The organism is Variovorax paradoxus, assembly GCF_029919115.1.
Classification (GTDB): domain Bacteria; phylum Pseudomonadota; class Gammaproteobacteria; order Burkholderiales; family Burkholderiaceae_C; genus Variovorax; species Variovorax paradoxus_O.
The window spans coordinates 726,221-836,896 of the sequence record NZ_CP123990.1 but is presented as its reverse complement, the minus strand read 5'-3'; the positions used below and the strand labels follow the sequence as shown (position 1 = coordinate 836,896).

The 110,676-nt window shown below is 65.6% G+C and carries 112 protein-coding genes and 1 tRNA gene (2 of these 113 only partly in view); 65 read left to right on the top strand and 48 right to left on the bottom strand.

Translation table 11 applies throughout. From position 1 onward, the window contains the following. Window positions 1-375, bottom strand: the 5' portion of a protein-coding gene (locus tag QHG62_RS03980; protein ID WP_281149546.1) for a hypothetical protein. Its footprint begins 162 nt before the window's first position; only the first 375 of its 537 coding nucleotides appear in the window; its start codon is at window positions 373-375; its stop codon lies beyond the left edge, outside the window. Window positions 376-471: 96 nt separating this feature from the next. Then, entirely contained in the window at window positions 472-1,029 is a 558-nt protein-coding gene (locus QHG62_RS03975; RefSeq protein WP_281149545.1) for a DUF3455 domain-containing protein, read from the bottom strand. A 264-nt stretch (window positions 1,030-1,293) separates the two neighbouring features. On the opposite strand from QHG62_RS03975, the gene QHG62_RS03970 reads away from it, so the two are divergent. The 6 genes from QHG62_RS03970 to QHG62_RS03945 all read left to right on the top strand — a co-directional run bounded on the left by QHG62_RS03970 (window position 1,294) and on the right by QHG62_RS03945 (window position 7,332). Further along, window positions 1,294-2,028, top strand: coding sequence for an SGNH/GDSL hydrolase family protein (locus QHG62_RS03970; protein WP_281151496.1), 735 nt, complete (start codon window positions 1,294-1,296; stop codon window positions 2,026-2,028). Between the two features lie 268 nt (window positions 2,029-2,296). Beyond that, window positions 2,297-4,540 (top strand): type VI secretion system Vgr family protein, encoded by a 2,244-nt coding sequence (locus QHG62_RS03965; RefSeq protein ID WP_281149544.1) that lies wholly within the window; start codon window positions 2,297-2,299, stop codon window positions 4,538-4,540. Further along, window positions 4,540-5,658, top strand: a complete 1,119-nt coding sequence (locus tag QHG62_RS03960) for a DUF2169 family type VI secretion system accessory protein (RefSeq protein ID WP_281149543.1) — start codon at window positions 4,540-4,542, stop codon at window positions 5,656-5,658. The genes QHG62_RS03965 and QHG62_RS03960 overlap by 1 nt, the downstream gene beginning before the upstream one ends. Next, window positions 5,655-6,002 (top strand): PAAR-like domain-containing protein, encoded by a 348-nt coding sequence (locus QHG62_RS03955; protein WP_281149542.1) that lies wholly within the window; start codon window positions 5,655-5,657, stop codon window positions 6,000-6,002. The genes QHG62_RS03960 and QHG62_RS03955 overlap by 4 nt, the downstream gene beginning before the upstream one ends. Further along, entirely contained in the window at window positions 6,002-7,078 is a 1,077-nt protein-coding gene (locus QHG62_RS03950; protein WP_281149541.1) for a hypothetical protein, read from the top strand. Before QHG62_RS03955 ends, QHG62_RS03950 begins: the two co-directional genes overlap by 1 nt. Next, the gene (locus QHG62_RS03945) at window positions 7,075-7,332 is read left to right on the top strand and encodes a hypothetical protein (RefSeq protein WP_281149540.1); all 258 of its coding nucleotides are present in this window, start codon (window positions 7,075-7,077) and stop codon (window positions 7,330-7,332) included. Before QHG62_RS03950 ends, QHG62_RS03945 begins: the two co-directional genes overlap by 4 nt. 13 nt (window positions 7,333-7,345) lie before the next feature. On the opposite strand, the gene opgC is transcribed toward QHG62_RS03945, so the two are convergent. Beyond that, complete coding sequence (gene opgC, locus QHG62_RS03940; protein WP_281149539.1) at window positions 7,346-8,488, bottom strand: OpgC domain-containing protein; 1,143 nt, start codon at window positions 8,486-8,488, stop codon at window positions 7,346-7,348. Between the two features lie 156 nt (window positions 8,489-8,644). Here opgC and QHG62_RS03935 point away from each other — a divergent pair, with 156 nt between their 5' ends. Further along, complete coding sequence (locus QHG62_RS03935; RefSeq protein ID WP_281149538.1) at window positions 8,645-14,644, top strand: alpha-2-macroglobulin family protein; 6,000 nt, start codon at window positions 8,645-8,647, stop codon at window positions 14,642-14,644. A gap of 55 nt (window positions 14,645-14,699) precedes the next feature. Next, window positions 14,700-15,032, top strand: coding sequence for a c-type cytochrome (locus QHG62_RS03930; RefSeq protein WP_348638680.1), 333 nt, complete (start codon window positions 14,700-14,702; stop codon window positions 15,030-15,032). A 48-nt stretch (window positions 15,033-15,080) separates the two neighbouring features. Here the strand turns inward: QHG62_RS03930 and QHG62_RS03925 are convergent, their stop codons facing one another. The 4 genes from QHG62_RS03925 to selD form a co-directional block, all read right to left on the bottom strand. Beyond that, a complete protein-coding gene (locus tag QHG62_RS03925) occupies window positions 15,081-15,329 on the bottom strand; it encodes a DUF3297 family protein (protein ID WP_021006088.1) in 249 nt (82 codons plus the stop codon). A 41-nt stretch (window positions 15,330-15,370) separates the two neighbouring features. Then, window positions 15,371-15,814, bottom strand: a complete 444-nt coding sequence (locus tag QHG62_RS03920; protein ID WP_281149537.1) for a ribonuclease HI family protein — start codon at window positions 15,812-15,814, stop codon at window positions 15,371-15,373. 13 nt (window positions 15,815-15,827) lie between these two features. Further along, the gene (locus QHG62_RS03915; RefSeq protein ID WP_281149536.1) at window positions 15,828-16,307 is read right to left on the bottom strand and encodes a hypothetical protein; all 480 of its coding nucleotides are present in this window, start codon (window positions 16,305-16,307) and stop codon (window positions 15,828-15,830) included. Window positions 16,308-16,405: 98 nt separating this feature from the next. Beyond that, window positions 16,406-17,485 (bottom strand): selenide, water dikinase SelD, encoded by a 1,080-nt coding sequence (gene selD / locus QHG62_RS03910; protein ID WP_281149535.1) that lies wholly within the window; start codon window positions 17,483-17,485, stop codon window positions 16,406-16,408. Window positions 17,486-17,603: 118 nt separating this feature from the next. Between selD and QHG62_RS03905 the strand changes: the two genes are divergently transcribed. From QHG62_RS03905 to QHG62_RS03870, 8 genes are read left to right on the top strand one after another with little or no spacing between them, the layout of a single operon-like run. Next, window positions 17,604-18,461, top strand: coding sequence for a putative selenate ABC transporter substrate-binding protein (locus QHG62_RS03905; RefSeq protein WP_281149534.1), 858 nt, complete (start codon window positions 17,604-17,606; stop codon window positions 18,459-18,461). 31 nt (window positions 18,462-18,492) lie between these two features. Beyond that, the gene (locus tag QHG62_RS03900; RefSeq protein ID WP_281149533.1) at window positions 18,493-19,332 is read left to right on the top strand and encodes a phosphonate ABC transporter ATP-binding protein; all 840 of its coding nucleotides are present in this window, start codon (window positions 18,493-18,495) and stop codon (window positions 19,330-19,332) included. A gap of 38 nt (window positions 19,333-19,370) precedes the next feature. After that, window positions 19,371-20,180, top strand: a complete 810-nt coding sequence (locus tag QHG62_RS03895; protein WP_281149532.1) for a PhnE/PtxC family ABC transporter permease — start codon at window positions 19,371-19,373, stop codon at window positions 20,178-20,180. Next, window positions 20,177-20,980 carry a phosphonate ABC transporter, permease protein PhnE gene (gene phnE, locus QHG62_RS03890; protein WP_281149531.1) on the top strand — a complete coding sequence of 268 codons (804 nt, stop codon included), beginning with the start codon at window positions 20,177-20,179 and terminating at the stop codon, window positions 20,978-20,980. The genes QHG62_RS03895 and phnE overlap by 4 nt, the downstream gene beginning before the upstream one ends. Further along, a complete protein-coding gene (gene mnmH / locus QHG62_RS03885; RefSeq protein WP_281149530.1) occupies window positions 20,973-22,046 on the top strand; it encodes a tRNA 2-selenouridine(34) synthase MnmH in 1,074 nt (357 codons plus the stop codon). Before phnE ends, mnmH begins: the two co-directional genes overlap by 8 nt. A 28-nt stretch (window positions 22,047-22,074) precedes the next feature. After that, window positions 22,075-22,500 carry a GNAT family N-acetyltransferase gene (locus tag QHG62_RS03880; protein WP_281149529.1) on the top strand — a complete coding sequence of 142 codons (426 nt, stop codon included), beginning with the start codon at window positions 22,075-22,077 and terminating at the stop codon, window positions 22,498-22,500. 14 nt (window positions 22,501-22,514) lie between these two features. Beyond that, window positions 22,515-22,784 carry a DUF2277 domain-containing protein gene (locus QHG62_RS03875; RefSeq protein ID WP_281149528.1) on the top strand — a complete coding sequence of 90 codons (270 nt, stop codon included), beginning with the start codon at window positions 22,515-22,517 and terminating at the stop codon, window positions 22,782-22,784. Between the two features lie 30 nt (window positions 22,785-22,814). Further along, window positions 22,815-23,441, top strand: a complete 627-nt coding sequence (locus tag QHG62_RS03870; RefSeq protein WP_281149527.1) for a LysE family translocator — start codon at window positions 22,815-22,817, stop codon at window positions 23,439-23,441. A gap of 18 nt (window positions 23,442-23,459) precedes the next feature. On the opposite strand, the gene QHG62_RS03865 is transcribed toward QHG62_RS03870, so the two are convergent. Beyond that, window positions 23,460-23,672: a thrombospondin type 3 repeat-containing protein gene (locus QHG62_RS03865; RefSeq protein WP_281149526.1), complete on the bottom strand. Its 213-nt coding sequence runs from the start codon at window positions 23,670-23,672 to the stop codon at window positions 23,460-23,462. Between the two features lie 270 nt (window positions 23,673-23,942). Between QHG62_RS03865 and pbpC the strand changes: the two genes are divergently transcribed. From pbpC to QHG62_RS03850, 3 genes are all read left to right on the top strand, one after another. Continuing rightward, the gene (gene pbpC, locus QHG62_RS03860) at window positions 23,943-26,222 is read left to right on the top strand and encodes a penicillin-binding protein 1C (RefSeq protein WP_281149525.1); all 2,280 of its coding nucleotides are present in this window, start codon (window positions 23,943-23,945) and stop codon (window positions 26,220-26,222) included. A 129-nt stretch (window positions 26,223-26,351) separates the two neighbouring features. After that, entirely contained in the window at window positions 26,352-27,032 is a 681-nt protein-coding gene (locus QHG62_RS03855; RefSeq protein ID WP_281149524.1) for a FadR/GntR family transcriptional regulator, read from the top strand. Between the two features lie 10 nt (window positions 27,033-27,042). Continuing rightward, complete coding sequence (locus QHG62_RS03850; protein WP_281149523.1) at window positions 27,043-28,323, top strand: CynX/NimT family MFS transporter; 1,281 nt, start codon at window positions 27,043-27,045, stop codon at window positions 28,321-28,323. A gap of 19 nt (window positions 28,324-28,342) precedes the next feature. On the opposite strand, the gene QHG62_RS03845 is transcribed toward QHG62_RS03850, so the two are convergent. Further along, entirely contained in the window at window positions 28,343-29,149 is an 807-nt protein-coding gene (locus QHG62_RS03845) for a hypothetical protein (RefSeq protein ID WP_281149522.1), read from the bottom strand. 93 nt (window positions 29,150-29,242) lie between these two features. Between QHG62_RS03845 and QHG62_RS03840 the strand changes: the two genes are divergently transcribed. After that, a complete protein-coding gene (locus QHG62_RS03840; RefSeq protein ID WP_281149521.1) occupies window positions 29,243-29,833 on the top strand; it encodes an NADPH-dependent FMN reductase in 591 nt (196 codons plus the stop codon). A gap of 31 nt (window positions 29,834-29,864) precedes the next feature. Here the strand turns inward: QHG62_RS03840 and QHG62_RS03835 are convergent, their stop codons facing one another. After that, window positions 29,865-30,659: an IclR family transcriptional regulator gene (locus QHG62_RS03835; protein WP_281149520.1), complete on the bottom strand. Its 795-nt coding sequence runs from the start codon at window positions 30,657-30,659 to the stop codon at window positions 29,865-29,867. Between the two features lie 67 nt (window positions 30,660-30,726). Here QHG62_RS03835 and QHG62_RS03830 point away from each other — a divergent pair, with 67 nt between their 5' ends. The 6 genes from QHG62_RS03830 (at window position 30,727) to QHG62_RS03805 (ending at window position 35,947) form a co-directional block, all read left to right on the top strand. Then, window positions 30,727-31,185, top strand: coding sequence for a type II 3-dehydroquinate dehydratase (locus tag QHG62_RS03830; RefSeq protein ID WP_281149519.1), 459 nt, complete (start codon window positions 30,727-30,729; stop codon window positions 31,183-31,185). Between the two features lie 38 nt (window positions 31,186-31,223). Then, window positions 31,224-32,213: a TRAP transporter substrate-binding protein DctP gene (gene dctP / locus QHG62_RS03825; protein WP_281149518.1), complete on the top strand. Its 990-nt coding sequence runs from the start codon at window positions 31,224-31,226 to the stop codon at window positions 32,211-32,213. A 10-nt stretch (window positions 32,214-32,223) separates the two neighbouring features. Continuing rightward, window positions 32,224-32,727, top strand: coding sequence for a TRAP transporter small permease (locus QHG62_RS03820; protein WP_281149517.1), 504 nt, complete (start codon window positions 32,224-32,226; stop codon window positions 32,725-32,727). Beyond that, on the top strand, window positions 32,724-34,025 hold the full coding sequence (locus QHG62_RS03815) for a TRAP transporter large permease (protein ID WP_281149516.1): 1,302 nt from the start codon (window positions 32,724-32,726) through the stop codon (window positions 34,023-34,025). The genes QHG62_RS03820 and QHG62_RS03815 overlap by 4 nt, the downstream gene beginning before the upstream one ends. A 192-nt stretch (window positions 34,026-34,217) precedes the next feature. Beyond that, window positions 34,218-34,466, top strand: coding sequence for a hypothetical protein (locus QHG62_RS03810; RefSeq protein WP_281149515.1), 249 nt, complete (start codon window positions 34,218-34,220; stop codon window positions 34,464-34,466). A gap of 731 nt (window positions 34,467-35,197) precedes the next feature. Next, window positions 35,198-35,947, top strand: a complete 750-nt coding sequence (locus tag QHG62_RS03805; RefSeq protein WP_281149514.1) for an SDR family oxidoreductase — start codon at window positions 35,198-35,200, stop codon at window positions 35,945-35,947. 31 nt (window positions 35,948-35,978) lie between these two features. Here QHG62_RS03805 and cynS read toward each other — a convergent pair whose 3' ends face one another. Both cynS and QHG62_RS03795 read right to left on the bottom strand, forming a co-directional pair. After that, a complete protein-coding gene (cynS, locus tag QHG62_RS03800; protein WP_281149513.1) occupies window positions 35,979-36,422 on the bottom strand; it encodes a cyanase in 444 nt (147 codons plus the stop codon). A gap of 59 nt (window positions 36,423-36,481) precedes the next feature. Next, window positions 36,482-36,904, bottom strand: coding sequence for a nuclear transport factor 2 family protein (locus tag QHG62_RS03795; RefSeq protein WP_281149512.1), 423 nt, complete (start codon window positions 36,902-36,904; stop codon window positions 36,482-36,484). A gap of 86 nt (window positions 36,905-36,990) precedes the next feature. On the opposite strand from QHG62_RS03795, the gene QHG62_RS03790 reads away from it, so the two are divergent. The 4 genes from QHG62_RS03790 to QHG62_RS03775 all read left to right on the top strand — a co-directional run bounded on the left by QHG62_RS03790 (window position 36,991) and on the right by QHG62_RS03775 (window position 41,241). Next, window positions 36,991-37,593: a TetR/AcrR family transcriptional regulator gene (locus tag QHG62_RS03790; protein ID WP_281149511.1), complete on the top strand. Its 603-nt coding sequence runs from the start codon at window positions 36,991-36,993 to the stop codon at window positions 37,591-37,593. Window positions 37,594-37,619: 26 nt separating this feature from the next. Then, the gene (locus tag QHG62_RS03785) at window positions 37,620-38,534 is read left to right on the top strand and encodes a LysR substrate-binding domain-containing protein (protein WP_281149510.1); all 915 of its coding nucleotides are present in this window, start codon (window positions 37,620-37,622) and stop codon (window positions 38,532-38,534) included. A 106-nt stretch (window positions 38,535-38,640) separates the two neighbouring features. Next, on the top strand, window positions 38,641-39,798 hold the full coding sequence (locus QHG62_RS03780) for an alpha-hydroxy acid oxidase (RefSeq protein ID WP_281149509.1): 1,158 nt from the start codon (window positions 38,641-38,643) through the stop codon (window positions 39,796-39,798). A gap of 108 nt (window positions 39,799-39,906) precedes the next feature. Continuing rightward, a complete protein-coding gene (locus QHG62_RS03775) occupies window positions 39,907-41,241 on the top strand; it encodes an MFS family transporter (protein ID WP_281149508.1) in 1,335 nt (444 codons plus the stop codon). A 21-nt stretch (window positions 41,242-41,262) separates the two neighbouring features. Here QHG62_RS03775 and QHG62_RS03770 read toward each other — a convergent pair whose 3' ends face one another. Then, the gene (locus QHG62_RS03770) at window positions 41,263-41,823 is read right to left on the bottom strand and encodes a putative glycolipid-binding domain-containing protein (RefSeq protein WP_281149507.1); all 561 of its coding nucleotides are present in this window, start codon (window positions 41,821-41,823) and stop codon (window positions 41,263-41,265) included. A gap of 58 nt (window positions 41,824-41,881) precedes the next feature. Between QHG62_RS03770 and QHG62_RS03765 the strand changes: the two genes are divergently transcribed. Next, window positions 41,882-42,505: a YiiX family permuted papain-like enzyme gene (locus QHG62_RS03765; protein ID WP_281149506.1), complete on the top strand. Its 624-nt coding sequence runs from the start codon at window positions 41,882-41,884 to the stop codon at window positions 42,503-42,505. Window positions 42,506-42,592: 87 nt separating this feature from the next. Then, window positions 42,593-43,216 (top strand): hypothetical protein, encoded by a 624-nt coding sequence (locus QHG62_RS03760; protein WP_281149505.1) that lies wholly within the window; start codon window positions 42,593-42,595, stop codon window positions 43,214-43,216. A 12-nt stretch (window positions 43,217-43,228) separates the two neighbouring features. Here QHG62_RS03760 and QHG62_RS03755 read toward each other — a convergent pair whose 3' ends face one another. Then, complete coding sequence (locus tag QHG62_RS03755) at window positions 43,229-44,068, bottom strand: RNase A-like domain-containing protein (RefSeq protein WP_281149504.1); 840 nt, start codon at window positions 44,066-44,068, stop codon at window positions 43,229-43,231. 121 nt (window positions 44,069-44,189) lie between these two features. Here QHG62_RS03755 and dinB point away from each other — a divergent pair, with 121 nt between their 5' ends. Both dinB and QHG62_RS03745 read left to right on the top strand, forming a co-directional pair. Continuing rightward, complete coding sequence (dinB, locus tag QHG62_RS03750) at window positions 44,190-45,437, top strand: DNA polymerase IV (RefSeq protein WP_281149503.1); 1,248 nt, start codon at window positions 44,190-44,192, stop codon at window positions 45,435-45,437. Between the two features lie 5 nt (window positions 45,438-45,442). Beyond that, window positions 45,443-46,135: a TIGR02117 family protein gene (locus tag QHG62_RS03745; RefSeq protein WP_281149502.1), complete on the top strand. Its 693-nt coding sequence runs from the start codon at window positions 45,443-45,445 to the stop codon at window positions 46,133-46,135. A 6-nt stretch (window positions 46,136-46,141) separates the two neighbouring features. Here QHG62_RS03745 and QHG62_RS03740 read toward each other — a convergent pair whose 3' ends face one another. Then, window positions 46,142-47,206: a purine-nucleoside phosphorylase gene (locus QHG62_RS03740; RefSeq protein WP_281149501.1), complete on the bottom strand. Its 1,065-nt coding sequence runs from the start codon at window positions 47,204-47,206 to the stop codon at window positions 46,142-46,144. Window positions 47,207-47,328: 122 nt separating this feature from the next. Between QHG62_RS03740 and QHG62_RS03735 the strand changes: the two genes are divergently transcribed. Next, window positions 47,329-48,612, top strand: coding sequence for a DNA topoisomerase IB (locus QHG62_RS03735; protein ID WP_281149499.1), 1,284 nt, complete (start codon window positions 47,329-47,331; stop codon window positions 48,610-48,612). Here QHG62_RS03735 and QHG62_RS03730 read toward each other — a convergent pair. Together QHG62_RS03730 and QHG62_RS03725 are read right to left on the bottom strand one after the other, a co-directional pair. After that, on the bottom strand, window positions 48,558-49,235 hold the full coding sequence (locus QHG62_RS03730; protein ID WP_281149498.1) for a hypothetical protein: 678 nt from the start codon (window positions 49,233-49,235) through the stop codon (window positions 48,558-48,560). The two genes, QHG62_RS03735 and QHG62_RS03730, sit on opposite strands and share 55 nt — an antisense overlap. A 239-nt stretch (window positions 49,236-49,474) precedes the next feature. Then, on the bottom strand, window positions 49,475-49,654 hold the full coding sequence (locus tag QHG62_RS03725) for a DUF3606 domain-containing protein (protein WP_281149497.1): 180 nt from the start codon (window positions 49,652-49,654) through the stop codon (window positions 49,475-49,477). Window positions 49,655-49,670: 16 nt separating this feature from the next. On the opposite strand from QHG62_RS03725, the gene QHG62_RS03720 reads away from it, so the two are divergent. Further along, the gene (locus tag QHG62_RS03720; protein WP_281149496.1) at window positions 49,671-50,279 is read left to right on the top strand and encodes a nuclear transport factor 2 family protein; all 609 of its coding nucleotides are present in this window, start codon (window positions 49,671-49,673) and stop codon (window positions 50,277-50,279) included. Between the two features lie 21 nt (window positions 50,280-50,300). On the opposite strand, the gene QHG62_RS03715 is transcribed toward QHG62_RS03720, so the two are convergent. Genes QHG62_RS03715 through QHG62_RS03705 form a run of 3 tightly spaced genes read right to left on the bottom strand, consistent with a single transcriptional unit; the run spans window position 50,301 to window position 55,160 of the window. Continuing rightward, window positions 50,301-51,797: a class I adenylate-forming enzyme family protein gene (locus QHG62_RS03715; protein WP_281149494.1), complete on the bottom strand. Its 1,497-nt coding sequence runs from the start codon at window positions 51,795-51,797 to the stop codon at window positions 50,301-50,303. Window positions 51,798-51,800: 3 nt separating this feature from the next. Beyond that, window positions 51,801-52,787, bottom strand: a complete 987-nt coding sequence (locus tag QHG62_RS03710; RefSeq protein ID WP_281149493.1) for a Bug family tripartite tricarboxylate transporter substrate binding protein — start codon at window positions 52,785-52,787, stop codon at window positions 51,801-51,803. Between the two features lie 45 nt (window positions 52,788-52,832). Then, on the bottom strand, window positions 52,833-55,160 hold the full coding sequence (locus QHG62_RS03705) for an acyl-CoA dehydrogenase (protein ID WP_281149492.1): 2,328 nt from the start codon (window positions 55,158-55,160) through the stop codon (window positions 52,833-52,835). Window positions 55,161-55,266: 106 nt separating this feature from the next. Here QHG62_RS03705 and QHG62_RS03700 point away from each other — a divergent pair, with 106 nt between their 5' ends. Both QHG62_RS03700 and QHG62_RS03695 read left to right on the top strand, forming a co-directional pair. Next, the gene (locus QHG62_RS03700) at window positions 55,267-56,430 is read left to right on the top strand and encodes an acyl-CoA dehydrogenase family protein (RefSeq protein WP_281149491.1); all 1,164 of its coding nucleotides are present in this window, start codon (window positions 55,267-55,269) and stop codon (window positions 56,428-56,430) included. Between the two features lie 11 nt (window positions 56,431-56,441). Beyond that, on the top strand, window positions 56,442-57,803 hold the full coding sequence (locus tag QHG62_RS03695; RefSeq protein WP_281149490.1) for an MmgE/PrpD family protein: 1,362 nt from the start codon (window positions 56,442-56,444) through the stop codon (window positions 57,801-57,803). A 26-nt stretch (window positions 57,804-57,829) separates the two neighbouring features. On the opposite strand, the gene QHG62_RS03690 is transcribed toward QHG62_RS03695, so the two are convergent. From QHG62_RS03690 to yaaA, 6 genes are all read right to left on the bottom strand, one after another. Beyond that, entirely contained in the window at window positions 57,830-58,720 is an 891-nt protein-coding gene (locus QHG62_RS03690; RefSeq protein WP_281149489.1) for a LysR substrate-binding domain-containing protein, read from the bottom strand. A 79-nt stretch (window positions 58,721-58,799) separates the two neighbouring features. Next, the gene (locus QHG62_RS03685; RefSeq protein WP_281149488.1) at window positions 58,800-59,705 is read right to left on the bottom strand and encodes an SDR family NAD(P)-dependent oxidoreductase; all 906 of its coding nucleotides are present in this window, start codon (window positions 59,703-59,705) and stop codon (window positions 58,800-58,802) included. A 112-nt stretch (window positions 59,706-59,817) separates the two neighbouring features. Further along, window positions 59,818-60,705, bottom strand: coding sequence for an NADPH-dependent 7-cyano-7-deazaguanine reductase QueF (gene queF, locus QHG62_RS03680; protein WP_281149487.1), 888 nt, complete (start codon window positions 60,703-60,705; stop codon window positions 59,818-59,820). Beyond that, window positions 60,702-61,601: an alpha/beta fold hydrolase gene (locus QHG62_RS03675; RefSeq protein ID WP_281149486.1), complete on the bottom strand. Its 900-nt coding sequence runs from the start codon at window positions 61,599-61,601 to the stop codon at window positions 60,702-60,704. Before QHG62_RS03675 ends, queF begins: the two co-directional genes overlap by 4 nt. Window positions 61,602-61,610: 9 nt before the next feature. Next, window positions 61,611-62,450, bottom strand: coding sequence for a 2OG-Fe(II) oxygenase (locus QHG62_RS03670; RefSeq protein ID WP_281149485.1), 840 nt, complete (start codon window positions 62,448-62,450; stop codon window positions 61,611-61,613). Between the two features lies 1 nt (window position 62,451). Further along, window positions 62,452-63,234, bottom strand: a complete 783-nt coding sequence (gene yaaA / locus QHG62_RS03665) for a peroxide stress protein YaaA (protein WP_281149484.1) — start codon at window positions 63,232-63,234, stop codon at window positions 62,452-62,454. Between the two features lie 108 nt (window positions 63,235-63,342). Here yaaA and QHG62_RS03660 point away from each other — a divergent pair, with 108 nt between their 5' ends. Continuing rightward, on the top strand, window positions 63,343-66,240 hold the full coding sequence (locus tag QHG62_RS03660; protein WP_281149483.1) for a valine--tRNA ligase: 2,898 nt from the start codon (window positions 63,343-63,345) through the stop codon (window positions 66,238-66,240). A gap of 107 nt (window positions 66,241-66,347) precedes the next feature. Next, the gene (galU, locus tag QHG62_RS03655; RefSeq protein ID WP_281149481.1) at window positions 66,348-67,238 is read left to right on the top strand and encodes a UTP--glucose-1-phosphate uridylyltransferase GalU; all 891 of its coding nucleotides are present in this window, start codon (window positions 66,348-66,350) and stop codon (window positions 67,236-67,238) included. Window positions 67,239-67,296: 58 nt separating this feature from the next. On the opposite strand, the gene QHG62_RS03650 is transcribed toward galU, so the two are convergent. The 3 genes from QHG62_RS03650 to cysM are packed head-to-tail and all read right to left on the bottom strand — an operon-like array spanning window position 67,297 to window position 69,004. After that, entirely contained in the window at window positions 67,297-67,524 is a 228-nt protein-coding gene (locus QHG62_RS03650; RefSeq protein ID WP_126745659.1) for a sulfurtransferase TusA family protein, read from the bottom strand. Then, entirely contained in the window at window positions 67,514-68,092 is a 579-nt protein-coding gene (locus tag QHG62_RS03645) for an NUDIX domain-containing protein (protein WP_126745658.1), read from the bottom strand. The genes QHG62_RS03650 and QHG62_RS03645 overlap by 11 nt, the downstream gene beginning before the upstream one ends. A gap of 9 nt (window positions 68,093-68,101) precedes the next feature. Beyond that, window positions 68,102-69,004 carry a cysteine synthase CysM gene (cysM, locus tag QHG62_RS03640; RefSeq protein ID WP_281149480.1) on the bottom strand — a complete coding sequence of 301 codons (903 nt, stop codon included), beginning with the start codon at window positions 69,002-69,004 and terminating at the stop codon, window positions 68,102-68,104. A gap of 42 nt (window positions 69,005-69,046) precedes the next feature. Here cysM and QHG62_RS03635 point away from each other — a divergent pair. Continuing rightward, a tRNA-Leu gene (locus QHG62_RS03635) sits at window positions 69,047-69,131 on the top strand. A 66-nt stretch (window positions 69,132-69,197) separates the two neighbouring features. Here the strand turns inward: QHG62_RS03635 and QHG62_RS03630 are convergent. Beyond that, window positions 69,198-70,019, bottom strand: a complete 822-nt coding sequence (locus QHG62_RS03630; protein ID WP_281149479.1) for a hypothetical protein — start codon at window positions 70,017-70,019, stop codon at window positions 69,198-69,200. Between the two features lie 326 nt (window positions 70,020-70,345). Here QHG62_RS03630 and QHG62_RS27770 point away from each other — a divergent pair, with 326 nt between their 5' ends. The 3 genes from QHG62_RS27770 to QHG62_RS03620 are packed head-to-tail and all read left to right on the top strand — an operon-like array spanning window position 70,346 to window position 71,334. After that, on the top strand, window positions 70,346-70,600 hold the full coding sequence (locus QHG62_RS27770) for a type II toxin-antitoxin system HicA family toxin (protein ID WP_432445579.1): 255 nt from the start codon (window positions 70,346-70,348) through the stop codon (window positions 70,598-70,600). 7 nt (window positions 70,601-70,607) lie between these two features. After that, complete coding sequence (locus QHG62_RS03625) at window positions 70,608-71,066, top strand: type II toxin-antitoxin system HicB family antitoxin (RefSeq protein WP_281149478.1); 459 nt, start codon at window positions 70,608-70,610, stop codon at window positions 71,064-71,066. Continuing rightward, entirely contained in the window at window positions 71,050-71,334 is a 285-nt protein-coding gene (locus QHG62_RS03620; protein ID WP_281149477.1) for a hypothetical protein, read from the top strand. The genes QHG62_RS03625 and QHG62_RS03620 overlap by 17 nt, the downstream gene beginning before the upstream one ends. Window positions 71,335-71,437: 103 nt before the next feature. On the opposite strand, the gene QHG62_RS27765 is transcribed toward QHG62_RS03620, so the two are convergent. Beyond that, window positions 71,438-71,749 carry a phage adaptor protein gene (locus QHG62_RS27765; protein ID WP_432445578.1) on the bottom strand — a complete coding sequence of 104 codons (312 nt, stop codon included), beginning with the start codon at window positions 71,747-71,749 and terminating at the stop codon, window positions 71,438-71,440. Here QHG62_RS27765 and QHG62_RS03615 point away from each other — a divergent pair. Beyond that, window positions 71,637-72,437 (top strand): hypothetical protein, encoded by an 801-nt coding sequence (locus QHG62_RS03615; RefSeq protein WP_432445604.1) that lies wholly within the window; start codon window positions 71,637-71,639, stop codon window positions 72,435-72,437. The two genes, QHG62_RS27765 and QHG62_RS03615, sit on opposite strands and share 113 nt — an antisense overlap. A gap of 23 nt (window positions 72,438-72,460) precedes the next feature. Here the strand turns inward: QHG62_RS03615 and QHG62_RS03610 are convergent, their stop codons facing one another. The 3 genes from QHG62_RS03610 to QHG62_RS03600 form a co-directional block, all read right to left on the bottom strand. Further along, complete coding sequence (locus tag QHG62_RS03610) at window positions 72,461-72,994, bottom strand: hypothetical protein (RefSeq protein WP_281149475.1); 534 nt, start codon at window positions 72,992-72,994, stop codon at window positions 72,461-72,463. Window positions 72,995-72,998: 4 nt separating this feature from the next. Then, the gene (locus tag QHG62_RS03605) at window positions 72,999-73,778 is read right to left on the bottom strand and encodes a hypothetical protein (RefSeq protein WP_281149474.1); all 780 of its coding nucleotides are present in this window, start codon (window positions 73,776-73,778) and stop codon (window positions 72,999-73,001) included. A 231-nt stretch (window positions 73,779-74,009) separates the two neighbouring features. Further along, complete coding sequence (locus QHG62_RS03600; RefSeq protein WP_281149473.1) at window positions 74,010-74,942, bottom strand: NAD-dependent epimerase/dehydratase family protein; 933 nt, start codon at window positions 74,940-74,942, stop codon at window positions 74,010-74,012. Between the two features lie 63 nt (window positions 74,943-75,005). On the opposite strand from QHG62_RS03600, the gene QHG62_RS03595 reads away from it, so the two are divergent. Together QHG62_RS03595 and QHG62_RS03590 are read left to right on the top strand one after the other, a co-directional pair. Then, window positions 75,006-76,070, top strand: coding sequence for a CDP-6-deoxy-delta-3,4-glucoseen reductase (locus QHG62_RS03595; RefSeq protein WP_281149472.1), 1,065 nt, complete (start codon window positions 75,006-75,008; stop codon window positions 76,068-76,070). Between the two features lie 28 nt (window positions 76,071-76,098). Continuing rightward, the gene (locus tag QHG62_RS03590) at window positions 76,099-77,070 is read left to right on the top strand and encodes a Bug family tripartite tricarboxylate transporter substrate binding protein (protein ID WP_281149471.1); all 972 of its coding nucleotides are present in this window, start codon (window positions 76,099-76,101) and stop codon (window positions 77,068-77,070) included. A gap of 19 nt (window positions 77,071-77,089) precedes the next feature. Here the strand turns inward: QHG62_RS03590 and QHG62_RS03585 are convergent, their stop codons facing one another. From QHG62_RS03585 to QHG62_RS03550, 8 genes are all read right to left on the bottom strand, one after another. Beyond that, a complete protein-coding gene (locus QHG62_RS03585) occupies window positions 77,090-77,863 on the bottom strand; it encodes an ABC transporter ATP-binding protein (protein ID WP_281151492.1) in 774 nt (257 codons plus the stop codon). A 10-nt stretch (window positions 77,864-77,873) separates the two neighbouring features. Continuing rightward, on the bottom strand, window positions 77,874-78,647 hold the full coding sequence (locus QHG62_RS03580; protein ID WP_124957304.1) for an ABC transporter ATP-binding protein: 774 nt from the start codon (window positions 78,645-78,647) through the stop codon (window positions 77,874-77,876). 19 nt (window positions 78,648-78,666) lie between these two features. Continuing rightward, complete coding sequence (locus QHG62_RS03575) at window positions 78,667-79,863, bottom strand: ABC transporter permease subunit (RefSeq protein ID WP_281149470.1); 1,197 nt, start codon at window positions 79,861-79,863, stop codon at window positions 78,667-78,669. Window positions 79,864-79,876: 13 nt separating this feature from the next. Beyond that, window positions 79,877-80,806: a branched-chain amino acid ABC transporter permease gene (locus QHG62_RS03570; protein WP_281149468.1), complete on the bottom strand. Its 930-nt coding sequence runs from the start codon at window positions 80,804-80,806 to the stop codon at window positions 79,877-79,879. A gap of 239 nt (window positions 80,807-81,045) precedes the next feature. Further along, window positions 81,046-82,338 carry a replication-associated recombination protein A gene (locus tag QHG62_RS03565; RefSeq protein WP_281149467.1) on the bottom strand — a complete coding sequence of 431 codons (1,293 nt, stop codon included), beginning with the start codon at window positions 82,336-82,338 and terminating at the stop codon, window positions 81,046-81,048. Between the two features lie 18 nt (window positions 82,339-82,356). Further along, complete coding sequence (gene lolA, locus QHG62_RS03560; protein ID WP_281149466.1) at window positions 82,357-82,989, bottom strand: outer membrane lipoprotein chaperone LolA; 633 nt, start codon at window positions 82,987-82,989, stop codon at window positions 82,357-82,359. 152 nt (window positions 82,990-83,141) lie between these two features. Beyond that, window positions 83,142-85,544, bottom strand: coding sequence for a DNA translocase FtsK (locus tag QHG62_RS03555; protein ID WP_281149465.1), 2,403 nt, complete (start codon window positions 85,542-85,544; stop codon window positions 83,142-83,144). 90 nt (window positions 85,545-85,634) lie between these two features. Then, entirely contained in the window at window positions 85,635-86,309 is a 675-nt protein-coding gene (locus QHG62_RS03550) for a Crp/Fnr family transcriptional regulator (protein WP_281149464.1), read from the bottom strand. A gap of 180 nt (window positions 86,310-86,489) precedes the next feature. On the opposite strand from QHG62_RS03550, the gene trxB reads away from it, so the two are divergent. The 3 genes from trxB to rpmG all read left to right on the top strand — a co-directional run bounded on the left by trxB (window position 86,490) and on the right by rpmG (window position 88,049). Further along, a complete protein-coding gene (gene trxB, locus QHG62_RS03545; RefSeq protein ID WP_281149463.1) occupies window positions 86,490-87,449 on the top strand; it encodes a thioredoxin-disulfide reductase in 960 nt (319 codons plus the stop codon). A 181-nt stretch (window positions 87,450-87,630) separates the two neighbouring features. Further along, window positions 87,631-87,864, top strand: a complete 234-nt coding sequence (gene rpmB, locus QHG62_RS03540; protein ID WP_007830293.1) for a 50S ribosomal protein L28 — start codon at window positions 87,631-87,633, stop codon at window positions 87,862-87,864. An 11-nt stretch (window positions 87,865-87,875) separates the two neighbouring features. Further along, window positions 87,876-88,049 carry a 50S ribosomal protein L33 gene (rpmG, locus tag QHG62_RS03535; RefSeq protein WP_007830291.1) on the top strand — a complete coding sequence of 58 codons (174 nt, stop codon included), beginning with the start codon at window positions 87,876-87,878 and terminating at the stop codon, window positions 88,047-88,049. 183 nt (window positions 88,050-88,232) lie between these two features. Here rpmG and QHG62_RS03530 read toward each other — a convergent pair whose 3' ends face one another. The 3 genes from QHG62_RS03530 to QHG62_RS03520 form a co-directional block, all read right to left on the bottom strand. Continuing rightward, window positions 88,233-89,447 (bottom strand): DesA family fatty acid desaturase, encoded by a 1,215-nt coding sequence (locus tag QHG62_RS03530; protein WP_281149457.1) that lies wholly within the window; start codon window positions 89,445-89,447, stop codon window positions 88,233-88,235. Window positions 89,448-89,579: 132 nt separating this feature from the next. Further along, window positions 89,580-90,851 (bottom strand): RsmB/NOP family class I SAM-dependent RNA methyltransferase, encoded by a 1,272-nt coding sequence (locus QHG62_RS03525; protein ID WP_281149456.1) that lies wholly within the window; start codon window positions 90,849-90,851, stop codon window positions 89,580-89,582. Window positions 90,852-90,878: 27 nt separating this feature from the next. Continuing rightward, complete coding sequence (locus QHG62_RS03520) at window positions 90,879-92,732, bottom strand: M48 family metallopeptidase (RefSeq protein WP_281149455.1); 1,854 nt, start codon at window positions 92,730-92,732, stop codon at window positions 90,879-90,881. A gap of 46 nt (window positions 92,733-92,778) precedes the next feature. On the opposite strand from QHG62_RS03520, the gene QHG62_RS03515 reads away from it, so the two are divergent. Continuing rightward, window positions 92,779-93,012 (top strand): DUF1653 domain-containing protein, encoded by a 234-nt coding sequence (locus QHG62_RS03515; protein WP_281149454.1) that lies wholly within the window; start codon window positions 92,779-92,781, stop codon window positions 93,010-93,012. Between the two features lie 40 nt (window positions 93,013-93,052). Here QHG62_RS03515 and QHG62_RS03510 read toward each other — a convergent pair whose 3' ends face one another. Continuing rightward, a complete protein-coding gene (locus tag QHG62_RS03510) occupies window positions 93,053-93,376 on the bottom strand; it encodes an I78 family peptidase inhibitor (protein WP_281149453.1) in 324 nt (107 codons plus the stop codon). Between the two features lie 35 nt (window positions 93,377-93,411). After that, complete coding sequence (gene purN / locus QHG62_RS03505; protein WP_281149452.1) at window positions 93,412-94,008, bottom strand: phosphoribosylglycinamide formyltransferase; 597 nt, start codon at window positions 94,006-94,008, stop codon at window positions 93,412-93,414. Window positions 94,009-94,162: 154 nt separating this feature from the next. Here purN and QHG62_RS03500 point away from each other — a divergent pair, with 154 nt between their 5' ends. From QHG62_RS03500 to QHG62_RS03485, 4 genes are all read left to right on the top strand, one after another. After that, window positions 94,163-95,344, top strand: a complete 1,182-nt coding sequence (locus QHG62_RS03500) for an acyl-CoA dehydrogenase family protein (protein WP_281149451.1) — start codon at window positions 94,163-94,165, stop codon at window positions 95,342-95,344. A gap of 12 nt (window positions 95,345-95,356) precedes the next feature. Continuing rightward, entirely contained in the window at window positions 95,357-96,472 is a 1,116-nt protein-coding gene (locus tag QHG62_RS03495; protein WP_281149449.1) for an acyl-CoA dehydrogenase family protein, read from the top strand. A gap of 81 nt (window positions 96,473-96,553) precedes the next feature. Continuing rightward, window positions 96,554-97,906 (top strand): alpha/beta fold hydrolase, encoded by a 1,353-nt coding sequence (locus QHG62_RS03490; protein WP_281149448.1) that lies wholly within the window; start codon window positions 96,554-96,556, stop codon window positions 97,904-97,906. An 11-nt stretch (window positions 97,907-97,917) separates the two neighbouring features. Continuing rightward, the gene (locus QHG62_RS03485) at window positions 97,918-98,709 is read left to right on the top strand and encodes an enoyl-CoA hydratase (protein WP_281149447.1); all 792 of its coding nucleotides are present in this window, start codon (window positions 97,918-97,920) and stop codon (window positions 98,707-98,709) included. Here QHG62_RS03485 and QHG62_RS03480 read toward each other — a convergent pair. Then, window positions 98,706-99,266, bottom strand: a complete 561-nt coding sequence (locus tag QHG62_RS03480) for an HNH endonuclease (RefSeq protein ID WP_281149446.1) — start codon at window positions 99,264-99,266, stop codon at window positions 98,706-98,708. The genes QHG62_RS03485 and QHG62_RS03480 overlap by 4 nt on opposite strands. Before the next feature lie 166 nt (window positions 99,267-99,432). Here QHG62_RS03480 and QHG62_RS03475 point away from each other — a divergent pair, with 166 nt between their 5' ends. The 10 genes from QHG62_RS03475 to QHG62_RS03430 all read left to right on the top strand — a co-directional run. Continuing rightward, complete coding sequence (locus QHG62_RS03475; protein ID WP_281149445.1) at window positions 99,433-100,470, top strand: bifunctional riboflavin kinase/FAD synthetase; 1,038 nt, start codon at window positions 99,433-99,435, stop codon at window positions 100,468-100,470. A 121-nt stretch (window positions 100,471-100,591) separates the two neighbouring features. After that, window positions 100,592-103,441, top strand: coding sequence for an isoleucine--tRNA ligase (gene ileS / locus QHG62_RS03470; RefSeq protein WP_281149444.1), 2,850 nt, complete (start codon window positions 100,592-100,594; stop codon window positions 103,439-103,441). Beyond that, a complete protein-coding gene (lspA, locus tag QHG62_RS03465) occupies window positions 103,441-103,959 on the top strand; it encodes a signal peptidase II (RefSeq protein ID WP_281149443.1) in 519 nt (172 codons plus the stop codon). The genes ileS and lspA overlap by 1 nt, the downstream gene beginning before the upstream one ends. Before the next feature lie 134 nt (window positions 103,960-104,093). Then, window positions 104,094-105,104 carry a LacI family DNA-binding transcriptional regulator gene (locus QHG62_RS03460; RefSeq protein WP_281149442.1) on the top strand — a complete coding sequence of 337 codons (1,011 nt, stop codon included), beginning with the start codon at window positions 104,094-104,096 and terminating at the stop codon, window positions 105,102-105,104. Between the two features lie 51 nt (window positions 105,105-105,155). Then, entirely contained in the window at window positions 105,156-106,169 is a 1,014-nt protein-coding gene (locus QHG62_RS03455; protein ID WP_281149441.1) for an ABC transporter substrate-binding protein, read from the top strand. Between the two features lie 275 nt (window positions 106,170-106,444). Further along, a complete protein-coding gene (locus tag QHG62_RS03450) occupies window positions 106,445-107,266 on the top strand; it encodes an ABC transporter permease (RefSeq protein ID WP_281149440.1) in 822 nt (273 codons plus the stop codon). Between the two features lie 12 nt (window positions 107,267-107,278). After that, window positions 107,279-108,082 (top strand): ABC transporter permease, encoded by an 804-nt coding sequence (locus QHG62_RS03445; RefSeq protein WP_281149438.1) that lies wholly within the window; start codon window positions 107,279-107,281, stop codon window positions 108,080-108,082. After that, on the top strand, window positions 108,072-109,133 hold the full coding sequence (locus QHG62_RS03440; protein WP_281149437.1) for an ABC transporter ATP-binding protein: 1,062 nt from the start codon (window positions 108,072-108,074) through the stop codon (window positions 109,131-109,133). The genes QHG62_RS03445 and QHG62_RS03440 overlap by 11 nt, the downstream gene beginning before the upstream one ends. Further along, window positions 109,130-109,990, top strand: coding sequence for a phosphodiesterase (locus tag QHG62_RS03435; protein WP_281149436.1), 861 nt, complete (start codon window positions 109,130-109,132; stop codon window positions 109,988-109,990). Before QHG62_RS03440 ends, QHG62_RS03435 begins: the two co-directional genes overlap by 4 nt. A 63-nt stretch (window positions 109,991-110,053) precedes the next feature. Beyond that, on the top strand, window positions 110,054-110,676 hold the 5' portion of the coding sequence (locus QHG62_RS03430; RefSeq protein ID WP_281149435.1) for a Na/Pi cotransporter family protein. Its footprint extends 1,039 nt past the window's final position; only the first 623 of its 1,662 coding nucleotides appear in the window; the start codon lies at window positions 110,054-110,056; the stop codon falls past the right edge of the window.

Here is a 110,676-nt window from a genome sequence, read left to right as displayed (position 1 = left end):
GGTGCCTTCGACGGTGGCGCTCTTGCGGTCGCTGGCCACCTCGATGTTGTCGATGTGGTACTCGTACTCGATGGTGAGGATGCCGCCCATGCCCTCGCCCACCACCTCGAACATCTTGAAAGTCTTGCGCACGCCTTCGCAGGCCTGATCGCGGTCGCTGGTGGTTTCCTGGGTTCGGCCCATCATGACGGTCTTGCTCTGGACCACGGCCTTCTTGCTGAGCTGCTTGCACAGCTTGTCTGCGTCACGCGAGTAGATGGCGTGAGCCTCCTTCTCGTAGTACGAGCGCACCATCGATTCGTCGAGCTTGCGCCCGCCGATGAAGAAGTACCACGCGCCCACGCAGAGCGCGACAACGATCGCAATTTGCTTCATTCCCCGCCCGCACGCTGGTGCGCTCCGCTCCGATTTTGCGGGGCAGTATACGTTGCCGAATGTTTCCTGGAGCGGCTGGCGGGGCCGGAAAGACGTTCAGACGGTGCGGTAGAAGATGTAGTCGGCCCGGTATTTGACGACCTGTTTCTCGCCCATGTTCGCCGCGCCGCAAGCCGCGGCCGGCGCCACGCCTCCCTGGGTCGACACGCGCTGGATGTAGCTCACGCCCTGCATCGCGCCCATACCCGTCGCCGGGTTGGCCTTGACCAGCTGGTGGGGAATGTTGCCGGTGCCGTTGGGCGCCACCGCCACCTGCGTGGCCGTGACCTTGGAGCCGTCCATGCCCTCCCAGGTGGCCGGCGGGCCGTAGTACTTGCCCACCTGTTTGCCGGCGCGGTCCATCAGCCTGGCGTCCGGGCCGACGAAGACCCATTCGTGCTGGCCGGGCGTGTTGGCCTTGGCGCGGCATTCGTAGGTAATGTCGCCCGCGCCCACCGTTTCCATGGCCACCGCGTGGCCGGCGGGCACCTTCACCGCGTCGGGCAGGCCGGCCTGCGAATACATCGGGGGCCTGGTGCCCATGCCGGAACAGGCGGCAAGGCCCGCGGCGGCCGCTGCTGCGGCCGCGAGAACTGTCAGGGTGCGGATGGTCATGGTCGGTTCCTTTGTCGCAGGGCGAGAGGTGATTGAAAAGGCGAGCCCGTGAAGGGAGAGTCCGTTCCTCGGCACATGCGCCTGGACGGCCCCGCATGCTTCTACGCACGCCGGCTGCAAATGGATTGCACCGCCCGGCGCGACGGCGCCGTGCAGCGGCCGACTGCGTCAGAATCGGACATTCGCGTGCCCCCTGGCGCCCGGCCTCGGGCCCCGATTGAAAAACCACCTGACCTGCGTTTCGCCCTGCTTCCGATGCCTTCGATGAAAACCGCGCTGGCCGCGGCCCTGCTGCTGACAGCGGCACTCGCCTCGCACGCCCAGAACCACAATGCCGTGCTGCCGTACGAGTCGCTGGACGGCACGGCGGGAGACGCGTCGTCCGAATACCTGGCGGCCAAGGCACGCTGGCACAACGAGCTTGCGGCGTTCTCGCGGGCCGACCAGCAGCAGTTTCCGTCCCCGGGCGGCGTGGTGTTCGTGGGCAGTTCCTCCGTGCGCATGTGGAAAACCCTTTCGCAAGACTTTCGCCAAGTGCCCGGCATCGTCAACCGCGGCTTCGGCGGCTCGACCATGGCCGACTGCAGCCTCTTTGCGCGAGACTTGGTGGTGCGCTACAAGCCGCGGCAGGTGCTGGTGTACGCCGGCGACAACGACCTGGCCGAAGGCCGCACGCCGCTGCAGGTGCTCGAAGCTTTTGCGCGTTTTGCCAACACGGTGCGCGCCGAACTGCCGAACACGCGCATCAGCTTCATCTCCATCAAGCCGAGCCCCTCGCGCGAGCACCTGATGCCGCTGATCCGCGAAACCAACAACGTGATCTCGGCCTACCTCAACCGGCTGCCCGACAGCGAATACATCGACGTCTTCACGCCCATGCTCGGCGTCGACGGCCGGCCGAGGCCCGAGCTTTTTCGAAGCGACAGGCTGCACATGACGGACGAGGGCTACCGGCTCTGGCAGTCGGTCATCTCGGCGTACCTTCCCGCCACTCCGTAGCCGCCAAAAAGCCGCGCACCGCGGCTCCAAAGAAGCTGCGCGCCGCCGGTGCGCGCCGGATGCATGCTTTGGATTTAAGCACTCGCGGCAATGAAGAATTTTTCAGACCCGTCCTACGCGGCGGCTTTGTATCGACCCGTTTTAATTGCGTCGGAATGATGTAAAAAAACGGGCCAGCTGCTTTCTGGTTGGCCAACGATTCGGGGAGTCCTCTTCCATGCCAGGTTCTGTGCGGCCTGTCCGCATCCTCCGCGTTTCCTCGCCCGCCATGCCGATGATGGGTGACAAACCCGCCCTTGAACCGGTGAGCGTCCAGGGCGACGAAGGCCTCAGCCGCCTCTTCGCATACACGGTCACTCTCGCTACCGCAGAGCAGCCCGGCTACAACGACCGACAAGCCGCCAACCTGCCCATCAAGCAACTCGTCGGCGAACCGCTCAGCCTGCACATCGTGCTCGACGGGCGGCCGGGTGCGAACGGAGCCATGCGCCACATCTCGGGCCTGGTAACGCGCGTGCGCTTCCTGCGGCTGGAAAACCGCCGCGCGCTGTACGAAGCGGTCATCGAGCCGTGGCTCGCGCTGGCAACACGCAGCAGCGACTACCGCATCTTCCAGAACAAGACCGTGCTCGACATCGTGCGCGAGGTGCTCGGCGACTACAAATTTCCGCTCGAGGTGCGCGCGAACAACACCTATCCGCCGCGCGATTTCCAGGTGCAGTACGGCGAAACCGACCACGACTTCGTGTTGCGCCTGATGCACGAGTGGGGCCTGTACTTCTTCTTCGCGCACACCGAGGACAACCACACGCTGGTGGTGGTCGACGACATGGCGTCCCACGCACCCTTCGTGAACGCCGGCTACCGGACCGTGCCCTTCCACGCCGCCGAGGACGCGGTGCGCGAAGAGCACTGCGATCGCTTCAATGCCTGCGAATCGCTGCAGAGCGGCCGCTGGGTGACCGACGATTTCGATTTCGAGCGCCCGCGCGCACGCCTCCAGCAGGTGAGCGCCATGCCCCGCAAGACCGCCCAGAACGAACTCGAGCGCTACCGCTGGCCGGGCGACTACACGGCCGAGCCTGAGGGCGAACTGCTGGTGCGCCGGCGCATGGAAGAAGACGGCAGCCACGGCGAACGGGCGAGCGGCTCCGGCAACCTTCGTGCGGTGGTGCCGGGTTGCCTGCTGGCGCTGGAGCGCCACCCCCAAAGCGCGGCGAACCGCGAATACCTCGTCACCGATGCCCGCCTGCACCTGCAGGAGCCCGGCGAAACCTCGGGCCAGGAGACTTTCGAGTGCCGTGTCGACTTCGAGGTAATTCCGTCGAACAAGGTGTTCAGGGCACCGGCACCGCTGGCGCCAAGGCCTCGCACCACCGGGCCGCAGACAGCCATCGTCACCGGCCCTGCGGGACGCGAGATCTGGACCGACAAGTACGGCCGCGTGAAACTGAGCTTTCACTGGAACCGCTACTGCACCAAGGACGAAAACAGCTCGTGCTGGGTCCGGGTGTCGTCGCCGTGGGCCGGCACCAATTTCGGCGGCATGCATGTGCCGCGCATCGGCCAGGAGGTGATCGTCGATTTCGAAAACGGCGATCCCGACCGCCCCATCGTGACGGGCCGCGTCTACAACGCGGACAACATGCCGCCGTGGACGCTGCCCGACAACGCCACCCAGAGTGGCTTTCTCACCCGCAGCTCGGAAGACGGCAGCGCAGCCAACGCCAATGCCTTCCGCTTCGAGGATCGCAAGGGCGCCGAACAGGTGTGGCTGCACGCCGAGCGCAACCAGGACATCGAGGTCGAGCACGACGAAACCCACTCCGTGGGCCGGGACCGCAGCAAGAAGGTCGGGCGCAACCAGCTGGGCACCATCGGCATGGCCTACATGCACAACGTGGGTTTGGCAAAGATGGTGAACATTGGCCTGGCCTACTCCTTCAACGTCGGCATGCTGCGCAACGCGGTGGTCGGCATGGCCGACAACACGATGGTCGGCAAGACCAAGACCACCAAGGTGGGCGAAAAGTACCTGCTTTCGGTCGGCGGCGACAAGGGCAGCCACATCGAGATGGACGGCCAGTCGATATCGCTGCGCGTGGGCGCCTCGGTCATGCAGCTCAAGGGCGACGGCTCGATTGCGGTAACCGGCAAGAAGATCAACATCACGGCGCAAGGCGACGATGTGACGGTCAACGGAGTGAACATCTGGCTCAACCCCGTTGGGGGACAGGCGGCGCTGCAGCCCTCCGCCGTGCCCGTGGGACCACCGCCGGACCCGCCGGGCAGCCCGCTGGCCAGCCTCGGCGCGTTGATGAACGGCAATCCGGCCGAACTGCTCGGCAAGGCGTCGCAGTTGGCGTCGATTGCGCAGCAAGTCGCCTCTGGCGGTGACGGCGGCGCTGCGGCGGGCCAGGCGGCGCAGCTGCTCGGCGTGGCCTCGGCGGCGGTGTCGGCCGATGTTCTGAGCAAGGTCGCCAGCGGCGGCGGCGAGCGGAACCCGCTCTGATGGGCGCGCCGTCGATTCCCCCGCCACGACTGCAGCAGGTGCGCAACCGGACACCGTTTGCGCACTTCCAGTTCGACAAGATGGGCAAGGGGCAGCGCTTTCACGACGTGGTCATTGCCTGCGGCAGTTTCGTGCTCGCACCGGGCGTGCTCCAGCCCGCCGCCGTGCATCGCGGACCCGTGTTCGCCGATGTGCCCTGGGCACCGGAACGCGCGGTGCTGTCGAGCCTGCGCGAAGCCACCGACGTATTGCTCACGAAGCCCGGCGCCGATGTCTACGTGACCGGCGCGGCGCATGCCATCGACTGGGCTCCGCGACCCGCGTGGGAAGCGAAGCTGAGCATCGAGCGAAACGGCGCACTGCTGGTCGACAAGACACTGCGCCTTACCGGGCCGCGCCATTGGCTGTGGCACGACGACCCCGCCGAGCGCCGCCTGAGCGAGCCCGAGCCTGCCGCCGAAGTAGCGCTGCGCTACGAGCTGGCACACGGCGGCTGGTGGTTCGACGAAGGCGACGCGCCCGACGCCGCACCCCGCATGCACGCGCCCAACCCTTCGGGCACCGGACGTTTCGGCTCGGCATGCCGCGATGTCCATGCACACGCGCGGTACGACAGGGGCAAGCCCGTGCCCGGCCCGCAAATCGAATATTTGGCCGCTCCCGTCTTGCATGGCAACCAGGACGTCGAGGTTGCCGGCTTCGGGCCGATCGCCCGTCACTGGCAGCCCCGCGCCACCCTGGCCGGCACCTATGACGAAGCCTGGCGCCGGCGCTTCGAGGGGGCGCCCTTCATGGACTACGCCGAAGATTTCGACGAACGCTTCTTCCAGTACGCGCCTGCCGACCAGGTTGCCGCGCAAGGCCTTGCGGGCGACGAGAAGCTGCGCATGGCCGGCTTCTTTGCTTCGGCGCACTCCATGGAAATGCAGTTGCCCGGCGTGCGCATCGACGCTATCTGCCGTACTGCCGGGGGCAGCGAAACCACCGAGCCGATGCGGCTTGACACCGTTCACGTCGACCTCGACCGGATGCTCGTGCACCTCACCTGGCGGCTGGCGCTCGACCAGGCGCGCGAGATCACCGGGGTTGACCTGTTCGCCCAAGGAGCGCTTTCATGAGCCAGGAAAAGCACATCGCCGACGCGGAGGCGAAGTTCATGGTCGTCAACGTCACGCCCGACTTCTGCGTCGTCGGCAACCAGGTCATTCCGTTCGACATCGTGGCCGTCCTGCCTCCCGAGAAGGCAGCCTACGCCGACAGCGTGTTCGCGCGCGGCGAAAAGGTGCTGATGGTCGACAGCATCGTGAAAGGCGTTGCGGGCAACGCAGGCAGCGGAGTGCGCTCGGGCGTATCGCTGGGCGCGGGCAACGTGCAGGTGGTAAGCGGTGCGCAGACCGTCTTCGTGGAGAGCCGCGCGGTGGCGCGCCATGGCGACCTGTGCGAGATGAACGGATCCGCCTGATGGACGACCCTCCGTTCAACAGCAACGGCACGCTCGGAAGGCTCGTGACCTTCCAGGTGCCCAAGGGCCCGATGGTGCGGCGCCCGCCCGACGCCTGCACCGCACCCTACGAGCGCGCCAAGGCCGACTTCGAAAACCAGCCCTGGTACGTACGCTGGACCTCGGGCACCGACCGGCCGGTGGGCGCGGAGCCGACGGATGCGATGGGCCGTGCCAAGCAGTTCCGGGAGGAATGCCAGAAGTGGCCTGACGAGATCCCCCAGTCGATGATCGACGACAAGCGCCAGCAGCTGACCGATCACGTGACGGGCAAGTCGCCGCTGCCGCCCGAGGAGTCGCTTCGCGTGCGGCGCGACCTCGACTTCCTGGAGGACGTGTACAACCCGGGCCCGCGGTGGCAATCGACACTTTCGCCGCAGGAACAGGCCTGGCTCGACGAACGCAACCTGCGCTGGGGCAACACGATGGGCATCGCCTTCCTGGGGCCGATCTACGGCGGCCCCGGCGCGCTCACCCGCCTCTTGGGCGGCTCCGAGCAGGCGGTGGCGGGCGTCAACCAGTTGTCCGGCAGCCTGGTGGGCATCGGACGCACGCGCACTTTCGAAAGGCTGGCGGCCGAGCGCCGGGCGGCTGCAATCGAGGCACTCGGCAAGTCGCGCGAAATGAACCGGGGCGCCCCTCTGCAGCCGCTCGATCCCGCCGGAGCGGCGCGTGCCGGCACGGTGATCCGGCGCAAGTACGCGCCGCTCGACTGGGATGCGGTGGTGCCAAAGAAGGGCCCCTACAAGGGCGAGAAGCGCGAAGACCACGTGCGCCGGCACAATCAGGACGTGCCCGGCAAGGACGAGCACGGCGTGTTCTACAAGGACGGCGTGGCCACCACCAACCAGGCTTGGGAGCGGGCGCAAGACCTGGGCATCAAGCCCGACGCCAGCGGTACGCTCAGGGTCCCGATGGGCGAGATCGTGGGCCGCGCTGGCGGCGCCGCATCTGCCACCGGCGAGCTGTTCCGCTCGGTCGAGATCAAGCTAGTACCCGGCACCAACCAGATCATTACCTCCTACCCCGTCAAATGAGAAAACTCTATTGGTCCAGCACCTGCGCAAACTGCCGCCAGGGCCGCCTCCTGTTTCAGAACGACATCACGAACGAGCGCGTGTACGTGCATTGCGAGGAATGCGAATGGGGCTGGCTGCACCCGGAGGACCTCGGCGACGTGGCCAAGGGCTTTCTCACGCTGCTGAGCGACTTCGAGACCACCGACCCGACGCTGGAGGAAATACAGCGCAGCGAGTGGCGCGACCATATCGCCGGCTCTTTCGAAGAATAGGCCGGCGTGGGGCTCAGGCGCGCGCGGGCTCCGTGGGCACGTCGTCCGCCGGCGGCGGCACGTCGGCCCCGCGCGTGAACCGCGCCACCGCATACATGCCGGCAAAAACCGCCAGCAGCAGCAAGCCGTCGCCCCACCAGGGCCGCGCGGTCTGGCTGTCGCCATAGAAGGCCAGCACCAGCAACACCGCGACCAGGTGCGCGCAAAACACCGGCAGCGAGGCCGAGCCCATGGCCTCGAGCCAGTGCAGCCGCGGAATCTTGCGCATGAGCCACGGCCCGAAGCGCACCGCCAGGATGCCCAGCGCCACCAGGTTGACCAGGCGCAGAGGCCCCAGCTGCCACTTGTCGAACAGCAGGTTCAGTTCCACGTCTCCGCCGAACGGCGCCTGGCCGTTGATGCCGTGATGGCGCCACCAGAAGCCATAGAGCGCAATGGCCAATGCGGGCACCCATAGCCACGCCGGAAAACGCATTGGCCGCGCACCGGGCAGGTTGCGGCTGGCGCCGATGCACAGCCCCGCAAACCAGAGAAACTGCCACGCATAGCTGTTGAAGGCGCCCATCTCATGGAACGGCACCGAAATGCCCAGGTAGTGCACCGCCAGCCCATAGATCCATTCGCTGAGGCCGAACTGGGCCATGGCCCACACGGTGGCGCTCGCCGCCATGACCAACGCCCAGCCGTGGCGCATGGCAAATGCCAGCACCCATGGGCTCATCAGCATGAAGAAGATGTACATCGGCAGGATGTCGAGCAGCGCCGGCTCGTAGATGAGCAGCAGCCCGAACAGGAACCCGTCGCGCGGCTCCGCAAGGTAGTACGACACCAGGTTTTTCACGGCCGGCTGGTCGATGTGCAGGCCGAGCGCGGCAATGACCGTGAACAGGAACAGCAGGATCGCCGCCTGGCACAGGTACACCTTGAGCACGCGCCGCCAGAAGGCCTGGCGCATGGAATCGACGCCGCGCACATGGCCGATGCGGCTGTAGACCAGGCCCGCCACAAAGGCCGACAGCAGCACGAAGCCTTCGGCGGCCGAAACAAAGCCGAAAGGCTGGCCCAGTGGATCGGTGAGGCGCGTCGGCAGGTGGGTGACGGTCATCAGCACGAGCATCAGCCCGCGCAAGGCGTCTATTTCCCAGTAGCGTTTCATCGGTCGGCGGCGAGGTCTTGGTGGCAGTCCGCGCGGCGCACGCACGACAGTCCCCGATTGTATGAAGAGAGCCAAGGCATATGACTCCTGGCACTGCCGAACCGCCTTGCAAATCGGCTACGCTGCGCGGTGCTTCAAGGCGGAGAAAACGAATAAATGAAAAAAATCATCCAAACATTGCTTTTGGCCGGCAGCGCCTTTCTTGCCGGACCGGGCCATGCCCTCCAGATCACCAGCCTGACGCCCCAAGGGGAAGTCTCGCGGGTGCGTCAGATCGTCGCCAAGTTCGACCAGGCGGCCGTGAATTTCGGCGACCCCAAGGCGCCCGCACCGCTGGCAGTGAGTTGCACCGACGCGCAGGCCGGCAAGGGAACCGGCCGCTGGACCGACGCCAAGCAGTGGGTCTACGACTTCGAGAACGACCTGCCGCCCGGCGTGCGCTGCACGGTCACGCGCATCTCCACCTTCAAGCCGAGCGCCGGCGGCGAGCTCACCGGCCCCGATCGCTATCAATTCAATAGCGGTGGCCCGTTCGTGCGCAATTTCATGCCCGGCAGCTATGGCCGGATCGACGAGCAGCAGATGTTCGTGCTGGAGCTCAATGGCCCGGCCACCGTGGAAAGCGTGCGCCAGAACGTGTGGTGCGCGGCGGAGGGCATTGGCGAGCGCATTCCCGTCAGGCTGCTCGAAGGCGAGCAGCGCACGGGCCTGCTGAAGGCTTTCAGTCGCGACAAAGAAGCCGCCAAAGAGCCCCTGCGCTTCATCGCGCTGCAATGCAACCGCACGCTCACACCCGGCAGCAAGGTGCAGATCGTCTATGGCAAGGGCGTGGCCACACCCTCGGGTGTGGCAAACAATGTGGAGCGCCGGCTGAGCTTTCAGGTGCGCGAGCCGTTTGCCGTTTCGTTCACCTGCGAGCGCGAGAACGCACAGGCCGGCTGCCTGCCGCTGCGGCCCATGCAACTGCAGTTCAATGCGCCGGTCACGCGCAAGATGGCTTCGCAGATCCAGCTCAAGGGCGGCAAGGAATCCATTGCCCCCTCGCTCGAGAGCGGCGGCGCCTCGCCCAGCGACGACGACGTGGTCAGCTCTGCGAGCTTCGAGCCGCCGCTTGCCGAGAACACCAAGTTCACCATCGAACTGCCCGCCAAGTTCGAAGACGCGTCAGGCCGGCCGCTGGCTTCGCCCGGCAGCTTTCCGCTGAAGGTTGCGACCGGCGCCATGCCGCCGCTGGCCAAGTTTGCCGCCTCGCCTTTCGGCGTAGTCGAACGGCTTGCTGAACCCGGCACGCCGGCCATGATGCCGGTGACCGTGCGGCGCGTGGAACCCGCGCTCATGGTGCAGGCGCTCACGCCCGGCAAGGTGAGCGACATGAACCCCAAGACCGACGCCGAAATCATCGCGTGGTTCCGCAAGGTGCGCCGCTACGACAACTACACCGTCTCGCGCGAACAGGCCCGCAAGGACATCAAGGGCGCGCTGCCGCCGGTCATCGACAAGGACGACCGCACCAGCCTGCAGACGCGCATGCTGTCGCTTCTTGCCGGCCAGCCCGGCGTGAAGGCGCTCGACATGCCCAAGGCGGAAAGCGGCGATCCGCGTCCCTTCGAAGTCATCGGCATTCCGCTGACGCCGGGCTTCCACGTGCTCGAAATCGCATCGCAAAAGCTCGGCGACGCGCTGCTGGACGAGCGCTACGGCGCCAGCCGCACGATGTACGTGCGCACCACCGCGCTGGCCACCAACCTGGCCGTGCACTTCAAGCTCGGCCGTGAAAACTCCGTCGCCTGGGTCACCACGCTCGACAAGGGCAAGGTGGTGCCGAACGCCGAAGTGCGCGTGTCCGACTGCCGCGGCGTGGCCGTGGCATCGGGCAAGACCGACGCCAACGGCATCGTCAACCTGGCTGGCGTTGCGCCCGAAGCGCCTAATTGCAGCGGCCCGGACGACTACAACGCGGGCGCTTGGTTCGTGAGCGCGCGCGCCAAGGACGACAAGGGCGTTGAAGACCTGGCCTTCACCTGGAGCGACTGGCAGCGCGGCATCGAGCCCTGGCGCTTCAACGTGCCCACCAGCCTGCAGGCCGAACCCGACCGCGTGGCCCACACCATCTTCGACCGCACGCTCTTGCGCGCCGGCGAAACGGTGTCGATGAAGCACCTGATCCGCACGCAGACCAGCAAGGGCTTCGGCCTGCCGGAGAACCGGCCGGACACGTTGGTTATCACCCACAGCGGCAGCGGCCAGCGCTTTACGCAGCCGCTTGCATGGCGCAAGACGGCGACCGGCGGCCTTAGCGCCGAAAACACGTTTGCCATTCCGCCGGCCGCCAAGCTCGGCGTGTACGAGGTCGTGCTGCGCAACGGCGAAGACGGCGAAGGAGAAGACGGCGACTACAACCGCAGCTTCTCCACCGGCCTGTTCCGCGTCGAGGAATTTCGGCTACCCGTGCTCGAAGGCCGCATCACGCCCGCCGAGAAGAAGCCGCTGGTCAGCGTGGCCGCGGTGCCGACGGACGTGCAGATCAACTACGTTTCGGGCGGCGGCGCCGCCAACCTGCCGGTACGCGTGTCGGCCATGGTGCGCGGCAAGAGCCTGAGCTTTGCCGACCATGAAGCCTTCAGCTTCAGCCCGCCGCGCGTGCAGGCCGACGGTGCGCAGGCAGCCACCGCCGCGGCCGATACCGCCGGCGGCGAAGAAGACATCAACAGCGCCAGCGACACCCGCGTGATCGCCGACAAGCTGCCGCTCACGCTCAACAAGGACGGCGCCGGCAAGGTCACCATCGACAAGGTGCCCAAGGCGCGGGCCGCGCGCGAGCTGCTGCTCGAAGCCACCTACGCCGACCCGAACGGCGAAGTGCAGACCATCCGCAGCACGCAGACGCTGTGGCCCTCCTCCGTCATTGCCGGCATCAAGACCGAAGGCTGGGTTTCCACCAGCCAGAAGCTCAAGTACCAGGCGCTTGCACTCGACCTTTCGGGCAAGCCCCAGGGCGGTGTGACGCTGAATGTGCGGGCCGTGGCGCGCATCACCACCACCAGCCGCAAGCGCATGGTGGGCGGCTTCTACACCTACGACAACAAGACCGAGACCAAGGACATCGGCACGGTCTGCAGCGGCAAGAGCGACGCGCGCGGACTGCTGCTGTGCGAATCCGAGCTGAAGGAAGCCGGCGAGGTCGAGCTGGTGGCCAGCGCCACCGACAGCGAAGGCCGCGACAGCCGCGCCGCCAGCTCGGTCTACGTGACCAAGCAGGGCGAACTCTGGTTCGGCGGCGAAGACAACGACCGCATCGACGTGCTGCCGGAAAAGAAGAGCTACCAGCCCGGCGAAATCGCCAAGTTCCAGGTGCGCAGCCCGTTCCGCTTTGCCACCGCGCTGGTATCCGTTGAACGCGAAGGCGTCATCGAAACCCACGTGGTGCAGCTCAACGGCAAGGACCCGACGGTGAGCCTGGAGGTCAAGCCCGAATGGGGCCCGAACGCCTATGTGAGCGTGCTCGCCCTGCGCGGCCGGCTGCGCGAAGTGCCTTGGTACAGCTTCTTCACGTGGGGCTTCAAGGCGCCGCGCGAATGGTGGACGGCCTTCTGGTACGAAGGCAAGGAATACGTCGCCCCTACCGCCATGGTCGACCTGAGCAAGCCCGCCTACCGGCTGGGCATGGCAGAGATCCGCGTCGGCACGCGCGCGCACCAGATCGACGTGACCGTGACCAGCGACAAGCCCAGCTACCCCGTGCGCGGCAAGGCGCAGATCACCATCTCGGCCAAGCTGCCCGACGGCAAGCCCGCAGCCGGTGCCGAAGTGGCCCTGGCCGCGGTGGACCAGGCGTTGCTGGAGCTTATGCCCAACGACAGCTGGAACCTGCTCAACGCCATGCTGCAACGGCGCAGCTGGGGTGTCTCCACCTCGACCGCGCAGATGGAAATCGTCGGCCGGCGCCACTACGGGCGAAAGGCCGTACCCGCGGGCGGTGGCGGCGGCAAGGGCCAGAGCCGCGAGCTGCTCGACACTTTGCTGCTGTGGAACCCGAAGGTGGTGCTCGATGCCAACGGCCAGGCCGTGGTGACGGTGCCGCTCAACGACGCGCTCACCACCTTCAAGATCGTGGCGGTGGCCGATTCGGGCACCAGCCTCTTCGGCACCGGCCAGGCCAGCATCCAGGCCACGCAAGACCTGCAGATCATCAGCGGCCTGCCACCCCTGGTGCGCGAGGACGACCAGTTCCGCGCCCAGATCACGCTGCGCAACACAACGCAAAAGCCGATGAAGGTGGAGGCCGCGCCGCGCGCCACGCTGCTCACGCTCGAGAAGCAGACGGTCGACATTCCCGCCGGCGAGGCACGTGAAGTTGCATGGACCGTGACTGCGCCCGCACAGCTTGCGCAGACGCGTGCCGAGGCCATCCTCTGGGAGATCGAGGCAAAGGACACCATCGGAGGTGCGCGCGATGCGCTCAAGGTGCGCCAGCGCATCGTGCCTTCGGTGCCGCTCACGGTGCAGCAGGCCACGCTTGTGCAGCTCGACGGCCCCTTCACCATCGACGTGGCGCCGCCCGCCGATGCCCTGCCCGGCCGCGGCGGCCTCAAGCTCGCCTTGCAGCCCAAGCTCGCAGAGGGCCTGCCGGGCGTGCGCGACTGGTTTGCCAACTACCCGTTCATCTGCCTCGAGCAGAAGACCAGCAAGTCGGTGGGCCTGCGCGACGCGAAGATGTGGCAGGGTGTGCTGGCCCAGCTGCCGACCTACCTGGACAGCGACGGCCTGGCCAACTACTTTCCGCCACGCGACGGCGAAGCCAACCGCGGCAGCGACATCCTGACCTCGTACCTGCTTGCGGCAACGCATGAGGCCGCCGCGCTGAACCCGGACTTCGCGCTGGCGGACGATGTGCGCGCACCCATGGAGTCGGGCCTCATCGCTTTTGTGGAAGGCCGCATCCAGCGCGAGTTCTGGAGCCCGCGCAAGGACCTGGACGTGCGCAAGCTCGCCGCGCTCGAGGCGCTGTCGCGCTACGGCAGCGCCAAGGCCAGCATGATCGGCAGCATCACCATTGCGCCAAACCAGTGGCCCACCAGCGCCGTGATCGACTGGCTCAACATCCTCAAGCGCATGCCCGACGTGCCGCAGCGCCAGCAGCGGCTGGACGAGGCCAACAACGTGCTGAAGGCGCGCCTTTCGTACCAGGGCACCAAGCTCATCTTCAGCACCGAGCGCGACGACTACTGGTGGTGGCTCATGACCAACGGCGACGTCAACACCGCCCGCCTGCTGCTCAGCGTGATGGACGACCCGGCGTGGAAGGACGACATCGGCAAGCTCGCCAATGGCTTCATCGGACGCCAGCAGAACGGCGCCTGGCACACCACCACGGCCAACCTGTGGGGCGGGCTCGCGCTCGAGAAGTTCTCGAAGGTATTCGAAAGCACGCCGGTGGCGGGCATCACCGCCGCCACGCTCGGCGCAGCCAAGGCGCAGGTCGACTGGAGCAAGGTCGAGCGCGTGAAGACCACCGATGCGGCCGGTGCACCCAACCAGGGCACCTTCTTCGGCGCGCCCGCCTCGCCGGGCAACCTGAAGAACAACACGATGTTCCTGCCGTGGGCGGCCTCGCCTTCAGGTGCACCGGTGCGCGACACCCTGCTGGTGACCCAGCAAGGCACCGGCAAGCCGTGGCTCACGATGCAGTCAATTGCCGCCGTGCAATTGAAGGCGCCGTTCGCCGCCGGCTATGCGCTCAAGAAGACCATCACGCCCGTCGAGCAGGCCACCGCTGGCAAGTACACGCGCGGCGACGTGCTGCGCGTGACCATCGAGGTGAACGCCAGCGCCGACATGACCTGGGTCGTGATCAGCGACCCGATTCCCGGCGGCGCCACCATCCTGGGCAGCGGCCTGGGCCGAGACTCGCAGATTGCCACGCAAGGCGAGAAGAAGTCGGGCGCCGGCTGGCCGGCCTTCGAAGAGCGCAGCTTCGAGGCCTTCCGCAGCTACTACGAGTACCTGCCCAAGGGCGTGGTGAAGATGGAATACACCGTGCGCCTTAACAACGTCGGCGACTTCGCGCTGCCGCCGAGCCGCGTCGAAGCCATGTACGCGCCCGAGATGTTCGGTGAAACGCCGAATGCGCGGGTGAAGGTGGAGGCGGCCAAGTAAGCGCAACCGGCCGCCGTTCCGCGGCGGCCGGTTCGCCTTCTACACCGTTCGGACCATGGGTTTTTTCAGGCTGGCGCTGCTCTTCTGGTTGATGGCACCGGTTGCCGATGCCACCGCAGCCGAAGAGCGGGCGCACGCCTTGGCGAGTGAGCACGGCTGCACCGCATGCCATGGCATGGTTCGAAAACAAGTCGGCCCCGGGTTCGCGCAAATTGCGGATCGGTACCGCAACGATCCGGCCGCGCCGTCGCAACTTGCAGCAAACATCCGAAACGGCAGCGTTGGAAGGTGGGGGCGCGTCATCATGCCGCGCCAGCCGCGCGTCACGGAAGAGCAAGCGCGGCTGCTCGCACAGTGGGTTCTTTCCCAGCCGTCGCCGCCGCCCTGAGCTTCGACCCGCCGCGAATCACGGCCGATCGGACCACCGGCAGGTTCTTTACCGGTAGAACGCCTCGACCCTGCCCTTCAGCTTGATCAGCAGCGGCTTGCCCTTGCGGTCCACCGTCTTGCCCGCGGGCACCTTGATCCAGCCTTCGCTGATGCAGTATTCCTCTACGTCCAGCCGCTCCTTGTCGTTGAAGCGGATGCCGATGTCGTGCTCGAAAACGGCCGCGACGTGGTGCGGGCTGCGCGGGTCGGTGGACAGGTGGTCGGGAAGGGGCGGGAGGGAATTGGCTTCGGTCATGGGGTAAACGGTTATCTATCTGAAAAACTGAACCGCGCAGCTTAACGCCGCTTCTTTGTTGCCTTGGCGGGCGCCTTGGGCGCAAACCCCAGCGAGGCGCGCGCGAGCGCATCGGCCTCGTGGTTGCGATGCCGCGGCACCCACCGCAGGCTTGCTTCTTCGAACGAGCCAAGCAGCGCGCGGGCATCTTCGAACAGGCCGGCCATGCGCGCGATAGGCTTGGCCCCGGGCTCGCCGAGCTGCTCGACGAGGATGCTGTTGTCTGTATAGGCCAGCACCGCGGTGGCTCCCCTGGCCTTCAGCTCCTCGAGCGCGAGGGTCAGCGCTCTCAGCTCGGCTTCGTTGTTGCAGCCGATGGCATGGCTGGCCGAAGACAGGGTGTGGCGGGTGCCGTCGGGCTCGGTGATGACGGCACCGGCGCCCATGCGGCCGGGGTTCGGCATGGCGCTGCCATCGCAGTACACCGTCCAGCGGCGGGCTTGCATCGGCCGCGCCTCCTCAGCAGTTGCTGCGCTTGATGCCCGCCAGGTTCTGGCAAGGCCGCTGGCCCGGAGGCGGACCCTGGTCCTGCGGGCGCGGTGGCCGTGGGCGGATGACCGGGCGGCCACCGTCGTAGTACGGATCGGGCCCCCAGCTGTACACCGGCGGTCCCTGTTCAGGCGCCACGCGCGGGTCTTCGACGTTACGCGGAATGATGGCGGGGCCCTGCGGCACGTTGTTTGCCGGGGGCTGCGGCAATGCCGCGCTCGGCGGGGGGGTGTAGGCCGGGCGCCGCGGTTCTTCGGGCGACGTGGGCGGCACCACCGTCAGCGGCTCTGAAATGGGCACCTGGCGCGAGAGCTTGGTCCCGGATGGGCACTGGCCCTGCGTGTAGACGATGCCGCCGCTCGCGTCGGTGCAGCGCACCACGTCCGCAGCATGCGCACCCATGGCCGCGGCTGCAAAGACCGAAATGAAAAGAACCGATGTGCGCATCATGCGACCCTCGCTGTTAGCCGCCGAAGCCTGGCGTTGTTGCCTTCCCCTGGCGGCATTCTGGCCCGAAGCCGGAGCTTGCTGCGCCATCCGTGCGGCCTTCAAGCCGACACGCGCAGGCGCGTGGGGCCTTGCTCCATGCGGCCGACCACTGCGGCATCCGCAAAGCCTTCGCGCCGAAATACCTGCAGCACGGCTTCGGCAGAGTCGGCGGCGCAGCTGACGAGCAGGCCGCCCGACGTTTGCGGGTCGCTCAGCAGTGCCTGCGCCGTGGCGGGCAGGCCGCCTGCAAGCTCGACGTCCGCGCCGTATCCAGCCCAGTTGCGGCCGGAGGCACCGGTCACAAAACCGTCCGCCGCCATGGCGGCCACGCCGTCGAGCAAGGGCACCGCCGGCCAATCGATGGTGGCAGTGAGCCCCGCACCCCGCGCGAGTTCAAGCGCATGGCCAGCCAGCCCGAATCCCGTCACGTCGGTGAGCGCATGCACACCAGGCATCGTGGCCAGTGCAATGCCCGGCGTGTTGAGCCGCGTCGTGTTGTCGATGAGCTGCCGGTAGCCTGCAAGCGACAGCTTTTCTTTCTTGAGCGCGGCCGAGAGCACGCCCACGCCCAGCGGCTTGCCCAGCACCAGCACGTCGCCCGCGCGGGCCTCGGCGTTGCGCTTGACGTGGGCCGGATCGACCAGGCCCATCACCACAAGCCCGTAGATCGGCTCGACCGAATCGATGGTGTGGCCGCCCGCGATGGGAATGCCGGCCGCGCGGCACACGTCCTGCCCGCCGCGCACGATGTCGCCGATGACTTCCAGCGGCAGCTGGTTGACGGGCATTGCCACCAGCGCCAGCGCCATGATCGGCTTGCCACCCATCGCATACACGTCGCTGATGGCATTGGTTGCGGCGATGCGGCCGAACTCGTAGGGATCGTCCACGATGGGCATGAAGAAATCGGTGGTCGCAATCAGCGCCTGCTTGTCGTTCAGGCGGTACACGGCCGCGTCGTCGGCGGTTTCAATGCCCACCATCAGCTCGGGCGGGATCAGGCCGCCACCGCTGTTCTTCAATATTTCCGAAAGCACGCCGGGCGCGATCTTGCAGCCGCATCCGCCGCCGTGCGAAAAGCTGGTGAGCCGCAGCGGGGCCAGCGGGTTGAGGGATGAAATCGTCGGCGTGTCGGTCATGGCGCAATCTGTATCAGGGCAGGCGCCCATTATCGAAGCCGGACGCAAATAGCGCCCGGACACGGGTTTCTACAATCGAAGGTTGTCCGTTCTTCCTTGCGCCACGCCGCGCCATCCCATGAAACCCTTCCTTCGCATTGCCCTTGCACTCTCGCTTTCCGCCTTCGCCCTGGGTGCCATCGCACAAGGCAAGGTGCTGCGCGTGTCCGCCATTCCCGACGAGGCCCCCACCGAATTGCAGCGCAAGTTCTCGCCGCTGGGCGACTACCTGAAGAAGGAAACCGGCATGGACGTGCAGTTCACGCCCGTGACCGACTACGCCGCGGTGGTCGAGGGCCTGGCCACGAACAAGATCGACCTGGCCTGGCTCGGCGGCTTTACCTTTGTGCAGGCCCGCATTCGCACCAACGGCGGCGTGGTGCCGATCGTGCAGCGCGCGGAAGACGAGGTGTTTACCAGCAAGTTCATCGTGCCGCAGGACAGCACCGCCAAGACACTGGCCGACCTGAAGGGCAAGACCTTCGCATTCGGCGCGCCCTCTTCCACCTCGGGCAGCCTGATGCCGCGCTACTTCCTCATGCAGGCGGGCATCGATCCTGAAAAGGATTTCAAGACCGTGGCGTTCTCCGGCGCGCACGATGCCACCGTGGCCTTCGTGGCCGCCTCGCGCGCCGAAGCCGGCGTGCTGAACGCATCGGTGTGGGAGAAGCTGGTCGAAAGCAAGAACCCGAACGCCGCCAAGGTGCGCGTGCTCGCCACCACGCCCACCTACTACGACTACAACTGGACCGTGCGCCTCGGCCTCGATCCGGCGCTGACGAAGAAGCTCACCGAAGCCTTCCTGAAGCTCGACCCGGCCAACCCCGCCATGAAGGACATCATGGCCCTGCAGCGCGCGAGCAAGTTCGTGGCCACCAAGTCGTCCAACTACGACGGCATCGAAGCTGCCGCCAAGTCGGCAGGCCTGGTCAAGTGACGCCGTTGCGGCGCGCCAGCGGAGCCGTCGCGTGAGTTTCTCGCTCGACCGGGTCGGGCTGGTTCACCCGAACGGCCATCGCGCGCTGCAAGGCGTGTCGTTTGCCGCGCGCGCGGGCGAGCGGGTGGCCGTCATCGGGCCTTCGGGCGCGGGCAAGACCACGCTGCTTCGCGTGCTCGGTGCTGCGCTGCGGCCCGGCGAAGGCACGGTCCAGCTGCTCGGCGAATCGCCATGGAGCATGCCGGCACCGGGCCTGCGCAAGCTGCGCTCGCGCGTCGGAACCGTGCACCAGAGCCCGCCGATCGCGCCGCGCCTGCGCGTGGTCACCGCCGTGCTCTCGGGGCGGCTGGGGCAATGGAGCGCCATGCGCGCTCTGGCTTCGCTGCTGCGCCCGTCAGACCTTGCGGGCGCGCACGAAGTGCTGTCGCGCCTCTCGCTCGAAGACCGGTTGTTCGACCGCTGCGACCGCCTCTCCGGCGGCCAGCTGCAGCGCGTGGGCATTGCGCGCGTGCTCTACCAGCGGCCCGCGCTGATGCTGGCCGACGAGCCGGTGTCCGCGCTCGACCCGACGCTGGCCGATGCCACGCTGCAGCAGCTGGTGGCCCAGAGCGAAGAAACCGGCGCCACCCTCGTGGCCTCCTTGCATGCGGTCGACCTGGCGCTGCGCTGGTTTCCACGCATCGTGGGCATGCGCAATGGGCAGGTGGTGTTCGACGAACCCGTCGGCAACGTCACCGAGTCGATGCTCGCGGCGCTCTATGCGAGCGAAGGCGGGCTGCCGGTTCAGTCACGGGAACAGCCTCTCGGCGTCGCACGCGGTGCAGTCGCTTCGGGCGCCGTGAACTCCATCGAACGGCCGGATTGCCTGTGAGCACCGCGCAGTCACTTCCGCGGCACACAGCCCCCGCGTTGCGCGACCCGCTGGCGCGGCGCCGCGTGGTGTGGCTGCTGGCTGCGCTGGTCATTGCATGGCCGATGTTGCAGCTGTCGGGCTTTGCGCCATCGGCCCTGTTCGCGCCCGGCAACCTGCAGGTGATCGGCGGTTTCCTGGCGGGCTTTCTACCGCCCGAAACCGCTCCAGGCTTTCTCTCGCTGCTCGCCAAGGCCACCCTGGAGACGTTGGCCATGGCGACGGCGGGCACCGCGCTGGCATTCGTCATTGGAGCGCCGCTGGCTTTCGTGACCACGCGCGCCCTCTCGGTGTCGCGCATCGGGCCGGGCCCGGGTCCTGCACGGGCCGGCATGGTGCGTCAGGCCGGGCGCTCCGTGCTGATGGTGCTGCGCGCCATTCCTGAAATCGTCTGGGCGCTGGTCTTCGTGCGTGCGCTGGGCCTTGGCCCGGCGGCCGGCGTGCTGGCACTGGCCATCACCTATGGCGGCATGCTCGGCAAGGTGTATGCCGAGGTGCTCGAATCGACCGACACGCGCCCCGCCCGCGCGTTGCTGGAAAGCGGCAGCGGGCGCTTTGCCGCACTGGTGTACGGCCTGTTGCCCAACTCCGCGCAGGAGCTCATCTCTTATACCGTGTACCGCTGGGAATGCGCCGTCAGGGCCTCGGTGGTGATGGGTTTCGTGGGCGCGGGCGGCCTGGGCCAGCTCATGGACCAGTCGATGAAGATGCTCAACGGCGGCGAGGCCAGCAGCATCCTGCTGGTGTTCTTGGTGCTGGTGCTGCTCGCCGATGCGCTGAGCAATGCGTTGCGGCGGCTGCTGGCATGAACGGGCACGTCGACTTGGCCAAGCCGCCTCGCTGCATCCGCTGCTGGATGGCATCGGCACTGGTGCTGGCGGCCGTGGTGGCCAGCTTTGCCTACTTGGCCATCGACTACCGCGCGCTGTTCACGGCGGAATCGATCGGCTTCATGGGCAAGTTCATTGCCGAGTTCTTTCCGCCCGATTTGTCGAGCGCCTTCCTTGCCAAGACCGCATGGGGTGCGCTGCAGACGCTGGCCGTTTCGGCGCTGGGCACCCTGCTTGCCGCCGCGGGTGCCGCCGCGCTGGCTTTGCCTGCCTCCGGCCGCTCAGGGCTCCTGGTGAGGCAAGGCTGCCGTTTCGTGCTCAACTTTCTGCGCAGCGTGCCCGAGCTGGTGTGGGCCGCGCTCATGGTGCTGGCCGCGGGCATCGGCCCGTTTGCCGGTGCACTGGCGCTCGCGCTGCACACCACGGGCGTGCTGGGCCGCCTGTTCGCCGAAAGCCTGGAGAACGCGCCCCGCGAGCCCGAACAGGCGCTGTCGCTCGGCGGCAGCGGCGCCGCGGCGGCGTTTGCCTACGGCAGCCTTCCGCTCGTGCTGCCGCAATGGGTGGCCTATGCACTGTATCGTTGGGAAATGAACATCCGGATGGCCGCGGTGCTGGGCTTTGTCGGCGGCGGCGGCCTGGGCCAGCTTCTCTACTTTCACTTGTCGATTTTTCAACAGCAGCAGGCCATGACCGTATTGATTGCAATGTTCGTCCTGGTGGCCCTTGTCGACCTGGCAAGCGGCCGGCTGCGCCGCAACCTGGGGCACGCCCATGCGTGAACACGACAACCCGCGCCACCAGCCCACACGCGTGGCCGACCTGCACCGGTTCGACACCGTCATCGACGCGCGCTCGCCTTCCGAGTTTGCGCTCGACCACATTCCCGGCGCCATCAACTGCCCGGTGCTCGACGACGAAGAGCGCCGCATCGTCGGCACCATCTACAAGCAGACCGGCGCGTTCGAAGCGCGGCGCGTGGGCGGCGCCATGGTGGCCGCCAACCTCGCGCGGCACCTGCGCGAACGCTTCGGCGAGCAGCCCGCCAACTGGCGGCCGCTCGTGTATTGCTGGCGCGGAGGTCTGCGCAGCGGCTCGATGGTGACCTGGCTGCGCCTGGTCGGGTGGGACGCGCAGCAGCTTGCCGGTGGCTACAAGAGCTTTCGCCACCATGTGCTGGCGCAAATCGAGGCCGCGGTGCCGAAGCTTCGGCTCAAGGTGATCTGCGGCGCCACCGGCAGCGCCAAGACGCGCGTGCTGCAAGCGCTGGCCGCGCGCGGCGAACAGGTGCTCGACCTGGAACACTACGCCAGCCACAAGGGCTCGCTGCTGGGCGCCCTGCCCGGCGTGCCGCAGCCGTCGCAAAAGCAGTTCGAAACGCGCATTGCCACCTGCTTCGGTGCGCTCGACCTCTCGCGCACGCTGTATGTGGAAGGCGAAAGCGCCCGCATCGGCAGGCTTTCGGTTCCCATTCCGCTGGTCGCGCACATGCGCACCGCCGCGTGCATAGAGGTTCAGGCGGATTCCGCCGCGCGGCTCGACTACCTGCTGCGCGACTACGCCTACCTGGGCGACGACCGCGCGGCGCTCGCGGAACAGCTCGGCAGGTTGAAGGAAATGCAGGGCAAGGCCGTGGTGCAACGATGGCAGGAATGGGCCATGGCGGGCGACCTGCCGCAGCTTTTTGCGGAACTGATGGCGCTTCATTACGATCCGCACTACGAACGCTCGCAAGCGCGCCATTTCGAGAAGTGGCCGCTGCGCCAGCAGGTGGCTGCGCCGGACCTCACGGACCAAGGCATCGAAGCCGTGGCGGACGCCATCCTGCGATTGAACGCGGCCGGGTGACTGGCCAAAAACACAGGAGACACGCTCCATGGCACTCGAATGGCGCCATTCGCTCGAAGACATCGACTGGGAAGAACTCTCCCGGCTCTACCAGGCCGCACCGCTCGGCAACAAGCAGCCCGACGGCCTGAAGCTTGTGTTCTCCAACAGCATGTTCAAGTGCTTCGTGTTTGACGACGGCCGCATGGTCGGCGCCGGGCGTGCAGTGGCCGACGGGCTCGACTGCTCCTACATCTGCGATGTGGCGGTGCACCCGACGCATCAGGGCACCGGCCTCGGCAAGCAGATCGTCTCTCGGCTCATGGATGTTTCGAAGGGGCACCGCAAGATCATCTTGTATGCGGTGGCCGGCAAGGAACCCTTCTACGAAAAGTTCGGCTTCAGGCGCATGAAGACCGCCATGGCCGTCTTCGAGAACCAGGCGCAGGCCGCGGAGCGCGGGCTGATCGAGTGAAATGGAGTTCGCCCATGTGCAGAAGCATCAAGACCCTCTACAACTTCGAGCCTCCCGCCACCGAGCAGGAGATCCGCGCCGCGGCGCTGCAGTTCGTGCGCAAGCTCAGCGGCTTCAGCGTGCCTTCCAAGGCCAACCAGGAGGCCTTCGAGCGCGCGGTCGACGAAGTGGCTGCAACGGCTGCGCGCCTGATCGATTCGCTGGTGACCACTGCCGAGCCGCGCGACCGCGCCATCGAGGCGGAGCGCGCCAAGGCCAGGTCGGCCGCGCGCTTCGGCACCTGAACGCAACAACAACACCCCTGGAGAACCTTCATGCCCCTTGAACTCTGGCTCGCCTTCGTTGCGGCATCTGCCGTGCTGCTGATCATTCCCGGCCCGACCATCCTCACGGTGATCAGCTATTCGATGTCGCATGGCCGGCGCGCGAATGTGCCGCTGGTTGCGGCGGTCGCGCTGGGCGATTCGACGGCGCTGGTGGTTTCGCTGCTCGGCCTGGGCGCGCTGCTGGCCGCCTCGGCCTTCTGGTTCACGGTGGTGAAGTGGGTGGGCGGCCTGTACCTGTTGTACCTCGGCATCAAGCTGCTGCGCGCGGGCATCATGTCGTCCGAAGTCGCGGCGCCTGCCGCGCCCGATTCGCGCTGGCGGCTGTTCGCCAATACCTACCTGGTAACGGCTCTGAACCCCAAGGGCATTGTGTTCTTCGTGGCGTTCCTGCCGCAGTTCCTGAGCCCCGGGGCCGACATGACGCGCCAGCTGTGGGTGCTGGCGGTCACCTTCGTGGCCATGGCGGCGCTCAATGCCACGCTTTACGCAGTGTTTGCGGGGTCGGCCCGCAAGCTGCTTTCGTCGCCGCGTGCGCAGCGGCGGTTCAACCTTGCGGGCGGTTCGCTGCTGAGCGCGGCGGGCGTGTGGGCGCTGCTTGCGCGGCGGCCCGCCTGACGCGCCCCGCAGCCTGGATCAACGATACGGGTTGTTAGGCCGGCGGTCGTAGCGGTTGGGCACGCCGTCGCCATCGCGGTCTCGGTCATACCGGTTGGGCACGCCGTCGCGGTCCCTGTCGCCGCCGCCATAGTATTGGCCGCGCGCCGGTGGCGGACGGTCGTAAGGTGCGACCACGCAGCCGGCCAGGACAGCCGATGCGGCAAGCAGAATGGCCAATGTCTTTTTCATGATTTCTCCTTGGAGTTTTCAAACGCGGCCTGCCTCCGCAAGCCGACGTCTGCATTGAAGGCCACCTCCGTCACGGCTGAGTATCCCGAATGAAGAGCGGGCGTGAAGTTCGTTACCGGATGTGGAACCTTGCTGCGAACTTTGGCGGTAATTGCTGAGCAAGGGAGGCGGCGGCACACCCGAGTCGAAGTAGGTGCAGTTCCCGTGGGCGCATCGCCGAGAATGGCGCCGCTTCGCCATCGATTTGCCCGCCTCCAGTTCACGCCCTCCATGCATCGCCCGCCGTTTACCGCCAGCCATCTTGCCGCTGCATTGATCGTGGCTGCCTGCATGCAGCCGGCTCTTGCGTCTGCCGCCGGTGCGGTGAGCTTCGATGAAGTGAAGCGCGGCTTCCGCTCTTCGGACACCGCGGTGCTCGACCGCAGCGGCGAACTGCTGCAGCGCGTGCGCACCGACGCCTCGGTGCGGCGCGGCCAATGGATTGCGCTGGCCGATGTTTCCCCGGCGCTGCGCATGGCCATGGTGCTGAGCGAAGACAGGCGGTTCTACGAGCACAGCGGCGTCGACTGGCGCGCGGTGTCCTCCGCCGCATGGGCCAACCTGTGGAACACGCGCACACGCGGCGCCTCGACCATCACGATGCAGCTGTCGGGCCTGCTTGACGAGGACCTGCGCCGCGCCAACAGCGGCCGCTCGTTCACGCAGAAGATCGGGCAGACCGTGGCTGCCGCGCAGCTCGAGCGCAACTGGCGCAAGGACCAGATCCTGGAGGCCTACCTCAACACGGTGCCCTTCCGCGGGGAGATCGTGGGCATCGACGCGCTTTCGCGCACGCTGTTCGGCAAGGCGCCAAGCGGCCTCGACGCGCGCGAGGCCGCGGTGGCCGCGGCGCTGGTACGTGCGCCCAACGCCAAGCCGGCCATCGTGGCGCAGCGTGCCTGCGAGGTCATGCGCGCCATGGAGCCGGGCCACAAGATCGACTGCGATGCAATCGACATGTTCACCAGCGCGGCGGTGCAGCGGCGGGCATTCGATGCGAACGAAGGCATTGCGCCGCATGCGGCACGGCGCGTACTGAAAGAGCTGGGTGAGGCCGGCGAGGCACCAACCGCACAGCCCACCGCCGCGCGGCAACCGGCCCCGAGGGAAGCCGCCGTGCGCACCACCCTGCGCGCGCCGCTGCAGCGATTTGCACTCGACGCACTCCAGCGCCACCTGAAGGAACTGCGTGGGCGCCATGTGGAAGACGGCGCGCTCGTGGTGCTCGACAACGCGACCGGAGAGGTGCTTGCGTGGGTCGGCTCGTCAGGCCCGCTGAGCCAGGCGGCCGAGGTCGACGCGGTCACCGCGCTGCGCCAGCCCGGCTCCACGCTCAAGCCGCTGCTCTATGCGCAGGCCATTGCCGAGCGGCGGCTCACCGCGGCGTCGCTGATCGACGATTCGTCGGCTCAGATCAACACCGCGAGCGGCCTCTACATTCCGCAGAACTACGACCGCCAGTTCAAGGGGCCGGTGTCGGCGCGCACGGCGCTCGCCGCATCGCTCAACGTGCCGGCCGTACGAACGCTGGTGATGGTGTCGCCCGAATCTTTTGCACGGCGGCTGCGCGAGGCCGGGCTGCCGCTGCGCGAAAGCGGCGACTACTACGGCTACAGCCTCGCGTTGGGGAGCGCCGAGGTGTCGCTGCTTTCGCTCACCAATGCCTATCGCATGCTGGCCAACGGAGGGCGTTACGGCACCCCCAGGCTGACAGCACGCATGCCCACGCCGGTGCCAGCCGCACCGGCAAAAGCAAAGCCCGCTGAAAGCACCGCCGCGCCCATGCTCGACCCTGCCGCGGCCTTCATCGTCGGCGACATCCTGTCGGACGCGAATGCACGCACACGCACCTTCGGGCTCGACAGCATTCTTTCCACTCGCTTCTGGACCGCGGTGAAAACCGGCACCAGCAAGGACATGCGCGACAACTGGGCCGTGGGTTGGTCGCAGCGCTACACGGTGGGCGTGTGGGTCGGCAACGCGAGCGGCGCGTCGATGTGGGACGTGAGCGGCACCAGCGGCGCAGCGCCGGTGTGGGCCGAGGTCATGCGCTTCCTGCACGCACGCGAGCCGAGCCGAGCGCCCAAGCCGCCCGCAGGCCTGGTCGAGGCGCGTGTCACCTTCGGGCCCGGGGCAGACGGCAATCCGCTGGAGGCCGCGCGCAGCGAATGGTTCCTGCAGGGCACGGAGCAGCCGCTCTTTGCGCTCGACCCCGGCGCCGGCACGCCGGCCAACACCGCGGCCGCGCGCATCACGGCGCCGGTGGACGGCACCATCATCGCGCTCGATCCGGACATTCCGCCCCTGCACCAGCGCGTGCGCTTCGAGTCCGAAGGCCGGGGCGTGCAATGGCGCATCGACGGCAAGCACTTTGCGCGCGGCAACAGCGCGCAATGGCTGCCCTGGCCGGGGCGGCATGTGATCGAACTGGTCGATGCAACGGGCAAGGTGGTCGACCAGCGCAGGCTTGAAGTGCGCGGTGCGGGCGTGGTCGCGAAAAGCACCCGCTGAACAGCAGCGCTCCAGAACCGGGCGAGCAGCCCATCTGGGGTCGCAGTGCAATCCCCTGCTTTCGACTGCGGCATTGAAGTCGATCGACAATTCATCTAATGATTCAATGAATAGGTCTTTCTGATTCATATGCTCGCCCAAGCACCTCGCACCTCTCTTGCCGACAGCGCCGCCAACAGCATCCGCGCCGAAATATCCGCCGGCCGCTGGACCGTCGGCTCCCGCATTCCCATCGAACCGCAGCTGGCGCTGCTTTTGGGCGTGAGCCGCGGCACGGTGCGCGAGGCCGTGAAAACGCTGGTCTCGCGCGGCCTGCTCGAAGTGCGGCAGGGCTCCGGCACCTATGTGCGCTCGGGGTTCGACCCGGCGGCCAACTTGCAGAAGATGCAGCGCGCGAGCCTGCGCGACCAGTTCGAAGTGCGCCGCGCACTCGAGGTAGAGGCCGCCCGGCTCGCCGCCGTGCGCCACACCGCCAAGGACCTGCGCAACCTTCGGACCCTGCTCGGCAAGCGCGGCCTGCCGGACGCAAGCGACGGCGGCGCAAGCTTCATCCAGCGCGACCTTGATTTTCATCTTGCCATCGTCGACATTTCGGGCAACCTGGCACTGGCCGAAACCTGCCGCTTCATTACCGGCTACATCAAGGACACCATTGCCAGCTCGATGGGCACCAGCCTGCCGGAGCCCGACAACGCGGCGCACGAATCCATCGTCGAAGCCATTGCAAGCCGCAACCCCGATCGGGCCGCGGAAGCGGTTCGCGCCTTCATGGCGCCCATGATCGATGCGCTCTCGCAAGCCGAGGCATGAGGGCCATTCGATGAGCGCCGTGCCTTTTTCCACCAACCGCGCCGCCGGTGAACTGCTGATCGACGCCGAGGCAGACAGCCTGCCCGCGCCGCGCCCCACACCGGCCCCAAGCCTCGCCCGCCGCATTTTGCTGGGCGCCAGCGTGGTGCTGATTGCCTTCAACCTGCGGCCGGTGTTTGCCAGCCTCTCGGTGATGCTGCCCGAAATCATGGCAGCCACCGGCCTCTCGGCCACCGCCGCGAGCCTGCTGACCACCCTGCCCATCGTCTGCCTGGGCGTGTTCGCGCCGCTGGCGCCGGGCCTGGGCCGGCGCTTTGGCACCGAGCGCACGCTGCTCGGCTGCATGGTGCTCATCCTGGTGGGCACCGCGCTGCGCGGCACGGGCAACATCCCGCTGCTGTTCCTGGCGTCGGCCATCGCGGGCAGCGGCATCGCGGTGTCGAACGTGCTGCTCTCGGGCCTGGTGAAGCGCGACTTCGCCGGACAGGCGGCGCTGATGATGGGCCTCTACACCATGGCGGTGTGCGGCGGCGCGGCCAGCGCGGCAGGGCTCACGGTGCCGCTGGAACATGCGCTAGGCGGCGGCTGGACTTATGCGCTGGCCATGTGGGCGCTGCCCGCCCTGCTGGTCACGCTGATCTGGGCGCCGCAGGCCCTGCCGGTGAAGCCGGTGGCAAGCGAATCGGGCTTTACCGTGCGCGGGCTCTGGCGCGACCGGCTGGCCTGGCAAGTCACTTTCTTCATGGGCTTGCAATCGGCCCTCGCGTACATCGTGATGGGCTGGCTCGCGCCGATCTTGCGTGAGCGCGGGCTCGGCGGCGAAACCGCGGGCTACGTGGTGTCGCTCGCAGTCATGACGCAGGTGGTGACCTGCCTCGTCGTTCCCGCAGTGGCGGTCAGGCTGCGCAACCAGCGCGGCCTTGCGGTGGGGCTGGCCCTGCTCACGCTGGCCGCCATGCTGGCAATGCTGTTCGCACCGCTCTCGGGCGTGTGGTTCTGGGCCGTGCTGCTGGGCATTGCGCAAGGCGGCACGTTTGCTCTTGCGCTCACGTTCATGGTGCTGCGCTCGCCCGATTCGCATGTGGCGGCACACCTCTCGGGCATGGCGCAGGGCGTGGGCTACATGGTGGCCGCATGCGGCCCGCTGGTCGCCGGCCTGCTGCACGGCTGGACCGGGAGCTTCCGCGCGTCGTCATGGCTCTTCATCGGGCTGGGCATTGCGCTGGTCATTGCAGGCCTGGGCGCCGGGCGCACGATGCTTGTGGGCGCGGTGACAGTTCCCCGCCGCTGAGCCAAACGCTCCGCGGCGGCTACTGCGGTCCGCCGCAGAAGCCCACCCTTTCGGTCGTCCTGGCCGTGAAGTGAAGGCGCGTGGTGGTGGCCCCGCTTGCAGGCGTGTTGGAGGGCCATTCGCTCTGCAGCCATGTGTATTGCCAGCTATAGGGGCCGCCGGGCTTGCCGGGTTCTTCATACGCAATGCGAAGGCTCCCGCTGCTCTCGTCGTGGCAATGCTTCGAGTTCTTGTATTCCTTCTCGCTGAAGCAGGCGCGGACCATCTTCGAGCAAGAAAAAGGAATGCCTTCGTGCACGGCGCTCGTGCCGTCGAGCGGCACGAAGTCGGCCTTGCTGAACGAGGCGCCGCCGCCCGAGTACATCTCCGACACCGTCTGCAGCACGGCCATGGCCCACTGCCCTTCGGCCACGGGATAAAGCGCCGGTGCAAGCGAAAGGCGCGTCTCGGACATGCCCGCGCCGGCGTCTTTCTTCATGCCGGCCACATAGGCGCTGAAGTCATGCAGCCGCTCGAGCTGCCAGGCCTTGGTGTCCTTGTCGCGCCTGACGCGCCCCATGGCCAGCGGCTCGGCAGAGAGCACCGCAAACTCGCTCGCAGCGGCGCCGCGCAACCGGTACAGGCCCAATGCTTGCGGGTCGCAGGGTTGGGGCAGCAACGCGCACAGGCGCGTGCGCCATTCCGGGTCGACCAGCTGCGGCTTCTTGACCGCATCGAGCAACCGGGCCGATGGTGCGGCAAACGCATGGCCCGCCAGCGACGCGGCGAGCGCCAGGGTGGCGGTGCAAATAGCAGGCAGCTTGTTCATGGCGGCGATGGTAGCCACAGGTTTTGAAAGATGCTGCTACGAAATGCGCCTGCACACCAATGTTGTAGCCTTCGCTCCCATGGCCGCCCGGCCTTCAAAACGGAGCGACGAATGGCTGACAAGATCCTGGTTTTCTACGGTTCCTACAGGTCGGACCGCATGGGCATTCGCCTGGCGGACTATCTGGTGGCGGGCCTCGAATCGCGCGGCGCCGATGCCCAACTGATCGACGCCCAGGCCGTGGGTCTGCCCATGCTCGACCGCATGTACAAGGAGTACCCCAAGGGCACCGCGCCTGCGGCCATGGAGGCACTCGCGCAAAAGATACGCGGCGCGGACGCCTTCGTCTTTGTGACGGGCGAATACAACTGGGGTCCGCAACCCGGCCTGAAGAACCTCACCGACCACTTTCTCGAAGAATGGTTCTGGCGGCCCGCGGCGGTTGCCAGCTATTCGGCAGGCCGGTTTTCGGGCGTGCGCTCGGGCACCGTGTGGCATTCGATCCTGTCGGAGATGGGCATGGTCGTCGTCTCGAGCACGCTGGCTGTCGGGCCGATTTCGCAGACGCTGGATGCCGACGGCAAGCCCACGGGCAGTGCGGGCGAATCACTGCAGCGCTCGTTCGGCCGCTTTGCCGACGACCTGGCCTGGTGGACCGAAGCCGCGCGCGAGCAGCGGGCGCGCAAGGCGCCGCCTTACTGACAAACCAAAGCGCAGAGCAGGGCCGCGCGGCTCAGCCCTTGCCCAGCGAAGGACGGCCGAACAGGCTCGATGCGTGGCTGATCGGCCCAAGCTCGGCCGTTGCCGCCAGCAGCGCCGGCGCCAGCTCATGCATGCGGTCGCTGCCGAGGCGCGTGCGGGGTCCGGCAATGCTGATCACGCCGACCACCTCCTTGCGGCGGAACACCGGCGCCGCCATGGCGGCCATGCCGGGCGCGAAGACCTCGTCGATCATGGCGTAGCCGCGCACCCGCGCCGCATGCAGAAAGCCCAGCAGCGCACGGATGGTGGTTGGCGCCTTCGGGCCGTATTCCGCCGGCGTGCCGAAGCCTTGGCGCGAGACCAGCTCCAGTGCGCGTTCGTCGCTCAGCGTCATCAGCCACGCGTGGCCGGAAGACGTGCACGACAGGCGCGCATCCATGCCCATGTCGGGGTCGTAGCGCAGCCCCGCCTGCCGCGTGCCCTGCGACTTGGCGACCCAGGTGAGGCGGTCTTCGTCCACGATGGAAAGGCGCACCAGTTCGCCGGACAACTGGCCGAGCCGCTCCAGCAGCGGCTCGGCAATGTTCACGATGCCGGCCCCGCTCAGGAAGCCCAGCCCGAGCGATACCACCTTGGTCGTCAGCACGTAGTCGCCCTGCTTGCGCGTCTGGCGAACGTAGCCGCAGCGCTGCAGGTCGGCCAGCAGGCGGTGGCAGGCGCCGAGCGGAATGTCGAGCTCGGAGGCGAGCAGCGTCAGCGGCAGCCCCTGCGGATGGCGCGCAAGGTGCTCCACCATCGAGAGGCCGCGATCAAGTGAAATGCTCATATCCTGCATTATGAAAGGTGTTTCCAATCTGGAAAGTCTTTCGCGGCTCCGCCGAAGAATCGGCCGCATGAGCTCCATCGTCTACATCCTCAACGGCCCCAATCTCAACCTGCTCGGCGTGCGTGAGCCGCACCTTTACGGCAGCACCACGCTGGCGCAGGTGGAGCAGCTGTGCCGCAGCGTTGCCGGCGAACTGGGGCTCGACTGCGACTTTCGCCAGACCAACCACGAAGGCGTGATGGTCGACTGGGTGCAAGAGGCGCGCGAGCGAGCCGCGGCGGTTGCCATCAACCCGGCGGGGCTGTCGTTCCGATCGATTCCGCTGCTCGACGCGCTCAAGACGCTGGATCAGCCCATTGCGGAAGTCCACCTGACCAACATCCACCGGCGAGATGCGCTCTACCAGCATTCGCTGGTGTCGCTGGCCGCCACGGGCGTGATCTGCGGCTTTGGCGCGTTTGGCTACGAACTGGCGATCCGCGCGCTCGCGCAGCGGCTCGCGGCCGCATCTGCGCCGGCAGCCTGAATTCAGCGTTCATCATCACAACACGACAGGAGACCACCATGACCTTTTCGATCGATCGCCGCATGCTGCTGGGCGCAGGAGCCGCGCTGGCCGCCGGCACCGTCTTGCCCACAATGGCCCAGACACCGCCCACGCTGCGGTTTGCGGCGGTGTTCTCGGACAAGGACATCCGCGCCGACATGATGAAGATGTTCGCCAAGGACATCGAGGCCGACTACAAGATCGACATGTTCCTGAACTCCACGCTGTTCCGGCAGGGCACCGAACTGGTCGCCCTGCAGCGCGACAACCTGGAGATGGGCAACATCGCGCCGCAGGATATTTCAAAGCAGGTGCCGGCGTGGTCGCTGCTTACCTCGGCCTACCTGTTCCGCGACCCTGAGCACCTGACGAAGTTCTTTGCGAGCGACCTTGGCGCGCAGATGAAGAAGATGGTCGAAGACCAGCTGAAGGTGAAGATCCTCGGGCCGACCTTCTTCGGCACGCGCCATGTGGGCCTGAAGACGAAGAAGCGCATCGGCACGCCCGCCGACCTGGCCGGCGTCAAGCTGCGCATGCCGCCCGGCGACACCTGGCAGATGCTGGGACGCTCGCTCGGGGCCAATCCCACGCCCATGGCCTACGCCGAGACCTACACCGGCCTGCAGACCGGCGCCATCGACGGCCAGGACAACCCGCTGCCCAATGTGCAGAACATGAAGTTCAACGAGGTCATGTCGCAGATCGTGCTCACCTCGCACCTTGTGGCCTTCGACCTGCTGACCGTGAACATGAAGACCTGGCAAGCCATGGCGCCCGCGAAGCAGCGCAGCTTCCAGGCCGCCGCGGACAAGGCCATTGCCTGGAGCACGGCCGAGCACCAGAAGCGCGAAGCCGAGCTGGCCGACAGCTTTCGAAAGCAGGGCCTCGAGGTGTATGTGCCCAACATCAACGCCTTTCGCGACTACGCGCAGAAGGCCTACCTGGCCTCGGACGATGCGAAGAACTGGCCGCCCGGCATGCTCGACAAGATCAACGCCATGAAGTGACCCGAAAGCCATGTTCGATCGCACGCTTTCCTTGCTGCACCGCTTCGCCGAAGCGGTCGCCGCGCTGCTCCTCGGGGTGATCTTCGTCGCGTTCATCGTGCAGATCACGCTGCGCTACCTCTTCAACTGGCCGGTCGGCTGGACCTCCGAGGTCTCGCTGGCGGCATGGCTGTGGCTGGTGCTCTGGGGTGCGGCTTTCATGCTCAAGGATTCCGACGAAATACGCATGGACTTCATCGCCTCGAACGCCGGCCCTCGCATACGCCGCATTGCCGGCGCCATTGCGGCGCTGGGCGTGATCGTGCTGTTCGGCATGTCGCTGCCCGCTTCTTACGCCTACGTGAGCTTCATGAAGGTCGAGAAAAGCTCGTACCTGGGCATTCGCATGGACCTGATGTACGCCATCTACCTGGTCTTTGTCGTGGCCGTGATCGCCCGCAGCCTGCGCCAGCTCATTCGCGGGCCTGCACCGGCAACCAGCGAACTCCCCTCCTCTTCTTCATCCGCGTTGTGAATTTCACCAGTCCTTTTTCGCTGGCGCTCTACGTCATCGTGGCGCTCAGCCTCCTGGGCGTGCCCATCGGCCACGCAATGATCGGCGGCTCCGTCCTGTACCTGTACCTGAAGGGCATGGACATGGGCGCCGCGGCGGAGCAGCTGCTCAACGGCACCTACTCCAGCTTTCTGATGCTGGCGATTCCGCTGTTCATCCTGGCGGCCACCATCATGAGCTCGGGCAGCATCCTCGACCGGCTGCTGCGCTTCTGCAATGCCATCGTCGGCCGCTTTCCGGGCGGCCTGGCGCAGGTGAACGTGCTTCAGAGCATCGTGTTTGCCAGCATGTCGGGGTCGGCGCTGGCGGACGCGGCCGGCTCGGGCAAGCTGATGCAGGAGATGATGACCAAGGACGGCAAGTACACGCCGGGCTTTGCCGCAGCGTTGAGCGCCGTCTCGTCCGTGATCGGGCCCATTCTTCCGCCTTCCATTCCGCTGGTGCTGTATGCCCTGGTGTCCGGCACGTCGATCGGCTACCTGTTCATTGCCGGCGTGCTGCCGGGCCTGCTGCTGGGCGCCGTGCAGATGGGGCTCATCTATGTGCTTGCACGGCGGGGCCGCTTTCCGGTCGAGCCAAGGGTGCCGCTGCGCGAGATGCCGCGCATCACGCGCGAGGCGCTGCCGGCGCTCATGCTGCCCGTCATCTTGCTGGGCTGCCTGTACACCGGCGTGACCACGCCCACCGAGGCAGCGGGCATTGCGGCCGCCTACGCCTTGCTGATTTCGACGGTGCTGTACCGCAGCATGCGCTGGGCCGACCTGTACCAGTCGCTGCTCTCCAGTGCGCGCATGAGCATTTCCATCGGCATGCTCATCGCCGGCGCAATGGTGTTCAACTACGTCATCACGTCGGAGAACATTCCCGCCACGCTGAGCACGGCAATGAAGGGGCTGGATCTTTCACCCATGGCTTTCCTGCTGCTGGTGAACGTCATCCTGCTTGTGATGGGCGCGTTCCTCGAAGGCTCGACCATCATCCTGATCATGCTGCCCGTGCTGCTGCCGACTGCATCCGCGCTGGGTATCGACCCCGTGCACTTCGGCGTGATGGCCGTGCTGAACATCATGATCGGGCTGGTGACGCCGCCCTACGGCCTGCTGCTGTTCATGATGGCGAAGATCGCGGATGTGCCTCTTCTGGTACTGATCCGGGAGACCTTGCCCTTTCTCATCGTCATGCTGGGGGCGCTGGCGCTGGTGACGGTGTGGCCGGACATGGTGCTGTTCCTGCCAAGGCTTGCGGGATATTCGGGGTGAGAGAGGTGAAAGGGTGAACGAGCTGAAGGGCGACTGAGAGGATCGGCCCGCACCACTGATGAGCGCACCAATCGTGGGACGCCGGCAGGGGAATGGCCGACACTTGCGCCGGATGTCCGCCGACATTTTTGGCCGCGCGCGGGCTGTAGCGTCGAGGTTTTGCTACTGAGGCCTCTGCGCGAGGCAAAAAAAATGGACCTCGACGCAGTCACCCGGCGCCTCGAAGCTGCGGAAAGCCGCATATTCGCGCTGACCACGTGCCTGGCTTCGGTATTGAAGTACTCGCCGCAGGCGGCTGCCGAACTCCTGGTCATCGCCAATCACCTGGACGATGCGCCCCCCGTCGCAGTGTCGGACGCACGCCTTTCGGCCGTGGCATCCCACATCCGGGTTGCGCTGGGCGCCGAGTGGGACGACTCCATCGAGGAAGCCAGGGAATAGGTCGCAAGAACGGACCTGAGTTCGTTCTCCTCCATCTCGGTCAACCCGAGCACCAGGCTCCTGAACTCGGCCAGATAGCAAGGCAACATCAGCGCCGCCGTGAGCGCATGGACATCATTGCCCCGCGCAAGGTGCTCATTGCATGCTGCAATGCTTTTACGGATTTCGAGCGCCAATGCAACTCGGCCGCGAGCTTGCTTTTCGCAGCTCATGCGGTCTTCGCTTCTCTTGCGGGTCATCGCCGGTCCTTGAGGCGCACTCGGGTGGCGCCGCGAGAGAACTTTATTGGCCTACGGCGCGCAGCTGTGAGTAACAAGCTCGTCGTGAATCCGCACTTCTGCGGAGTCATCGTTCATGGAGCCTCGGCCGGCCCGCCGGCGCGCACCGCACGCACCACCGACAGCACCGCATCGACCACCGAAGCCGGGTCTTCCAGTGGCGGGCCTGAGGGCACTCCATTCTTCCGCAGAATCTCGCACTCGCCCCCCGAATCGGCCCGAACGACGAACGATCAGAACCGATAGGCCGGCCTGCGGATCACCAAGGACGGCTACATCCTCCATGAGTTGCTGCGCGGCGATCAGTTCGATGACGGCGGCGACATTTTGGAGAATCAGGCAAGAACGCCGTTCGATTCGTATAACGCCCGCGGCACCATCGGCGCGAGACTTGTCTCCATGCCGGCGCAGCGTTGCGCCATGGTTCACACAGACCAGCACGAGGAGTTTCTCATGAGCGCAATCCAGGAAAAAGTCGTCCTCATCACGGGCGCAAGCGGTGGCATTGGCGCAGCGGCCGCACGGCTGCTCGCACGGCGCGGCGCCAAGGTGGTGCTCGGCGCACGCCGCACCCACAAGCTGGAAGCACTGGCCGAAGAAATCACCGCAGCAGGCGGAACGGCGAGCTTCCAACGGCTCGACGTGACCTACCGGCCCGATGTGGAAGCGTTTGCCGAGTTCGCACTCGAGCAGCACGACCGCATCGACGTGCTGGTGAACGCCGCGGGCGTGATGCCGCGCTCGCCGCTGTGGACACGCAAGATCGACGAGTGGGAACTGATGATCGACGTGAATTTGCGCGGCGTGCTGCTGGGCATTGCGGCGGTGCTGCCGACCATGCAGGAGCAGGGCTGGGGCCATATCGTCAACGTGGCGCCGGTGCCCGCGCATGGCGTGTCGCCCAATTCAGCCGTGTATTGCGGCACGCAGTATGCGGTGGACGCCATCTCCGAAGGGCTGCGGCAAGAGCATGCCGGCAGGGTGCGCGTGACGGTGGTGCGCCCCGACGTGGGCGAGGCAGACAACACGCTGGCCGACCGCATTGCCGCCTGCAGCAGCTTCGAGCGCATGGTCACGCAGCGGCGCATCGCGGTGCCGGTGGAAGCCGTGGCGCGCTCGATTGCCGGCGCCGTCGAGGGCAGCAGCATCTCGGCACCCCGGCGCCAGGCGTGGCGGCCGAAGCCGGCCGAGCACGCGTTCTGAACGGCGAGCCCGCCCGTGGCGGTCGCCCGCGTCAGTAGGTCTTGTAGGGCAGAAACTTGCCCGAGAGCACCACGTTGACGCGGTCACCCTTGGGGTCGGGCTGGCGCTGGATGTCCATGCTGAAGTCGATGGCGCTCATGATGCCGTCGCCGAACTCTTCGTGGATCAGTTCCTTGATGGTGCTGCCGTACACGCTCACCACCTCGTACCAGCGGTAGATGAGCGGATCGGTCGGCACGGGGGTGGGCAGCGAGCCCTTGTAGGGCACGACCTTGAGCCACTTCTGCTCTTCGGCGGTCAAGCCGAAGATCTTGCCGATGATCTTGGCCTGCTTGTCGTCGAGCGTCATCTGCCCCAGGCATGCGGCGGTGGTCCACTCCTTGGAGAGGCCCACCTTCCTGGCCACGTCGGCCCATTGGATGCCCTTGGACACCTTCACGGTGATGATCTTCTCGGTAACGTCGTTGCGGTTCATGCGGGTTTGCTCCTTGCCCCGCTAGCAAGCAACACCCGTGCCCGGGAGCCGGGGCACGCTCAGCGCTCCCAGCGGAACTTGCGCTCCGATTCGGAAATAGGCTGGTCGTTGATGCTCGCGTAGCGCCGCTGCATCAGGCCGTTCTCGGCAAACTCCCAGTTCTCGTTGCCGTGGCTGCGGAACCACTGCCCCGCTGCGTCATGCCACTCGTACTCGAAGCGCACGGCAATGCGGTTGTCCATGAAGGCCCAGAGCGTTTTCTTCAGGCGGTAGTCGTGCTCCCGCTCCCACTTGCGGGTGAGAAATTGCACCACCTGTTCGCGGCCGTTGACGAAGTCGGCGCGGTTGCGCCATTCGGTGTCCGGCGTGTAGGCCAGGCTCACACGGACCGGGTCGCGCGTGTTCCAGGCGTCTTCTGCAGCCTGCACTTTCTTCGTTGCAGTTTCAAGGGTGAAGGGAGGCAGCGGCGGGCGGGATTCCATGGCGGTCTTTCTTTGATTGAGTGGATGGCAAAGGCCCGCAATGTGCCACATGTAGACAGACCTGTCTACATGCCTACAATACGGCCATGGACATCTCCGGACTGCCCGCGCGTGAGCGCATCCTGCACACGGCGCACAACCTCTTTTACGCGGACGGCATCCGCGCCACGGGCATCGACCGCGTCATTGCGGCCTCGGGCGTGACCAAGGTCACCTTCTACCGGCACTTTCCGTCCAAGGACGACCTGGTGCGCGAGTTTCTCGACCATCGCCACGCCCTGTGGATGGCATGGTTCGTCGATGCGCTGGGCCGGCGCGGCGCACACGAGCGTGCCGGCAATGCGGGGGCCTTGCTGCTGCTGCCCGAGGTCATGGCCGAATGGTTTGCCGATCCGGTCTTCAGGGGCTGTGCGTTCATCAATTCGGTGGCCGAGGTGGGCGGCAGCGTCGAAGGCGCCGCCGAGCGTGCGCGTGAGCACAAGCGCGAGATGGTCGAGGTCATCGCGGGCCTGCTGCCTGCCGGCTCTGCGTCGCGCATGGCGCTCGCGCAGGCTGCCGCGCTGGGGGTAGACGGCGCCATCGTCAAGGCGCAGATGGGCGGCCCGGCGCTGGCGCGCGAGGCGGTGGACGACCTCCGCCGACTGCTCGAGGCGCTGGTTGTTGCATCTGCACCGGGCGCGACTCGATAACATCCGCTCCGGACGCAGCAACACACATGGCATCAACGCGACTTCCCTCGACGCAGGGCCTGCAGGCCTTCGAGGCCGTCGCACGGCTGCGCAGCGTGAACCTTGCGGCGGAAGAACTCAGCGTCACGCCCAGCGCGGTGAGCCACCGCATACGGCAACTCGAATCGCAGCTGGCGCTCAAGTTCTTCAGCGGCAACGACTTCAGCCTGACTGCCGATGGCATTGCCTACCTGGCCCGCGTGCGAGAAGCCATTGCGGCGTTGCAGCAGGTGCCCGGGCGAGAGCCCGAGTCGCAGGTGCGGCGGCTTCGCGTGGCGGTCACTCCCACCTTCTCGCGCCAGATGCTGCTGCCCCGGCTCGCCCTGTTCCGCGATGCGTATCCGAGCATCGAACTCATGCTGCAGGTAACCACGCCGGTGCGCAACATGACGGCCGAAGAGGCCGACATCGAACTGCGTTTCGGCACCGGGCCGTTTCACGACCGCGAATTCTTCCAGCTGCTGACGGACGAGATATCCCCCGTGTGCAGCCCGGCCTACCTGCAGCGCTATGGTCCCTTCGACGGTTTTTCCACCGATGCGGAGGTTGCCCGTGCGCAGTTGCTGCGCACGCCGCTGGAGGCTTGGCGCACCTGGTTCAAGGCCTGCGGCATCGGGCTGCCCGAGCCGGCCGCGGGCCATCAGTTTCACGACCTGGGCCTTGCGCTCGACGCAGCGGCCGAAGACTTCGGCGTGGTGCTCATGCACCTGAAGCTGGGGAGCGCCTGGCTGGAAAGCGGCCGCCTGGTGCGGCTCTCGAAAATGAGCGTGCCCTCGCCCAATGCCTATTTCATTTGCTGGCGGCCCGGTGCCATGGAGCGCTGGGAGTGCGCAACCTTTGTGGAATGGCTGCGCGAGGCGCTGCGCAGCCAGCTGAATTATTTTCAGGCCGGGGCCGGGTAAATTTCAGGTCGGCGGCGGCCGCGTGAATCACACTCGGCGCCGTTCAGGCGGGCCAGGCCATCGCCGGCCTTGCGCGCCCATAAAAGACCCAACAGGAGACTGCCTCGTGCCCGACCTTTCCAAGATTACCTGCATCGAAGACCTGCGGGTAGTCGCCAAGCGGCGCGTGCCGAAAATGTTCTACGACTACGCCGACTCCGGCGCGTGGACAGAGGGCACCTACCGCGCCAACGAGAGCGATTTCCAGAAGATCAAGCTGCGCCAGCGCGTGGCCGTCAACATGGAAGGCCGCACCACGCGGTCCACGATGATCGGCCAGGACGTGGCCATGCCGGTGGCCATTGCGCCCACGGGCCTTACCGGCATGCAGCACGCCGACGGCGAGATCCTCGGTGCGCGCGCGGCCAAGGCTTTCGGCATTCCGTTCACGCTGTCGACCATGAGCATCTGCTCGCTGGAAGACATTGCGGAAAACACCGGCCGGCATCCGTTCTGGTTTCAGCTCTACGTCATGAAGGACCGCGATTTCATCGAGCGCCTGATCGAGCGTGCCCGCGCGGCCAACGTGTCGGCGCTGCAGCTCACGCTCGACCTGCAGATCCTCGGGCAGCGCCACAAGGACATCAAGAACGGCCTGTCGACCCCGCCCAAGCCGACCATCGCCAACATGATCAACCTGGCGACCAAGCCGCACTGGTGCCTGGGCATGCTCGGCACCAAGCGCCGCACCTTCGGCAACATCGCAGGCCATGCCAAGGGCGTGAAAGACCTGTCGTCGCTGTCGTCGTGGACGGCCGAGCAGTTCGACCCCGCGCTGAGCTGGGCCGACGTGGAGTGGATCAAGAAGCGCTGGGGCGGCAAGCTGATCCTGAAGGGCATCATGGACGCGGAAGACGCGCGCCTGGCCGCCAACAGCGGTGCGGATGCACTCATCGTTTCCAACCACGGCGGGCGCCAGCTCGACGGCGCGCCCTCTTCCATCTCGGCACTGCCCACTATCGTCGATGCGGTGGGCAGCAACATCGAGGTCTGGATGGACGGCGGCATCCGCAGCGGGCAGGACGTGCTCAAGGCCCGCGCGCTCGGCGCCCGCGGCACGCTCATCGGCCGCAGCTTTCTCTACGGCCTGGGTGCCTATGGGCAAGCCGGCGTGACACGCGCACTGCAAATCATCCACAAGGAACTCGACATCACCATGGCGTTTTGCGGCCACACCAATATCGAGAAGGTGGATTCGGGCATCCTGCTGCCGGGCACCTTCTAAGCCCCCTCGGGCGGCAGGCTTGCGGCGCTGGCTGACAGCGAGCAAATGCGTGAATGCGGAAAATTGTTGCTTCCAACAACATCGCCCGCACGGGCGGCATAACCCATTATGAGCGCAGCCACGCCGGTCACGCCAGGCCCTTCGGCCTCCGGATCACCTCCACGCCAATACACGGCAGAAGAAAAACGCCACCGTGTCTTCTCGATCATGGCGGCCTCGTCGGGCAACCTGGTCGAATGGTTCGACTTCTATGTGTACGCCTTTTCGGCGCTGTACTTTGCGTCGGCCTTCTTTCCCAAGTCGGACCCGACCGTACAGCTCCTGAACACCGCCGGCGTGTTCGCGGCCGGCTTCCTCATGCGGCCCATCGGCGGCTGGCTCTTCGGCCGCATTGCCGACAGGATCGGGCGCAAGACCTCGATGCTGATCTCGGTCACCATGATGTGCGGCGGCTCGCTGGTCATCGCGTTCTTGCCCACGTATGCGCAAATCGGCGCGTGGGCGCCCTTCCTGCTGCTGGTGTGCCGGCTGTTCCAGGGCCTTTCGGTGGGGGGTGAATACGGCACCACCGCCACCTACATGAGCGAGGTGGCGCTGCGCGGCCAGCGCGGTTTCTTCTCGTCTTTCCAGTACGTCACGCTGATCGGCGGGCAGCTGCTCGCGGTGCTGGTGATCGTGGTGCTCGAACAGCTTCTCACCGAGGCCGAGCTCAAGGCCTGGGGCTGGCGCATTCCCTTCGTCATTGGCGCGGTGGCCGCCGTGGTGGCGCTCCTGCTGCGCCGCACGCTGCACGAAACCCAGAGCGCCGAGGCCAAGGCCAACAAGGAAGCCGGCAGCATGGCCGGGCTGTTCAAGCACCACATGCCGGCCTTTCTTACCGTGCTGGGCTTCACGGCCGGCGGCTCGCTCATCTTCTACACCTTCACTACCTACATGCAGAAGTACCTGGTGAACACGGTGCACCTGCCGATCAAGACCGCGAGCTACGTGATGACCGGCGCGCTCTTTCTGTACATGTGCATGCAGCCGGTGTTCGGCGCGCTGTCCGACCGTATCGGCCGGCGCAACAACATGCTGTTGTTCGGCGGGCTCGGGGCGCTGGCCACGGTGCCGATTCTCACGGCGCTGCAGCACACCACCAACCCTGTGGTGGCTTTTGTGCTGATCATCGTCGCACTGGCGATCGTGAGTTTCTACACATCCATCAGCGGCATCGTGAAGGCGGAGATGTTTCCGCCCGAGGTACGCGCGCTGGGCGTGGGCCTGGCCTATGCGGTTGCCAATGCCCTCTTCGGCGGCTCGGCCGAGTACGTGGCGCTGGGCCTCAAGACGCTGGGGCACGAATCCGCGTTCTTCTGGTACGTGAGCGCCATGATGGTGATTGCGTTTCTCGTGAGCTTGCGGCTTCCGCGGCAGGCGGCGTACCTGCACCACGACCACTGACGTCTTCGCGGCGCCGGGGCGCTACGCCTCGGCGATCCAGAGGCCCGGATAGTCGCGCACGAAACAGTCGGACGTGACGCCCAGCATTGCCGCATAGTCGAAGCGCCTGGCCTCATAGGCGTACTGGTTGCTTGCGGTGCGTTCGTAGCGCTGCACCAGCTCGCTCAATACGCCGCCCTCCAGATCGACCCAGGCGGCCGGCGCATCGGCGCCTTCACCCTCTGCAAGATTGAGCCGGCGCAACTGCAGCAGGTTGGTGGCTGGCGTAAAGCCAAGGTCGAGGTCGACGCAATGCGAGAGGTCGGGCACCGCTTCGTCGTTGAGTTTCCAATGCCCGCGCGCATCGCGGGCAATCGACAGATCGACAGCGGCACTGCCGAGCCAGCCGCGCACGGTGCCCCATTGCGCATGCCAGTGCAGGTCGCAGCGCACGCGGTAGTGCAGTTGCGCAATGCGCTGGTCTTCGAGCCGGAATACGGCGGCGCCGTCGAGTTGCCAGGCGGTGGCGTTGCGTTCGAGGCGGCAGGCGTCGTGGCCCGGTGCATCGAGCCTGCGCCACAGGATGGAAGCGACGGTTTGCATGCCGCGGATGATGGCGCGTGCAGGCGCAACAGGCAAGCCTTGTCACAATGCGCCGCACATGAAGAACAACATTCCATCCTGCGCGGCAGCCCTGCTGCTGCCCGCCCTGCTCTGCCTCTCTGCCGCCCCGGTGCATGCCGCGCTGAAAGACGGCGACATCGTCTTTCATACCTCGCGCTCGGCCCAGAGCCTGGCGGTGCAGCGCGCCACCGGTTCGCGCTACAGCCACATGGGCGTGGTGCTGATGCGCGGCGGCAAGCCCTATGTGTTCGAGGCGGTGTCGACAGTGCGCTACACGCCGCTCGCGCAATGGACGGCGCGTGGCGACGGCGGGCACTACGTGGCAAAGCGGCTGCGCAATGCCGGCTCGCTGCTCACGCCCGCCGCGGTGGCCCGCCTGCACGCCGGCTCAGCCGACTACGAAGGCCGCCCCTACGACCTGACTTTCGAATGGTCGGACCAGCGCATCTACTGCTCCGAGCTCGTCTGGAAGCTCTACCAGCGCGCATTGGGCGTGCGCATTGGCGAGCTGCAGAAGATTCGCAGCTTCAAGCTCGACGACCCCGCGGTGCGCGCCAAGATGCGCGAGCGCTACGGCGACAAAGTGCCGATGGATGAACCGGTGATCTCGCCGGTGGCGATGTTCGAATCGCCGCTGCTCACCACGGTGGAGACGCGCTGAGCGCCGGGCAGTCTCGATCAAGCCGCCGGTCGCATCGATGCATGCCGAGCTAACATGGTACGCCCGACCATTCAGAGGAGCGCGCAATTGGAATCCTGGTTCGCCCATGCCAAGCCGATCGACTCGCTGGAGCCCGAGATCGCTTTTCATTTGCACGACGAGTTCCGTCCCGTCTCGGGCGGCCCGGCCGAACCGCTCGCCTCGCCCGGATTTCCGCGCGCCGAACGTTTGCTGGCGCGCACCCGCGAGGTGATGGGGCACGAAGCGGAGCTTGCCGCGTACTACGCACAGGTGGTTGCGGCGGCCCGGCGCCACGCGCTCACACTCGACCAGGTGCGGCATTACTTCTGGCTGGATCTGCAGCTGGACAACGAGGAAGCCGGCGTTCAGCTGTCGTTCCCCTGGTACGACACCTTTGCCACGATGGACCATTTTCTTGCCGCAATCGCCGGCGACGACCAGGGCCTGATCTACGACGACCAGGACCAGGGCTGGGCCGTGGAGGTCTGGGCCCGGAACGGCACGCTCTACATCCGCCAAAGCGACCCCGAGGCCGACGATGATCCCGGCCAGGCCGTGGCGCTGCCCAGGGCGGGCCTGCAGGCCCGCATCGCACCGCTGCGCGAGCGCACCGTGAAGATCGTGGCCCGGCTTGCAAAGGAGCTGGGCGCCGACGTGTGGACCACCGGCGAGGCGCCTTCGTTTCCTTAGCTACCCAAAGCCTCAGATCGGATACGCCGTCAGGATGTAGAACGGCTTGCCGTTGTAGCTTTCCATCTTGAGGATGATCCGCACGCCCGAAAGATCGTTGACGGCCGTGCTGCCGAACTGCACGCCCCGCCCCACCACATAGCCCAGCACATGCTCCAGCTCCGGCGACTTGCTGCCTGCGGCCGCACTGCGTGACCAGGCTTGCACCGCGGCTGCGTTGGCGCGGAGGGTCTCGGTGATTGCGCGTTCCGCCGTGGCAAGGTCGGCAAAAGTAGATACGGCCTTGGGACCCGGCCGCGTTGCGGTTCGCACCCTGGCCAGCAGTTGTGCGTCTGTCTGGCCGACGTGCCGCGCCATGGTGTGTCCGCCGAGCCTCGAGCCGGCGGCGGCTTCATGCTCGGCCAGACGGATGCGGCCGCCGCGCGTCACGGCAATGATGCGGGCGGCTCCTAGCCCCGCGGCCACCACCAGCGGAACGGCCACGTCGACCGCAAGCCCGATGCCGTCGGCCGTTTCGCGCGAGGCCCCCAGCGCCTCGGCCGCCGAGCTGGCGGTGACGGCGGTGGCGGTGCGCTGCGCAGTGCCCGTCCAGACCTGGCGGCCCGAGGTGGCCAGGGTGTCGAAACCGTGCACGCCAAGCACCACGCAGCCGGCCTTGGTCACCATCGTGGGCTCGGGCGCCAGGCAGAGCACGCCGGCGCCCACCAGTTCCACGACGCCGCCCACCAGCCCGACGGTACCCCAGAGCCGGTTGCTCAGGCTCGCGGACTCGGGCACGTCCTGTCCGCCCAGAACGCCGGCCATCTGCACCGGCGTCAGCGCAATGGTCATGCCTTCGACTTCGTCACTCATGCCAGATCCCTTTCCTTGCCATGCTTTTCGATGCCACCGGGCGGCCTAAACCGCAGTCCGCCGCATTCTGGCATGCACATGGCCGCGGGCAGACAGGGCCCGGCCGCGAGACAATCGGCGGGTGAGTTCCACGCCCGTGCCAACGCCCCCCATCCGCCGCATCGCCCACCTCGACATGGACGCCTTCTTCGCGTCCGTCGAGCTGCTTCGCTATCCGCAGCTCAAGGGGCTGCCGGTGGTGATTGGCGGTGGGCGGCGCAGCGTGGACGAAGCGATTCGCCATGTGCCCGAAGGCGGCACGCTGGCCGACATTCCGGTCGACGCTTTTCCGCGCCTGAGGGACTATGTGGGCCGCGGCGTGATCACCACCGCCACCTACCCTGCGCGGCAGTTCGGCGTGGGCTCGGCCATGGGGCTCATGAAGGCGGCAAAGCTGTGCCCGCAGGCGATCATCCTGCCGGTGGATTTCGAGGAAATCCGCAAGTATTCGCGCACCTTCAAGCAGATCATCAGGGAGGTTGCGCCGCTGATGGAAGACCGGGGCGTGGACGAGGTGTACATCGACTTCACCGACGTGCCAGGCGGCCAGCGTGACGGCGGGCGGTCGCTCGCGCGGCTGATCCAGAAAGCGATCCTCGACGCAACCGGCCTTACCTGCTCCATTGGCGTGGCGCCCAACAAGCTCATTGCCAAGATGGCGAGCGAGTTCAACAAGCCCAACGGCATCTCGGTGGTCTACGAGGACGACTTGCAGACCCTCATCTGGCCGCTGCCTTGCCGCAAGGTGAACGGCATCGGGCCCAAGGCGGACGAAAAGCTCAAGCGCTTCGGCATCGAGACGGTGGGCCAGCTCGCGGCACGCGAGCGGGATTGGCTCATCCAGAATTTTGGCAAATCCACGGGCGCGTGGATGCACGAGGTGGCCTGGGGGCGCGACAACCGGCCGGTGGTGACCGAAAGCGAGCCTGTGTCGATGAGCCGCGAAACCACGTTCGACCGCGACCTGCATGCGGTGCGCGACCGCGCCGAGCTCGGCGCCATCTTCACCCACCTGTGCGAAAAGCTGGCCGAAGACCTGCAGCGCAAGGGCTACGTGGGCAAGACCATCGGCATCAAGCTGCGCTATGACGATTTCAAGATTGCCACCCGCGACCAGACCATCGACCGCTACACCGCCGACGGCAAGACCATCCGCCAGGTCGGCGGGCTGTGCCTGAAGCGCGTGCCGCTCGAGCGGCCGCTGCGCCTCCTGGGCGTGCGCGTGGGCGCGCTGGCCAAGGCGGGCAGCCCCGAGGCGATGGCGCCTGCCGGCGCGGGTGCGCCGCGTGCGCCAACCGATGCGGCGGCCACCACCGCGTCGCTCTTCTGAACTTGATGCCGAACCGCTGGCTCCGGCGCGTTGCCCTCGCACTGCTGGTCCTGCCGCTGCTGGCCGCGGTATACGTGGGCACGGCGTGTGCGCTGATGTTCTGGCCCGCCAATGCAACGCCTCGGGGTGAAGCGACCACCGATGCGCCCGAGGTGCAGGCCTGGGTCTTGAGCAACGGCGTGCACACCGACCTGGTGTTTCCGGTTCGCTCGGCAGCTGTCGATTGGGGGCAGATCTTTCCGGTCGCGCACTTCAAAGCGGTGCCGCCCGATGCGGAGTTCATCGCCATCGGCTGGGGCGACCGCGAGTTCTACCTGAACACGCCGACGTGGGGCGACCTGACCGCGTCGCGCGCATTCGGCGCGCTGCGCGGCGGCAACCGTGCGCTGCTGCACGTTACCTATCTGCGCCGCTCCCAGTTGCGGCACAACGCCTTCGAGCTGCCGCTCGCGCAGGCGCAGTACGCGCAGCTCGCAGCCTACGTGCGTGCCGCGCTGCCAGCGGGCCGCGCAACACCGATTGCCGGTGCGCACTATGGCAACGACGACGCCTTCTACGAAGCCGAGGGCGGTTACCACCTCTTCGAGACCTGCAACACCTGGACCGGCCGCGGCCTGCGGCAGGCGGGCGTCACCGCAAGCCGCTGGACGCCCTTCGATTTCAATGTGACGTGGCACCTGCAGCCGGTGCGGCCCTGAACCCGTTCAGGGCTTGGGCACGCCGGCCTGCCATTGCGGCCAGTGGGCCACGATGTGGTCCACCACGCGCGTGCCCACCAGCGCGATGTTCTCCACCGTCTCGGCAAATCCGCCGGCTGTTTCGCCCGGCGCCGGGTCCAGGTGCTGCAGCGTGCTTTCCTTCGGGTTGCCCTGGTCGAAGTTGACCGCGCCGCGCAGGCTCATCACGCGGTCGGTGCCGTGGGTGCGCTTGATCACGAGCGCGATGGCGGCGGCTTCCATTTCGGTGATCACGTAGTCGTCAGCGCCGTAGAGCCTGGCGATGTATTGCGCCTGCTTCGACATGCCGGGGCCGTGAAAGAAGGTGTCGCCGGTCATGTGGGTGCCGGTGCCCACGAAAGGCGCGCGCCGCGCTGCCGCATCGGGGTAGCGCAGGCGGTATTTGCGCGCGCTGTCCGAGTCTTTCAGCGGCGTATCGGACGAGAGCTTCATGGCCCAGCCCACGAGATCTGGGTTGAGCTTGAAGCGGCGGTATTCCTCGTAGCCCTTGCGCGGCATGAAGGTGGGCTCGCCGGGTTTGTTCTCCTCGGGCGCCCAGCGGTGGCCGAGGTCGTAGTCCACGAGCCAGGTTGCCCAGCTCACCTCGCCGATGGTGCCGCGCGCGGGCGGCGTGCCGGCCACGCCGGAAATCACGTAGTAGGCCTGCGAGAAATCGAACTGCGGGTTCAGCAGGATGGCCTGCATCGACGACGAGGAGTTGACCTTGCCCATGCCGAGCACCGCGCCGCACACGCCGTCGGCATTGCAATACACGGGCTGCAATGCGCCGGGCACGGCCATCGGCGCGGCGCCCTTCCAGTAGCGCTCGTACCAGTGCTGGAACTCGCCGGCCCGGTCGCCGGTGTTCTGCCCGATCTCGAACATGGCTGCAACGAAGACCTTCACCTTGATGGGCGCGGCAGTGGCGGCAGGCCGTGCCGTCGGCGCGGTGGAGGAACCGGGCGAAGCACAGGCTGCGACAAGCAGCGCCGCGCCGCAGGCCGAGAGCCAGCGCACGCAAGAGGACGAGAACGGCCGATGGAAGAACATCATTTTCTTTGGGACTCCAGGAAAGAACAAAGCGCCTCCATCGCACCAGCGGCGATTGCGGCGTCCTACAGGCAGCGATTGTCGGCGCAGGCACAAGCGCAGGGTACCTTCATCACGCAAACCTCATGCCGGCCCGCTCCAGATCGACCACACCGCCCCCCAAGCCGTCGCCCACCGCCGCGCCCATTGCCAACGGCCTGGTCTACGTGAACCCCGACATGCCCGGCATCCGGCGCCTGAAGCATGGCGACCACTTCCGCTACCGCGATGCAGGGGGCCGATGGGTGCGCGACGCGGACGAGCTCTCGCGCATCCGCATGCTGGCGATTCCGCCGGCCTATACGCAGGTGTGGATCTGCCCCCTTTCCAACGGCCATCTGCAGGCTACGGGCATCGACGCAAGAGGCCGCAAGCAATACCGCTACCACGCCGACTGGCGGCTCTTCAAGGACGAGACCAAGTTCGAGCGGCTCGAGGCCTTCGGGCTTGCGCTGCCGCGCATCCGCGCACGCGTGACGCGCGATTTGCAGGAGGGCAGCAAGGCGGCGGCCCCGGGGCGCCAGCAGGTGCTGGCCGCGCTGGTGCGCCTGCTCGACACCACGCTGCTGCGCGTGGGCAATGAAGAGTACGCAAGCAGCAACGGCTCCTACGGCCTCACCACGCTGCGCAACCGGCATGCCGCGGTGCAGGGCGCGGCGCTCCGGTTGCGCTTCCGCGGCAAGAGCGGCGTCATGCACGAAGCCCTGCTGGACGATCCGCGCGTGGCGAAGGTGGTGCGCCAGTGCCAGCAACTGCCCGGCCAGGCGCTCTTTCAGTATCAGGACGAGGACGGCGAGCTGCGCAGCGTGTCGTCCACCGACGTGAACGACTACCTGGCCGAAGCCTCGCCCGGCGAGCGCTTTACCGCCAAGGACTTTCGAACCTGGCACGGCACCGTGCAGGCGCTGGAGCTTACGCGGCTGGCCTGCGAACCGGGCCGCACCGCCGCCGACGGCAGCCGCTACAGCGCCAAGGAAATCCTGGCTGCCGTCGCAAAGCAGCTGGGCAACACGCCCGCCGTGTGCAAGAAGGCCTATGTGCACCCTGCGGTGCTGGCGCTGGGCAGCGCGCTCGCGGGCGACGGCGAAGACCCGTCGGCCGAGGTGCTGCGAAAAATGTCGGCCCGCACCGCCGCACGGCGCACGCGTGGGCTGCATGCCGCGGAAGAGCGGCTGCTCGTCTTTCTGCGGGCGCACCGGCAGCGTCTGGCGCGCGAACTGCGCGAGGCCTCCAAGGCACGCAAGTCCAACGGCAGGGGCGGCGCAAAGGCCGCGCCCGTGCCCGGCCGGCGTTCAGCGCAACGGCCAAGGCCCGCTCAACCCGCAGCGAGCGAGAAACGCACGCTGTCGCGCTCCAGCGCCACCGTGTAGCCCAGGTCTTCGGCCAGGCTTTGCAGCGCAATGGCGTCGATGGCCAGAGCGCGCGGCGCACGATGCGCACCGAGCACGGGGCTCACGCCGCCGGATTCGCGCGGCAAGGCGGTCAGGCGAAGCGCATCGGCCCCGTCGGCATCGATGCGTATGGCACCGGCTTCAGAGGCGCTGTCGTGCAGATAGCCGAGCCCTCCGAGAAGCAGGTAGCGCAATGCGGCTCCCTGCGGCCGGCGGGGTTCGTCCCCGGACGGCTCGAGCGCCGGATCGACTTCCAGCGCCACGCCATGCATGTCGAAAGCCGCACGCATCAGGCCCACGCATTGCGCCACCAGCGCGCTGCGCGTGATGCCGTCGTCCGCGGTGGCCAGCTCCCAGTCGCGCAGCGAGCGAATGCCTTCCACAAGTTCGGACACCTGGTTGTCGATGAGCGCCACGCGCTCTTCGCAGGCCGCAGGATCGATCGGCATGGCACCCACCTGACGCTTGAGCATGAGCAATGCCATGCGGATGACCGATACCGGGGCCGCCATGTCATGCCGCAATGCCGGCAGGGCGCGGGTAAGCAGTTCATGGCGCACGCCGGCGGCGATCCAACTGCGGGCTCCTGGCGAGGCCTTCATCGAGCGGCGGGAGCCGAAGGCTTCGCCTCGTTCTGTGGACAGGCCGGCAGACGGCTGCGGCCTGCAGGTCGGGGGACGGCAATGGACACGTTCACTTTGCGCTTCCTGAAGCGAAGGAAAGTCAAGAAGTATCGGGCCCACCCCGTGAGCCGGGTGTAGGAGCGTACCTACGCTTCCAACCGCCGATTCCCCAATGAGGAGGCATCGGCGGGGCTGATGAGCTTGCCGGCGTGTGAAAGCTATGGCTTGCCGAGGTAGACGCGCACGTCCTTCACTTCGACGCCCGCGGCGGCAACGGCCGAGCGCAGTTGTGCCTCGGTCACGCCCAGGGTCTGGGTCCAGTAGCGCACCTCGTGCGGCTCGTTCACATTGATGCGGCTGCGGTCCTGCGGGCCGCGCTTGGTGGGATCGTCTGCCATGGTGTTTGGATGCTCCTTGATCGATGCAGACACGATGCATCGTTCTTCTGCACGGCACTGGAGGACGGCGGCGCGGCTCGATGCAGGAAAAGTCCGAGCAGGAGCGCAGCGCCGCACAGGCGTTGGCGTTGGATATGTCCGAAAGCGGCGGGCGCGGCGGTGGCCCCCCGCCTATCTTCAGCGCTCTATCACTCCCCCGAAGAACCGCATGACCCCCGAGCAGAACAAGCGCACCATTTCCGATGCATGGAAGGCCTTCGCTAGCCACGATCCGGCACGTATCGCCGCCTGGTTCACGGAAGACGCCGAATGGCTCGCGCCGCAGCGCAATGCCACCGCGCTGGCGCTGGGCATTCCCCACCACATGATCGGATCGAAGGCCATCGTGCACTTTCTGGCGGAGATGTTCCCGAAGCTTTTCGTCTCCGATGTCACCGTCAATTTCCGCAGCAGATACTGCGAACGCGACACCGTGATCGTCGAACTGCGCATTCAGGCCATGCTTGCGAACGGCAGAAAATACGACAACGACTACTGCTTCATCTTCGAGCTCAGAGACGGGCGCATCGTCCGCATGCGCGAGTACATGGATACGCAGAAGGGCCATGCCTGCATCTTCGGCTGATGCATGCAGCGCATGAGGTTGCTATCTGCAGCGCGCCTGCAGTTCGCGCTTGAGCACCTTGCCGTTGGCCGTGGTCGGCATGGCGCCGATGACCTCGATGCGCGCCGGGCGCTTGTAGGGCGAGAGGTGCTCCACAAGATCGGCCCGCAGCGCGGGCTCGTCCAGCACCGCGCCGGGCTTCATCTCGACGAACGCGACGATCTGCTCGTTGCCGTCGGCCTCGGGCACGCCCACCACCGCGCAAAGGTGCACGCCCTCGAAACGGCCGATCACCGTTTCGATCTCGGCGGGGTACACGTTGAAACCCGAGCGGATGATCATTTCCTTGAGCCGGCCGACCACGAACAGTGCGCCGTCCGCATCGAAGCGCCCGAGGTCGCCGCTCGCGTACCAGCCGCCCGGGCGCATGACCTGCGCCGTGGCCGCCGCGTCGCGGAAGTAGCCCAGCATGAGGCCGGGGCCGCGCAGCCAGATCTCGCCTGTTTCTCCCGGCGCGGCATCGTTGCCGCCCGCATCGACGATGCGGGCCTCGCCACCCTCCACCACGTAACCCGCGGCCGTGTCCGCGCGCGGAGCCTCGGCGCGCGTCAGGAACACCGAGCCCGCATATTCCGAAAGCCCGTAGCCATAGTGCAGCGGCTGGCCGAACAGCGCCTCGACGCGCTGCTTGAGCCCGAGGTCGAGCGGCGCGGAACCCGTATAGACGTAGCGCAGCGCCGGAAAGCGGACTGCCGTGCGCTCCGCCTCGATGTGCGCCAGCAGGCGCGCATACATGGTGGGCGGGCCGAGCAGGTTCGACACCTGTTCATGCGCGAGCGCATGCAGCATGTCGGCGGGAGAAAAGCTCGCGCGCAGCACCAGCGCGGCGCCGCCTGTGAGCGCAGCCATGAGCACCGTGCCGATGCCGAAGATGTGCGTCATGGGCAGGAAGGCGTAGACCCGGTCGCGCTCGTTCAGTGAGCGCACGCGGGCCGACACGCGGCCGAAATGCAGCAGCCCGCGCTGCGACACCATCACGCCCTTCGGCGTGCCCGAGGTGCCCGACGTGAAGATGATGGCGGCCGCATCCGCCAGCGCGGGGTCGGGTTCCGGCCGGGCTTCGGCGCGCACTGCGGAGCGCATCATGCCCGGCAGTGCCGAGGGAACCGCGCCGGCACGTGCTGCATGCTGCCGCGCGGCCTCCGAAGCACCGGTGGTGAAGCAGCACAGCCGCGCATCCGCACGCTCGGCGATGGCCGCGATCTCCCCGGGCGACATGCGCGCATTGACGCCGCACGACCAGGCACCGACACGGCTGCACGCCATGATCAGCGCAATGTGCGCGGCGCAGTTCTCGGCCACCAGCAGCACGCGGTCGGTCGGCCGCACGCCAGCGGCCAGCAGGTCTTGCGCGGCGGCCTCGGCCATGGCCTGCATCGCCGCATAAGTCACGGTGCCTGAGGGCTCGAATAGAAAAACCGCCTCGGGCGAGCGCGATGCGCGGGCTTCGAGCAGCTCGTGGATTCGCTTGGGCACCATCGGCTATTCCGCTTCGATGCCCTTGGAGGCGGTGGCCCAGAGCTTTCGGTCGGCCTGGCCCTTGGTGGCCAGCAGTTCCGCGGCGCCCGTCCACACTTCGTAGCCCTGCTCGCGCAGGCGATTGGCGATGTCTTCCCGCGCCATGGCCTTGTGCGCGGCCGCATTCAGGCGGGCGACCAGCGACGGGTCCATGCGCGCGGGGCCGTACAGGCCGAACCAGCCGCCCACGTCATACCCGGCCACGCCGGATTCGATCATGGTCGGCACCTCGGGCAGCATGCGGTTGCGCTGACGCGATGTGACCGCCAGCGCGCGCAGCTTGCCCGACTGGATGAATGGCCGCGAAGTGGCGATGATGTCGAACATCATCGTCACGGTGCCGCCCATCACATCGGCCAGCGCGGGCGCGCTCCCTTTGTACGGCACATGCGTCAGCTGCACGCCGGTCATCTTCTCGAGCAGCGCCCCGCTCAGGTGGTTCGAGGCGCCGATGCCGGCCGAGCCGTAGAACACCTTGCCCGGCCGCGCCTTCGCGTAGGCCAGCAGTTCGGTCACGCTGTGCACCGGCAGGTCCTTGTTGACCACGAGCACATTGGTGTAGTCCACCAGCGGCGCAATGGGCGTCAGGTCCTTCATCGGGTCGAAGGGCATCTTGCGCTGGATGTTCGGGTTGATGGTGATCGTCGGGCTCGCGCCGAAGAACAGCATCGCGGCATCGGGCGCAGACTTGGCGACCGCATCGCCGCCTACTGAGCCGCTGGCACCCGGCCGGTTGTCCACGATGACCTGGGTGCCGAGCTCCTGGCCGAGCGCAGGCGCAAGCAGGCGCGCCGCGCCGTCCACCGGCCCGCCTGCGGAGTAGCCGACTACCAGCTTGATGAGCGGCGGCAACTGTTGCTGCGCGAAAAGCCGCGAAGGCAATGCGGCCAGCAGTGCGCTGCCTGCCAGCGCGGCGACGGCTTGGCGCCGTGTGAAGTCCGTGGTTTCCATTGGCTTTGTCTCCTGTTGTTTATTTATTGGGCGAACGCAACCGTTTCAAACAGGCAGGTCGAGCACCTGCCGCGCGAGGATGTTTCGCTGGATCTCGTTGGTTCCGCCGTAGATCATTGCGGCCGTGGAGCCGATCAACGGCGACAGCACGTTGAAGGTCTGTCCGTCGAGCACCTGGTCGCCGGCTACCGCGCCCTGTTCTTCGCCGGCCTCGATCAGCAATGCGCCGATGCGGTGATAGGTTTCGCTGGCCCAGATCTTCAGCAGCGACACCGAGGCGGGCAGCGGCTTGCCCGCGCGCACGATGTCGGCAAAGCCCGTGTACGCGGCCGATAGGTCGAGCACGTCGAGCCGCAGTGCCGCAAAGCGCTGCGCAAACACCGGGTCTGCAAAAAGGCGCCGCGCCTGCGCAAGCCGCGCGAGCTGGCCGAGCGCGTACTGCGACTGCTTGGGACTGCCGAGAAAAATGCGCTCGAAGCCCAGCAGCGCCTTGGCAATCGTCCACCCGCCGTGCAGCTTGCCCACCAGGTTTTCGGCCGGCACGCGCACGTTGTCAAAAAACACCTCGCAGAACGCGGGCTCGCCCGAAAGCGTGTGGATCGGCCGCACCGTGATGCCCGGCGTGCGCAGGTCGCACAGCAGAAAGCTGATGCCCTCTTGCTTGCGCGCGGCCTTGTCGGTGCGCACGAGCATGAAGATGTGATTGGCGTCCTGCGCCAGCGTGGTCCAGATCTTCTGGCCGTTGACGATGAAGTGGTCGCCCTCTGCATCGCGCCCCGCCACCGCCTCGGTGCGCAGCCCGGCCAGGTCGGAGCCGGCGTTGGGCTCCGAATAGCCTTGGCACCACACATGCTCGCCGCTCAGTATGCGGGGCAGAAAGCGGCCCTGCTGCTCGGGCGTGCCGTGCTGGATCAACAGCGGCCCGATCATCACGATGCCCTGGTCTGGCGTGCGCGCGACGCCGTACTGCTCCAGCTCCTCGATCCATGCAATGAGCTTGTCGGCAGGCAGGCCCATGCCGCCATGCGCCTGCGGCCACGCCGGTGCGATCCAGCCTTGTTCGGAGAGGGTGAGATACCAGTCGCGTATCTCGCTCCAGCGGGCGCGGTGCGAAAGGTAGCGCAGCTGCTGAGGGTAACGCTGCTGCAGAAAGCCGCGCACCATGCGGCGGAAATCCGCTTCGGTCATCGCGCTCCAGTCGGCCGTGCGCGGAAACTCGCCTTTCCATTCGGCCGCGCCGGTTCGCGCCTCTCCGCCTTCGGCCAGCATGGCATGGCGGCGCTGGTGCGCAGCGGCATTGCCGAGCCATGCCGAAAGGCACAGCGTGCGCTTGTAGTAGAGGCTCAGGTCGCACTCCTGCGTGTAACCGATGGCGCCATGCAATTGCACCGCCGCGCGCGAGACCTGCAGCGCCGCGGCGGTACAGCGGGCATTCACGCGGCTGGCCTCGGCTTCGAGCCGGTCGGCCGCGAGCCCCTGGGTGGCGAGCGACAGCACCTCCGCCAACGTGGCTTGCGCCACTTCGAGGTGAATGAACATGTCCACGCAGCGGTGCTGCAGCGCCTGGAAGCTGCCGATGGGTTTGCCGAACTGCGAGCGGGTGCGCAGGTACGCCAGCGTCTGGGTGAGCATGGCCTGCCCCACGCCCAGCAGTTCGGCGGCCTGCAGGATCTGGCCGGCAGCCAGCGCATGGCGCAGCGCATCTTGCGCGGCGGGGCCTTCCGCCAGCACTGCTTCGGGCGGCAGCTCCACCTGTTCGAAGCGCAGGCTCGCAGCCTGGCTGCCGTCCACCAGCGGCATCAGGGTTTCGCTCACGCCGGTCGTGCCGCGCGGCACCCATAGCAGCACCGCGTCGTCGCTGCCCCTTGCCGACACCAGCCAGCCGCTGGCCGCCGCGCCGGGCAGCACCATGAGCTTCTCGCCCTGCAGCAGCACGCCGCCCGCATGGCCCGCGCGCGGTTCGCAGCCGCAGGCCAGCGGCACGGCGCTCAGGTCGCCCGCGCTCTCCTGCCAAGCCAATGCGGGCAAACTGCGGCCGGCCACGAGGTCCGCAAGCAGCGACTGCGCGCTCTTCGATTCGAGCCGCGCCAGCAGCAGCGCGCTAAGGCCCGCCACCGCCAGCAGCGGTTCGGGCGCAACGTGCTCGCCGGCCGCCCGCAGTACTTGCGCGGCACCCGTGAGCCCCAAGGCCATACCGCCGGCCGATTCAGGTGCCAGCATGCCGGTCCAGCCCAGCTCGGCCAGCGCGCTCCAGCCTTGCGCCTCGTCGGCATCGGGGCGTTCCATGCGCTCGCGACGGCGCTGGATGGAACGGCTGCGAACGAAGTAGTCGAGCGCGGCTTCGCGTATTGCGGAGAGTGATTCGGTGTCCATCGCCGCAGCGTGACAGAACACCCTGCCGCGCGGCATTTGCATTTGGCGAAGGGAGGGTTTCGCAATCACAGAACCGCCTCGCGCGGGAGAGGCATAGATTCGGTGGATGAACAGCAGCAACGACACCCGTTTTTCCGATATCCGCGATGCCGTGCGCGACCTGTGCGCGCAATTTCCCAACGAGTATTTCCGCAAGGTCGACGAAGCGCGCGGCTACCCCGCCGAGTTCGTCGATGCGCTCACCAAGGCCGGCTGGATGGCCGCGCTCATTCCGCAGGAGTACGGCGGCTCCGGCCTCGGGCTCACTGAAGCCTCGGTGATCATGGAAGAAATCAACCGCTCGGGCGGCAACTCCGGCGCCTGCCACGGTCAGATGTACAACATGGGCACGCTGCTGCGCCACGGCAGCGAGGCGCAGAAGCGCAACTACCTGCCGCGCATTGCCACCGGCGAGCTGCGGCTGCAGTCGATGGGCGTGACCGAGCCCAGCACGGGCACCGACACCACCAAGATCAAGACCACGGCCGTGAAGAAAGGCGACCGGTACGTGATCAACGGCCAGAAGGTGTGGATCTCGCGCATCCAGCATTCGGACCTGATGATCCTGCTGGCGCGCACCACGCCGCTCGCGGACGTGAAGAAGAAGTCCGAAGGCATGTCGATCTTCATCGTCGACCTGCGGGAAGCCGTCGGCAACGGCATGACGGTGCAGCCCATCCTGAACATGGTGAATCACGAGACCAACGAACTCTTCTTCGAAAACCTCGAGATCCCGGCCGAGAACCTGATCGGCGAAGAGGGCCAGGGATTCAAGTACATCCTCGACGGGCTCAACGCTGAGCGCACGCTGATTGCGGCGGAATGCATCGGCGACGGCTATTGGTTCATCGACAAGGTCACGGCATACACGAAAGAGCGCGTGGTGTTCGGGCGGCCCATCGGCCAGAACCAGGGCGTGCAGTTCCCGATTGCCGAGGCCTTCATCGAAATCGAAGCCGCCAACCTCATGCGCTATGAAGCCTGCCGCCTGTTCGATGCGCGCGAGCCCTGCGGCGCGCAGGCCAACATGGCCAAGTATCTTGCGGCCAAGGCCAGCTGGGAGGCCGCCAACGCCTGCCTGCAGTTCCATGGCGGCTTCGGCTTTGCCTGCGAATACGACATCGAACGCAAGTTCCGGGAGACGCGGCTCTACCAGGTCGCGCCGATCTCGACCAACCTCATCCTGAGCTACGTGGCGGAGCACATGCTCGGCCTGCCTCGCTCGTTCTGAAGGGACTGACCATGACAGATTCGACCCACCCGAGCAAGGTGCTCGCCACCTTCGCCGCCGAGCTGAAGTTCGCGGACATTCCCGCGCCTGTGCTGCGCCGCACGGAGGACCTGATGCTCGACTGGCTCGGTTCAGTGCTCGCGGCCCGTACTGCGCGGCCGGTGCGCTCCATCGAGCGCTTTGCGCAGATGATGGGCCCTGCAAACGGGCCGAGCGAAATACTCACCTCGCGCCGCACCAGCTCACCGGTGTTCGCCGCGCTGGTCAACGCCGCGGCTTCGCACTACGTGGAGCAGGACGACGTGCACAACGGCTCGGTGTTCCACCCGGCCGCGGTCGTCATTGCACCGGCACTGGCCGTGGCGCAGAGCATCGGCGCGACCGGTGCGCAACTGCTGGCGGCCGTGGTCGCGGGCTACGAGGTGGGCATCCGCGTGGGCGAATTCCTGGGCCGCTCGCACTACAAGACCTTTCACACCACGGCAACGGCGGGCACGCTGGCGGCGGCCGCGGCGGTGGGTAGTCTTTTGAAGCTCACGCCGCAGCAGATGCTGCATGCCTTCGGCTCGGCCGGCACGCAATCGGCGGGCGTGTGGGAGTTTCTGCGCGATGCGGCCGATTCCAAGCAGCTGCACTGCGCGCACGCGGCAGCCAGCGGACTCATGTCGGCCTACCTTGCACAAGACGGCTTCACGGGCGCCGCCAAGGTGCTCGAAGGTGCGCAGGGCCTTGGCGTTGGCATGTCGAGCGACGCCGATCCGGCCCGCCTCACCGATCGCCTCGGCACACGCTGGGCACTGGCCGAAACCTCGTTCAAGTACCACGCCTCGTGCCGCCACACCCATCCCGCGGCCGATGCACTGCTGCACGTGATGACTCAGCACGGCCTCAAGCCCGATGACGTGGCCCGCGTGACCACGCATGTGCACCAGGGCGCCATCGACGTGCTCGGCCGCGTCACAGTGCCGGCCACGGTGCACCAGGGCAAGTTCTCGATGGGCACGGTGCTGGGCCTCATTGCGGTGCACGGCCGCGCCGGGCTCGGCGAATTCGACCGCGACTTTCTCGCGCCCGAGGTGGCGGCGTTCCGCGACAAGGTGGCAATGGAACTCGATGCCGAAGTCGACACCGCCTACCCCGCGCGCTGGATCGGCAAGGTGAGCGTGCAGACCCGCGACGGCCGCATGCTGCAGGGCCGCGTCGACGAACCCAAGGGCGACCCGGGCAACACGCTGAGCCGCGCCGAGATCGAAGACAAGATGCAGCGCCTTGCGCACTACGGCGAGGGTGCCACGGCCGAAGAAGCCAAGGCGCTGTGCCAGCGCATCTGGCAGCTGGCCGACGCGCCGCGCGTGGAACGCTGGCTGCCCTGAAGGCAGCAAGGTGCCGGCGCCTGCTGCTAAGGCGCGACGAGGTGATCGAACAGCTCGCGCGCCGAAGCCGGCAGCTGCTCGCGGTCGCGTGCAATCAACTTGAGTTCTCGCTCCGCCCATGCATCGCTGAGTGCCACCGTCGAGATCCGCATCGCCATCGACAGCCGCTGCGCCGACGAGGCCGGGAGCACGCCGACGCCCACGCCCGCTTCGATCATCAGGCAGATGGCCTCGAAGCTGCTGACCTGGATCCGCGGGTTGAAGCCGCGGCCGGCCAGCTCGGCACGGCGCTGCAGAAAGCGGTGGATGGCGCTGCCGTGGTGCAGGCCCACATGCTGCTCGTCGAGCGTGTCGGCAAAGGCCACAGAGGGCGCGCCGGCCAGGTGATGCGTCTCGGGCACCACCAGAACGAGCTGGTTGCTGCCGAAGGGGCGCGCGTCGAATTCACCGGTGTGCACATCACCCGCCAGGATGCCGATGTCGGCCTCGCCGTCGGCCACGGCGCGCACGATTTCTTCGCTCAGGTACTCGCGCAGATCGACCTGCACGGCCGGATGCTGCGTGAGAAAACCCGCCAGCTTTTGCGGCAGGTATTCGGTGATCGACGTGGTGTTGGCGAACACGCGCACATGGCCCTTGATGCCCTTGCCGAAGTCCTGCATGTCGCAGCGCAGGTGCTCCATCTGCTGCATCACGCGCTTGGCATGGTAGAGCACCGCCTGCCCCGCGGCCGTCAGGCTCACGCCCTGCGCGCTGCGGTGCAGCAGCTTGCCGCCCACGGCCTCTTCCATCTGCTTGATGCGGGTGGAGGCCGCCGCGAGCGAGATGCAGGCTTTCTCGGCGCCGCGGGTGAGGCTGCGCGCGTCCGCCACGTAGACGAACAGTTTCAGGTCGAACAGGTCGAAATGCAGGTTCACCGGACAAGCGCGCCAGGAAGGAAAGAAGCGTGCATTGTCGGCCGAATGGCGCTGTATGCGCCCTTCTCGTGGTTTGGCCTCAGACCGGGTCCCAGCTGAACACGTCCGCCGAGCGGTCCAGCGGAAAGAAGCTTGCGCGCATGGCGGGCATGGCGTGCTCGGCAATGCTCTCGGGCGTCCAACCTTCGGAGCGGTGAATGGAACGCACTGGCCGCGGCTGGCTGATGAGCGAAATCTCGTTGTTGCGCACCGCAAATATCTGGCCGTTGACCGCGCCGGCGGCTTCGCTGGCAAGGTACACCGCGAGCGGCGCCACCTTGGCTGGCGTCATCTGCTTGATCTTGTCGACGCGGGCGCGCTGCTCGTCGGTGTCGGTGGGAATGGCGCCGATCATGCGGCTCCATGCGAAGGGCGCAATGCAGTTGGAACGCACGTTGAACTTGAGCATGTCGAGCGCAATCGACTTCGACAACGCCGCGATCCCGAGCTTGGCCGCCGCGTAGTTGGCCTGGCCGTAGTTGCCGATCAGGCCCGAGGTCGAGGTCATGTGCACCATGGCGCCGGAGTTCTGCTCCTTGAAATGCGTGGCTGCCGCACGGCTCACGTAGTAGGCGCCGTAGAGGTGCACCTTGATCACGGCGTCCCATTCGTCGACAGACATCTTGTGGAAGAAGCGGTCGCGCAGGATGCCGGCGTTGTTGACCACTGCATCGATGCGGCCGAAGCTCTCGACCGCGCATTCGACGATGCGCGCCGCACTGGCGGCTTCGGCCACGCTGTCGGTGTTGGGCACGGCCTGGCCGCCAGCGGCGCGGATCTCGTCGACCACCTGCTGCGCGGGGCCCGCGCTGCCGCCTGCGCCGTCGAGCGCGGCGCCGATGTCGTTGACCACCACCTTGGCGCCGCTCTTGGCCATGGCCAGTGCAATGTCGCGCCCGATGCCGCCGCCCGCGCCGGTGACGACGACCACTTTTCCTTCAACCATGTGTGTCTGCTCCAGAAATCCGCCCGCAGTTCACGGGCAATTCCAGAATGCCACAGGAGCCGGCTGGCGAGTTCCGGATTTCCGAAGAGGGGCTTCAGCGGGCCCCACCCGGTTATTGCCGCGCGGTTCGGATGTTCGGCGGCAGCGCCTGCGGCCAACTGGTGCGAAACGGGTTGATGTCGAGCCCGCCGCGCCGCGTGTAGCGCGCATACACCGCGAGCTTGTTCGGTTTGCAGCGGTTCCAGATGTCCGTGAAGATGCGCTCGGCACACGGCTCGTGAAACTCGTTGTGGTTGCGAAAGCTCACGATGTACGCCAGCAGGCCGGCCTGGTCGATGGCAGGGCCGCTGTAGCGGATCTGCACGCTGCCCCAATCGGGCTGGCCCGTAACGAGGCAATTGCTCTTGAGCAGGCGGCTGGTGAGCGTTTCATTCACCGGGGGCTGGGTTGCATCGCTCGACAGCAGCTCGGGCGCGGGCTGGTAGTGGGTGCACTCGATGTCCAGCCGGTCGAGGTCGAGCCCGTCGAGTTCGTGCACGGGCTCGCGGTCGAACATGTCGGGTGCGAGCAGCTTCACGCCGATGCCGGCCGATTGGTCGCTGCCGCGCCAGAGCGCCTCGGACAGGTCGGCACGCATGCGGTCGCGCACGGCATCGATGCTCGCGAACGCGGTGCTGTTGAAGCTGTTGAGGTACAGCTTGAACGACTTGCTCTCGATGATGTTCGGCGTTTCGCAGGGAATGGTGAAGTGCGCGATGGCCAGCTGCGGCTTGCCGCGCAGATTGAGCCAGCTCACTTCGAACGCGGTCCAGAGATCGGCGCCGAAGAAAGGCAGCGCGCCGGCGGCAATGCCCATGGCTTCGCGCTGGGCGGCGCGTGCAATCGGAAAAAGCAGCGAGGGGTCGTACTTGTCCGCATAGGCGGAGGCGCGGCCCAGCTGCGACTGCTCGGGCGTGTTCGTGTTCGGGTTCGGGTTGGGGGGAATGTTGTCCAGGCTCATGGCTTGTGGTGTTCTTCGGCCGCGTGCAGGAACGGGGCGATGTGATTGACGAGGATGGCGCACACCTCGGGCGGAAGGTCGTGGCCCATGCCGGGGATGCTGATGAATTTCGAGCCCGGAATGCGCTTGGCGGTGTCTTGCCCGCAGACCATGGGCACGAGCGCGTCGGCTTCGCCATGCAGCACCAGCGTCGGGCACTTGATGCGCGGCAGCACTTCGGGCCTGCGCGAATCGGCGCCAATGGCGAGCATCTGGCGGAACATGCCGGCCGGGCGGTAGGCACGGCGCATGCTGAAGGTAAGGCGCTCGGCGAGCTCTTCGGTGCTTTGCGGATAGGCGGGGCTCTGGATGAGCCTGAGCAGCTTGATGCTGTGCGCCACCAGTTCGGCCTCGCCGCGGCCCAGCGGACGGCGCAGCAGCATGGCGGCCACGTCGCTCCGGGGCCCGGGCAGGCCGCGCGCGCCGCTCGAGCTCATGATGCTGACAAGGCTGGTCACGCGGTCGGGTGCATCGGCGGCCAGGTGCTGCGAAATCATGCCGCCCATCGAGGCGCCGATGACGTGCGCATGCTTGATGCCGAGAGCGTCGAGCACGCCGAGCGAATCGCGCGCCATGTCTTGCAACGTGTAGGCCGACCGTACCTGCAGGCCCAGGCGCTGGCGAATGCTTTCCCACACGATGTTGCCGGTGCCGGCATGATCGAAGCCCTGGCTCAGGCCGATGTCGCGGTTGTCATGCCGCACCACGCGAAAGCCCGCATCGACCAGCGCCTGCACAAAAGGCTGCGGCCAACCGACGAGCTGCATGCCCAGGCCCATGATGAGCAAGGCGACCGGGCGCCCTTCGCCGCCGGTGTCTTCGACCTCGATCTGCAGTCCGTTGGCTTGAAGCTTCATGGGTTCGTTTTATTTGAATTCGCGTTCGCGCAGCCATTTGGTGGCCACCCACTTTTCGCCTGCGAGCACCGGTGCGCCGCCGTGCAGCGTGCGGGTGGCGGGGTCGGGTTCGTCGTAGCTGAAGAACACGCCGGTGCCGCGCACGGGCGCCACTTCCAGGCCGACGTCCGGGAAGGTGGTGGCGCCGCCCTGCTCGGGCTCCTGCAGGTACATGACCAGCGTGGCCACACGCTGGCCGCCGCGCTTGAGAATGGTCGGCGTGCCCGGCTCGCCAGGGTCGAAGTAGTCGTAGTGCGGCCGGTACTGGGCACCGGGCGCGTAGCGCAGGATCTGCAGGCCCTCGCCAAACTCCACCGGCCACCGCAGCAGCGTGGCAATGCGCTGCTCGAGGCGCGAGACGATTTCGTTTTCGCCGCGCTCGAAGAACATGCCGTCGCTGGTACGGTCGACGTTCAGCACCTCGCCGCCGGTGCGGGTTTCGACCGTGAGCGAGCGCGCAAGGCGTACGCGCGCGGCGGCAATCAGGCCTTCGCACTCTTCAGGGGACAAGAGGTTGCCGAAGACGACGACACGCGGATGCTGCATGGTGTGCAGCACCTGAACGCGGCGGTCGCCCGCATCGATGTAGAGCGGCGCGCCGTCCAGGTTGGGGCCGGGCATGTCGGTGCGGCGCGGCTTGGCCTCTTCGACATGGGGGAAACCGGCTTCGAGCTGCGCCAGTGCGAGGTCGGTGGCGGCGTCCTGCCAGCCGGCCGCGCGCATCGACGCGCGCAGCGCCGGCACCGAATGCCCTGCCGCGAGCTGCGACACCAGCCATTCCCTCAGCTCAGGGCTGATCGCCTGTGACATATCAAGTCTTCCTCCTGAATACGAGTCTTTCGGCCGTCGAGGCCCCGGCGTCGAAACCATAACCTTCGAGATCGAATTTTTCCAGCGCCTTGGGCGTGGCGGCCTTGTGCTGCACCGCCCAACGCGCGAGCAGCCCGCGGGCGCGCTTGGCGTAGAAGCTCACGATCTTGTACCTGTCGCTCTTCCATTCCTCGAACACGCATTCGACCACGCGCGCCTTGAGCACTTTCAGGTCGACCGACCGGAAGTATTCCTGCGAGGCCACATTGACCACCACGGGCGTGCGGTCTGCGGCCAGTCGCTCGTTCAGGTGCTCTGCAATGCGCGAGCCCCAGAAGGCATACAGGTCCTTGCCATGGCGGTTGGCAAGCGGCGTGCCCATCTCGAGCCGGTAGGGCTGCAGCAGGTCGAGCGGACGCAGCAGGCCGTAGAGGCCGCTCAGGATGCAGACATGTTCCTGCGCCCATTCCAGCTGCGCGGGCGTGAGCGATCGCGCGTCGAGTCCGCCGTACACGTCGCCATCGAACGCAAAGGCGGCCTGGCGGGCGTTCTTTGGCGTGCTCTTGCCGGCCCAGGCGTGGTAGCGGGCCGCGTTGAGGGCGGAGAGCTTGTCCGACAGGTGCATGAGCTCCGAGATCTGCTGCGGCGACTTTTGGCGCAGCAGCTTGATCAGTTCGGCCGAAGGGCCGCGGGGAGCCTCGAAATGGGGTTTGGTGGCGGGGATTTCATCGGGAACGGGCGTGTCGTAGTCGAGCGACTTCGCAGGGGAGAGCAGAAACAGCATTCGCGGAATTATCGGGCGCGCCGATGACGGGGTACCTCCCCGGTAAAATCACCGCCATTCCCACCCTGTGACCGACGGCACCCGCGGGTGCCGTTTTGCATTCTCCCCATGAGCGAATCCACCACTCCCACCGCCCAACCTGGACTGGACAGCCTGTCCAAATCGTTCGAACCCGCCGCCATCGAGGCGCACTGGGGCCCGGAGTGGGAAAAACGCGGCTATGCCAAGGCCGGCTTCCGCGGCACCCAACAGCCCAAGGAAGGCGCCGATTCCTTCGCCATCCAGCTGCCGCCGCCCAACGTGACGGGCACGCTGCACATGGGGCATGCGTTCAACCACACGATTATGGACAGCTTCACGCGCTACCACCGCATGAAGGGCGACAACACGCTGTGGCTGCCGGGCACCGACCATGCGGGCATTGCAACGCAGATCGTGGTGGAGCGGCAGCTGCAGGAACAAAAGATCAGCCGCCACGACATGGGCCCCACGCCCGCCGAGGCACGCAAGAACTTTGTCGCCAAGGTGTGGGAGTGGAAGGAAAAGAGCGGCAACACCATCACGGGCCAGATGCGCCGCCTGGGCGACACGGTCGACTGGAGCCGCGAATACTTCACCATGGACGAAGACCTGTCGAAGGTGGTCACGCAGACCTTCGTCTCTCTGTATGAAGAAGGCCTGATCTACCGCGGCAAGCGCCTGGGCAACTGGGACCCGGTGCTCAAGACGTCGGTGAGCGACCTCGAAGTGGAAAGCGAAGAGGAAGACGGCTCGCTCTGGCACATTGCCTATCCGCTCGAAGACGGAAGCGGCACGCTCACCGTTGCCACCACCCGCCCCGAAACCATGCTCGGCGACACGGCCGTGATGGTGCACCCCGAAGACGAGCGCTACAAGCACCTGATTGGCCAGCGCGTGAAGCTGCCGCTCGTGGACCGTCTGATTCCCATCATTGCCGACGACTACGTGGACAAGGAATTCGGCACCGGCGTGGTCAAGGTGACGCCCGCGCACGACTACAACGACTACGCCGTGGGCCAGCGCCACAAGCTGGAGCTGATCGGCATCCTGACGCTCGACGCGACCATCAACGACAACGCACCCGAGAAGTACCGCGGCATGGACCGTTTCGTCGCGCGCAAGGCCATCGTGGCCGACCTCGATGCGCTCGGCCTGCTGGTCGAGGTGAAGAAGCACAAGCTGATGGTGCCGCGCTGCGCGCGCTCGGGCGCCATCGTCGAGCCGATGCTCACCGACCAGTGGTACGTGGCCATGACCCGCCCGGGCGCTGACGGCCGGTCGATCGCGCAGAAGGCCATCGACGTGGTGAAGACCGGAGAGGTGCGCTTCGTGCCCGAGAGCTGGGTCAACACCTACAACCACTGGATGGAAAACATCCAGGACTGGACCATTTCGCGCCAGCTGTGGTGGGGCCACCAGATTCCGGCCTGGTACGACGACGAAGGCAATGTGTACGTGGCGCACGACGAGGCGGAGGCGCAAGCAAAGGCGCCGGGCAAGAAGCTGCGCCGCGACGAAGACGTGCTCGACACCTGGTATTCGTCGGCGCTGGTGCCCTTCTCGTCGCTCGGCTGGCCCGAAAAGACCAAGGACCTGGAGCTTTACCTGCCTTCGAGCGTGCTGGTCACGGGCTTCGACATCATCTTTTTCTGGGTCGCCCGGATGATCATGATGACCAAGCACTTCACCGGCAAGGTGCCGTTCAGGGACGTGTACATCCACGGTGTGGTGCGCGATGCCCAGGGCAAGAAGATGAGCAAGTCCGAAGGCAACGTGCTCGACCCGGTCGACCTGATCGACGGCATTGCGCTGCCCGAGCTGCTCGACAAGCGCACGCAGGGCCTGCGCAAGCCCGAGACCGCACCCGCGGTGCGCAAGAACACGCAGAAAGAATTTCCGGACGGCATTCCGGCCTTCGGCGCCGATGCGCTGCGCTTCACCTTCGCTTCGCTCGCGTCGCTGGGCCGCAGCATCAACTTCGACAGCAAGCGCTGCGAGGGCTATCGCAACTTCTGCAACAAGCTCTGGAACGCCACGCGCTTCGTACTGATGAATTGCGAAGGCCAGGATTGCGGCTTGCGCGAGCACACGAAGGAAGAGTGCGCAGTGGGCGGCCCGGCCCACGGCTACCTGAAGTTCAGCCGCGCCGACTTCTGGATTGCCTCGCAGCTGCAGCGCGTCGAGGCCGAGGTGGCCAAGGGCTTCGAGGAATACCGGCTCGACAACGTGGCCAACGCCATCTACCAGTTTGCGTGGGACGAGTTCTGCGACTGGTACCTGGAGATTGCCAAGGTGCAGATCCAGACCGGCGACGATTCGCAAAAACGCGCCACGCGCCGCACGCTGATCCGCACGCTCGAAGCGCTGCTGCGGCTTGCACACCCGGTGATTCCCTTCATTACCGAAGAGCTCTGGCAAAAAGTGGCGCCGGTGGCGGGGCGCGAGGGCGAATCGATCATGGTGGCGGCCTATCCCAAGAGCCAGCCCGAAAAGATCGACGAAGCGGCCGAAGCGCATGTGGGGCGGCTGAAGGCGCTGGTCGACGCCTGCCGCACGCTGCGAGGCGAAATGAACGTGTCGCCCGCGGTGCGCCTGCCCCTTTACGCGGTGGCCGACGATGCCGAAGGCGCGGCTTTCCTGCGCGATGCGGCACCGGTGCTCCAGGCACTGGCCAAGCTCAAGGAAGTGAAGGTCTTCGACGACGAGGCTTCGTGGTCGGCGGCAGCCGAAGCCTCCCCCGTGGCGGTGGTTGGCACCACGCGGCTTTGCCTGCACATGGAAATCGACAAGGCCGCCGAGCGGGCGCGAATCGGCAAGGAAATTGCTCGCATCGAGGGCGAGATCCTCAAAGTGAACGGCAAGCTCGGAAATGAGGCCTTTGTGGCCAAGGCACCGCCAGCGGTCATCGAGCAGGAACGTAAACGTCTGGCTGACTTCACGGCCATGCTTGAACGGCTGCGCGAACAGCTTAGGCGCCTCGGCTGACACACTTGGGGCGGGGCAAGGTTTAGCATGGCAACGGCGGCTTTTTGCGCCGCCGTTGACTGTAAAACCTTATTCTTCAACTGAACGAACCGACGCCCAATTTGTCCATGCCCACTCCCTCGACACGCATCCGCAAGGCCGTATTTCCTGTTGCAGGTTTCGGCACCCGCTTTCTGCCCGCCACCAAGGCGCAGCCAAAGGAAATGCTGCCGGTTGTCGACAAGCCACTCATCCAATATGCGGTTGAGGAAGCCTACGCGGCGGGCATTCGCGACATGATTTTCGTAACTGGCCGAAACAAACGTGCCATCGAAGACCACTACGACACCGCCTACGAACTCGAGAGCCAGCTCGAGGCCAGCGGCAAGCACGAGCTGCTCAACATTGCGCGCTCGGTCATGCCCGACGACATGACCTGCTCGTATGTGCGCCAACCGCGCATGCTGGGCCTTGGCCATGCAGTGCTGTGCGCCGAGCACTTGGTCGGCAACGAACCTTTTGCCGTGCTGCTGGCCGACGACTTGATGGTCGGCCCGGTGGGCGGAGCGCCTGTGCTTGCGCAGATGACGGCTGCCTTCGGCAAGCTGGGCGCATCGGTGCTTGCGGTGCAGGAAGTGCCGCTCGAGCACGTGAAGCGCTACGGCATCGTGGCGGGCGAATCCATCGGCGACGACCTCGTAAAGGTCGACCGCATGATCGAAAAACCATCGCCGGACAAGGCACCTTCGCGCCTCGGCGTGGCGGGCCGCTATATCCTCACGCCCGGCGTGTTCGAGGAAATCCGCAACCAGCCCAAGGGTGCGGGCGGCGAGATCCAGCTCACCGACGGCATCGCGTCGTTGATGAAGAAGGAATCGGTCTACGCCTATGCCTACAAGGGCATCCGCTACGACTGCGGCAGCAAGGAAGGCTTTCTGCAGGCCTCGGTGGAGCTTGCGCTGGCGCACCCCGAAGTGGGCGCGCAATTCCGCGAATACCTCAAGAGCCTGGAGCTCTGAAAGAAAGAAAAAGGGCCCTGCGGGGCCCTTTTCTATTGCCGGTCAGCTTTGCTGCTGCTCAGCGCCGCTTCAGCACGTGGATGAAATCGCTGCCGACGGTCTGCTGCTCGACCAGTTCGTTGCCTGTCTGCCGCGAAAAAGCCTGAAAGTCGCGCAGCGAGCCCGGGTCGGTCGACACCACCTTCAGCAACTGGCCGCTGGCCATGTCGTTGAGCGATTTCTTGGCCTTGAGAATGGGCAGCGGGCAGTTCAGGCCCCGCGTGTCGAGTTCACGATCAATTTGCATGCTTCGGCTCCTCGGGCGGCAAGTTCAGGCCGCGTCGCCGCTCTTCGTTTTCGGCAGCGGTAAAGAACACCGGCTCGTGTCCCCGCGTGCGCAGCCAGTCGGCCAGCGCGTAGCCGGTGCCGGCGGGCCAGCACTTGAGATCGGGCAAGTCGTAGAGGCGATAGTCCAGCAGCTCGGGCGAGAGCTTCACTTCGCCATCGGCCACCACGTGGTACGCGATGATGATCTGGTTCATGCGCTGGAAGTCGTACGCGCCCACGAGCTTGGTTGCGCTCACGTCGAGGTTGGTTTCTTCCTTCACCTCGCGCGCAATGCCTTCTTCAGGCGTTTCGCCGGCCTCCATGAAGCCGGTGATCAGCGCGTACATCTTCACCGGCCAGGCGGCGTTTCGCGCCAGCAGCACCTGCCCCCGGTATTCGACGATGGCCGCGAGCACGGGCGTGGGGTTGTTCCAATGGGTATGGCCGCAGTTGGGGCAGCGCAGGCGCTCCTTGGCGCCGCCGTCTTCCATCAACGCGATCCATTCGAGCGGCGTGGCGCAGGCCTGGCAAAACTTGGGATGGGGCATGGATTTCTGTCAGGCGGGGAACACGCCGGTCGAGAGATACCGGTCGCCGCGGTCGCACACCACGAACACGATGGTGGCGTTTTCGACCCTTTTTGCGACCTCGAGCGCCACCCACAGCGCACCGGCCGCAGAAATGCCGCCGAAGATGCCCTCTTCGCGCGCGAGGCGCCGGCACATTTCTTCTGCGTTGTCCTGGCTCACGCTGATTTCTTCATCGACCCGGCTCGCGTCGTAGATCTTGGGCAGGTATTCGGCCGGCCATTTGCGGATGCCCGGAATGCGCGAGCCCTCGGCGGGCTGCGCGCCGATGATGCGCACCGCGGGGTTCTTTTCTTTGAGAAAACGCGAAACGCCGGTGATGGTGCCGGTGGTGCCCATGGCGCTCACGAAGTGTGTGATCTTGCCCTTGGTGTCGGCCCAGATCTCGGGGCCGGTGGTTTCGTAGTGGATGCGCGGGTTGTCCGGGTTGGCGAACTGGTCGAGCACCCTTCCCTTGCCCTGCGCCACCATCTGCTCGGCGAGATCCCGCGCGTATTCCATGCCGCCGCTCTTGGGCGTGAGCACCAGCTCGGCGCCGAAGGCCTTCATGGTCTGGGCGCGTTCCACGGACAGGTCCTCCGGCATGATCAGCACCATGCGGTAGCCCTTGATGGCCGCAGCCATGGCCAGCGCAATGCCTGTGTTGCCGGAGGTGGCTTCGATCAGCGTGTCGCCAGGCTTGACTTCACCGCGCTCCTCGGCGCGCTTGATCATCGAGAGCGCGGGCCGGTCCTTGACCGAACCCGCGGGATTGTTGCCTTCCAGCTTGCCGAGGATCACGTTGCCGCGCTTGGCGTTTTCGGCGGCGTCGATGCGTTGCAGTGCCACCAGGGGGGTCTTGCCGATGGCGTCTTCGATCGTCGGATAATTCATGGCAGCCACTGTGCCATAATTTTGGGCTTCGTTCAGAACCCTGCCCGGGTGGTGAAATTGGTAGACGCAGGGGACTCAAAATCCCCCACCGAAAGGTGTGCCGGTTCGATTCCGGCCCCGGGCACCATATTCTCAGCCGCGTTTGGCGATAGTGCTCGCCAACATCGCGCCAAGCGTTCCGCAAATGACGCGATCAGTCACTGGCAACCAGCTTCAGTGGAGGCGCCAGTTCTTTGACTGCCGACGCGACTTCCGCGGCAAACTTGTTCTCAATATCTTTTTTTCGGCCGTCTAGGATCCGAAAGCTCCCGATAGGAACACGCCTGCTTTCCGATCTACTTAGCCCCTTTTGAATCGGCTTGAGCAGGACAGCAAACGAAATTGAGCCACTCTGCCGCGGGTCGGCATACACGCAGGCGTTTGGGGTTTCCCTGATATACGCACGGACCCTTGTTTCCGCCTCGTACTTAAAGCCGAGGTCGACTAGTCGAGCCTCAGCCCAAGCTAAGCTTTCAGCATCTCGCACTTGGCCGGGGTACATGCCTTCGTCTACCAAGCGTGGAGCCACATGCGGACTGATCAAGTACTGAATCTCTTTGCCGCGGCGCGCTTTAACCTTAGCCTGCGCCGCTTCGTGTTCAGGCGACCAGCGCGGGTGGAATTTGTCGTCCCAGTGGCTCCGCGCCAATGCCAAAGCTGCTTTCATCGCTGAGCATTGACGCGCGTTTCCTTTGCCTTGGAGGTGCATCCGCAGTCCTTCTGGCAGCGCAAACCCCTCGTCGTAAGGCGAATTTGGGCCGCACCCACACAGCGGGCAATTTGCTCGCTGTCCGAAGTAAAAAGGGACGGGGGGCAACACCTCTGCAAGTTCGATCAAGTCGTCCATCACGTCTTCAAACCACGCGTAGGTGTCCTTTGCTGAGACACATCGATAGTGGGAGTCCAGCACGCTACGCACACCTGGCGACATCAATTCGATGACAGCGTGCCGCGCCTCGAAGAGTTCATCCTTCAACCGCCGGATGGTCTCTTCCGACAAATCTCTCGTTGTGAGGGATGCTCGTCTCATAGATGATCCACATTGATCAGAATCGCTGTTTGTACCTCAGGCGGCACATGAAGATCATCCTTGAGTCTGCGCTGGAGGCCTACGGTCCGGGCTCACACTGGATCCAAAAGCGGGAGACAGTCCTCAGCCGGTGGAGCATCGAAATGGATGATTGAAACAGGGTCGTGCTGTAGAGTGCTCGAATTTCAGCTTATGAAACTACTCACTTCGGCAGAAGCCAGTGCGTAGTAACCAAAAAATAGTTACACTGCTCGGCTGTTCTGAATTAAGCTATGTCTAAACACGCAAAGGCGCTGGAGAAGCTGTGCAGAACACCACCTCCTGCAGATTTCAAGTGGGACGAACTGAAGACCGTTCTCGAAGGCTTGGGCTACGACATGCTTAACGGCAAGGGCTCTCGTCGAAAGTTCCACCACCCCGCTACCGGGGCCATCATCTCTTGTCACGAGCCTCACCCGTCCCCAGATGTGGACAAAGGGTGCATCGTTGACATCGTTACTCATCTCAGAGATTACGGGCTTATCTAAGTACACCATGACGAACATCCTTAAGTACAAGGACTATCAAGGCTCAGCCGAGGTAGACGTCGAGCGCGGCGTGTTACGCGGCAAGCTAATGTTTGTGACCGACTTGGTTACCTATCAGGCGAGCACGCCCAAGGAACTACAAGCGGAGTTTGAGGCTGCGGTCGAGGACTACGTTGAGACCTGTCTAGCGATTGGCAAGGAGCCGCAGAAATGCTTCACCGGACAATTCAATGTCCGCATCGAACCGGAATGCCATAAGGCGGCAGTGATGCTCGCGGCCAGCGATGAGAGATCGCTGAACGCTGTTGTTGCGGAGGCAATCCATGAATACGTGAGCGCCCGCAATGGCACCCCTCGTAAGGTGGAGCACGTTCATCGGATCGTGCTCGAAGGGGAAGTAAGCGAGGCCATCGCGACTTCGTCGTCTCCGGTTAGATGGGAGAGCGTTGATGTCCAACTCCACTAAGATTTATCCTCATACGCTGAAGGAAATCACGGAGATTTTGATAAAACACCACGGGCTACACGAAGGCCTGTACGAGCTCGCCGTTGAGATCTCAATCGGCGTTGGAGCGGTTGGTGCCTCGGCAGACACCCAGATGCCAGGAGCCATGATGGGCGTGAAGTCACTTGGACTGCGTTCGGCTCCGGCTTCGAATTTTTTGACAGTTGATGCTGCAGAGGTCAACCCGGCGAAGCCGGCTCGACCAGCTCGGGTCGCCAAGCCGAAATAGGATCATGGAATCCGGGATGAGCCCGCCTTGTGCGGGCTTTTTCATGCCCCCTGCTCTCCTGAAGCTCGACCGTCCAAGCCCAAGTACGCGGCAATTAACGACGTTAATTAGCCGGCCTACAACACCGTTTCGTTGATCGGCCGCAGCCACTCCACGGCCGCGGCATCAGGCGGCATCGCTCGCAGGCGTTCGTCGCGCCACAGGTCACGCGCGACATCCTCCAGTTCGAGCGGATCGACGGTATGCCACTGCTGCTGCAGCCGGTGCGCGCAGGCGGCAAGGCAACGCCAAGCCCGGCTACGATAGAGAGGGTCGCTGCCTTCAGCATTCGGCGCACGCGCACATCCGTGGCAATGCGCGACTCGGCCAAGGCGATGAAATCGGGCACCACGGCCGCGATGTCCCCGCGGTTCATCCAGTTGATGACGGCGGCCTACCTGCGCGCCCGGTCCGCCAAGACACAGGGCAACCGGGAAATGGCCTTGCTGTCGATCATCTGGAACTGGGCTCGGATAGAGGGGATGACAACTCCTCCCTGGCCAGCTGCCGGCATGGAGAAATCGAAGTGGAAGAACCCAGAAAAGCCGCGCCGCATGAAGGTGCTAGACCCAGTTTGGGAGGCGATCCACTACGAAGGCAATCAGACCCTGCGCGACTGCATGGACTTGGGCTCGGCCACCGGTATGCGACTGATGGACTGCATCACCGTGCTGCTGCCCCGCGGCGACCTGCTGCACCTTGAGGCAAGCAAGACGGGCAAGGAGGCCGAATGGGACATGAGCCTGTCGCAGACGCTGCCGGACCTGCTGCAATGCCGTAGGGCGCTCAGCGCGGACCATTTAATGCTGCTGTCCACCCCGGAGAGCCAGCCCGTGAAATACGGAAGCTGCGCTATCAGTGGGACAAGGCGCGCGAGCGGGCCGCCGTCAAAGCCAGTATCCACAACGACGACGACCTGGTGCGGGCTATTCGTGCGTTGTACCTTCGCGATGGCCGGAAACGCGCAGCCCAGAAATCGGAGAGCCTGGAAGCCGCGTCACAGCTGCTGCAGCATGACAGCACGAGGCTCACGGAGCGCCATTACGGGGCGGTCCGGAGACTAAAGCCAGTCTCTTGAACGGAAAGCCTACTTGACGCGCTTCAAAGTTGGCCTTGGCGGCGGGACGCTTTCTTCCGGCGTCTGGTTCTCAAGCGGAGGAAGGGGTGCCAGCGAATCGCTAGTGCCAGTCGCCGGAACGGTCACGGCAGGGCCATCAGAGTTTGCCGTATCGCCAGCAGGACGAGCGGCGGCGCGCAATCGAACTACTTCTGAACAGTGATTCAAAATCTTCTCCGCGCGCCTTAAGCCATCTTCGTATTCTTTGGCAGAAAGAGCTTCGTCCAAATCATAGTCAGCAAAATTTCGCAGTTTGCGCAGGCGAGGCAGCGCCTGAGCTATCTGGCTGGCATCGGTCCTTCCGGGATCGAATGATTTGCCGTAGCGCACAGCGCGATTAATGATCTCTGCGTGCGACGATTCGTGGTCCGGCCGAACGTCTCCCACGTTTCTGGGGAACGTCTCATTCGTCGCGTGCAAGCTTGCATAGTAGGCACGCGAAATCACGCAGCGCTGCCAAGTCTCGTTGCCACCAAGTGCAACGAGATCCTTGGAGAGCTGCATCAACTCAGCCGGCGACGACGGCATCTTCCTCAGCTTCCATATATTGCATATGCACCGACAGTCGGGCCGGGTTCCATCGGTCAGTCGTGACTAAACGAGAAGCTAGCTCGTCGTCCAGTCTGAACTCATCGTCAAGGGTGCCAAGGAAGCCAAACTCAAAGGCCAGGCACGCGCCTCCATCTGGATCGTTCTCACTTTTGTACGAGAACCGCCGAACTCTGGTTCGAGCATCAATCAAAACTTGGCGAGCGATCCGCAGTTCCTCTGCAACCCAATCCTCACTCACTCCAACGGTGCTCATCACGTCGGCAAGATAAGCAGCATCAATTTCGAAATCGGCCATATTGTCGATCGCAGCACAGTTCGTTTGAAGTTCCGCAGCTTCCGTTACTCGACCGAGCGCGATAAGGACAGACGAGGCTTCGTTGATAACAGCAGCTCGCGCCGGCGCCCGCTCTGCTGCGGCCAGGGCGTATGGAACTGACAAGTCAGGACGTCCAAGCGCGGCGAAGGTTACCAACGCGTTCATCAGCGTCTCAATCGAACCATCTTGTCTGACCGCTTCGTCTACGTGCGCTGCAGCTTTGGCAGCATCCCATTCAAGAGCGGCTATGCCGGAGCACAAGATATGTCCCGCTGCCACGTCCGGTGTCTTTAACACTGCTGACGCTTCCCGGCGCATCCGAGCGAGTGCAAGAGGGTCTGGCCCCTCGTTCTCCAACAGATACTGGCCGACCATCTCAAACAGAGGACCAGACTTGGATGCGGGGCGGTTGAAGATCATATTTGTAACGGCGTGCTTCACACACTGCGTTTGCGCATTATGCAGGCAGATCTGAGTACCTCAATCTCGTTCCGCATCTGCCAATCTTCCGAGGGAAGAACGACGGGCCAAATGCGGAACGTTTCGCCAAAAAACCCTCATGGATGTTGGATTCCTACCGGGACTCAAAATCCCCCACCGAAAGGTGTGCCGGTTCGATTCCGGCCCCGGGCACCATATTTTTGACGCGCATCAGGCCGCCTCGCGCAGCCCTGTATGCACCGTCGGATGCGCAAGCCGCACGCGCAGTTCACGCTTGAGCCGCGTGTTGTCGAGCCGGCGCGATTCCCCCATGAAACTCAGCAATTGCAGCGGCAGCTGGCGCTCGGCTTCGTCGCGTGCCACGCGCGGCGGTCGGGGCATTCCATACAAGTCGGCGGCCAGGTCGATGTAGTCGCCCATGCGCAGCTCGGTGTCGTCGGCGGCATGCACGATGCGCTGCGGCCGGCCGCGGAACAGTGCAGCCACGCAGGCGCGCGCCAGATCGTCGGCGTGAATGTGGCTGGTGAACACGTCGTCCTCCCGCCGCAGCACGGGCGTGCCGCGCTGCAGCCGCTGGCGCGGGGTGCCGCCCTCCCTGTCGGACGCGTAGATGCCCGGAATGCGAAGGATGCTCGCGCGCACGCCCGCGCTGCGGCCGAGCCAGCGCACGGCGCGCTCGGCGTCCACGCGGCGGTGGGCGCGGGGCGTATCGGGCCGTACGGTGCGCGTTTCGCTCACTCGCGCACCGCCGCAGTCGCCGTAAACCCCGCTGGTGGAGCCATAGACGAATGCGAGGGGCGTGGACCGCAACCGGAGCGCACGGGCCAATGCGGTGGTGCGCTGGTCGCGCCACCAGGCCGCTCCGCCGTCGCGCGCCGGCGGCGCCAGGTGCAGCACGCGGGTGGCCAGGCCGGCCAGGCGGCGAAGCGTGGCCGGGTCGTCGAGATTGCCCACGAGCGGACGGATGCCGGCCGCGCGCAGCGCCGGCACCCGCTCGGCCGACGAAGTGAGCGCCACCAGCTGCATGCGGCCGCGCAGGTCGCGGGCCACGCGCTGGCCCACATCTCCGCAACCGACGATAAGCAGGCGCTCGCGGCGGAAGCGCGCCGGCAGCGCGCCGGAAGGGCTATTGATTGAAGGCAAAATCCGGGTTCCTTTCCCTTTTTCTCTTTTCTGCTCCAGGCTGAAACAAGCCGAAGAATACCGATGACTGTTGCAGCGCCGCATGACGCGGGCTTTTCCATCACCGTCGAGCCCAGCGGGCGTCATTTCGTGGTGCATGGTGACGAAACCATTCTCGCGGCCGGCATCCGGCAAGGCATTGGCCTCCCGTATGGCTGCAAGGACGGCGCCTGCGGCTCTTGCAAGTGCAAGAAGCTCTCGGGCGAGGTGGAGTTGGGCCCGCACCAGAGCAAGGCCTTGAGTGCCGAGGAACAGCTGGCCGGCTTCGTGCTGACCTGCTGCGCCCATGCCAAGAGCGACGTGGTGCTCGAATCGCGCCAAGTCACGGAGGCGGGGGCCTTTCCGATCCGCAAGATGCCCGTGCGGGTGCTGGCGCTCACGCGCCTGTCGCACGACGTGATGAAGCTGCGCCTGCAGTTGCCGGCGGGCGAGCCGCTGCAATTCCATGCCGGCCAGTACGTGGAGTTCATCCTGCGCGACGGGGCACGCCGCAGCTACTCGATGGCCAATGCGCCGCACACGCTGGGCGAGCCGGGCACGGGCATCGAACTGCACCTGCGGCATTTGCCGGGCGGCAAGTTCACCGACCACGTGTTCGGCGTGATGAAGGAAAAGGAAATCCTTCGCATCGAAGGCCCCTACGGCAGCTTCTTCCTGCGCGAAGACTCCAGCAAGCCGATGATCCTGCTGGCTTCCGGCACGGGCTTCGCGCCCATCAAGGCTCTGCTCGAACACATGAAGTTCAAGGGCATCGACCGGCCGGCCACCGTCTATTGGGGCGGCCGGCGGCCCGAAGACCTGTACATGGATGCCTGGCTGCGCGAGCAACTCGCCGAAATGCCGAACCTGCGCTATGTGCCGGTCGTGTCCAACGCCACGCCGGAAGACAACTGGACCGGCCGCACGGGCTTCGTCCACCGCGCGGTGCTGGAAGACTTTGCCGACCTCTCGGGCCACCAGGTGTACGCCTGCGGCGCGCCGATCGTGGTCGATTCGGCCAAGCGCGACTACGTGGCAATGGCCGGCCTGCCCGAAGAAGAATTCTTTGCCGACGCCTTCACCACTGAGGCCGACAAGGCGCTGCCCTGATACTGCTTCCCTTGCACAACACAGAAAAATGAAAACGAGACACTTCCTCTTCACCCTGCTTGCGAGCGCCGCGGTGCTTGCCACCGGCCATTCCGCGGCGCAGCAGCGCCCCATCCGCCTCGTGGTGCCTTACGCCGCGGGCGGCCCCATCGACGTGACGGCCCGCATCCTGGCCGAGCGCGTGAAAGACAGCCTGGGCACGGTCATCATCGACAACAAGCCCGGTGCAGGCGGCAACATCGGCGCCGATGCGGTGGCCAAGGCCGCGCCTGACGGCCTCACGATCGGCATTGCCGCCACGGCGACGCATGCGGTCAACCCGTGGCTCTACAGCAAGATTCCATTCAATGCGGCGAGCGACTTCGCACCCATCACGCAGATGGTGCGCGTACCCAATGTGCTGGTGATGAACGCTGAAACAGCGCAGCGCCTGAAGATCAACACCGTGGCCGACCTGATCCGCTATGCCAAGGCCAACCCGGCCAAGCTCAACTACGGCAGCGGCGGCAACGGCAGCGCCGGACACCTGGCGGGCGAGCTGTTCAAGAAGCAGGCCGGCATCTTTGCGCTGCACATTCCCTACAACGGCGGCAATCCGGCGCAGCTGGCGCTGCTCTCGGGCCAGGTCGACTTCAACTTCGACAACCTTGCCACGGCGGCACCGAACATCCGCTCGGGCAAGCTCAAAGCCATTGCCGTCACCACCTTGCAGCGCAGCAGCGCCATGCCCGAGGTGCCGCCCGTGGCCGACACGCTCAAGGGCTTTTCGATCGACACCTGGTGGGGTCTGGTGGCGCCCGCCGGCACGCCGCACGACGTGCTCGCAAAGCTCAACCAGGCCTTTGTGGCGGCGTTGAACGCACCGGAAACGAAAACCCGTTTTGCCACGCTGCTGGCCGAGCCGGTGGCCAGCTCGCCGGAGCAGTTCGGCACGTTCATGAAGAGCGAGCTCTCCAAGTACGAAGCCGTGGTGAAGGCCACCGGCGCAAGGGTCGACTGACCCCTGCGGCTTTTGCGGGTTATTCGCCCAGGTAAGCGGCCCGCACGCGCGGGTCGCGCAGCAGTTCCTTCGCGTCGCCGGTCATGGTGATGAGCCCCGACTCCATCACGTAGCCACGGTCGGCCAATTGCAGTGCGCGGTTGGCGTTCTGCTCCACCAGCAGAATGGTCACGCCCTGCGCGGCCACGGTTTGCACCACCTCGAAGATCTTGTCGCACATGATGGGCGACAGGCCCATGGTGGGCTCATCGAGCAGCAGCACCTTGGGTCGCGCCATGAGCGCGCGGCCCATGGCCAGCATTTGCTGTTCGCCGCCCGACATGGTGCCCGCGAGCTGGTCCTTGCGCTCGCGCAGACGCGGAAAGGTCACGAACACGCGCTCCATGTCGCTTGCGATCTCGGCCTTGTCCTTGCGGATGTAGGCGCCGATCTGCAGGTTCTCGGTGATCGTCATGCGCGTGAACACGCCGCGGCCTTCGGGAACCATCACCAGGCCCTCGCCCACCAGATCCCACGCACCGCGGCCTTTGATGTTGCGGCCCAGGAATTCGATACTGCCCGCGCCCGCCGGCAGCGTGCCGGTAATGGCCTTCATCGTGGTGGTCTTGCCGGCCCCGTTGGAGCCGATGAGCGACACCAGCTCGCCTTCGTGAACCTCGAAGTCCACGCCTTTCACGGCCTGGATGCCGCCGTAGCCGACCTTCAGCCCGCTGACCTTGAGCAGCGTCTTGCCGGGAGCATTGGCAGCGGTCTTCGGCGGGGTTGCGGTGAATGTTTCTTCTGCGCTCGTCATCGTCGTCATTTCAGTGTCCTCCGGTGCCGAGGTAAGCCTCGATCACCTTCTCGTTCTTCTGCACGTCGTAGGGCGTGCCTTCGGCAATCTGCTTGCCGTAGTCGAGCACCGTGACGCGGTCGCACAGGCCCATGATGAGCTTGACGTCGTGTTCGATGATGAGAATGGTGCGGTCGTCCTTGCGGATGCGGTCGATGAGTTCGCGCAGCAGCACCTTCTCGGTGGAGTTCATGCCGGCGGCCGGCTCGTCCAGTGCGATGAGCTGCGGATCAGTGGCCAGGGCACGGGCAATTTCGAGCCGGCGCTGGTCACCGTACGAGAGCGTGCGCGCCTTGTAGTCGGCAAACTTGCCAATGCCCACGTAGTCGAGCAGCTCTTGCGCGCGGTCGGCAATGGCCTTTTCCTCGGCCTTGAACGAACGCGTGCGAAGCATGGCGCCGAACACGCCCGAATGGGTGCGGATGTGGCGGCCGACCATGACGTTCTCGAGCGCCGTCATTTCGGAGAACAGGCGAATGTTCTGGAAGGTGCGCGCAATGCCTGCCTTGGCCACTTCATGCACGGCCGTCGGCTGGTACGGCTTGCCGGCCAGTTCGAAGCTGCCGCTGTCGGGCGTGTAGAGCCCGGTGATCACGTTGAAGAACGTGGTCTTGCCGGCTCCGTTGGGGCCGATCAAGCCGTAGACCTGGCCGCGCTTGATGGTGATGCCGACGTCGGAAAGCGCCTGCAGGCCGCCGAAACGTTTGGAAATTCCGCGAACGTCGAGGATGGTGTCTGTCGTCATGTTGATTGCTTCCTTCGGCTCACGGATTGATCGACATGGGACGCGAAGCCGCACCCGGCAATTCGTCGGCGGGCGTTTCGATGCCGGGCGCGTGGGTCTGGAGCGAGCCCGGGGCCACCGGCGCGTCGGAGGCCACCCCCTTGCGCTGCAATGTCTTGCCATGCTCGGGCGAAGGCCAGAGGCCGCGCGGACGCATCAGCATGATGACGATCATGGCCAGCGCGATGAAGAGCTGGCGCAGGATGGACGCATCGAGGCGGCCATCGGTCATGGCCTGCAGCGGGCCGGCCACATAGCGCAGCACCTCGGGCAAGGCGGCCAGCAGCACGGCGCCGAGAATCACGCCCGGCAGGTGGCCGATGCCGCCCAGCACCACCATGGCGACGATCATCACCGACTCCATGAGGCTGAACGATTCGGGCGACACGAAGCCCTGGAAGGCCGCGAACATGGCACCCGAAACGCCGCCGAAGCTGGCGCCCATACCGAAAGCCAGCAGCTTCATGTTGCGGGTGTTGATGCCCATGGCCTTGGCGGCGATCTCGTCTTCGCGGATGGCCATCCAGGCGCGGCCGATGCGGGAGATTTGCAGCCGATGCGAAATGATGATCGTGGCGATCACCAGCGCAAGGAACAGGTAGTAGTAGAGCGTGACCGACGAAATCGTGAAGCCGTCGAACTTCCATGCCTTGCCGAGGTCGAGCCCCCAGAACTTGATGGAGTCGATGGCGGTGATGCCCTTGGGACCGTTGGTGATGTTGATCGGCTGGTCGAGGTTGTTCAGGAACACCCGGATGATTTCGCCGAAGCCGAGCGTCACGATGGCCAGGTAGTCGCCGCGCAGCTTGAGCGTGGGCGCCCCGAGCATCACGCCCAGCACCCCCGCCACCACCAGTGCCAGCGGTATCACGATGAGTAGCGAGGTGTGCAGCCCGTTCGGGAACATGGCCTTGAACCACGGGAACGTGTCGGACAGGTGCGACGAGCCCATGAGCGCGAAGAGATACGCGCCCACGGCAAAGAAGGCCACGTAGCCCAGGTCGAGCAGGCCGGCGTAGCCGACGACGATGTTCAGGCCGAGGGCCAGCATCACGTAGAGCAACGCGATGTCGGCGATGCGCACCCAGGCGTTGCCCTGGCTTTGCAGGAAGATCGGCAGTGCGAGCACCGCGACGACGCCGAGGATGTAGAGAGCGAGGTTCTTGCTGTTCTTCATGGTGTGCTGCTCCTCAGGCCCGATCGGCCACGCGTTCGCCGAGCAGGCCGGAAGGCCGCAGCGTGAGCATGACGATCAACACGATGAAAGCGAAGATGTCGCTGTAGTTGCTGCCGAGCACGCCGCCGGTAATGGAGCCGATGTAGCCGGAGCCGATGGCTTCGATCAGCCCGAGCAGAATGCCGCCGACCACCGCGCCGGCGAGATTGCCGATGCCGCCGAAGACCGCTGCGGTAAAGGCCTTGAGGCCGGGCAGGAAGCCCATGGCGTGCTGCGCAATGCCGTAGTTCGAGGCGTACATGACGCCTGCAATGGCCGCGAGCACGGCGCCGATGATGAACGTGGCCGAAATGACCATGTCGGGCCGGATGCCCATGAGCGCCGCGACGCGCGGGTTCTCGGCAGTGGCACGCATCGCGCGGCCGAGCTTGGTGTAGTTGACCAGCCACATGAGCACCACGAGCGAGAACGCCGTAACGCTCAGGATCATGACCTGCGTGGGCGAGATCACCGCGCCGCCCACCTCGATGGGTGTGGTCGACAGCAGGTTGGGATAGGCCTTGTTGGTGGGCTTCCAGATGATCATTGCCAGCGTCTGCAGCAGGATCGACATGCCGATGGCAGTGATGAGCGGAGCGAGCTTGGGGCTGTTGCGAAGGGGCCGGTAGGCAACCTTCTCGATCACGAAGTTGAGCGTGGCGGCCACTATGCAGGCAATGACCAGCGAGATGACGAGGATCAACCAGCCGGGTGTGCCGGGCATCGATTCCTGCATGAGCCCGATGATGGTCCAGCTTGTAAGCGCCCCCACCATCAGCACTTCGCCGTGCGCAAAGTTGATCAGATTGATGATGCCGTACACCATTGTGTAGCCCAAGGCTATCAAGGCATACATGCTGCCCAGGACCAGACCGTTGATGATCTGCTGCAGCAAAATTTCCATAAGCGTTCCTATTTATTGCACCGTTGCAGGGTGCCATTCACCCACCGTGGCACCGGTTTGGCACCTTGGCTTGATAAGCAAAAAACCAGCCAGCATGTGTCGCCGGCTGATTTGTGGGCGGGATTGTAAGCACGCGCCAGCGCCGATTTGGTGCGCGCTCACCGGGGTTTACCCGCTCAAGTCATGCTAGATGTAAGTGAAGCCATGCATCGCATGCACGCAAGCGTGCATGCGGCACGTTACTCATCGTGCTGGCCGTTGAGGCGGCGGAGTTCGCGCAATTTTTCTGCTATGCGGATCTCGAGTCCGCGTTCCACAGGCTGGTAGAAAACCTGGCCCTCGAGGCCGTCGGGCAGGTAACGCTCGCCTGCGGCGAACCCGCCCTCCTCGTCGTGCGCGTAGCGGTAGCCCTTGCCGTAGTCGAGCTCTTTCATGAGCTTGGTGGGCGCATTGCGCAGGTGCATCGGCACGGGACGCGTGCTGTCTTTCTTGATGAGCGCGCGCACGGCGTTGTACGCGGTGTAGACGGCATTCGACTTGGGCGCCATGGCCAGGTAGATCACGCACTCGGCCAGCGCGAGCTCGCCCTCCGGCGTGCCGAGCCGCTCATAGACCTCGGCCGCGTCGAGCGCCAGCCGCAGCGCGCGCGGATCGGCCAGGCCGATGTCCTCGCTGGCCATGCGCACCAGCCGCCGCGCCATGTAGCGCGGGTCGGCGCCGCCGTCGAGCATGCGCACAAACCAGTAGAGCGACGCGTCGGGGTCGCTGCCGCGCACCGACTTGTGCAGCGCGCTGATGGTGTCGTAGAACTGCTCGCCGCCCTTGTCGTAGCGCCGCATGCGCTCGCCGAGCACGCGCAGCAGCCATTCGTCCGTGATGTTGCCGAGCTTCTCGGCCTTGGCGGCCACCGCCAGCGTTTCGAGCGTATTGAGCAGGCGCCGTGCGTCGCCGTCGGCATAGGCAACGAGCCGGTCGATGGCCGCGCCTTCGATGGCGGGCACGGCCTGGATGGCCTGCGCCTTGGCCACGATCTGCTTCAGATCGGCCTCGGTGAGCGGCTGCAGCACATACACCGCCGCCCGCGAAAGCAGGGCCGAGTTGACCTCGAACGACGGGTTTTCGGTGGTGGCGCCAATGAAGGTGAAAAGCCCCGATTCCACATGCGGCAGGAATGCGTCCTGCTGGCTCTTGTTGAACCGGTGCACTTCGTCGACGAAGACGATGGTCCGCTGCTGCTCAAGGCCGTCCCGCGCCGCGGTGGCGCGCTCGACCGCCTCGCGGATGTCCTTCACGCCGCCGAGCACGGCGCTGATGCTGAGGAACTGCGCATCGAAGGCATCGGCCATCAGGCGCGCAATGGTGGTCTTGCCGGTGCCGGGCGGCCCCCAGAGAATGCATGAATGCGGCTGACCCGACTCGAAGGCAATGCGCAGCGGCATGCCCGGCCCCAGCAGATGCTGCTGGCCGATCACCTCGCCCAGCGTCTTCGGACGCAGGCGCTCGGCAAGGGGTTGATGCGAACTGGTGGCCAAACCTGCCTGTCTGATCTTCTATTGCTTGATGACGTCGGCACCGGCCGGCGCCTTGAATTCGAACACGCTGGCATTGAGCGCCGGGTTCACCTCGACCTTGTTGAACTTGAGCACCGAGCGCTGTCCGAAGCTGTCGAGAATCTCGAGCCCCGCCAAGGAATCGCCCTGGAAGCCGACCAGCACATTCTGCAGCTGGCCGTCCTTGTTCTTGGGCGTGGCCTTGACCCACTGCAGGCCGTCGCGCTCGGGCGCTGCTTCGAGCGCGAAATCGGCCTGCAGCGCGCGCAGGTCCGGCGCGGCCGCAATCAATGCGGCCGGCGTGGAGCCCAGCGCCTGTGACTGAGCGCGCTGCGTCACCTGGTTCAGGTCGGCGTCGTACAGCCAGAGCGTCTTGCCGTCGGCCACGATGACTTGGGCGAACGGCTTTTGATAGTCGAACTTAAATTTGCCGGGGCGCTGGAATTCGAAGGTACCGGTCGAGGTCTTGGTGCGGCCGGGCTGCCCTTCGCGCGGGGGCGCCGTAACGGTCTGGGTGAATTCGGCACGGCCCGACTTGACCGTCTTCACGAAGGCTTCGAGGCTCTCCAGGCCCCCGGCCCAGGCGTTGGCGGATGAGAGAAGGCCGATCAACAGCCAATGACGAAATTTCAATTTGGGTTCCTCAGGAAGCGATGGCGTCGATGCGACCATACCCCGCCACGTGTTGCGCCATGTGCGGGGGTTGATGAAGTTTTGCAACGTTATTGCAGCTTTTGCAACGTGCCTGTCGGTGCGTGACGCCTGGGCGCGCAGGTGTTTGCCGGTTATTCCGCGCGTGCGGGCACCAGGATTTCGCGCTGCCCGCTGCCGCTCATGGCGCTGACCAAGCCCGCCTTTTCCATGTCTTCGACCAGCCGCGCCGCGCGGTTGTAGCCGATCTTCAGGTGGCGCTGCACCAGCGAGATGCTGGCCTTGCGGTTCTTGAGCACCACTTCCACTGCCTGGTCGTACATCGGGTCTTTCTCGGCGTCGCCGCCTTCGCCCAGCATATCGCCATCGCCGTCGACCGTGCCGCCTTCGAGCACGCCTTCGATGTAGTCGGGCTCGCCCTGGCTCTTGAGGTATGCCACCACGCGGTGCACTTCTTCGTCGCTCACGAAGGCGCCATGCACGCGGATCGGCAGGCCGGTGCCGCTGGGCATGTAGAGCATGTCGCCCATGCCGAGCAGCGCTTCGGCGCCCATCTGGTCGAGGATGGTGCGGCTGTCGATCTTGCTCGACACCTGAAATGCAATGCGGGTCGGAATGTTCGCCTTGATCAGGCCGGTAATCACGTCGACGCTGGGGCGCTGGGTGGCAAGAATGAGGTGGATGCCTGCGGCGCGCGCCTTTTGTGCCAGGCGGGCGATCAGCTCTTCGATCTTCTTGCCGACCACCATCATCAGGTCGGCCAATTCGTCGATCACGACGACGATGTGCGGCTCGCGCTTGAGCGGCTCGGGATCATCGGGCGTGAGGCTGAAGGGGTTGTAGATGAACTCTTCGCGGGCTTTGGCTTCGTCGATCTTGGTGTTGTAGCCGGCCAGGTTGCGCACGCCCAGCTTGCTCATGAGCTTGTAGCGGCGCTCCATTTCGGCCACGCACCAGTTCAGGCCGTGCGCAGCCTGGCGCATGTCGGTGACCACGGGCGCCAGCAGGTGCGGAATGCCTTCGTAGACCGACATTTCGAGCATCTTCGGGTCGATCATGAGCAAGCGCACGTCGCGCGCCTCGGCCTTGTAGAGCAGCGACAGGATCATTGCGTTGATACCGACCGACTTGCCCGAGCCGGTGGTACCGGCCACCAGCACGTGAGGCATCTTTGCAAGATCGGCCACCACGGGGTTGCCGATGATGTCCTTGCCGAGGCCCATCGTGAGGAACGACTTGCCTTCGTTGTAGACCTGCGAGCCCAGGATTTCGCTGAGCTTGATCGACTGGCGCTTGGCGTTCGGCAACTCGAGCGCCATGTAGTTCTTGCCCGGAATGGTTTCGACCACGCGGATCGAGACCAGCGAGAGCGAGCGCGCAAGATCCTTGGCGAGGCCGACGATCTGCGAGCCCTTGACGCCCGTGGCGGGCTCGATTTCGTAGCGCGTGATCACGGGGCCCGGGGAGGCCAGCACCACGCGCACCTCGACGCCGAAGTCCTTGAGCTTTTTCTCGATCATGCGCGAGGTCATCTCGAGCGTATCGGGAGAAACGGTTTCCTGGCGAGCCTGCGCGGCGTCGAGCAGGTCGACCTGCGGCAGCTTGCTGTCGGGCAGCTCCTTGAAGAGCGGCTTCTGGCGCTCCTTGACGACACGGTCGCTCCTGGGCACCTCGGTCATCGCGGGCTCGATCTGCACCGGCGGAGACGGCGCACGCCGCTTGGGACGCGGCTCGATGCGCAACTCTTCGTCGTCGTCGGCGCCCATCGGTTCGATGCCGCCACCCATTTCGCGCGAGAACACGGGTTCCTCGGCCTCCGCGCGCTCGCGGGCGGCCTGCTTGCCCATGGCAATGTCGGCCGCCAGTTCGCGCTTTTCGCGCCGCGACTCGAACAGCGAGTACGCGCGCGCGCCGATGCGCTCGGCAATCAGGCTCCACGAAAAGCGGAACACCAGCGCAGAACCGATCACGCCAGCGGCAATGGCCACCAGTGCCGACCCCGTAAAGCCAAGCCAGCGCACGCTTGCTGGGCCGACCAGATAACCAAGAGCGCCGCCTCCGGAGCCCGGCAGATGCGATTCGAGCCGGTACAGGCGCGACCACTCGAGCACGGTGCTTGCGCAGAGCAACAGGACCAGGCCGAACCAGAACGCCAGCCTGCTGCGGTTGAACCTGCCGCGTACAGGCTGCTCGGCGGGCGAAGCCTCGCCTCCGCGCAACCAGTTGGCAAGAGAAGAAAGCCATGCCCGCAGCCCCGCGGCCAAGCACCACCAGACAGAGTAGCCGGCCAGGAAATAGCTGCCGTCCGCCAGCCATGCACCGACGCGGCCCGCCCAGTTCTTGATTTCTCCCCCCGTGCCGGAGGTCGACCAGGCTGCGTCCGAAGGCGTGAAACTCAGCATGGCGAGCAGCCAGAACAGCAACGCGGCAAACCCGGCGATCAGCGTGATTTCGTGGGCGAAGCGCATGGCGCGCACGCGCACGGGCTGCCCCTCGGCGGCCGAAGAAGATTGAAGCGTATTGAGCGAATAGGTCATGAAAAACACAGCACCCCAGCCTCTGGAAGCAGCGGCTGGAGCCTGAACACTACAACAAAAGGACGTGGCCGCAGAAGCGCCGTCGACCGCTCAGGTCAGCGACAGGAGCCGATCCTTGACAAGCATGGAGCCGTCGTCCTGGGTCTGGACAAATCCGCGCTCCTCGAGGTCCTTCATCACGCGGCTCACCATTTCACGCGAGGCACCGACCATTTTCGCAAGATCCTGGCGGGAGATCTTGTCCCGCACCTTGAGATTGCCCGCGCCGTCTTCAATCGCGAACTCGAGCAGCGAGCGCGCCACGCGGCCATACACGTCCATGAGCGCGAGCGATTCGATCTTGCGGTCGGCATGACGCAGGCGCTGCACAAGGCCGCGCATGATGTTGTAGGCCATGGAGGAGTTTTCGGGCAGGCAGCGTGCAAACGCATCACGTCCCAGCATGAGCACGTCGCACTGGATTTCGGTGCGCACCGTGGCCGAGTGCGGCTCGTCGTCGATCAGGCTCATTTCGCCGATGTAGTCGCCCGGGTGCAGGGTGGCAAGAATCACCTCGCGCCCGCGGCTGTCGGCGCTGGTAACGCGCGCGCGGCCGGTGAGAATGATGTAGAGCGCATCGGACTTCTTGCCCTGCTCCACGATGACTTCAGCTCGCTTGAGGCGCTTCTTGACGATCGCGTCCGCGATGCTCGACGACTGCGAGGATGTCAGCGAAGCAAACAGCGGAACGCGCCGCAGCAATTCAAGATTGGACAGCATCGACATTTATCAATCCCTAATACTGCGCGTGTGGGCCAACCCTGCGGAACCCCATGGATTACTACAATCGCGCGCATTGAAAACACCGTTCACCCGGTGTTGAACCGAGCGGTGATACTCCACATATATCGCTACCACCCTGAAAATGTACACGCTGAAGCAGCGCAAATCCTAGGTTTTCTACTCATGTCCGCTCCCCAACACGCCAAGGTTTTGATTCTCGGCTCCGGCCCGGCCGGCTATACCGCCGCTGTCTATGCAGCACGCGCAAACCTGCAGCCTTTGCTGATTACAGGCATTGCCCAAGGCGGGCAATTGATGACAACCACGGAGGTCGACAATTGGCCGGCCGATGTGCACGGGGTGCAAGGGCCCGAACTGATGCAGCGTTTTCTTGAGCACGCCGAGCGTTTCAAGACACAAATCGTTTTCGATCACATTAACAAAGTAGATCTAAGCAGCCGTCCATTTACATTGACGGGCGACAGCGGCACTTACACCTGCGATTCGTTGATCATTGCAACAGGCGCTTCCGCCAAGTATCTGGGGCTCGATTCAGAACAGAAATTCATGGGCCGCGGCGTTTCCGCCTGCGCAACCTGTGACGGTTTCTTCTATCGCGAACAGGAAGTGTGCGTAATCGGCGGCGGCAATACGGCCGTCGAAGAAGCGCTGTATCTCGCCAACATTGCAAACAAGGTCACACTGGTTCATCGCCGGGACAAGTTCCGCGCCGAGCCCATCCTGATCGACAAGGTCAAGGAAAAAGTGGCCGAAGGCAAGATCGTGCTGAAGCTGCACAGCGAGCTCGACCAGGTGCTCGGCGACGACACGGGCGTGACGGGCATCCGGATCAAGAACACGCAGACCGGCGCGACCGAGCAGATCGATCTCAAGGGCTGCTTCATTGCCATCGGGCATCATCCCAACACCGACATCTTCCAGGGCCAACTGGAGATGAAGGACAACTACATCCTGACCCGCTCGGGCCTGCAAGGTTTCGCAACGATGACCAGCATTCCAGGCGTCTTTGCCGCTGGCGACGTTCAGGACAACGTGTACCGCCAAGCCATCACGAGCGCGGGCACCGGCTGCATGGCCGCGCTGGACGCCCAGCGCTTCCTGGAGCAGGACGGCACGCTCTAGGCCCAGCTTCCGCCAAAAGGGCTATAATCCGAGGCTTTGCCGAAATGAGGCCCTCTTGCGGGGGCCTTCAGCGTTCCGGCAAGCCGGGGTACCGCCACCCGTTTCTGGCGAGGTCAAGCTGCAAAACACCTGCAATCTCCACGGTTGCGCCGGTGCCAGCTGTTCAAGAAAGAGTGTCCTCATGGCACGCGTATGCGACGTAACGGGCAAAGGCCCGATGGTCGGAAACAATGTTTCCCACGCCAACAACAAAACCAAGCGCCGGTTCCTGCCGAACCTGCAATACCGCCGTTTCTGGGTCGAGACTGAAAACCGCTGGGTTCGCCTGCGTGTTTCGAGCGCCGCGCTGCGCCTGATCGACAAGAACGGCATCGACGCCGTGCTCGCAGACCTGCGCGCACGCGGCCAAGCTTAAGGAGCTGAATCATGGCAACGAGCAAAGGCGGACGCGAAAAGATCAAGCTGGAATCCACCGCGGGTACCGGCCACTTCTACACGACCAGCAAGAACAAGAAGACGATGCCTGAAAAGATGTCGATCATGAAGTTCGACCCGAAGGCGCGCAAGCACGTCGAATACAAGGAAATCAAGCTGAAGTAATTCAGCGCTGGTTCCACCCAAACAAAAACCCCGCAGGGCTTGCCCGGCGGGGTTTTTTGTTGCCCGCTTCTCTTCCAGGCGAAGAAAAGCGGGCGTAAAAAAGCCGGCTCGAAGCCGGCTTTTTGAAGAGAGAGAGAGAGAGAGAGAGAGAGAGCGTGGTTCCCGCCTCTCTTGATAACGAGATCAGGCCCGTGCCGCGCGCAGTCGGGTCGAGAACTCGCGCAAACCGGCAATGCCGCTCGCTTCAGCACGATGGCACCAGGCAGCCAGGTCGGCAGCCAGTTGCTCGCGCGATTGCGAAGTGTTGAGCCAGAGCTGGCGCAGCTCTTCGCGCATCGTCACCATCTTGTCGATTACCGGGTGTGCGGCGCGCGCCTGCACCAGGTGCGTGCGGGCCGATGCCGGCACCTTGTCGTCGTCGCGGTGCAGCCAGTTCTTGGCCGCCTTGAGCACCGAGATATCGCCGCCCTTGGTCTTGAGGGCAATCAGCTCGGCCTTGGTCACGCGGCGCATTTCGCGGGCGTAGCCGGCCATGACCTCATAGCGGTTGGCAATGACGGCCTCGAGCGTCTTTTCGTTGGCCACGGGCTGGATATCGCCCATCTGCATCTTCGGCGGCACCTTCTTGACCTTGGCCCAGCCGATCGCCTGCATCATCTGGATGTAGACCCAGCCGATGTCGAATTCGTACTTCTTGACCGAGAACTTGGCCGACGTGGGATACGTGTGGTGGTTGTTGTGCAGCTCTTCACCGCCGATGATCAGGCCCCACGGCGAGACATTGCGGCTGGCGTCGGGCGCCTCGAAGTTGCGGTAACCCCAGTAGTGGCCAATGCCGTTGATGATGCCGGCCGCCGTGATCGGGATCCACAGCATCTGCACTGCCCAGACGGTCAGGCCGAGCACGCCGAAGAGTGCCAGGTTGATGACCAGCATCAGGCCCACGCCTTGCCAGCTGTAGCGGGTGTACAGGTTGCGCTCGATCCAGTCGTCGGGCGTGCCGTGACCGTAGCGATCCATCGTTTCCTTGTTCTTGGACTCGGCGCGATACAGCTCGGCGCCGCGCCAGAGCACTTCGTCGATGCCCTTGACCTGCGGGCTGTGCGGATCTTCTTCGGATTCGCACTTGGCGTGGTGCTTGCGGTGAATGGCAACCCATTCCTTGGTGACCATGCCGGTGCCCAGCCAGAGCCAGAAACGGAAGAAATGCGACGGGATCGGCCCCAGGTCCATCGCACGGTGCGTCTGCGTACGGTGCAGGAAGATGGTGACCGCGGCGATCGTGATGTGCGTGGTGACGAGCGTGTACAACACGATTTGCCACCATGTCAGGTCCCACAAGCCGTGTCCGAGCCAGTCGATGGCCGCGCTCAAAACGGCAGAGTCAGGAATCAACATTGAATTAAGTACTCCATGGCCACACGAAGGTGCAGCCTTCAGTTAACCCGCAATTTTAAGGTAGCAAGGCCAAAATGAGGCCTTTTACCCTTCCTTGAAAGCGCAGATTTACCCTACTTTGGAGTGCTGTGCCTATTTGCGGTTCCACACGGCCGCAAAGAAACCGTCCGTGGCGTGCCGGTGCGGCCATAGCCGCAGGTAGCGGTGGCCGTCCGGACCGCCGGCGCAAAGGGCCTCGAAACCCTCTACCTTGAGGCCCTGCAGCAGTTCTGCGGCATCCTGGGGCACGAAATCGGGGTTGGCCGCGCTGAAAGCCTCGGCAATGGCCTCGTTTTCCTCCGGCAGCACGCTGCAGGTGGCATAAATGAGACGCCCGCCCGATTTCAGCAGACGTGCCGCGCTTTGCAGGATGGCCGCCTGCTTGACCGTCAGTTCCTCGACCGACTTGGGAGACTGGCGCCATTTCAGGTCGGGATTGCGGCGCAGCGTGCCCAGGCCCGAGCACGGGGCGTCGACCAGCACCCGGTCGATCTTGCCGGCCAGGCGCTTGATGCGTTCGTCGCGCTCGTGCGCAATGGCCGCCGGATGAACGTTCGAAAGCTTGCTGCGCGCGAGCCGCGGCTTGAGCGCGTCGAGCCGATGCGCGGAGGTGTCGAAGGCGTAGAGCCGGCCAGTGTTGCGCATGGTCGCGCCAATCGCCAGCGTCTTGCCGCCGGCGCCGGCACAGAAATCGACCACCATTTCTCCTCGCTTGGCGTCCAGCAGCAGCGCCAGCAATTGGGAGCCCTCGTCCTGCACTTCGACGGCGCCTCGGGCAAAAGCGTCCAGCTTGGTCAGCGCCGGCTTGCCGTCGATCCGCAAGCCCCACGGCGAGAACGGCGTTACTTCAGATTTGATAGCAGCCTTGGCAAGCTCTGCCTTGACTTCAGCCCGTTTATCCGTGAGGGCATTGACCCGAAGGTCGAGCGGCGCGGGCTGCTGCAGGCTTTCGACCAGCGGCCAGAAACCGTCGCCCAGTTGGGCCTTGAGCGGCGCGACCAGCCATTCAGGCAGGTTGTGGCGATGGCGTTCCAGCAGGTCTTCCGGCTTGACGGCATCGCAGTTGTCGAGCCAGCGCTTTTCGGTGTCGTTGAGCGCGCTTTTCAGGAAGTCGCGCGGGCCATGAAAGCCGAGGATCGCCATGCGGCGCTCCTTGGAGCCGCTGCCCGAGGGCGACAGGTGGTCGAACAGGAGCTTCTTGCGCAAGACGGTGTAGACCGTCTCGGCAAGGGTGGCGCGTTCACGGGGGCCGAACTCGCGGTGGTCGCGAAAAAAGCGCGAAACGACCTGGTCGGCCGGGTGATCGAATTTCAGGACAAGGCCGACCAGATCGGCGGTGGCCTCCAACAGGGCTTTGGGGTGCATGCCCCGATTGTCTCAGCCGGAGGCCCCCTACGCCCCGCGCGTCCAGATCGTCCCGAAAGCCTGCCGTTCGATCTCGGCCAGCGTGGGCGAATGGCCGGCCCACAGGACCAGCGCCGCACCTGGCAGGCTCAGGGTGTGCTCGAGGTGGCGGCAAAGCTGCCAGCGGTCTTCATCGTCCATGCCGGGCAACTCGACGAACACGATGTAGGCCCTGCGCCATGGAAATTCGCGCAACGTCTTGCGCACCAGCCAGGCGCGCGAAATGGGAAGGCACCGCGCCAGGTCGGCCCGCAGTTCGCCCAGTTCATGGTCGCTCAGGTCGTGACGGGCGATCTGGCTGAAGAACGGCGTCTCCGTGATCTCCTCCCAGGCCCGGGCCTCGGCTTCTTCAGCCTCCTTGAGGCGGCCGCGCCACAGCTTGAGAGCTTCTTCGTCGTGAGCTCCAGCGTCCGGGTTCTCGAGCGCGGCCACGGCACTTTTCGCGGCCCACCATCGGCTGGCGGCGCTGGCTCCGTGCAAGCGTTCGAGCACGGCAAGGCGTGCCGCGCGATCGCGCACGGGGAGCATCTGGGCCAATCCTCGCAATGCCCCGGGGTGCTCGGGCGCGACGCGGAGTGCTCGCTCGTATCGAATGCGCACAGGAGCCGCCGGATCGAGCCGCCGCTCGGAATCGGCCCATTCGACGAGTTCGTCGGGTGTGTTGCGCTCGCCCCGCGCAGCAAGAAGCTCGACGCGCTCCCGGATGCGAGACCGGTGCGCGTGGTGCTGCTTCCAGTCGCTGGCATGGTTGCGGCGCCATTGGTTGTCGAAGTGTTCGATCCACTTTGCGCTGTCTGCCAGCATGCCCAGCGCCGGCTCGGCCGACCAGGGCGGCACCACCGCTTTCTGGCCGAGCGCTTCGAGCCGGTCGCGCAAGACCGGGTGGGTGTCTTCAAGATCGCTGACGCGCCGCATGGCCTCTCGCAATGCCCGGCGCGCAAGTTCGTCGCTGGGTGGCGTGGCGGCAAGCTCCTTCAGCGCCTTGAAAGGGCCCGGCGGCTGCGGCTCCCTTTCGGCCCGGGCCCAGTGCGAAGCCCAGAACTCATCGGCATACCAGTTCGCCTTGATGGCAATTTCCGTCAGCGCGGCCGCGGCGACGGTCGTGCCCAGGAGCCGGCCCGAAATGCGGTCGGCCTCGTACTCGTCCTGCCGGGCGAGCGCGAAGGTTCGGGCTGCAAAACGCGGAAAGTACCAACGGAAAAAGCTCTGCGACACCAGCGCCATCACGCCTTCGTCGCGCTGCAGGCTGGCGTCCAGCTTGAGCCACGAGAGCCGGGTGCGGTAGATCCAGGCGCTGAGCTTGCCGTGGTTGCCGCGCAGGTGCCCGTACTCGTGGGCAAGCACCGACAGCAGCCGCCGCCGGTCCAGCATCATCAGCAGCGGCAGGCCGATGCTGAGGGAATTGACCGCGCCGCCGAACAGCCCGAAACGCGGCACCTGCCGGATGCTGGCGTTGAATTCGTCGTCCAGGTAGACGCGGTGGACTGGCGGGCCCTTGATCTTCTTGCGTATGCGGTCGAGCGCCTCGAACAGTGCCGGCGCGTCCGCACGCGAAAGCTCCCGCCCTTCGGGTTCGTCGAACCGCACCCAGAGTGCGCGCAGCGTGGCCCAGAGCAGGCCCAACGCAAACAGAGCCAGCCAGCCACGTCCGAAACTGAAGCGTCCATGCCCGACCGACAGCGCGACCCAGGCGATGATGCCGACCGAAAGCGCGAGGCAAGCCAGCACCCAAAGGTAACCGAGCGCGGCAAATGCCGCGACGCTGCGACGATAGCGCGCGCTGTCGTCCGCGCTGGCATGCTCGCTCAGGCGGACAAGGTGAACAAAATCAGCGCGATCCATCCGACTCTCCCCTCACCGATGCCCGCAGTTTGAAAGAAGCAAGACCGTGAACGACAACGACCTGCCACCCCTGATAGAGACGCCGCCCGGCCGTTACCGCCACTACAAGGGCGGCGAATACGAAGTGCTGGGCACCGTGCGCCATAGCGAAACGCTGGAGCCGATGACGCTGTACCGCGCTCTTTATGGCGCGCAAGGGCTGTGGGTGCGCCCCGCCGCGATGTTCGGTGAAACCGTGGAGATCGACGGTGTTCGCCAACGGCGTTTCACCCCTGTCTAGGCCGCTACGTATTCGATAGCGCCAAAGCCATCGGCGGCTGTCAGCCGCAGCGGACGTCCGTCACGCGGCCGCGTGCGTCGACGTCGAGATTGAGGCGTCCGCCATTGAGTTCCATCGTCACGGCTTCGCCCGGCTTCAGCGCCCGGACGGTGCCCGCACCTGCGCGCACGCGCGCCGCGGCTTCGAGCTGGGGCGACAACGGCTGGCCAACGGCGAAGCGTGCGCCATCGGCATTGCACTGGAACACTGGTTCAGGTGCCGGAGCAGCTGCAGCGGGGGTTGCCGCGGGGGCTGAGCCTTGCGTGGCACAAGCCGTCATCAAGAAAGCGCCGGCAACGATGAACAGTAGCGATTGGGTTTTCAATTTTCTCTCCCGAAAACCCGCGAATATAAACAACTTTAACGAATGTGACCTGATGTATCTGCAAGCCATCCGGCAATGGCGCGTGGATACAACTGATGCTCTTGCGCGAGCACGCGGCCAGCCAGCGAGGCGGCCGTGTCGTCCGGCAGCACGGGCACGACGGCTTGCGCCAGGATTGGCCCATGGTCGAGCTCGGTCGTCACTTGGTGCACGGTAACGCCGGCCACTTTGCAGCCCGCGTCGATGGCTCGCTGGTGGGTATTCAACCCCGGAAACGCCGGCAGCAACGACGGGTGAATGTTGATCAGGCGCCCGGCGTAGTGCCCGACAAAGCCCGGCGTCAGGATGCGCATGAAGCCAGCCAGCACCACCAGCGCCGGAGCATGCGCGTCAACGACCTTTGCCAATGCCTCGTCGAAAGCTTCGCGCGTGGGAAATTCCTTGTGCGGGACCACGGCGGTTGCAATGCCGTGCGTGGCGGCAATCGCGAGCCCGCCCGCTTCGGTCTTGTTGCTGACCACCGCGGCGATGCGGGCGCCAAAGCGCTCGGCCCAGCGGTCGCGCTCGGCGGCGCGCACGATGGCCGCCATGTTGGAGCCGCCGCCGGAAATAAGGATCACGATGTTCTTCATGGGACGCGGGATTATCTGTGCTCGGCTCCGAGGGCCCTGAACTTGTCGCCGCGCGGACACCGATCCACAGCACGACCGTGCTAAAACTCGAAGTTCCGGAGACACACCGCCATCGGCGCGATGGCGGTAGACCGATCAACACAGCGAGGCACGCATGGATTTGAGCTTCACGCCCGAAGAACAGAAGTTCCGCGAAGAAATTCGCGCCTGGGTCAAGGACAACCTTCCCAAAGAGATTTCGCACAAGGTGCACAACGCGCTCGAGCTGACGCGCGACGATCTGCAAGGCTGGGCCAAGATCCTCGGCAAGAAGGGCTGGCTGGGCTACGGCTGGCCGAAGGAGTTCGGCGGCCCGGGCTGGACCGCCATCCAGCGCCACCTGTTCGAGGAAGAAACCGCCCTGGCCGGTGCGCCGCGCATCGTGCCGTTCGGCCCGGTGATGGTCGCTCCGGTGATCATGGCTTTCGGCAATGCCGAGCAGCAGAAGCGCTTTCTTCCCGGCATTGCCAGCGGCGAAGTCTGGTGGAGCCAGGGCTACAGCGAACCCGGCTCCGGCTCGGACCTGGCTTCGGTCAAGACCAAGGCCGAGCGCAAAGGCGATAAATACATCGTCAACGGCCAGAAGACCTGGACCACGCTCGGCCAGTACGGCGACTGGATGTTCAACCTCGTGCGCACCAGCAACGAAGGCAAGCCGCAAACCGGCATCAGCTTCTTGCTGCTCGACATGAAATCGCCTGGCGTCACGGTGCGCCCCATCAAGCTGCTCGACGGCAGCCATGAAGTGAACGAGGTGTTCTTCGACAACGTCGAAGTGCCGGCCGAGAACCTGATCGGAGAAGAGAACAAGGGCTGGACCTATGCCAAGCACCTGCTCTCGCACGAGCGCACCAACATTGCCGACGTGAACCGCGCCAAGCGCGAGCTCGAGCGCCTGAAGCGCATTGCCAAGAGCGAAGGCGTCTATGACGACCTGCGCTTCCGCGACGAGATCGCCAAGCTCGAAGTCGACATCGTCGCGCTCGAGATGATGGTGCTGCGCGTGCTCTCCGCCGCCACCTCGGGCAAGAACTCGCTGGACGTCGCGGGCCTCTTGAAGATCCGCGGCAGCGAAATCCAGCAGCGCTACAGCGAACTGATGATGCTCGCCGGCGGCGCGTATTCGCTGCCCCTCATCCGCGAAGCCATGGAAGCCGGCTGGCAAGGCAACTTCCCGGGCGGCAACCCGGCGCTTGCGCCGCTTGCATCGACCTTCTTCAACATGCGCAAGACCACCATCTACGGCGGCTCGAACGAAGTGCAACGCAACATCGTTGCGCAAACCGTTCTCGGCTGAGGAGACAAGAACATGGATTTCAATTTTTCCGACGACCAGGAACAACTGCGCGACGCCGTCCGCAAATGGGTCGACAAGGGCTATGACTTCGAGCGCCGCCGCGGTATCGAGGCAAAGGGCGGCTTCTCGCGCGAGGCCTGGGACGAACTGGCCGAACTCGGCCTGGGCGGCCTCTACATCGCCGAAGACGACGGCGGTCTGGGCATGGGCCCGGTGGCCGGCATGGTGGTGATGGAAGAACTGGGCCGCGGCATCGTGCTGGAGCCCTTTGCCCAGACGCTCATTGCAGGCGCCGTGCTCAGCGGCTACGCCGGCGCTGAACTCAAGGACAACTGGCTGCCGCGCATTGCGGGCGGCCAGGCCATCGTCGTTCTGGCCCATCAAGAGCGCAAGTCGCGCTACCGGCTCGATGTGTGCGAAGCCAAGGCGGTGAAAGCCGGCGATGGCTGGTCGCTGACCGGCGCGAAGAGCGTGGTGCCCGTGGGCGACGAAGCCGACGCCTACATCGTGCCCGCGCAGGCCGACGGCAAGATCGCCCTCTTCCTGGTCGAGCGCAGCGCCAGCGGTGTCGAAGCCCGCGGCTACGGCACGCAGGACGGCAGCCGCGCGGCCGAGGTCGTGTTCGACAAGGCAGATGCCACGCTGATCACCGCAGACGGCCTGGCTGCGCTCGAGTACGCGGTCGATGTGGGCATTGCGGCCACATGCGCCGAAGCGGTCGGCGTCATGGACAAGACCGTGGCCCTCACGGTCGACTACATGAACCAGCGCAAGCAGTTCGGCGTGGTCATTTCCACCTTCCAGGCGCTCCGCCACCGGGTAGCCGACATGAAGATGCAGCTCGAGCTCGCACGCTCGATGAGCTACTACGCCACGCTCAAGCTCAATGCCCCGGCCGACGAGCGGCGCCAAGCCATGGCGCGCGCCAAGTACCAGCTCGGCGTTTCGATGCGCTTCGTGGCAGCCAACTCGGTGCAGCTGCACGGCGGCATCGGCGTGACCGACGAATACATCGGCAGCCACTATTTCCGCAAGCTCACGCAGCTTGAAATGACCTTCGGCGACACCCTGCACCACCTGGGCGAAGTGTCGGCCCGCATGCAGGACACCGCGGGCGTGTTCGCCTGACGATGTTTTTCCCATAGCATCCAACGCCCGCCCGCCTTGTGCCGGCGGGCGTTTTTACTTGGAACCAGCCAGGAACAAAACATGCCATCGCGCCGCACCCTTCTTGCCCTCGGGCTCGCATCGACCGCCATGCTGACCGCTTGCGCCACCACACCATCGCCTTCTTTCAGCGAACGTCCGCCGATCGTCTTCATGCACGGCAACGGCGATTCGGCCGCACTCTGGCAAACGACGATGTGGCGCTTCGAATCGAACGGCTGGCCGCGCAACCGGCTCTTTGCGGTCGATCAGCCCTACCCGCTGGCACGCGACGACGACACCGTGGCACAGCCCGGCCGCAGCTCGACCGCCGATTCGGCCGCCTTCCTGAAGGCCGAAGTCGAGAAGGTGCTGAAGGCCACGGGTGCGAGCAAGGTGGTGCTGATCGGCAATTCGCGTGGTGGCAATACGATCCGGAATTACGTGCAGAACGGCGGAGGCTCGGCTGTTGTGAGCCATGTGGTGCTCGGCGGCAATCCGGCGCACGGCATCTGGGCGGTAAAGGGCTTTCGCGAGAACAACGAGTTTTCGGGGCTGTCCGCCTTCATGCAGCAACTCAACTCGCCCAAAGGACAGAACGGCGATGAGGTCACGCCTGGCGTGAAGTGGCTCACGCTGCGCTCGGACAGCAACGACAAATATGCGCAGCCCGACGGGCTGTGGATCGGCGTGCCGGGCCAGCCCACCAATATCGGCTTCGACGGGCCGGCGCTCAAGGGCGCGACGAACGTGGTGCTGCCGCGCGTGGACCATCGCGAGACTTCGTTCTCCCCCGCCGCCTTTGCCGCGACCTGGCAGTTCCTGACGGGCGAGCCGCCGCGCAGCACAGCGATTGCAGCCGAAACGAACGTCGTGCTCGATGGCCGTGCCGTCGGCGCGGAAAACCTCTCGCTGAACGGCGGCCAGGTCGCCGTCTATGCGGTCGATCCCGCCACGGGCGCCCGGCGCGGCAACGCGGTGCACAGCAAGAACATCGGCGCGGACGGCCGCTGGGGGCCCTTCAGCGCGCGCGGCGACACGGCCTACGAGTTCGTCCTCAGCGCGCCGGGATACGGCATCACGCACATCTACCGCAGCGCGTTTCCGCGCAGCAGCAGCGTGGTGAACCTGCGCCCCGAACGCCTCGCCGCGGCCGATGCCAACGCCGGCGCAGTTGTCGTCTTCACGCGCCCTCGCGGGTATTTCGATGCGCAGCGCGACACCATGCGCTTCGACGGCCAGAGCCCACCGCCCGGCGTGCCGCCCAAGGGCTCGGGCGTGTCGAGCTCCCGGTTGCGCGTTGCCGCGGCGGAGCCTCAGCGGGCAGTGACCGGTGAGTTCAACGGCGAGCGCATCACGGGCCTGACCTGGCCCGTGGCGCAGCAGCATGTGACCGTGCTCGAACTGACTTACTGAGGGCCAACAGCATGAACGACGCGGCTTCCTTCCCTTTCGTGCTGAAGACACGCGATGCACGCGGCGTGGTCACGCTGACGCTGAACCGCCCGGCCTCGTTCAACGCACTTTCCGAGGGCATGCTCGGCGCGCTCGAGCAGGCCATTGCCGAAATCGCGGCGGACGAAGACGTTCGCGCGGTCGTCATCGCGGCGGCGGGCAAAGCCTTCTGCGCGGGCCACGACCTGAAGGAAATGCGCGCGGAGCCCTCGCTCGGCTACTACCAGCAGCTTTTCGAGCGCTGCGGCACGATGATGCTGTCGCTCCAGCGCCTGCCCGTGCCCGTGATTGCGCGCGTGCACGGCATCGCGACCGCAGCGGGCTGCCAGCTGGTGGCGGTGTGCGACCTGGCGGTGGCATCCAGCGAGGCGCGCTTCGCGGTCAGCGGCGTGAACGTGGGCCTGTTCTGCGCCACACCCAGCGTCACCCTCTCGCGCAATCTCGGCCGCAAGGAAGCGTTCGAAATGCTCGTGACCGGTGAGTTCATCGATGCGCAGGAGGCCAGGCAGAAGGGCCTGGTCAACCGGGTCGCCGCGCCGGCCGAGCTCGATGCCGCGATCGAGGCGTTGGTTTCCAGCATCGTCGCCAAGCCCCGAAAGGCGCTCGCGCTCGGCAAGGCCCTCTTCTACCGCCAGCTCGAAACGGGCATCGAGTCCGCACTGGCCGACGCCAGCCAGACCATGGCCTGCAACATGATGGACGAAAGCGCGCTGGAAGGCGTTCAGGCCTTCATCGAAAAGCGCCCGCCGGACTGGAAGCGCTAGGTGTCGTGCAGCCGCGAGCTCTGCGGCAGGTGTGCCATCAAAAACTCCATCTGGTCCGCCAGGATGCGGCGGTTTCGCAGAATGAAATCCTCCCAGAGGCTGGGCACATAGGGCGCGTACAAGAGCGGCATGTTGGCCTGCTCAGGCGTGCGGCTGCTCTTGCGGTGGTTGCACGGCTTGCAGGCCGTGACCACATTCATCCAGGTGTCGATGCCCTTTTGCGCGAACGGAATGATGTGCTCGCGCGTGAGCTCGTCTTCGTGGAAATGCCCGCCGCAATAGGCGCAGATGTTGCGGTCGCGCGCAAAAAGCTTGCTGTTGGTGAGCCCCGGGCGCTGGGTAAAGGGGTTGATGCGCGGCACGCCCTTGGTGCCGATGATGCTGTTGATCGCAATCTGCGATTGCTCGCCCGTGATGGCGTTGTGGCCGCCACGGAACACAGCCACCTGCGCGCCCACCTCCCAGCGAACCTCGTCCGCCGCATAGTGGATGACCGCCTGTTCGAGCGATATCCATGACTGGGGCAGCCCTTGGGCCGACAGCTTCAAGACCTTCACCACACGCCTCCTCAAAAAGGGAAGAATCACGGAAAGACCAGGGACACGGAGCGCGCCGGAGACCACTTCAGGCGACGCACTGAGTCACAATATACCGGCTTTGTGACAAAACGGCCTGATTCGCCCAATTGACGGGCAAAAGGCGCTATCAAAAAGATACTCACCGATGCAGGTTTTCCGCGGCTTCCGGCACCCGGGCGTGGCTCCGGCCTGCGCCCTCACCATAGGCAATTTCGACGGCGTGCACCGTGGCCACCAGGCCATGCTGGCACTGCTGCAGACCGAGGCGCGCCATCGCGGGCTGCCCAGCTGCGTGCTCACCTTCGAGCCGCACCCGCGCGACTATTTCGCCGCCGTCACCAAGAAACCCGACCTGGCGCCGGCGCGCATTGGCACGCTGCGCGACAAGCTCACCGAGCTCGCGGCCTGCGGCGTGGCGCAGACGGTCGTGCTGCCCTTCGACGGCCGGCTGGCGTCCCAGTCGCCCGAAGACTTCATCCAGCACGTGCTGATCGACGGCCTTGGCGCGCGCTACGTGCTGGTGGGCGACGACTTCCGTTTCGGCGCCAGGCGGGCAGGCGACTACGCCATGCTCGACGCGGCCGGCGATGCCCATGGCTTCGACGTGGCGCGCATGAACAGCTACGAAGTGCACGGCCTGCGCGTTTCCAGCTCGGCCGTGCGCGAGGCGCTGGCCGAGGGCCGCATGGCAGACGCCCATCACCTGCTCGGCCGGCCGTACACAATCTCGGGCCACGTGGTCCACGGCCGCAAGCTGGGCCGCGCGCTGGGCGCCTCGGAGCCCGGCAAGGACGACGGCTTTCGCACCCTCAACCTGCGCTTCAAGCACTGGAAACCGGCCGCCAGCGGCATCTTCGCGGTGCTGGTGCATGGCCTCGCCGACCAGCCCCTGCCCGGGGTGGCCAACCTGGGCGTGCGCCCTTCGCTGGACGCCAACGACGTCAATGCCGGCCGGGTTTTGCTGGAGACACATTGCCTGGAGTGGCCCTCGCATCTGGGAGCCGAAGGTGCCTACGGTAAAATCGTCCGCGTGGAACTCCTGCACAAACTGCACGACGAATTGCGCTACACCAGCCTCGAGGCCCTCACTGCGGGCATCGCGAAGGATGGGCGCGACGCGCGCGCGTTCTTTGCGTCGACCCACGCCGAAACCCATCGCCAGACGACACGCGATCGAATTTAGCCCTGCACGCACCGTGCTGCCGCCCTTCGACAAGCTCAGGGCGAACGGCTTTTCTTCCGCACCGACCGCTCAATGCAGTTCGGGCTGAGCCTGTCGAAGCCCCTCTGTTTCGCACCCCAACATGTCTGACGCTGCTTCCACCACCGACTACCGCTCCACGCTGAACCTGCCCGACACCCCCTTTCCGATGCGCGGCGACCTGCCCAAGCGCGAACCGGGCTGGGTGAAGGAATGGAACGACGAAGGCCGCTACCACCGCCTGCGCGACGCCCGCCACGGCGCGCCCAAGTTCATCCTGCACGATGGCCCGCCCTACGCCAACGGCCAGATCCACATGGGCCACGCGGTGAACAAGATCCTGAAGGACATGATCACCAAGGCGCGCCAGCTCGAAGGCTACGACGCGCTCTACGTGCCCGGCTGGGACTGCCATGGCTTGCCGATCGAGAACGCCATCGAAAAGCAGTTTGGCCGCAACCTGAGCCGCGACGAGATGCAGGCCAAGAGCCGCGCCTACGCCACGGAACAGATCGCGCAGCAAATGGCCGACTTCCAGCGCCTGGGCGTGCTGGGCGAATGGGACCATCCGTACAAGACGATGGATTTCGCGAACGAAGCCGGCGAGCTGCGCGCATTCAAGCGCGTGATCGAGCGCGGCTTTGTGTATCGCGGCTTGAAGCCGGTGTACTGGTGCTTCGACTGCGGCTCGTCGCTGGCCGAGTTCGAAATCGAATACGCCGACAAGAAGAGCCAGACCATCGACGTGGCCTTCAAGGCGCACGACCGCGAGAAGGTGCTGAAGGCCTTCGAGACCGACCACACGATCCTCGGCGACATCTTTGCCGTGATCTGGACCACCACCGCGTGGACCATCCCGGCCAACCAAGCGATCAACCTGAACCCCGAGATCGAGTATTCGCTGGTCGACACCGAGCGCGGCCTGCTGATCCTCGCCAACTCTCTGGTCGAGATGTGCATGACGCGCTACGCGCTCGACGGCAAGGTGCTGGCCACGGTCAAGGGCGAGAAGCTCGGCGGGCTCGAATTCGAGCACCCGCTGTACGACGTCGATGCCGGCTACAAGCGCCTTTCGCCGGTGTACCTGGCCGACTACGCCACCGCCACCGACGGCACCGGTCTGGTCCATTCCTCGCCCGCCTACGGCGTGGACGACTTCAACTCCTGCATCGCGCACGGCGTGGCGTACGACGACATCCTGAACCCGGTGCAGGGCAACGGCAGCTACGCGCCCGACTTCCCGCTCTTCGGCGGCCAGAACATCTGGAAGGCCGTGCCGGTGATCATCTCGGCCCTGCGCGACGCCAACCGCCTGCTCACCACCGAGACCATCACGCACAGCTACCCGCACTGCTGGCGCCACAAGACGCCGGTGATCTACCGCGCCGCGGCGCAGTGGTTCGTGCGCATGGACGAAGGCGAAGGCGTGTTCACCAAGGACAAGGCGCCCAAGACGCTGCGCCAGACTGCGCTCGAAGCCATCGAGAAGACGAGCTTCTATCCGGAGAACGGCAAGGCGCGCCTGCACGACATGATCGCCAACCGGCCCGACTGGTGCATCAGCCGCCAGCGCAGCTGGGGCGTGCCGATTCCGTTCTTCCTGCACAAGGATTCGGGCGAGCTGCATCCGCGCACGATGGAAATCCTCGACCAGGCCGCCGACATCGTCGAGACGGGCGGCATCGAGGCCTGGAGCCGCGTCACGGTGGAAGAAATCCTCGGCGCCGAAGACGCACCCCACTACACCAAGAGCACCGACATTCTCGAGGTGTGGTTCGACTCGGGCTCGACCTTCTATCACGTGCTGCGCGGCACGCACCCCAACGTGCACCATGCGGCCGGCCCTGAAGCCGACCTGTACCTCGAGGGCCACGACCAGCACCGCGGCTGGTTCCACTCGTCGCTCTTGATCGCCTGTGCGCTGGAAGACCGCGCGCCGTACCGCGGCCTGCTCACGCACGGTTTCACGGTGGATGCCAAGGGCATCAAGATGAGCAAGTCGCTCAAGAACGGCATCGACCCGCAGGAAATCAGCAGCAAGCTGGGCGCCGAGATCATCCGCCTCTGGGTGGCCGCGAGCGACTACTCGGGCGACATCGCGGGCGACGACAAGATCCTCGCGCGCGTGGTCGACTCGTACCGCCGCATCCGCAACACGCTGCGCTTCTTGCTGGCGAACACCAGCGACTTCGACATTGCGAAGGACGCGGTGCCGCTCGACCAGCTGTTCGAGATCGACCGTTACGCGCTTGCGCGCGCTTCGCAGTTCCAGGCCGAGATCCTCGCCCACTACAAGGTGTACGAGTTCCATCCGGTGGTGGCCAAGCTGCAGATCTACTGCTCGGAAGACCTGGGCGGTTTCTATCTCGACATCCTGAAAGACCGGCTCTACACGACCGCGCCCGGCTCGCTGGCGCGCCGCAGTGCGCAAACCGCTCTCTGGCACATCTCGCAAGCCATGCTGCGCTGGATGGCGCCGTTCCTGAGCTTCACGGCCGAAGAAGCCTGGAAGTTCGTGAGCACGGGCAAGCCGGGCGAATCGATCTTCGCGCAGACGTTCAGCAAGTTTGCCGCACCCGACGAGGCACTGCTCGCCAAGTGGAGCCGCATTCGCGAGATCCGCGACGTGGTCAACAAGGACATCGAAGCCGTACGCGCCGAAGGCAAGGTGGGCTCGTCGCTGCAGGCCAACCTGCAGCTCAGCGCACCGGCTGAAGACTTCGCGCTGCTGGGCTCGCTGGGCGATGACCTCAAGTTCGTCTTCATCACTTCCGCCATCGAACTGGCTGCGGGCGAGGCGCTGTCTACCCTGGTAACGCCAAGCGCCGCGCAGAAGTGCGACCGTTGCTGGCACTACCGCGACGACGTGGGCCACGACCCGGCGCATCCGACGATCTGCGGCCGTTGCACAAGCAACCTGTTCGGCGCCGGTGAAGCACGGAGCTTTGCCTGATGGCGGCCGCACGTTCCGCCTCGGGGTCGCGTTCGCGCGGTGGCAGCCTGGGCATCTGGCCGTGGCTCGGGCTGGCGGCGATCATCGTGATCATCGACCAGTTCACCAAGACGCTGATCCTGGGCTACTACAAGCTCGGTGACGCAACGTACGTGACGAGCTTCTTCAACGTGGTTCGCGCGCACAACACGGGCGCCGCGTTCAATTTCCTGGCCGACCATTCGGGATGGCAGCGCTGGTTCTTCACGGCCATCGGCCTGGCGGCCGCGGTGTTCATCGTGTGGATGCTGAAATCGCACGCGGGGCAGAAGCTGTTTTCGTTCGCGATGGCGTGCATCCTGGGCGGCGCCATCGGCAACGTGATCGACCGGATGATGCACGGGTACGTGGTCGACTTCCTGAGCTTTCACGCTGGCAACTGGTACTTTCCGGCCTTCAATGCGGCGGACAGTGCCATCACGCTGGGTGCGATCTGCCTGATCGTCGACGAGATCCGGCGGGTTCGACGCGGGAAGTAAGCCAGTTTCTCAAGGGGCCTTCGGGCCCCTTTCTCTTCAAGGCCCAACGCGAGGGTTTTTCCCGGCTTTCTTGGCTTGTCATAGCAGGGTCATACTGCCGCGGTGCAATGTAATCGTTTACATAGCACCGCACGATGAGCATTCAATCCGTTGCAGCCAAGGCCGGGGTTTCCGTGGCCACCGTATCTCGGGCATTCAATTTCCCGAACAAGGTCACGCCGGCCACGCGTGAGTTGGTGGAACGCGTGGCGCGCGAGCTCCAGTACGTGCCCAACGCCAGCGCGCGCACGTTGCGCACCCAGCGCAGCCGCGCGCTGGGCGTGGTGCTTCCCACGCTCCTGAACCCCACCTTCGCCGAGTGCCTGCAAGGCATCGCGCGTGCCGCCATTGCGGGCGGATACGCCATCATTCCGGTTACCACGGGCTACCAGCTGGACGAAGAAGAACGCGCGGTCCATCTGCTGCTGGCGGGAAACGTCGACGGGCTGATCCTCGTGGTGTCCAACCCGTCCACTTCGGCCGCTCTTGCACGGCTTCGCAACGGCGGCACACCCTATGTGCTCGCCTACAACCGGCACCCCGATCACCCTTGCGTCACTGTCGACGGCGAAGCTGCAGTCGCCGACGCCGTCGCGCGCCTGGTGCTGCTCGGACATCGGCGCATCGCCATGGTCAGCGGCACGCTCACCGCCTCCGACCGTGCACAGCAGCGCTACCGGGGTTACCAGAAAGGCATGGCCGATGCCGGGCTCGATGCGCCCCCGCTCATCGAGGTACCTTTTGTCGAAAGCGCGGTCGGCGCGGTCGTCAACGTGTTGCAGGCCGACGGTCGTCCCACCGCACTGGTCTGCTCGAACGACCTGCTCGCCATCCGCAGTATCCGCGCCGCGCACCTGAGCGGGCTGTCCGTGCCCGACGACCTCAGCGTGGTGGGCTTCGACGGCATTGCGCTCGGCGAAGACCTCACGCCGGCGCTCACCACCGTTGCGCAACCCAACAGCGACATCGGCCGCCGCAGCGTCGAGTTGCTGATCCAGGCCATGGCCGGCGGCGCCACGCTGCAGGCCGGCGCGAGCCTGCTGCTGCCTTGCTTCTTCCGCGACGGCGAATCGTGCGCATCCGCAAGCGGTATCGCCGACGACTGATCACCCCTCTCACCCGCCTCAACCCTCACATCCACATCAAGGAGTTCTTTCATGTCTCTCCGCATCTCCCGCATGGCCCGCCTGGGCTTGCTCGCCGCCACGCTCGTTGCCGCAGGCGGCGCCGTGGCCCAGACCGCCATTTGCTACAACTGCCCGACCGAATGGGCCGACTGGGGCACGCAGCTCAAAGCCATCAAGGCCAAGACCGGTGTCACCGTGCCGGCCGACAACAAGAACTCGGGCCAGTCGCTCGCGCAACTCGTCGCCGAGAAGGCAAGCCCCGTGGCCGACGTCACCTACCTGGGCGTGACCTTCGCGGTGCAGGCCCAGAAGGACGGCGTGGTGGAGCCCTACAAGCCGGCAGCGTGGAAAGACATTCCCGACGGCCTGAAGGACCCGGCCGGCAACTGGTTCACCATCCACTCCGGCACGCTCGGTTTCATGGTCAACGTCGATGCGCTCAAGGGCAAGCCAATTCCAAGATCGTGGGCCGACCTGCTCAAGCCCGAATACAAGGGCCTTATCGGCTACCTCGACCCCGCTTCGGCCTTCGTCGGTTACGTGGGTGCCGTGGCGGTGAACGAAGCACGCGGCGGCACGCTCGACAACTTCGGCCCGGCCATCGACTACTTCAAGGCGCTGCAGAAGAACGAGCCCATCGTGCCGAAGCAAACTTCCTATGCGCGCGTGCTGTCGGGTGAAATCGCGATCCTGCTCGACTACGACTTCAACGCCTACCGCGCCAAGTACAAGGACAAAGCCAACGTCGCATTCGTCATTCCGAGCGAAGGCACGCTGGCCGTCCCCTACGTGATGAGCCTGGTTGCCAAGGCACCGCACGCCGCCGATGGCAAGAAGGTGCTCGACTTCGTGCTGTCCGACGAAGGCCAGGCCATCTGGGCCAAAGCTTACCTGCGGCCGGTGCGCGCCAGCGCAATGCCGAAGGACATCGAGGCGCAGTTCCTGCCGGCTACCGAGTACGCCCGCGCGAAGAGCGTGGACTACGCGCGCATGGCTGAGGCGCAGCGGGCGTTCTCTGATCGGTATCTGAAGGAAGTGCGCTGAAGTGTTTTGTTCAGGGCGCGCACCCGCCGACGGGGTACCTTGCTCCGCGAATGTCCCCCGGCCTGCGGCCTCCTCCTTTATTTCAATGTCCCCCGGCCTGCGGCCTCCTCCTTTATTTCGCTGCGCAAGGCACCCCATCGACGGGAGCGTTGTGCAGAGCGGTGGTTGACGGGGGACATTCGCGGAGGGGAGTACCCGGTGGCCTTTGCACGCGCCCTGAACAACAGCGCCCAGAACAACAGCACCCGCAACACAGCGCGAAATGAAAGACTGAGATGAAGCAAGCCAACGCCTGGAACCCACGCTGGCGCCTGCTGGCCTGCGCAGCACCCGCCGCCGTGTTCTTCGCTGCCTTCTGGCTGCTGCCAGTAGTGCGCCTGCTCACGCTGCCCGCGACCAAGGGCTGGTCCACCTACTTCGCGGTGCTGACAGATTCGCGCTATCTGCAGAGCATGGCCAACACCGTTGCGCTGTCGGTGGCGGTAACGCTGACGACACTGGTGCTGGGCGCGGCCGTGGGCATTTATCTTGCGCGCCATGCCTTCACCGGCAAACGCATGCTGCTGTCGCTGCTCACGCTCCCGCTCTCTTTTCCAGGCGTGATCATCGGCTTCTTCGTCATCCTGCTCGGCGGGCGGCAAGGGCTGGTGGCCGACATCGGCGACAGCCTCTTCGGTGAACGCATCACCTTCGCCTATGGACTGCTCGGACTGTTCCTGGCCTACCTGTACTTCTCGCTTCCACGCGCCATTGCAACCTACGCCGCGGCGGCCGAGGCCATGAACGTGCAGCTCGAAGAAGCCGCGCGCTCGCTCGGCGCCTCTCGGCTGCGCGTGGCGCGCGACGTTTGGATGCCCGAGCTTGCCCCCACCACGCTGGCCTGCGGCGCCATTCTGTTCGCCACCTCGATGGGCGCCTTCGGCACCGCCTTCACGCTCGCCAGCAAGTTCGAGGTGATTCCCATCACCATCTACAACGAATTCACCAACTACGCCAACTTTGCGCTCGCCGCATCGCTCTCGATTGCGTTGGGCATCGTGACCTGGCTGGTGCTGTTCGTTGCGCGCCGCTTCGGGGCCAACCCGGTCGCGCGCTGAAGGAAAACGCTCATGCGAAAAAAGAACACGCAATCCAAGGCGCCTTTCCTGCTGGCCACCACTGTGCTGGTGAGCATTTTCATGATCGCGCCGATGCTGCTGTCCGTCATGGCCGGTCTGGTCAACAACTACAGCACGGGCCTGAAGAGCGGCCTCACGCTGCGCTGGCTCGGCGAAGTGTGGGAAAACTATGGCGGCACCGTCGGCTGGTCGCTCGCACTGGCGTCTGCCTGCGTCGTCGGCACCGTGTTGCTGGGCGTGCCCTGCGCCTATGCGCTGGCGCGCAGCCGCTCGCGCGCGGCGCATATCTTCGAAGAACTGCTGACACTGCCCGTTGCAGTGCCGGGCCTCGCAACCGCGCTGGCGCTCATCCTCGCCTACGGCCAACTCACCGCCTTCCGCCAGAGCTTCGCCTTCATTCTCGTGGGCCACATGGTGTTCACACTGCCGTTCATGGTTCGCACCGTGAGCTCGGCCTTCCAGCGCGGCGACCTCCTCGCGCTCGAAGAAGCTGCGCGCTCGTTGGGCGCCAACTTCCGCCAGCGTTTCATGGGCATTCTGGTGCCCGCCGTGTTCCCCGCCATCGTGGCCGGCAGCCTGATGGTGTTCACGCTCTCGGTGGGCGAGTTCAACCTCACGTGGATGCTGCACACGCCGCTCACGCGCACCCTGCCCGTGGGCTTGGCCGACAGCTATGCCTCCATGCGCATCGAGATCGGATCGGCCTACACGCTGGTCTTCTTCGCCGTCATTCTTCCGGTGCTGTGGGGCCTGCAGTACCTTGCCAACCTAATCCAGAAACGCCATGGAACTTGAACGCATTCCCATCGACATCGCGAACTGCGCGAAGACCTACGCCGACGGCACGCGCGGCCTGCTGCCGACCGACTTGCACGTGGAAGCGGGCGAAGTGCTCGCGCTGCTCGGCCCCTCCGGCTGCGGCAAGACCACGCTGCTGCGGCTGATTGCGGGGCTCGAGGCACCCGACGAAGGCAGCCGCATCGTGTTCGGCGGGCAAGACGTCACGCAGCGCCCGGTGGAACATCGCGGCGTGGGCATGGTGTTCCAGAGCTATGCACTTTTTCCGCAGATGACGGTGGCCGCCAACATCGGCTATGGCCTTCGCATTCGCGGTGTGTCGCCCGAAGAAGAAAAGCGCGCCGTGGGCGAACTGGTCGACCTGACGCGGCTCGGCGGGCTTGAGAACAAGCGACCCGCCGAACTCTCGGGCGGCCAGCGCCAGCGCGTGGCCCTGGCGCGCGCGGTTGCCGTGCGCCCGCGCGTGCTGCTGCTCGACGAGCCGCTGGCTGCGCTCGACGCCAAGCTCAAGGAGTCGCTGCGCGACGAGCTCGCCGAACTGCTGCGCCGCCTGCACATCACGGCGATCCACGTCACGCACGACCAGCAGGAGGCGCTGGCCATTGCCGACCGCCTGGCGGTGATGAGCGCCGGACGCATCGTGCAGGTCGGCCGCGGCGAAGAGCTGTACCGCGCGCCGTCACACCCCTTCGTGGCGGAGTTCCTGGGCCGGGTGAACCGGCTGGCGCGCGAGCCGGACGCCATTGCGCAAGGCGTTGTCCGACTCGGCGGAAGCACGCTGCCTTGCCCACCCGCCTGGCGCGATCATGCGATGCTTCTGGTGCGACCCGAAGACGTGGAGGTAAGCGCGCCCCAGCCGGGCTGGGGGCTCGCCGCTGTCGAACGCCGTACCTTTCTCGGCGACCGCGTGCAACTGCAGCTGCGCACGCAGGACCAGCCCTTGCTGGTCGCCGATGTCGGCCGCGACACGCCTTTCGGCCCAGGTGATCCGGTCGGCCTTCGCATCCAACCCGATCGCCTGATGACGTCGCAGGAAACCAGCGCATGAACACGGCAACGACACAAGACACCACCTTCCTGGCGCAGCTGACGGACCTGCACATCCGCGAGCCCGGCCGCTTGGCGTACGGCCGCATCGACACCGCGCCCTACCTGGAGCGCGCGGTGCAGTCGGTGCTGCGCCTGCCGCAATTGCCCGACGCGGTGGTAATCACCGGAGACCTGAGCGACTTCGGCCGTGCGGCCGAATACGAGCACCTGGCACGTCTTCTCACGCCGCTCAACATGCCGGTCTACCTGATGCCCGGCAACCACGACGACCGCGACCAGCTGCGCCGCAGCTTCCCAGGCCATGGCTACCTGGCGGCGGGCGTGGGCTCTGCCGGCTTTGTCCAATACTCGGTGCGCGTGGGCGCGCTGCGCCTGCTGACGCTCGACACCTGCGTGCCGGGCGAGAGCCATGGCGCCCTCTGCAACGAGCGGCTGGCCTGGCTCGAGCAACAGCTCGAAGCCTGCCGGGGCGAACCCGTGGTGATTGCCATGCACCACCCGCCCTTCCAGACGCTGATCGGCCACATGGACGAGATCGGCCTGCTGCAAGGCGCCGAGGCACTTGAAGCGCTGGTCGCGCGGCACCCCAACGTCGAACGCGTGATCTGCGGACACCTGCACCGCGCCATCGACGCGCGCTTCGGCGGCACCATCGCATCCACTTCGCCCGCACCGGCGCACCAGGTCTGCCTGGACCTGGCGCCCGACGCGGCTTCGGCGTGGATGCTGGAGCCGCCCGGATTCCGCGTGCACGCCTGGTCCGCGCGCGGTGGACGGCTCGTGACGCATTTGGCGGCTTCCGGCACATTCGAAGGCCCTTTTCCTTTCCATGACAACGGAGCACTGATCGATTGAGCCCATAGTGTGGAAAATGGGGGCGAAAACGAACTAAAACGAAAAGGATAGAAACCGGCACCCATGAAGCATCTTCTGAACCTGCTCGCCGCCGTCGCACTGCTGGTGTGGGGCACGCACCTCGTTCGCACAGGCGTGCTGCGCGTGTTCGGGGCCAATCTGCGCAAGATCCTGGTGCAGAGCATGCGCAACCGCTTCACGGCCGCCCTGTCGGGCATCGGCGTGACCGCGCTGGTGCAGTCGAGCACGGCCACCTCGCTGATGACTTCGTCCTTCGTGGGGCAGGGCCTGGTCACGCTGCCGGCCGCGCTGGCAGTGATGCGCGGAGCCGACATAGGTACGGCACTCATCTCGGTGCTGTTCTCGGCCGATCTGTCATGGCTCTCGCCGATGTTCATCTTCGTGGGCGTGGTGCTGTTCATTTCGCGCTCGGCCAGCGTCGCCGGGCGCGTCGGCCGGGTGCTCATCGGCCTGGGGCTGATGCTGCTCGCGCTGCAATTGGTGGTGGAGGCCACCGAGCCGCTCTTCTCGGCTCCGGCGGTGCGGGCGCTCCTGGCCTCGCTCAACAGCGACGTGCTGCTCGAAATCACCATTGGCGCCGCGCTGGCCATCGTGGCGTATTCGAGCCTGGCGGTGGTGCTGCTGGTCGCGGCCATGGCAAGCTCCAACGTGGTTCCGCTGGACGT

Coding starts and splice junctions, on each gene's coding strand:
- QHG62_RS03975 (WP_281149545.1), bottom strand. CDS start 1,029: ATGACCATCCGCACCCTGACAGTTCTCGCGGCCGCAGCAGCGGCCGCC.
- QHG62_RS03970 (WP_281151496.1), top strand. CDS start 1,294: ATGAAAACCGCGCTGGCCGCGGCCCTGCTGCTGACAGCGGCACTCGCC.
- QHG62_RS03965 (WP_281149544.1), top strand. CDS start 2,297: ATGCCGATGATGGGTGACAAACCCGCCCTTGAACCGGTGAGCGTCCAG.
- QHG62_RS03960 (WP_281149543.1), top strand. CDS start 4,540: ATGGGCGCGCCGTCGATTCCCCCGCCACGACTGCAGCAGGTGCGCAAC.
- QHG62_RS03955 (WP_281149542.1), top strand. CDS start 5,655: ATGAGCCAGGAAAAGCACATCGCCGACGCGGAGGCGAAGTTCATGGTC.
- QHG62_RS03950 (WP_281149541.1), top strand. CDS start 6,002: ATGGACGACCCTCCGTTCAACAGCAACGGCACGCTCGGAAGGCTCGTG.
- QHG62_RS03945 (WP_281149540.1), top strand. CDS start 7,075: ATGAGAAAACTCTATTGGTCCAGCACCTGCGCAAACTGCCGCCAGGGC.
- opgC (WP_281149539.1), bottom strand. CDS start 8,488: ATGAAACGCTACTGGGAAATAGACGCCTTGCGCGGGCTGATGCTCGTG.
- QHG62_RS03935 (WP_281149538.1), top strand. CDS start 8,645: ATGAAAAAAATCATCCAAACATTGCTTTTGGCCGGCAGCGCCTTTCTT.
- QHG62_RS03930 (WP_348638680.1), top strand. CDS start 14,700: ATGGGTTTTTTCAGGCTGGCGCTGCTCTTCTGGTTGATGGCACCGGTT.
- QHG62_RS03925 (WP_021006088.1), bottom strand. CDS start 15,329: ATGACCGAAGCCAATTCCCTCCCGCCCCTTCCCGACCACCTGTCCACC.
- QHG62_RS03920 (WP_281149537.1), bottom strand. CDS start 15,814: ATGCAAGCCCGCCGCTGGACGGTGTACTGCGATGGCAGCGCCATGCCG.
- QHG62_RS03915 (WP_281149536.1), bottom strand. CDS start 16,307: ATGATGCGCACATCGGTTCTTTTCATTTCGGTCTTTGCAGCCGCGGCC.
- selD (WP_281149535.1), bottom strand. CDS start 17,485: ATGACCGACACGCCGACGATTTCATCCCTCAACCCGCTGGCCCCGCTG.
- QHG62_RS03905 (WP_281149534.1), top strand. CDS start 17,604: ATGAAACCCTTCCTTCGCATTGCCCTTGCACTCTCGCTTTCCGCCTTC.
- phnE (WP_281149531.1), top strand. CDS start 20,177: ATGAACGGGCACGTCGACTTGGCCAAGCCGCCTCGCTGCATCCGCTGC.
- mnmH (WP_281149530.1), top strand. CDS start 20,973: ATGCGTGAACACGACAACCCGCGCCACCAGCCCACACGCGTGGCCGAC.
- QHG62_RS03880 (WP_281149529.1), top strand. CDS start 22,075: ATGGCACTCGAATGGCGCCATTCGCTCGAAGACATCGACTGGGAAGAA.
- QHG62_RS03875 (WP_281149528.1), top strand. CDS start 22,515: ATGTGCAGAAGCATCAAGACCCTCTACAACTTCGAGCCTCCCGCCACC.
- QHG62_RS03870 (WP_281149527.1), top strand. CDS start 22,815: ATGCCCCTTGAACTCTGGCTCGCCTTCGTTGCGGCATCTGCCGTGCTG.
- QHG62_RS03865 (WP_281149526.1), bottom strand. CDS start 23,672: ATGAAAAAGACATTGGCCATTCTGCTTGCCGCATCGGCTGTCCTGGCC.
- pbpC (WP_281149525.1), top strand. CDS start 23,943: ATGCATCGCCCGCCGTTTACCGCCAGCCATCTTGCCGCTGCATTGATC.
- QHG62_RS03855 (WP_281149524.1), top strand. CDS start 26,352: ATGCTCGCCCAAGCACCTCGCACCTCTCTTGCCGACAGCGCCGCCAAC.
- QHG62_RS03850 (WP_281149523.1), top strand. CDS start 27,043: ATGAGCGCCGTGCCTTTTTCCACCAACCGCGCCGCCGGTGAACTGCTG.
- QHG62_RS03840 (WP_281149521.1), top strand. CDS start 29,243: ATGGCTGACAAGATCCTGGTTTTCTACGGTTCCTACAGGTCGGACCGC.
- QHG62_RS03835 (WP_281149520.1), bottom strand. CDS start 30,659: ATGAGCATTTCACTTGATCGCGGCCTCTCGATGGTGGAGCACCTTGCG.
- QHG62_RS03830 (WP_281149519.1), top strand. CDS start 30,727: ATGAGCTCCATCGTCTACATCCTCAACGGCCCCAATCTCAACCTGCTC.
- dctP (WP_281149518.1), top strand. CDS start 31,224: ATGACCTTTTCGATCGATCGCCGCATGCTGCTGGGCGCAGGAGCCGCG.
- QHG62_RS03820 (WP_281149517.1), top strand. CDS start 32,224: ATGTTCGATCGCACGCTTTCCTTGCTGCACCGCTTCGCCGAAGCGGTC.
- QHG62_RS03810 (WP_281149515.1), top strand. CDS start 34,218: ATGGACCTCGACGCAGTCACCCGGCGCCTCGAAGCTGCGGAAAGCCGC.
- QHG62_RS03805 (WP_281149514.1), top strand. CDS start 35,198: ATGAGCGCAATCCAGGAAAAAGTCGTCCTCATCACGGGCGCAAGCGGT.
- cynS (WP_281149513.1), bottom strand. CDS start 36,422: ATGAACCGCAACGACGTTACCGAGAAGATCATCACCGTGAAGGTGTCC.
- QHG62_RS03795 (WP_281149512.1), bottom strand. CDS start 36,904: ATGGAATCCCGCCCGCCGCTGCCTCCCTTCACCCTTGAAACTGCAACG.
- QHG62_RS03790 (WP_281149511.1), top strand. CDS start 36,991: ATGGACATCTCCGGACTGCCCGCGCGTGAGCGCATCCTGCACACGGCG.
- QHG62_RS03785 (WP_281149510.1), top strand. CDS start 37,620: ATGGCATCAACGCGACTTCCCTCGACGCAGGGCCTGCAGGCCTTCGAG.
- QHG62_RS03775 (WP_281149508.1), top strand. CDS start 39,907: ATGAGCGCAGCCACGCCGGTCACGCCAGGCCCTTCGGCCTCCGGATCA.
- QHG62_RS03770 (WP_281149507.1), bottom strand. CDS start 41,823: ATGCAAACCGTCGCTTCCATCCTGTGGCGCAGGCTCGATGCACCGGGC.
- QHG62_RS03765 (WP_281149506.1), top strand. CDS start 41,882: ATGAAGAACAACATTCCATCCTGCGCGGCAGCCCTGCTGCTGCCCGCC.
- QHG62_RS03755 (WP_281149504.1), bottom strand. CDS start 44,068: ATGAGTGACGAAGTCGAAGGCATGACCATTGCGCTGACGCCGGTGCAG.
- QHG62_RS03745 (WP_281149502.1), top strand. CDS start 45,443: ATGCCGAACCGCTGGCTCCGGCGCGTTGCCCTCGCACTGCTGGTCCTG.
- QHG62_RS03740 (WP_281149501.1), bottom strand. CDS start 47,206: ATGATGTTCTTCCATCGGCCGTTCTCGTCCTCTTGCGTGCGCTGGCTC.
- QHG62_RS03735 (WP_281149499.1), top strand. CDS start 47,329: ATGCCGGCCCGCTCCAGATCGACCACACCGCCCCCCAAGCCGTCGCCC.
- QHG62_RS03730 (WP_281149498.1), bottom strand. CDS start 49,235: ATGAAGGCCTCGCCAGGAGCCCGCAGTTGGATCGCCGCCGGCGTGCGC.
- QHG62_RS03725 (WP_281149497.1), bottom strand. CDS start 49,654: ATGGCAGACGATCCCACCAAGCGCGGCCCGCAGGACCGCAGCCGCATC.
- QHG62_RS03715 (WP_281149494.1), bottom strand. CDS start 51,797: ATGGTGCCCAAGCGAATCCACGAGCTGCTCGAAGCCCGCGCATCGCGC.
- QHG62_RS03710 (WP_281149493.1), bottom strand. CDS start 52,787: ATGGAAACCACGGACTTCACACGGCGCCAAGCCGTCGCCGCGCTGGCA.
- QHG62_RS03705 (WP_281149492.1), bottom strand. CDS start 55,160: ATGGACACCGAATCACTCTCCGCAATACGCGAAGCCGCGCTCGACTAC.
- QHG62_RS03700 (WP_281149491.1), top strand. CDS start 55,267: ATGAACAGCAGCAACGACACCCGTTTTTCCGATATCCGCGATGCCGTG.
- QHG62_RS03695 (WP_281149490.1), top strand. CDS start 56,442: ATGACAGATTCGACCCACCCGAGCAAGGTGCTCGCCACCTTCGCCGCC.
- QHG62_RS03685 (WP_281149488.1), bottom strand. CDS start 59,705: ATGGTTGAAGGAAAAGTGGTCGTCGTCACCGGCGCGGGCGGCGGCATC.
- queF (WP_281149487.1), bottom strand. CDS start 60,705: ATGAGCCTGGACAACATTCCCCCCAACCCGAACCCGAACACGAACACG.
- QHG62_RS03675 (WP_281149486.1), bottom strand. CDS start 61,601: ATGAAGCTTCAAGCCAACGGACTGCAGATCGAGGTCGAAGACACCGGC.
- QHG62_RS03670 (WP_281149485.1), bottom strand. CDS start 62,450: ATGTCACAGGCGATCAGCCCTGAGCTGAGGGAATGGCTGGTGTCGCAG.
- yaaA (WP_281149484.1), bottom strand. CDS start 63,234: ATGCTGTTTCTGCTCTCCCCTGCGAAGTCGCTCGACTACGACACGCCC.
- QHG62_RS03660 (WP_281149483.1), top strand. CDS start 63,343: ATGAGCGAATCCACCACTCCCACCGCCCAACCTGGACTGGACAGCCTG.
- galU (WP_281149481.1), top strand. CDS start 66,348: ATGCCCACTCCCTCGACACGCATCCGCAAGGCCGTATTTCCTGTTGCA.
- QHG62_RS03650 (WP_126745659.1), bottom strand. CDS start 67,524: ATGCAAATTGATCGTGAACTCGACACGCGGGGCCTGAACTGCCCGCTG.
- QHG62_RS03645 (WP_126745658.1), bottom strand. CDS start 68,092: ATGCCCCATCCCAAGTTTTGCCAGGCCTGCGCCACGCCGCTCGAATGG.
- cysM (WP_281149480.1), bottom strand. CDS start 69,004: ATGAATTATCCGACGATCGAAGACGCCATCGGCAAGACCCCCCTGGTG.
- QHG62_RS27770 (WP_432445579.1), top strand. CDS start 70,346: ATGTCTAAACACGCAAAGGCGCTGGAGAAGCTGTGCAGAACACCACCT.
- QHG62_RS03625 (WP_281149478.1), top strand. CDS start 70,608: ATGACGAACATCCTTAAGTACAAGGACTATCAAGGCTCAGCCGAGGTA.
- QHG62_RS03620 (WP_281149477.1), top strand. CDS start 71,050: ATGTCCAACTCCACTAAGATTTATCCTCATACGCTGAAGGAAATCACG.
- QHG62_RS27765 (WP_432445578.1), bottom strand. CDS start 71,749: ATGAACCGCGGGGACATCGCGGCCGTGGTGCCCGATTTCATCGCCTTG.
- QHG62_RS03610 (WP_281149475.1), bottom strand. CDS start 72,994: ATGCAGCTCTCCAAGGATCTCGTTGCACTTGGTGGCAACGAGACTTGG.
- QHG62_RS03605 (WP_281149474.1), bottom strand. CDS start 73,778: ATGATCTTCAACCGCCCCGCATCCAAGTCTGGTCCTCTGTTTGAGATG.
- QHG62_RS03595 (WP_281149472.1), top strand. CDS start 75,006: ATGACTGTTGCAGCGCCGCATGACGCGGGCTTTTCCATCACCGTCGAG.
- QHG62_RS03590 (WP_281149471.1), top strand. CDS start 76,099: ATGAAAACGAGACACTTCCTCTTCACCCTGCTTGCGAGCGCCGCGGTG.
- QHG62_RS03585 (WP_281151492.1), bottom strand. CDS start 77,863: ATGACGAGCGCAGAAGAAACATTCACCGCAACCCCGCCGAAGACCGCT.
- QHG62_RS03580 (WP_124957304.1), bottom strand. CDS start 78,647: ATGACGACAGACACCATCCTCGACGTTCGCGGAATTTCCAAACGTTTC.
- QHG62_RS03575 (WP_281149470.1), bottom strand. CDS start 79,863: ATGAAGAACAGCAAGAACCTCGCTCTCTACATCCTCGGCGTCGTCGCG.
- QHG62_RS03570 (WP_281149468.1), bottom strand. CDS start 80,806: ATGGAAATTTTGCTGCAGCAGATCATCAACGGTCTGGTCCTGGGCAGC.
- QHG62_RS03555 (WP_281149465.1), bottom strand. CDS start 85,544: ATGACCTATTCGCTCAATACGCTTCAATCTTCTTCGGCCGCCGAGGGG.
- QHG62_RS03550 (WP_281149464.1), bottom strand. CDS start 86,309: ATGTCGATGCTGTCCAATCTTGAATTGCTGCGGCGCGTTCCGCTGTTT.
- trxB (WP_281149463.1), top strand. CDS start 86,490: ATGTCCGCTCCCCAACACGCCAAGGTTTTGATTCTCGGCTCCGGCCCG.
- rpmB (WP_007830293.1), top strand. CDS start 87,631: ATGGCACGCGTATGCGACGTAACGGGCAAAGGCCCGATGGTCGGAAAC.
- rpmG (WP_007830291.1), top strand. CDS start 87,876: ATGGCAACGAGCAAAGGCGGACGCGAAAAGATCAAGCTGGAATCCACC.
- QHG62_RS03530 (WP_281149457.1), bottom strand. CDS start 89,447: ATGTTGATTCCTGACTCTGCCGTTTTGAGCGCGGCCATCGACTGGCTC.
- QHG62_RS03525 (WP_281149456.1), bottom strand. CDS start 90,851: ATGCACCCCAAAGCCCTGTTGGAGGCCACCGCCGATCTGGTCGGCCTT.
- QHG62_RS03520 (WP_281149455.1), bottom strand. CDS start 92,732: ATGGATCGCGCTGATTTTGTTCACCTTGTCCGCCTGAGCGAGCATGCC.
- purN (WP_281149452.1), bottom strand. CDS start 94,008: ATGAAGAACATCGTGATCCTTATTTCCGGCGGCGGCTCCAACATGGCG.
- QHG62_RS03500 (WP_281149451.1), top strand. CDS start 94,163: ATGGATTTGAGCTTCACGCCCGAAGAACAGAAGTTCCGCGAAGAAATT.
- QHG62_RS03495 (WP_281149449.1), top strand. CDS start 95,357: ATGGATTTCAATTTTTCCGACGACCAGGAACAACTGCGCGACGCCGTC.
- QHG62_RS03490 (WP_281149448.1), top strand. CDS start 96,554: ATGCCATCGCGCCGCACCCTTCTTGCCCTCGGGCTCGCATCGACCGCC.
- QHG62_RS03485 (WP_281149447.1), top strand. CDS start 97,918: ATGAACGACGCGGCTTCCTTCCCTTTCGTGCTGAAGACACGCGATGCA.
- QHG62_RS03475 (WP_281149445.1), top strand. CDS start 99,433: ATGCAGGTTTTCCGCGGCTTCCGGCACCCGGGCGTGGCTCCGGCCTGC.
- ileS (WP_281149444.1), top strand. CDS start 100,592: ATGTCTGACGCTGCTTCCACCACCGACTACCGCTCCACGCTGAACCTG.
- lspA (WP_281149443.1), top strand. CDS start 103,441: ATGGCGGCCGCACGTTCCGCCTCGGGGTCGCGTTCGCGCGGTGGCAGC.
- QHG62_RS03460 (WP_281149442.1), top strand. CDS start 104,094: ATGAGCATTCAATCCGTTGCAGCCAAGGCCGGGGTTTCCGTGGCCACC.
- QHG62_RS03455 (WP_281149441.1), top strand. CDS start 105,156: ATGTCTCTCCGCATCTCCCGCATGGCCCGCCTGGGCTTGCTCGCCGCC.
- QHG62_RS03450 (WP_281149440.1), top strand. CDS start 106,445: ATGAAGCAAGCCAACGCCTGGAACCCACGCTGGCGCCTGCTGGCCTGC.
- QHG62_RS03445 (WP_281149438.1), top strand. CDS start 107,279: ATGCGAAAAAAGAACACGCAATCCAAGGCGCCTTTCCTGCTGGCCACC.
- QHG62_RS03440 (WP_281149437.1), top strand. CDS start 108,072: ATGGAACTTGAACGCATTCCCATCGACATCGCGAACTGCGCGAAGACC.
- QHG62_RS03435 (WP_281149436.1), top strand. CDS start 109,130: ATGAACACGGCAACGACACAAGACACCACCTTCCTGGCGCAGCTGACG.